General features: G+C 64.0%; 99 protein-coding genes, 1 tRNA gene and 11 pseudogenes (2 of these 111 cut by a window edge). 51 read left to right on the top strand and 60 right to left on the bottom strand.

The genetic code is table 11. The annotated features are described in order from the left end of the window. From ACZ5KU_RS15940 to ACZ5KU_RS15930, 3 genes are all read left to right on the top strand, one after another. Positions 1-1850, top strand: the 3' portion of a protein-coding gene (locus tag ACZ5KU_RS15940; RefSeq protein ID WP_464735809.1) for an ABC transporter permease. Its footprint begins 640 nt before the window's first position; 1850 of the gene's 2490 nt are visible here — the last part of the coding sequence; its start codon lies off the left edge, out of view; the stop codon is at positions 1848-1850. Continuing rightward, positions 1840-2919 carry a lipocalin-like domain-containing protein gene (locus tag ACZ5KU_RS15935; RefSeq protein ID WP_464735808.1) on the top strand — a complete coding sequence of 360 codons (1080 nt, stop codon included), beginning with the start codon at positions 1840-1842 and terminating at the stop codon, positions 2917-2919. The genes ACZ5KU_RS15940 and ACZ5KU_RS15935 overlap by 11 nt, the downstream gene beginning before the upstream one ends. 78 nt (positions 2920-2997) lie before the next feature. Continuing rightward, positions 2998-3789: a class I SAM-dependent methyltransferase gene (locus ACZ5KU_RS15930; RefSeq protein ID WP_273820879.1), complete on the top strand. Its 792-nt coding sequence runs from the start codon at positions 2998-3000 to the stop codon at positions 3787-3789. A gap of 9 nt (positions 3790-3798) precedes the next feature. Here the strand turns inward: ACZ5KU_RS15930 and ACZ5KU_RS15925 are convergent, their stop codons facing one another. Beyond that, a complete protein-coding gene (locus ACZ5KU_RS15925) occupies positions 3799-4683 on the bottom strand; it encodes a helix-turn-helix domain-containing protein (RefSeq protein ID WP_054059790.1) in 885 nt (294 codons plus the stop codon). 280 nt (positions 4684-4963) lie between these two features. On the opposite strand from ACZ5KU_RS15925, the gene ACZ5KU_RS15920 reads away from it, so the two are divergent. The 12 genes and pseudogenes from ACZ5KU_RS15920 (at position 4964) to ACZ5KU_RS15865 (ending at position 15239) form a co-directional block, all read left to right on the top strand. Then, positions 4964-5158, top strand: coding sequence for a Flp family type IVb pilin (locus ACZ5KU_RS15920; protein ID WP_054059789.1), 195 nt, complete (start codon positions 4964-4966; stop codon positions 5156-5158). 153 nt (positions 5159-5311) lie between these two features. Beyond that, on the top strand, positions 5312-5506 hold the full coding sequence (locus ACZ5KU_RS15915; protein ID WP_054059788.1) for a Flp family type IVb pilin: 195 nt from the start codon (positions 5312-5314) through the stop codon (positions 5504-5506). Positions 5507-5533: 27 nt separating this feature from the next. Then, positions 5534-6063: pseudogene (locus ACZ5KU_RS15910) on the top strand (A24 family peptidase). Positions 6064-6065: 2 nt separating this feature from the next. Then, entirely contained in the window at positions 6066-7394 is a 1329-nt protein-coding gene (locus tag ACZ5KU_RS15905; RefSeq protein WP_054059786.1) for a P-loop NTPase family protein, read from the top strand. A gap of 15 nt (positions 7395-7409) precedes the next feature. Continuing rightward, positions 7410-8225, top strand: coding sequence for a Flp pilus assembly protein CpaB (gene cpaB / locus ACZ5KU_RS15900; RefSeq protein WP_416769039.1), 816 nt, complete (start codon positions 7410-7412; stop codon positions 8223-8225). Between the two features lie 59 nt (positions 8226-8284). Next, positions 8285-9616: a TadE/TadG family type IV pilus assembly protein gene (locus ACZ5KU_RS15895; protein ID WP_416769038.1), complete on the top strand. Its 1332-nt coding sequence runs from the start codon at positions 8285-8287 to the stop codon at positions 9614-9616. 8 nt (positions 9617-9624) lie between these two features. Beyond that, positions 9625-10104 carry a TadE/TadG family type IV pilus assembly protein gene (locus ACZ5KU_RS15890; RefSeq protein WP_054059783.1) on the top strand — a complete coding sequence of 160 codons (480 nt, stop codon included), beginning with the start codon at positions 9625-9627 and terminating at the stop codon, positions 10102-10104. Further along, positions 10104-10598, top strand: coding sequence for a TadE/TadG family type IV pilus assembly protein (locus ACZ5KU_RS15885; RefSeq protein ID WP_054059782.1), 495 nt, complete (start codon positions 10104-10106; stop codon positions 10596-10598). Before ACZ5KU_RS15890 ends, ACZ5KU_RS15885 begins: the two co-directional genes overlap by 1 nt. Next, positions 10592-11812 carry an AAA family ATPase gene (locus ACZ5KU_RS15880; protein ID WP_054059781.1) on the top strand — a complete coding sequence of 407 codons (1221 nt, stop codon included), beginning with the start codon at positions 10592-10594 and terminating at the stop codon, positions 11810-11812. The genes ACZ5KU_RS15885 and ACZ5KU_RS15880 overlap by 7 nt, the downstream gene beginning before the upstream one ends. Positions 11813-11815: 3 nt before the next feature. Then, positions 11816-13252, top strand: a complete 1437-nt coding sequence (locus ACZ5KU_RS15875; RefSeq protein WP_054059780.1) for a CpaF family protein — start codon at positions 11816-11818, stop codon at positions 13250-13252. Positions 13253-13254: 2 nt separating this feature from the next. After that, a complete protein-coding gene (locus tag ACZ5KU_RS15870; RefSeq protein ID WP_054059779.1) occupies positions 13255-14241 on the top strand; it encodes a type II secretion system F family protein in 987 nt (328 codons plus the stop codon). Between the two features lie 29 nt (positions 14242-14270). Further along, positions 14271-15239, top strand: coding sequence for a type II secretion system F family protein (locus tag ACZ5KU_RS15865; RefSeq protein ID WP_054059778.1), 969 nt, complete (start codon positions 14271-14273; stop codon positions 15237-15239). A 34-nt stretch (positions 15240-15273) separates the two neighbouring features. Here the strand turns inward: ACZ5KU_RS15865 and ACZ5KU_RS15860 are convergent, their stop codons facing one another. The 6 genes from ACZ5KU_RS15860 to ACZ5KU_RS15835 all read right to left on the bottom strand — a co-directional run bounded on the left by ACZ5KU_RS15860 (position 15274) and on the right by ACZ5KU_RS15835 (position 19647). Continuing rightward, positions 15274-15540: a DUF3613 domain-containing protein gene (locus ACZ5KU_RS15860; protein WP_054059777.1), complete on the bottom strand. Its 267-nt coding sequence runs from the start codon at positions 15538-15540 to the stop codon at positions 15274-15276. A gap of 15 nt (positions 15541-15555) precedes the next feature. After that, a complete protein-coding gene (locus ACZ5KU_RS15855; protein WP_054059776.1) occupies positions 15556-16263 on the bottom strand; it encodes a tetratricopeptide repeat protein in 708 nt (235 codons plus the stop codon). Then, positions 16260-17501, bottom strand: a complete 1242-nt coding sequence (locus ACZ5KU_RS15850) for a type II and III secretion system protein family protein (RefSeq protein ID WP_054059775.1) — start codon at positions 17499-17501, stop codon at positions 16260-16262. Before ACZ5KU_RS15850 ends, ACZ5KU_RS15855 begins: the two co-directional genes overlap by 4 nt. A 370-nt stretch (positions 17502-17871) precedes the next feature. Beyond that, the gene (locus tag ACZ5KU_RS15845) at positions 17872-18576 is read right to left on the bottom strand and encodes a YajG family lipoprotein (RefSeq protein WP_054059774.1); all 705 of its coding nucleotides are present in this window, start codon (positions 18574-18576) and stop codon (positions 17872-17874) included. Between the two features lie 104 nt (positions 18577-18680). Beyond that, on the bottom strand, positions 18681-19043 hold the full coding sequence (locus tag ACZ5KU_RS15840; protein WP_054059773.1) for a DUF7079 family protein: 363 nt from the start codon (positions 19041-19043) through the stop codon (positions 18681-18683). A gap of 49 nt (positions 19044-19092) precedes the next feature. Continuing rightward, positions 19093-19647, bottom strand: coding sequence for an ankyrin repeat domain-containing protein (locus ACZ5KU_RS15835; RefSeq protein WP_416769033.1), 555 nt, complete (start codon positions 19645-19647; stop codon positions 19093-19095). Between the two features lie 199 nt (positions 19648-19846). Between ACZ5KU_RS15835 and ACZ5KU_RS15830 the strand changes: the two genes are divergently transcribed. Continuing rightward, positions 19847-20347 (top strand): GNAT family N-acetyltransferase, encoded by a 501-nt coding sequence (locus ACZ5KU_RS15830; RefSeq protein WP_464735807.1) that lies wholly within the window; start codon positions 19847-19849, stop codon positions 20345-20347. 124 nt (positions 20348-20471) lie between these two features. Next, positions 20472-21686 (top strand): aldose 1-epimerase family protein, encoded by a 1215-nt coding sequence (locus ACZ5KU_RS15825; protein ID WP_054063254.1) that lies wholly within the window; start codon positions 20472-20474, stop codon positions 21684-21686. A gap of 61 nt (positions 21687-21747) precedes the next feature. On the opposite strand, the gene ACZ5KU_RS15820 is transcribed toward ACZ5KU_RS15825, so the two are convergent. Continuing rightward, positions 21748-23142 carry a sensor histidine kinase gene (locus ACZ5KU_RS15820; protein WP_273820869.1) on the bottom strand — a complete coding sequence of 465 codons (1395 nt, stop codon included), beginning with the start codon at positions 23140-23142 and terminating at the stop codon, positions 21748-21750. Beyond that, the gene (locus ACZ5KU_RS15815; protein WP_054059768.1) at positions 23120-23803 is read right to left on the bottom strand and encodes a response regulator transcription factor; all 684 of its coding nucleotides are present in this window, start codon (positions 23801-23803) and stop codon (positions 23120-23122) included. The genes ACZ5KU_RS15820 and ACZ5KU_RS15815 overlap by 23 nt, the downstream gene beginning before the upstream one ends. Before the next feature lie 314 nt (positions 23804-24117). Between ACZ5KU_RS15815 and ACZ5KU_RS15810 the strand changes: the two are divergent. Beyond that, positions 24118-25736, top strand: a pseudogene (locus ACZ5KU_RS15810) (glucan biosynthesis protein D). Between the two features lie 144 nt (positions 25737-25880). Here ACZ5KU_RS15810 and msrA read toward each other — a convergent pair. The 3 genes from msrA to msrB all read right to left on the bottom strand — a co-directional run bounded on the left by msrA (position 25881) and on the right by msrB (position 29040). Further along, positions 25881-26606, bottom strand: a complete 726-nt coding sequence (gene msrA, locus ACZ5KU_RS15805) for a peptide-methionine (S)-S-oxide reductase MsrA (protein WP_054063256.1) — start codon at positions 26604-26606, stop codon at positions 25881-25883. Between the two features lie 20 nt (positions 26607-26626). Continuing rightward, entirely contained in the window at positions 26627-28417 is a 1791-nt protein-coding gene (locus tag ACZ5KU_RS15800) for a cytochrome c biogenesis protein DipZ (RefSeq protein ID WP_416769030.1), read from the bottom strand. 104 nt (positions 28418-28521) lie between these two features. Then, positions 28522-29040 (bottom strand): peptide-methionine (R)-S-oxide reductase MsrB, encoded by a 519-nt coding sequence (msrB, locus tag ACZ5KU_RS15795; RefSeq protein ID WP_416769028.1) that lies wholly within the window; start codon positions 29038-29040, stop codon positions 28522-28524. A gap of 175 nt (positions 29041-29215) precedes the next feature. Here msrB and ACZ5KU_RS15790 point away from each other — a divergent pair, with 175 nt between their 5' ends. Both ACZ5KU_RS15790 and ACZ5KU_RS15785 read left to right on the top strand, forming a co-directional pair. Further along, positions 29216-29932 carry a response regulator transcription factor gene (locus ACZ5KU_RS15790; protein ID WP_054058860.1) on the top strand — a complete coding sequence of 239 codons (717 nt, stop codon included), beginning with the start codon at positions 29216-29218 and terminating at the stop codon, positions 29930-29932. Beyond that, a pseudogene (locus ACZ5KU_RS15785) lies at positions 29929-31391 on the top strand (sensor histidine kinase). The gene ACZ5KU_RS15790 and the pseudogene ACZ5KU_RS15785 overlap by 4 nt, the downstream one beginning before the upstream one ends. A gap of 1 nt (position 31392) precedes the next feature. Here the strand turns inward: ACZ5KU_RS15785 and ACZ5KU_RS15780 are convergent. After that, a complete protein-coding gene (locus ACZ5KU_RS15780; RefSeq protein ID WP_054058858.1) occupies positions 31393-32271 on the bottom strand; it encodes a LysR substrate-binding domain-containing protein in 879 nt (292 codons plus the stop codon). A 94-nt stretch (positions 32272-32365) separates the two neighbouring features. On the opposite strand from ACZ5KU_RS15780, the gene ACZ5KU_RS15775 reads away from it, so the two are divergent. After that, positions 32366-33244: an EamA family transporter gene (locus ACZ5KU_RS15775; RefSeq protein ID WP_273820863.1), complete on the top strand. Its 879-nt coding sequence runs from the start codon at positions 32366-32368 to the stop codon at positions 33242-33244. A gap of 7 nt (positions 33245-33251) precedes the next feature. On the opposite strand, the gene ACZ5KU_RS15770 is transcribed toward ACZ5KU_RS15775, so the two are convergent. Together ACZ5KU_RS15770 and ACZ5KU_RS15765 are read right to left on the bottom strand one after the other, a co-directional pair. After that, positions 33252-34382, bottom strand: a complete 1131-nt coding sequence (locus ACZ5KU_RS15770) for a patatin-like phospholipase family protein (protein WP_416769027.1) — start codon at positions 34380-34382, stop codon at positions 33252-33254. Positions 34383-34618: 236 nt separating this feature from the next. Continuing rightward, positions 34619-35371, bottom strand: a complete 753-nt coding sequence (locus ACZ5KU_RS15765; RefSeq protein WP_054058855.1) for a DUF899 domain-containing protein — start codon at positions 35369-35371, stop codon at positions 34619-34621. A 242-nt stretch (positions 35372-35613) separates the two neighbouring features. Between ACZ5KU_RS15765 and ACZ5KU_RS15760 the strand changes: the two genes are divergently transcribed. Both ACZ5KU_RS15760 and ACZ5KU_RS15755 read left to right on the top strand, forming a co-directional pair. Then, the gene (locus ACZ5KU_RS15760; RefSeq protein WP_416769026.1) at positions 35614-36039 is read left to right on the top strand and encodes a YciI family protein; all 426 of its coding nucleotides are present in this window, start codon (positions 35614-35616) and stop codon (positions 36037-36039) included. A gap of 23 nt (positions 36040-36062) precedes the next feature. Further along, positions 36063-36473 (top strand): VOC family protein, encoded by a 411-nt coding sequence (locus tag ACZ5KU_RS15755; protein WP_054058853.1) that lies wholly within the window; start codon positions 36063-36065, stop codon positions 36471-36473. A 133-nt stretch (positions 36474-36606) separates the two neighbouring features. On the opposite strand, the gene ACZ5KU_RS15750 is transcribed toward ACZ5KU_RS15755, so the two are convergent. The 4 genes from ACZ5KU_RS15750 to ACZ5KU_RS15735 form a co-directional block, all read right to left on the bottom strand. Next, positions 36607-36795: a hypothetical protein gene (locus ACZ5KU_RS15750; protein WP_054058852.1), complete on the bottom strand. Its 189-nt coding sequence runs from the start codon at positions 36793-36795 to the stop codon at positions 36607-36609. 155 nt (positions 36796-36950) lie between these two features. Then, positions 36951-37430 (bottom strand): VOC family protein, encoded by a 480-nt coding sequence (locus ACZ5KU_RS15745; RefSeq protein ID WP_054063258.1) that lies wholly within the window; start codon positions 37428-37430, stop codon positions 36951-36953. A gap of 37 nt (positions 37431-37467) precedes the next feature. Continuing rightward, on the bottom strand, positions 37468-38646 hold the full coding sequence (locus ACZ5KU_RS15740) for a cystathionine gamma-synthase (RefSeq protein WP_416769025.1): 1179 nt from the start codon (positions 38644-38646) through the stop codon (positions 37468-37470). Beyond that, on the bottom strand, positions 38643-40019 hold the full coding sequence (locus tag ACZ5KU_RS15735; RefSeq protein ID WP_416769024.1) for a pyridoxal-phosphate dependent enzyme: 1377 nt from the start codon (positions 40017-40019) through the stop codon (positions 38643-38645). Before ACZ5KU_RS15735 ends, ACZ5KU_RS15740 begins: the two co-directional genes overlap by 4 nt. Before the next feature lie 314 nt (positions 40020-40333). Here ACZ5KU_RS15735 and ACZ5KU_RS15730 point away from each other — a divergent pair. Next, positions 40334-40408, top strand: a tRNA-Gln gene (locus tag ACZ5KU_RS15730). Positions 40409-40605: 197 nt separating this feature from the next. After that, positions 40606-41339, top strand: a pseudogene (locus tag ACZ5KU_RS15725) (CPBP family intramembrane glutamic endopeptidase). 16 nt (positions 41340-41355) lie between these two features. On the opposite strand, the gene ACZ5KU_RS15720 reads toward ACZ5KU_RS15725, so the two are convergent. The 4 genes from ACZ5KU_RS15720 to ACZ5KU_RS15705 all read right to left on the bottom strand — a co-directional run bounded on the left by ACZ5KU_RS15720 (position 41356) and on the right by ACZ5KU_RS15705 (position 45984). Next, entirely contained in the window at positions 41356-42102 is a 747-nt protein-coding gene (locus ACZ5KU_RS15720) for a creatininase family protein (RefSeq protein WP_416769023.1), read from the bottom strand. 205 nt (positions 42103-42307) lie between these two features. Beyond that, a complete protein-coding gene (locus ACZ5KU_RS15715; RefSeq protein WP_054058846.1) occupies positions 42308-43306 on the bottom strand; it encodes a bile acid:sodium symporter family protein in 999 nt (332 codons plus the stop codon). Between the two features lie 265 nt (positions 43307-43571). Next, a complete protein-coding gene (locus ACZ5KU_RS15710; protein ID WP_416769022.1) occupies positions 43572-44618 on the bottom strand; it encodes an alginate lyase family protein in 1047 nt (348 codons plus the stop codon). A gap of 118 nt (positions 44619-44736) precedes the next feature. Beyond that, positions 44737-45984 carry an MFS transporter gene (locus ACZ5KU_RS15705; RefSeq protein WP_416769021.1) on the bottom strand — a complete coding sequence of 416 codons (1248 nt, stop codon included), beginning with the start codon at positions 45982-45984 and terminating at the stop codon, positions 44737-44739. Between the two features lie 73 nt (positions 45985-46057). Between ACZ5KU_RS15705 and ACZ5KU_RS15700 the strand changes: the two genes are divergently transcribed. After that, positions 46058-46747: an ArsR/SmtB family transcription factor gene (locus tag ACZ5KU_RS15700; protein ID WP_416769020.1), complete on the top strand. Its 690-nt coding sequence runs from the start codon at positions 46058-46060 to the stop codon at positions 46745-46747. An 11-nt stretch (positions 46748-46758) separates the two neighbouring features. On the opposite strand, the gene ACZ5KU_RS15695 is transcribed toward ACZ5KU_RS15700, so the two are convergent. From ACZ5KU_RS15695 to ACZ5KU_RS15685, 3 genes are all read right to left on the bottom strand, one after another. Beyond that, positions 46759-47148 carry a GNAT family N-acetyltransferase gene (locus tag ACZ5KU_RS15695; protein ID WP_416769019.1) on the bottom strand — a complete coding sequence of 130 codons (390 nt, stop codon included), beginning with the start codon at positions 47146-47148 and terminating at the stop codon, positions 46759-46761. A 326-nt stretch (positions 47149-47474) separates the two neighbouring features. Next, positions 47475-47696, bottom strand: a complete 222-nt coding sequence (locus ACZ5KU_RS15690; RefSeq protein WP_464735806.1) for a hypothetical protein — start codon at positions 47694-47696, stop codon at positions 47475-47477. Next, a complete protein-coding gene (locus ACZ5KU_RS15685; RefSeq protein ID WP_464735805.1) occupies positions 47696-48046 on the bottom strand; it encodes a cytochrome b in 351 nt (116 codons plus the stop codon). Before ACZ5KU_RS15685 ends, ACZ5KU_RS15690 begins: the two co-directional genes overlap by 1 nt. A 181-nt stretch (positions 48047-48227) precedes the next feature. Here ACZ5KU_RS15685 and ACZ5KU_RS15680 point away from each other — a divergent pair, with 181 nt between their 5' ends. The 3 genes from ACZ5KU_RS15680 to ACZ5KU_RS15670 all read left to right on the top strand — a co-directional run bounded on the left by ACZ5KU_RS15680 (position 48228) and on the right by ACZ5KU_RS15670 (position 50089). Continuing rightward, entirely contained in the window at positions 48228-48455 is a 228-nt protein-coding gene (locus ACZ5KU_RS15680) for a PLD nuclease N-terminal domain-containing protein (protein ID WP_054058841.1), read from the top strand. Between the two features lie 126 nt (positions 48456-48581). Further along, a complete protein-coding gene (locus ACZ5KU_RS15675) occupies positions 48582-49424 on the top strand; it encodes a hypothetical protein (protein ID WP_464735804.1) in 843 nt (280 codons plus the stop codon). Beyond that, on the top strand, positions 49334-50089 hold the full coding sequence (locus tag ACZ5KU_RS15670; protein WP_464735803.1) for a hypothetical protein: 756 nt from the start codon (positions 49334-49336) through the stop codon (positions 50087-50089). Before ACZ5KU_RS15675 ends, ACZ5KU_RS15670 begins: the two co-directional genes overlap by 91 nt. A gap of 47 nt (positions 50090-50136) precedes the next feature. On the opposite strand, the gene ACZ5KU_RS15665 is transcribed toward ACZ5KU_RS15670, so the two are convergent. From ACZ5KU_RS15665 to ACZ5KU_RS15655, 3 genes are all read right to left on the bottom strand, one after another. Continuing rightward, the gene (locus tag ACZ5KU_RS15665; RefSeq protein ID WP_054058839.1) at positions 50137-50820 is read right to left on the bottom strand and encodes an amino acid ABC transporter permease; all 684 of its coding nucleotides are present in this window, start codon (positions 50818-50820) and stop codon (positions 50137-50139) included. A gap of 3 nt (positions 50821-50823) precedes the next feature. Then, complete coding sequence (locus ACZ5KU_RS15660) at positions 50824-51552, bottom strand: amino acid ABC transporter permease (RefSeq protein WP_054058838.1); 729 nt, start codon at positions 51550-51552, stop codon at positions 50824-50826. Between the two features lie 79 nt (positions 51553-51631). Further along, positions 51632-52438: an ABC transporter substrate-binding protein gene (locus ACZ5KU_RS15655; RefSeq protein ID WP_054058837.1), complete on the bottom strand. Its 807-nt coding sequence runs from the start codon at positions 52436-52438 to the stop codon at positions 51632-51634. A gap of 318 nt (positions 52439-52756) precedes the next feature. On the opposite strand from ACZ5KU_RS15655, the gene ACZ5KU_RS15650 reads away from it, so the two are divergent. The 5 genes from ACZ5KU_RS15650 to ACZ5KU_RS15630 all read left to right on the top strand — a co-directional run bounded on the left by ACZ5KU_RS15650 (position 52757) and on the right by ACZ5KU_RS15630 (position 56858). Next, positions 52757-53794, top strand: coding sequence for an isopenicillin N synthase family dioxygenase (locus ACZ5KU_RS15650; protein WP_054058836.1), 1038 nt, complete (start codon positions 52757-52759; stop codon positions 53792-53794). Between the two features lie 28 nt (positions 53795-53822). Further along, a complete protein-coding gene (locus ACZ5KU_RS15645) occupies positions 53823-54632 on the top strand; it encodes a MetQ/NlpA family ABC transporter substrate-binding protein (RefSeq protein WP_054058835.1) in 810 nt (269 codons plus the stop codon). Continuing rightward, complete coding sequence (locus tag ACZ5KU_RS15640; protein ID WP_081005981.1) at positions 54629-55408, top strand: methionine ABC transporter ATP-binding protein; 780 nt, start codon at positions 54629-54631, stop codon at positions 55406-55408. Before ACZ5KU_RS15645 ends, ACZ5KU_RS15640 begins: the two co-directional genes overlap by 4 nt. Continuing rightward, positions 55405-56076: a methionine ABC transporter permease gene (locus tag ACZ5KU_RS15635; protein WP_054063264.1), complete on the top strand. Its 672-nt coding sequence runs from the start codon at positions 55405-55407 to the stop codon at positions 56074-56076. Before ACZ5KU_RS15640 ends, ACZ5KU_RS15635 begins: the two co-directional genes overlap by 4 nt. A 275-nt stretch (positions 56077-56351) precedes the next feature. Beyond that, positions 56352-56858 carry a hypothetical protein gene (locus ACZ5KU_RS15630; protein WP_081009871.1) on the top strand — a complete coding sequence of 169 codons (507 nt, stop codon included), beginning with the start codon at positions 56352-56354 and terminating at the stop codon, positions 56856-56858. 66 nt (positions 56859-56924) lie between these two features. Here the strand turns inward: ACZ5KU_RS15630 and ACZ5KU_RS15625 are convergent, their stop codons facing one another. Together ACZ5KU_RS15625 and ACZ5KU_RS15620 are read right to left on the bottom strand one after the other, a co-directional pair. After that, positions 56925-57572 (bottom strand): helix-turn-helix domain-containing protein, encoded by a 648-nt coding sequence (locus ACZ5KU_RS15625; protein WP_416769016.1) that lies wholly within the window; start codon positions 57570-57572, stop codon positions 56925-56927. Further along, complete coding sequence (locus tag ACZ5KU_RS15620; RefSeq protein WP_192842725.1) at positions 57569-57730, bottom strand: hypothetical protein; 162 nt, start codon at positions 57728-57730, stop codon at positions 57569-57571. Before ACZ5KU_RS15620 ends, ACZ5KU_RS15625 begins: the two co-directional genes overlap by 4 nt. A 212-nt stretch (positions 57731-57942) precedes the next feature. Between ACZ5KU_RS15620 and ACZ5KU_RS15615 the strand changes: the two are divergent. After that, positions 57943-58622, top strand: a pseudogene (locus ACZ5KU_RS15615) (GNAT family N-acetyltransferase). Between the two features lie 6 nt (positions 58623-58628). Here the strand turns inward: ACZ5KU_RS15615 and ACZ5KU_RS15610 are convergent. Further along, positions 58629-59483 (bottom strand): CAP domain-containing protein, encoded by an 855-nt coding sequence (locus ACZ5KU_RS15610; RefSeq protein WP_416769015.1) that lies wholly within the window; start codon positions 59481-59483, stop codon positions 58629-58631. A 192-nt stretch (positions 59484-59675) separates the two neighbouring features. On the opposite strand from ACZ5KU_RS15610, the gene ACZ5KU_RS15605 reads away from it, so the two are divergent. The 3 genes and pseudogenes from ACZ5KU_RS15605 (at position 59676) to ACZ5KU_RS15595 (ending at position 62043) form a co-directional block, all read left to right on the top strand. Then, complete coding sequence (locus tag ACZ5KU_RS15605; RefSeq protein ID WP_054060008.1) at positions 59676-60305, top strand: cell wall hydrolase; 630 nt, start codon at positions 59676-59678, stop codon at positions 60303-60305. Positions 60306-60429: 124 nt separating this feature from the next. Continuing rightward, a pseudogene (locus ACZ5KU_RS15600) lies at positions 60430-61185 on the top strand (MCP four helix bundle domain-containing protein); the annotation flags it as partial. Further along, a complete protein-coding gene (locus tag ACZ5KU_RS15595) occupies positions 61180-62043 on the top strand; it encodes a methyl-accepting chemotaxis protein (protein ID WP_416773499.1) in 864 nt (287 codons plus the stop codon). The pseudogene ACZ5KU_RS15600 and the gene ACZ5KU_RS15595, both read left to right, overlap by 6 nt. A 6-nt stretch (positions 62044-62049) precedes the next feature. Here ACZ5KU_RS15595 and yghX read toward each other — a convergent pair whose 3' ends face one another. Beyond that, positions 62050-62937, bottom strand: coding sequence for a YghX family hydrolase (gene yghX / locus ACZ5KU_RS15590; protein ID WP_054060006.1), 888 nt, complete (start codon positions 62935-62937; stop codon positions 62050-62052). A gap of 128 nt (positions 62938-63065) precedes the next feature. Continuing rightward, positions 63066-63182 (bottom strand): annotated as a pseudogene (locus ACZ5KU_RS15585) (phosphate ABC transporter ATP-binding protein); the annotation flags it as partial. A gap of 114 nt (positions 63183-63296) precedes the next feature. On the opposite strand from ACZ5KU_RS15585, the gene ACZ5KU_RS15580 reads away from it, so the two are divergent. Beyond that, positions 63297-63929, top strand: coding sequence for a hypothetical protein (locus ACZ5KU_RS15580; protein WP_054060005.1), 633 nt, complete (start codon positions 63297-63299; stop codon positions 63927-63929). 150 nt (positions 63930-64079) lie between these two features. On the opposite strand, the gene ACZ5KU_RS15575 is transcribed toward ACZ5KU_RS15580, so the two are convergent. The 3 genes from ACZ5KU_RS15575 to ACZ5KU_RS15565 form a co-directional block, all read right to left on the bottom strand. After that, positions 64080-64625 carry a hypothetical protein gene (locus tag ACZ5KU_RS15575; RefSeq protein WP_054060004.1) on the bottom strand — a complete coding sequence of 182 codons (546 nt, stop codon included), beginning with the start codon at positions 64623-64625 and terminating at the stop codon, positions 64080-64082. Positions 64626-64735: 110 nt separating this feature from the next. Then, the gene (locus ACZ5KU_RS15570) at positions 64736-65290 is read right to left on the bottom strand and encodes a UPF0149 family protein (protein ID WP_054060003.1); all 555 of its coding nucleotides are present in this window, start codon (positions 65288-65290) and stop codon (positions 64736-64738) included. Positions 65291-65430: 140 nt separating this feature from the next. Beyond that, positions 65431-66444, bottom strand: coding sequence for an aldo/keto reductase (locus ACZ5KU_RS15565; RefSeq protein WP_054060002.1), 1014 nt, complete (start codon positions 66442-66444; stop codon positions 65431-65433). A gap of 278 nt (positions 66445-66722) precedes the next feature. Here ACZ5KU_RS15565 and ACZ5KU_RS15560 point away from each other — a divergent pair, with 278 nt between their 5' ends. Further along, positions 66723-66959, top strand: a complete 237-nt coding sequence (locus ACZ5KU_RS15560; RefSeq protein WP_273820820.1) for a hypothetical protein — start codon at positions 66723-66725, stop codon at positions 66957-66959. A gap of 73 nt (positions 66960-67032) precedes the next feature. On the opposite strand, the gene ACZ5KU_RS15555 is transcribed toward ACZ5KU_RS15560, so the two are convergent. Next, on the bottom strand, positions 67033-68346 hold the full coding sequence (locus ACZ5KU_RS15555) for an MFS transporter (protein WP_054060000.1): 1314 nt from the start codon (positions 68344-68346) through the stop codon (positions 67033-67035). Between the two features lie 158 nt (positions 68347-68504). On the opposite strand from ACZ5KU_RS15555, the pseudogene ACZ5KU_RS15550 reads away from it, so the two are divergent. From ACZ5KU_RS15550 to ACZ5KU_RS15540, 3 genes and pseudogenes are all read left to right on the top strand, one after another. Further along, positions 68505-69599: pseudogene (locus ACZ5KU_RS15550) on the top strand (sugar diacid recognition domain-containing protein); the annotation flags it as partial. A gap of 209 nt (positions 69600-69808) precedes the next feature. Beyond that, a pseudogene (locus ACZ5KU_RS15545) lies at positions 69809-70947 on the top strand (glycerate kinase). A 194-nt stretch (positions 70948-71141) separates the two neighbouring features. Then, positions 71142-72974, top strand: coding sequence for a SulP family inorganic anion transporter (locus tag ACZ5KU_RS15540; RefSeq protein WP_464735802.1), 1833 nt, complete (start codon positions 71142-71144; stop codon positions 72972-72974). Here ACZ5KU_RS15540 and pncA read toward each other — a convergent pair. The 6 genes and pseudogenes from pncA to ACZ5KU_RS15510 form a co-directional block, all read right to left on the bottom strand. Continuing rightward, positions 72961-73614, bottom strand: coding sequence for a bifunctional nicotinamidase/pyrazinamidase (gene pncA, locus ACZ5KU_RS15535; protein WP_416769012.1), 654 nt, complete (start codon positions 73612-73614; stop codon positions 72961-72963). The genes ACZ5KU_RS15540 and pncA overlap by 14 nt on opposite strands. 171 nt (positions 73615-73785) lie before the next feature. Beyond that, positions 73786-74571 (bottom strand): anti-sigma factor family protein, encoded by a 786-nt coding sequence (locus tag ACZ5KU_RS15530; RefSeq protein ID WP_054059538.1) that lies wholly within the window; start codon positions 74569-74571, stop codon positions 73786-73788. Further along, positions 74568-75065 carry an RNA polymerase sigma factor gene (locus ACZ5KU_RS15525; RefSeq protein ID WP_054063277.1) on the bottom strand — a complete coding sequence of 166 codons (498 nt, stop codon included), beginning with the start codon at positions 75063-75065 and terminating at the stop codon, positions 74568-74570. The genes ACZ5KU_RS15530 and ACZ5KU_RS15525 overlap by 4 nt, the downstream gene beginning before the upstream one ends. Before the next feature lie 54 nt (positions 75066-75119). Beyond that, complete coding sequence (locus ACZ5KU_RS15520) at positions 75120-75644, bottom strand: tetratricopeptide repeat protein (RefSeq protein WP_054059536.1); 525 nt, start codon at positions 75642-75644, stop codon at positions 75120-75122. Between the two features lie 231 nt (positions 75645-75875). Then, positions 75876-76438: pseudogene (locus tag ACZ5KU_RS15515) on the bottom strand (TetR/AcrR family transcriptional regulator). Between the two features lie 171 nt (positions 76439-76609). Beyond that, positions 76610-78247 carry a methyl-accepting chemotaxis protein gene (locus tag ACZ5KU_RS15510; protein ID WP_054059535.1) on the bottom strand — a complete coding sequence of 546 codons (1638 nt, stop codon included), beginning with the start codon at positions 78245-78247 and terminating at the stop codon, positions 76610-76612. A 216-nt stretch (positions 78248-78463) separates the two neighbouring features. Here ACZ5KU_RS15510 and pssA point away from each other — a divergent pair, with 216 nt between their 5' ends. Beyond that, positions 78464-79807, top strand: a complete 1344-nt coding sequence (pssA, locus tag ACZ5KU_RS15505; RefSeq protein WP_054059534.1) for a CDP-diacylglycerol--serine O-phosphatidyltransferase — start codon at positions 78464-78466, stop codon at positions 79805-79807. An 80-nt stretch (positions 79808-79887) separates the two neighbouring features. Here the strand turns inward: pssA and efeO (ACZ5KU_RS15500) are convergent, their stop codons facing one another. The 5 genes from efeO (ACZ5KU_RS15500) to ACZ5KU_RS15480 form a co-directional block, all read right to left on the bottom strand. Further along, positions 79888-80712 carry an iron uptake system protein EfeO gene (gene efeO, locus ACZ5KU_RS15500; protein WP_054059533.1) on the bottom strand — a complete coding sequence of 275 codons (825 nt, stop codon included), beginning with the start codon at positions 80710-80712 and terminating at the stop codon, positions 79888-79890. Between the two features lie 25 nt (positions 80713-80737). Then, positions 80738-82054 carry an iron uptake transporter deferrochelatase/peroxidase subunit gene (gene efeB / locus ACZ5KU_RS15495; protein ID WP_054059532.1) on the bottom strand — a complete coding sequence of 439 codons (1317 nt, stop codon included), beginning with the start codon at positions 82052-82054 and terminating at the stop codon, positions 80738-80740. Between the two features lie 18 nt (positions 82055-82072). Further along, positions 82073-83266 (bottom strand): iron uptake system protein EfeO, encoded by a 1194-nt coding sequence (efeO, locus tag ACZ5KU_RS15490; protein WP_416769011.1) that lies wholly within the window; start codon positions 83264-83266, stop codon positions 82073-82075. Between the two features lie 8 nt (positions 83267-83274). After that, entirely contained in the window at positions 83275-84117 is an 843-nt protein-coding gene (efeU, locus tag ACZ5KU_RS15485) for an iron uptake transporter permease EfeU (RefSeq protein WP_054059530.1), read from the bottom strand. Between the two features lie 216 nt (positions 84118-84333). After that, positions 84334-85026, bottom strand: coding sequence for an aspartate/glutamate racemase family protein (locus tag ACZ5KU_RS15480; protein ID WP_054059529.1), 693 nt, complete (start codon positions 85024-85026; stop codon positions 84334-84336). A 77-nt stretch (positions 85027-85103) separates the two neighbouring features. Here ACZ5KU_RS15480 and ACZ5KU_RS15475 point away from each other — a divergent pair, with 77 nt between their 5' ends. Beyond that, a complete protein-coding gene (locus ACZ5KU_RS15475; RefSeq protein WP_054059528.1) occupies positions 85104-85895 on the top strand; it encodes a helix-turn-helix domain-containing protein in 792 nt (263 codons plus the stop codon). Positions 85896-85904: 9 nt separating this feature from the next. Here ACZ5KU_RS15475 and ACZ5KU_RS15470 read toward each other — a convergent pair whose 3' ends face one another. Then, positions 85905-86129: a hypothetical protein gene (locus ACZ5KU_RS15470; protein WP_054059527.1), complete on the bottom strand. Its 225-nt coding sequence runs from the start codon at positions 86127-86129 to the stop codon at positions 85905-85907. A 26-nt stretch (positions 86130-86155) separates the two neighbouring features. After that, positions 86156-87583 carry a cytochrome-c oxidase, cbb3-type subunit I gene (gene ccoN, locus ACZ5KU_RS15465; protein ID WP_054059526.1) on the bottom strand — a complete coding sequence of 476 codons (1428 nt, stop codon included), beginning with the start codon at positions 87581-87583 and terminating at the stop codon, positions 86156-86158. Positions 87584-87965: 382 nt separating this feature from the next. On the opposite strand from ccoN, the gene tpx (ACZ5KU_RS15460) reads away from it, so the two are divergent. The 6 genes from tpx (ACZ5KU_RS15460) (at position 87966) to ACZ5KU_RS15435 (ending at position 98301) form a co-directional block, all read left to right on the top strand. Beyond that, positions 87966-88466: a thiol peroxidase gene (gene tpx, locus ACZ5KU_RS15460; RefSeq protein WP_054059525.1), complete on the top strand. Its 501-nt coding sequence runs from the start codon at positions 87966-87968 to the stop codon at positions 88464-88466. A 169-nt stretch (positions 88467-88635) separates the two neighbouring features. Further along, the gene (tpx, locus tag ACZ5KU_RS15455; RefSeq protein ID WP_054063282.1) at positions 88636-89136 is read left to right on the top strand and encodes a thiol peroxidase; all 501 of its coding nucleotides are present in this window, start codon (positions 88636-88638) and stop codon (positions 89134-89136) included. 177 nt (positions 89137-89313) lie between these two features. Then, positions 89314-90615 (top strand): MdtA/MuxA family multidrug efflux RND transporter periplasmic adaptor subunit, encoded by a 1302-nt coding sequence (locus ACZ5KU_RS15450; protein WP_054059523.1) that lies wholly within the window; start codon positions 89314-89316, stop codon positions 90613-90615. Continuing rightward, positions 90612-93713: an MdtB/MuxB family multidrug efflux RND transporter permease subunit gene (locus ACZ5KU_RS15445; RefSeq protein WP_054063283.1), complete on the top strand. Its 3102-nt coding sequence runs from the start codon at positions 90612-90614 to the stop codon at positions 93711-93713. The genes ACZ5KU_RS15450 and ACZ5KU_RS15445 overlap by 4 nt, the downstream gene beginning before the upstream one ends. Then, entirely contained in the window at positions 93710-96811 is a 3102-nt protein-coding gene (locus tag ACZ5KU_RS15440; protein ID WP_054059521.1) for an efflux RND transporter permease subunit, read from the top strand. Before ACZ5KU_RS15445 ends, ACZ5KU_RS15440 begins: the two co-directional genes overlap by 4 nt. Beyond that, a complete protein-coding gene (locus ACZ5KU_RS15435) occupies positions 96808-98301 on the top strand; it encodes an efflux transporter outer membrane subunit (RefSeq protein ID WP_416769010.1) in 1494 nt (497 codons plus the stop codon). Before ACZ5KU_RS15440 ends, ACZ5KU_RS15435 begins: the two co-directional genes overlap by 4 nt. 56 nt (positions 98302-98357) lie before the next feature. Here ACZ5KU_RS15435 and ACZ5KU_RS15430 read toward each other — a convergent pair whose 3' ends face one another. The 9 genes and pseudogenes from ACZ5KU_RS15430 to ACZ5KU_RS15390 all read right to left on the bottom strand — a co-directional run. Beyond that, positions 98358-99434: a GGDEF domain-containing protein gene (locus ACZ5KU_RS15430; protein ID WP_416769009.1), complete on the bottom strand. Its 1077-nt coding sequence runs from the start codon at positions 99432-99434 to the stop codon at positions 98358-98360. Between the two features lie 116 nt (positions 99435-99550). Continuing rightward, positions 99551-100285: a hypothetical protein gene (locus tag ACZ5KU_RS15425; RefSeq protein ID WP_416769008.1), complete on the bottom strand. Its 735-nt coding sequence runs from the start codon at positions 100283-100285 to the stop codon at positions 99551-99553. Positions 100286-100448: 163 nt separating this feature from the next. Next, positions 100449-100823, bottom strand: coding sequence for a nitrite reductase small subunit NirD (gene nirD, locus ACZ5KU_RS15420; protein ID WP_054059517.1), 375 nt, complete (start codon positions 100821-100823; stop codon positions 100449-100451). Then, positions 100823-103380 (bottom strand): annotated as a pseudogene (gene nirB, locus ACZ5KU_RS15415) (nitrite reductase large subunit NirB). The gene nirD and the pseudogene nirB overlap by 1 nt, the downstream one beginning before the upstream one ends. A gap of 331 nt (positions 103381-103711) precedes the next feature. Then, positions 103712-107752, bottom strand: a complete 4041-nt coding sequence (locus ACZ5KU_RS15410) for a molybdopterin-dependent oxidoreductase (RefSeq protein WP_416769006.1) — start codon at positions 107750-107752, stop codon at positions 103712-103714. 363 nt (positions 107753-108115) lie between these two features. Beyond that, positions 108116-108835, bottom strand: coding sequence for an HPP family protein (locus ACZ5KU_RS15405; RefSeq protein WP_416769005.1), 720 nt, complete (start codon positions 108833-108835; stop codon positions 108116-108118). A 158-nt stretch (positions 108836-108993) separates the two neighbouring features. Then, positions 108994-110166 (bottom strand): MFS transporter, encoded by a 1173-nt coding sequence (locus ACZ5KU_RS15400; protein WP_054059513.1) that lies wholly within the window; start codon positions 110164-110166, stop codon positions 108994-108996. A gap of 66 nt (positions 110167-110232) precedes the next feature. Then, entirely contained in the window at positions 110233-111153 is a 921-nt protein-coding gene (locus tag ACZ5KU_RS15395) for a polysaccharide deacetylase family protein (protein WP_054059512.1), read from the bottom strand. Then, positions 111146-111163 carry the 3' portion of a polysaccharide deacetylase family protein gene (locus tag ACZ5KU_RS15390; RefSeq protein ID WP_054059511.1) on the bottom strand. It continues 825 nt past the right edge of the window, so only the last 18 of its 843 coding nucleotides appear in the window; its start codon lies off the right edge, out of view; its stop codon occupies positions 111146-111148. Before ACZ5KU_RS15390 ends, ACZ5KU_RS15395 begins: the two co-directional genes overlap by 8 nt.

Below are 111163 nucleotides of genomic sequence, written 5' to 3'. Positions count from 1 at the left end.
GCACCGATCCGCCGTTGCCGGGCGATTTGCGCCATCGCCTGCGTCTGCAGGCGCCGGGTGACGAGAGCGACCTGGCACACCTGACCGAGAGTTTCCATCTCAACCTCAGCGCCCTGGGTTTCCTGGCATTTATCGTCGGCTTGTTCATTGTCCACGGAGCGATCGGCCTCGCCTTGGAGCAGCGCCGCGGCCTGCTGCGCACCCTGCGTTCCTGTGGGGTCAGCGCTCGCTGCCTGTTGAGCGCGCTGGCGGTGGAACTGCTGGGATTTGCCCTGGTGGGTGGACTGCTCGGCGTGATCAGTGGTTACGGTCTGGCCAGCCTGCTGCTGCCGGATGTCGCCGCGAGCCTGCGGGGGCTTTATGGTGCCGAGGTGGCTGGCAGCCTGAACCTGCCGGCCAGCGATTGGCTGGCGGGGTTGGGGCTGTCCGTGGGCGGTGCCTTGCTGGCCGGCGCTGGCAGTGTCTGGCGGGCTGCGCGGCTACCGTTGCTGGCATTGGCCCAGGCTGAAGCCTGGCGGGCGGCCCAGGCCCGGCGGTTGCGCCAGCAGTTCTGGTTGGCCGTGTCGCTGGCGTTGCTGGTGCCGGCGTGCATCGTCTGGGGCAACAGCCTGGCCAGTGGCTTTGCCTTGATGGCGGCCTTGCTGATTGCCGCGGCGCTGTTGTTGCCGGTTTGCCTGAATGGGTTGCTGAGCGCCTTGCTGCCGGCCTGCCGTCGGCCCCTGAGTCAGTGGTTCATCGCCGACAGCCGCCAGCAGTTACCGGCGCTGAGCCTGGCGCTGATGGCCTTGCTGTTGGCCCTGGCCGCGAACATTGGCGTGGGCAGCATGACCTCGGGCTTTCGCCAGACCTTCAACGGCTGGCTCGACCAGCGCCTGTTCGCCCAGTTGTATATCACTACCCAGGACCCCACTCAGAACGCGCAACTGGAACACTGGCTGGCGGCACGCAGCGATGTCCAGGCGGTATTGCCGGGTTGGGACGCCGAAATCAGCCTGCAGGGCTGGCCGACCCAGGTGCGCGGCATACCGGAGGTGCCGGCCTATCGTCAGCACTGGCCATTGCTGGCGTCGGTCGATGGGGCCTGGCCGCGGTGGCTGGTGGGCGAGGGGGTGATGGTCAGCGAGCAACTGGCGCGGCACCTGGGGCTCGAACTCGGTCGCTCATTGGTGCTGCCTACCCCGGTTGGCGACTGGTCGCTGCCGGTGCTCGGCATATACGCCGACTACGGCAATCCCAAGGGTCATCTGCTGCTGGAAGGGCGTGCGCTGCAGGCCCACTGGCCTGAACTGCGGCCAACCCGCTACAGCCTGCTGACCGCTGCCGACAGCGTGGCGCCGCTCAAGCAGGCGCTGCGGCAGACCTTTCATCTCGACGAGGCGCACCTGATCGACCAGGGCGAACTCAAGGATACGGCCGGCAAGGTCTTCGAGCGCACCTTCGCCGCGACCACGGCCCTCAACAGCCTGACCCTGGGGGTGGCCGGCGTCGCGCTGTTCATCAGCCTGCTGAGCTTGAGCGAAAGCCGCCTGGGGCAGTTGGCGCCGTTGTGGGCGCTGGGGGTTGGCCGTCGCCAACTGCTGTTGTTGAGCCTGGGGCAGACCCTGCTGCTGGGCTCGCTGACGCTGTTGCTGGCAATCCCGCTGGGGCTGGCATTGGCCTGGTGCCTGGTGGCGGTGGTGAACGTCCAGGCCTTCGGCTGGCGTCTGCCGATGATCGTCTTCCCCTGGCAACTGCTGCACCTGTCGCTGATGGCGCTGGTGGTGACCCTGGTGGCGGCCGCCTGGCCGTTGTGGAAGTTGTTGCGGGTCAGCCCGGTGGCCTTGTTGAGGACGTTTGCCAATGAACGCTAGGGGCTTGTTCGCATTGCTGTTCGGCTTGCTGCTGGTTGGCTGCGATCAATCGCCGGCGCCTGAAGTGCAAGGCTTCGCCGGTCTGGGCGCGAGCGCCAGCGATTTCGCCCAGGTCGTACCGGGGCAGACGCTGGAGTTTCCCCGCGACCACGGTGCGCATCGCGACTATCGCATCGAGTGGTGGTACATCACCGCCAACCTCAAGGATGCCGAGGGTCACCGCTATGGCGTGCAATGGACGTTGTTCCGCAGCGCCCTGCGGGTGCCCGGCGACCTGCAGGGCTGGAGCGAGCCCACCTTGTGGATGGGGCATGCAGCCCTGACCAGTGAGCAGGGGCATCACTATGCCCAGGCCTTGTCCCGGGCCGGGGTCGGTACCGCTGGCGTCGAGGCCGAGCCGCTGCATGCCTGGATCGACGACTGGCAACTGCGCAGCCTCTCACCGGCCAACCAGGGCCTGGGGCAGATGTTGCTGACGGCCCATGGCAGCGATTTCGGCTACCGCTTGCACCTCAGTAGCGATCGGCCGTTGGTGTTGCAGGGGGATCATGGCTATAGCCTGAAGTCCGGCAAGGGGCAGGCCTCGTGGTACTACAGCCAGCCGTATTTCCAGGTCATTGGCAGTCTGCAGGTCGACGGGCGTGAGGTCCAGGTCAGCGGCCAGGCCTGGCTCGACCGCGAGTGGAGCAGCCAGCCGCTGGCAGCGGAGCAGTCCGGCTGGGACTGGTTTTCCCTGCACCTGGCCGATGGCTCGAAGGTCATGCTGTTCCAGGTACGACAGCAGGGCGGCGAGGCCTATCGGGCCGGGACCTGGATCGGTGCCGATGGCCAGGCGCAGGTGCTCCGGGGTGACGATATCTTGCTGACGCCCGGGCGGGCGGCCCGCGTCGCTGGCCGCCAGTTGCCGGTGGAGTGGCAATTGGAGATTCCGAGTAGGCAGTTGCGCATCGAGACGAAGCCGTTACGGGACGATGCCTGGATGGGCACCACCTTTTCCTACTGGGAGGGGCCGATCAGCCTGAGTGGCAGCCAACAGGGCGTGGGGTATCTGGAGATGACCGGGTATTGAGGGCGCTTCCAGATGGCCTGGTTGATATTCGCCTGACCGCAGCGTGCCCGATAGAGGATGACTTAAAGGAGGACTGACATGAGCACCGAACCAATCCGCTTCAATGATGGTGCCTCGTACGAGCGGTACATGGGCAAGTGGAGCCAACTGGCGGGGGAGGCGTTCCTTGACTGGATAGCCCCGGCACCGGGCCAGCGCTGGCTGGACATCGGCTGTGGCAACGGGGCCTTCACCGAAATGCTGATCGGGCGCTGCGAGCCGGTGTCGGTGGATGGCGTGGATCCCTCCGAGGAACAACTGGCCTATGCACGTACACGACCGGCGCTGGGCTCCACCACGTTCCTGCTGGGTGATGCGATGGCGCTGCCCTACGACGAAGACGCGTTCGACATTGCGGTGATGCCGCTGGTGATTTTCTTCGTTCCCGAGCCGGCCAAGGGCGTTGCCGAGATGGCCAGGGTCGTGCGCCCTGGCGGCGTCGTTGCCGCCTATGCCTGGGATATGTACGGGGGCGGCTTCCCCTATGAGGCGCTGCTGTCGGAGATCCGCGGGCTGGGCATCGCGGTGCCGAAGCCACCCAGCCCCGAGGCTTCACGGATTGAGGACATGCGCCAGCTCTGGGGCGCGGCCGGCCTGCATGACATCGAGACACGCGCGATCGAGGTCAAGCGCACCTTCATCGATTTCGATGATTTCTGGGAAACTGCCCGGGGCGCGCCGAGTGTCGGTGCGACGCTCGCCAGAATGGCCGCCGAGGATCTGGCCCGGCTCAAGGCTCGGCTGCGTGAGCGCCTGCCGGCCGATGCGCAAGGCCGTATCACCTACGGCGCCCGGGCCAATGCGGTGAAGGGGCGGGTGCTGGGTTCGTGACCGCAAGTCTCAGCCTTCCATCGTCTCGGCCCCAAGCGTCTGCACCAGGCCTTCGAGCATTTCCGTGGTCGCAGGGTCCTGCGCCGGCTCGACCACGGCTCGTGCTCCGAACTGGCGCGTCAGGCGATATTCGCTCGGCGTGCAGTTGGCGAACTGCTTGAAGGCGCGGGCGAAGTAGGAAGGGTCCTTGAAGCCGGCCTCATAGCCGATGCTGGTAATGGGCATCTGGCTGTTGTCCAGCAGCTCCTTGGCGAAGTCCATGCGCTTGTTCAGGATGTAGTCGGTGAAGCCGAGCCCGTAGGTTTCCTTGAACAGGCGGCTGAAGCGGAAGGTGGTCATGCCGCAGCGCGTGGCCAGTTCCTTCTGGTCGATGCTGTCGCGAAAGTGCTGGTCGATGTACAGCAGCACATGGCTGAGCGCCTGGTGCTTCTGATGGTCCGCGGTCATCCGGATACTGCCCGGCAGGGTCGGCGAGTGGTCGATCCGTGGGGTCTTGCGCTGGTCGTTGACCGGGCGACGCAACTCGTGGAGCTGGAGCACCGCCGCCAGGTAGCGATTCCTTTCGGCGACGCTCAGGGGCAGCACCATGTATTCCCAGACACACGAACGCATGGCCCACACCGCCAGTTCCTCGGAGTGCTGCACGGTGAACATGGTGATCGGGATGGTGGGGGCGGCGTGCTTGATCTCCAGCAGCATCCTCAAACCCGGTGTATCGGGACGATCGAAGTGGATGCAGATCATGTCGGGGTGCAGCTTGCCCGAGAAGGCCGACTCTTTTGCCAGTGTGCAGTCGCAGGCCTGCTCAAACTGCCTGATGAGTTCGGGGGTGCTTCGATCCCGGGTTCGATCGAACCACAGCAGTGATGGTTTTCTGGTCACCTTCGACGTCATGCGCTCTGCTCTGAGGTTCGTACGGCCATCCATTGAACAGTATTGCCAATGTGGCAGCGCCTTTTCAGATTGAATCTCGATAAAAAGAGCCGACCTCAGTGCCTGCTGTTCTATGTGGCGTCGGTGCCGTCTCATGCCTGCAAGCGTCTGCCCGCAAAAAAGTCCTAGGGATACGCAAAATCCTCCTAACCCTCCTGCAAGTGCCCTGACTACTGTAGCCACAAGCAGTTTTAAAACAGCTGCTGCCCGGTCATAACAACAAGCGAATGAGGTGTACGAAATGACTCTTCAAACTATCAAGACTTCGATAATGAAGTTCGCCAAAGATGAAGATGGCCTGACCATTGTGGAATACGCAGTGGCCGGTGGCTTGATTACCGTGCTGGTGGCTGCAGCCTTCGTTCTTTTGGGCGGCGCCGTGAACACCAAGATCAGAGCGCTGTGCCAGGCCGTCAATAACAACGTTGCGTGCTGATTACCCCGACTCTTTGCCGGGGTGGCGCAGTTGTTCGTGGAATAACCGGTGGTCACTTCTTATCGGGGAACCACCGGATAATTCGATGAACTTCGAGCGGTCCCTGTCGATGCAAGTTGCGGGTTGCATGAATGCTCAAGTGAGGTGTGCAAAATGACACTGCAAACAATAAGAGCGGCGATACGCAAGTTCAGCGCGGATGAAAATGGCCTGACCATCGTCGAGTACGCGGTGGCCGGTGGCTTGATCACCGTCGCTGTGGCCACGGCGTTCACGCTGTTGGGTGGCGCGGTGAATACCAAGATCATGGCGCTGTGCCAGGCCGTGAATAACAACGTTGCGTGCTAACGACCCATCCCACCTGGGAGACGCGCCATGTCCACGGAACTGCTGTTTTCTACCGTTTTGCTGATAGGACTGCTTGGCGTGGCGGTGGTGAGCGACCTGCTTCGCCACCGTATTCCCAATACGCTGGTCCTGTTGGGACTGGCGCTGGGGCTGGTCGGTCAGTTTCATTCAGGGGTATGAGCGGATTAGGCGATGGCCTGTTGAGCGTGCTGATCTGTTTTGCCCTGTTCATTCCCATGTATGCGGCGGGCGGCATGGCGGCCGGTGACGTCAAGTTGATGGCCATGGTCGGCAGTTTTCTTCCTTTCCATTATGCCTTGTGGGCGGCGTTGTTCAGCCTGATCGCTGGCGGCCTGTGCGGTTTTCTGATCGTGCTGATTCGCGGCCAGTTATTCAAGACCCTGGGGCGCTACTGGCTGATCATGCGGGCGCAGGCCTATCTGGCGCCCACTGCGGATGAAGCGGCCGGCAAGCCTTTCCCTTATTCGATTGCCATATTGCTTGGCACGTTGAACACCCTCAGCTGGCAACTGTTTGCCAGCGGATTGGGAGGTTAGTCATGCGCATCGTCGAGAGTGACCGTTATCACAGTGAACGAGAGGCGGTGCAGCGGCTCGCCCCCCAACCCTGCACGATCAGCGAGACAGGGCTGACGGATAGCTTTCTCGGTGACCTGGTCTGCAAGCATCTGCATGATGCCGGGGTGCTGGACATGCCGCGGCTGGTCGAACGCCTGGCGCTGACCGGTGCCGTGCTGGAAGAGGTGCTGGCGTTTCTGCGCAAGGATGGCCGCGTCGAGGTGCTGGGCCAGGCGGGCGGGCAAACCGGTGGGCAGTCGCTGCGTTACGGCCTGACCGAACGCGGTCGCAGTTCCGCTCGCGATGCCCTGTCGCGCAGTGGCTACATCGGTGCGGCACCGTTCCCGGTGAGCACCTATCGTTCGCTGCTCAAGCTACAGACCATCCACCATGGCAAGATCGGCGCGCACGACATGCGCATGGCGCTCGATGGCGTGGTGCTCACCGAGCAGATGCTCGATCAGCTGGGGGTGGCGCTCAACTCCGGACGGGCGCTGATGATCTACGGCCCGGCCGGTACCGGCAAGACCTACGTCAGCAGCCGGCTGATTCGTCTGTTCGCCGATCCCATCTGGGTTCCCCAGGCCATCGCGATCAATGAATCGGTGGTGGAGATCTATGACCCGCAGGTGCACCAGCGCCTGGATGACGACAGTCAACTGAACAACCTGATGCTCAACAAGGGCATCGATCGTCGGCTGCTGCGCTGCAAGCGCCCGCTGGTCATCACCGGTGGCGAGTTGAGCATGGAGCAGCTGGATATCCGCTATGACCCCTTTACCCGCCAGTACCAGGCCGCCCTGCAGCTCAAGGCCAGCAATGGCCTGTTCATCATCGACGACATGGGCCGCCAGCGCATGACGCCCGCCGAGCTGTTCAACCGCTGGATCGTGCCGATGGAAGAGAAGCGCGACTTCCTCAACCTCGGTGGCGGACGCCATTGCGAACTGCCGTTCGACCTGATCCTGGTGTTCTCCACCAACCTCAATCCCCTGGAGTTGGCCGACGAGGCTTTCCTGCGGCGGATTGGCTACAAGCTGCAATTCGGTTACCTGAAGCCCGACCAGTACGAGCAGATCTGGCAGCAGGAGTGCGAGCGCCTGGGCATTCGGCATGACCCGATGCTGGTGCGCTACGCACTGCAGAAACTCTACGCCCTCGAAGGCATGCCGCTGGTGCCTTGTCACCCCCGCGACCTGCTGAACATGGCCCTCGATCGCCAGCGTTACCAGGGCGGCGGCGGGCCGCTGTCGCCACAGGAACTGGATTGGGCCTGGCGCAACTACTTCGTCCAACTCGACTTTCTTTGAGTGGGAGATACACAAATGAGCTCTCGTACTGCAACCCTGATTGGTATTTCCCTGGTCATGGGCCTGGGTGCCGCGTGGATGGCCAACTCCTGGTTGAGCGCACGGCTCAATGCCAGCCCGGATGATCACCTGCGAAACGTGGTGGTCTCCACGGTCGAGATTCCGTTCGGACAGATGGTCGAGGCCCAGCAGGTCACGACCGTGCGCATGCCCACGGAGGCGATCCCCGACGACGCCCTGGACACCACTGAAAAGGCGGTGGGCAAGATTGCCACGTTCGACATCCTGCGCGGTGACATCGTGCGCGGCGCCAGGTTGAGCGAGCACCTGGGCGGCAGCACCCTGGCCTCGCTGATCGCACCGGACAAGCGGGCCATTTCGGTTCGGGTGGACGACGTGGTCGGCGTCGGCGGGTTCCTGCTGCCCGGAAATCGGGTCGATGTGCTGGCGACCAAGCACACCGATGGCAACAGCAACAACGCGGTGTCCCGAACCATCCTCGAGAATCTGCGGGTGCTGGCGGTGGACCAGACCGCGGGGACCGACAAGACCCAGCCGGTGGTGGTGCGGGCGGTGACGCTGGAAATGACCGCCGCCGAGGCGGAAAGCCTGGTCACGGCCCAGACCGAGGGCAAGTTGCAGTTGGCCCTGCGCAATCCGCTGACCGTGGACAAGAAACCGGTCGCTGCGCCCGTGGCACCTGTCGAGCCGCCGGTCACCGTCGCCAGCGCCACGCCACCACCCAAGCCCGTCGTGCATCGCCGCAGCAGTGGCGGCGGCACCATCACCGTGATCCGTGGCATCGAGGCCCGGGTGGTCAACGTGCAGTGAACGAGCGCCCCACGGACCGTGGGGCGACCGATTCGGTAACGGCAAGTGAGGGACTGACGATGTGTCCTCGAATTCAACCACGGCTTGCCCTGACGCCCGGGTGCCAGCGCGGATCGGTGACCGTCCTGATGGTGATCGCCCTGACAGCGATCACCATGCTGGCAGCCCTGGCGCTGGACGGCGGGCACCTGCTGCTGAACAAGACCCGGCTGCAGAATGCGGTGGACGCCGCGGCCCTGAGTGGCGCCAAGACCCTCAGCCAGGTCAGCGGCGGCACCGGCATTGCCGCCACCACGCGGGCTGCCGCACTGAACACGCTGACGCTCAACGCCAATGCCAGCGGCAACACCGAGCTGGCGGCGGCCATCGGCGGCAATGCGGGAACCTTCGCGGTGGTGGAACTGGCCAACAGTGTCTACGGACCGTTTTCCTATCCCGGGCCTGCGGATGCCACCTATGTCCGGGTCACGGTACCGAGCTACAGCCTGACCGGCTTTTTCTGGAGCTTCGTCCAGACACTGGGCAGCGCCGGCCTGGGCAGCAAGAAGGTGGTGGCGATGGCCACCGCCGGACCGAGCCCCACCAGCCCCTGTGATCTGGCACCGTTGATGGTGTGCGGTGACCCCAGCCAGTACAACCCCGGCGCGGGCAATTTCTGGGGTTATCGTTTCGGTGACCTGCAGGATCTGAAAACCGGCTCGGGCACCTCATCCGCCATTGGTCCCGGCAACTTCCAACTGCTCGATTTCGGTTCGGGTGGCAGCGCGGTCAGGGAGGACCTGGCCGGCGGCGGCTCGGTCTGCCGCAGCGTCGGGCAGGATGTCACGACTTCGCCGGGCAACAAGGTCGGTCCGACTTCCCAGGGCCTGAATACCCGCTTCGGCGAGTACGCCGGCGGGATGAAGGCTTCGGACTATCCGCCCGACCTGGTGGTCAGCTACAGCACGCCGATGATCACCAACAATTCGGGCACCCTGCAGTACAACGGCCAGACCGTCACCTCGAGCAACGGCTCGCTCACCGCGGGCGGCCAGGCACTGCTGGACTACAACGACTGGCGGGCGAGCACGGCGGCCTGTGTCGCCGGTTCCGGCAGCGGCTGCCAGAGCGGCGGGGTCTTCGAACGGCGGATGCTCAAGGTGGTGATTGGCGACTGCACCGGGAAAAACAACGGTGCCACCTCGATCCCGGTGCTGGGCTTTGGTTGCTATTTCGTCGTGCAGCCGGCCGGTGGCAGCGGGAGCACGTCGGAGATCTTCGGCCAGTTCGTGAGCGAGTGCGAAGGGGACAACGTACCGGGTCCCAATCCTTCGGCGGACAGCGGCCCGCTGATCATTCAGTTGTACAAGACCTATATCAATGGCAGCGGCACCCCGAGCAACGACTCGTAGGAGGCGTCATGGGACTTCATGCGTTCCGACAGCCCAGGCACCAGCAGGGCCTGGCCCTGATCGAGTTCACCCTGGTTCTGCCGCTGTTGCTGCTGTTGTTGCTGGCGCTGGGTGAATTCGGCCGGATGCTGTTCCAGTACAACACCCTGTTGCAGGCCAGCCGCGATGCCGGTCGTTACGTCGCCGGCCAGGCCTGGAACCCGACGCTGGGCACCGTCGTACTGAGCAGCTCGCTGCAGACCCAGACGCAGAACGTCGCCGTCTACGGTGTGCCGACCAATACCGGCAGTGCCGTGGTGTCGGGGCTGACCACCGCCAACGTGACCGTCAGTGCGCTGGGCAGCAACCATGTGCAGGTCACCATCAACTACACCTTCTGTCCGGTGATCGGTGGTGGTACCTGCAGCGGCTCGCTCAGCGGGTTCTTCCCGACGCCGATTGCACTGAGCATTCCGCTGGTCGCAACCACTGTGATGAGGGTGCTGTGATGAATCGCAAACAGATGCGTGGGCTCTACACGGTGGAATTCGCCATTGTCGGCCTGCTGGTGTTCATCGTGTTGTTCGGCGTGCTGGAAATGGGCCGCCTGTACTTCACGGTCAATAGCCTCGATGAGTCGGTAAGGCGGGGTGCGCGCCTGGCGGCGGTGTGCAATATCAGCGACCCGGCCGTGCTGCAGCGGGCGATCTTCAATGCCGCGGGCAACACCGGCCCGAGCCCGCTGATCAGCAACCTGAACACCACGAACCTGGTGCTGAGCTACCTGGACGCCAGCGGCGCGGTAGTGGCCAATCCCAACGATACCACCAGCCCCACGGGATTCCGGGCCATTCGTTATGTCCAGGTGAGCCTGTCGGGCTACGTGTTCAACCTGTTCATTCCCGGCCTTGGCGTGGCCATTACCTTGCCCACCTTCAGGGCGATCCTGCCACGCGAAGCCCTTGGACATCACTCCGAATCGGGGGAGGTCACGCCATGCTGAACATCAAGGAAACCCCGTTGAACCTGGCGACCGGCAAGTCCGGGCTGCGCTTGCTGATCAGTAGCCGCGATGCCACGGCGTTGCGGGATCTGCAAGGCGTCTGCCAGCGCATACCCAGCCTGGAGGTGAGCACTCGCCTGGTGAGCAATGGGCATGTCGACCCGCTCTACGGCCTGGAGCGGATGCCCGACCTGCTGTTGTTGCGCGTCAGCCACCTGTGGCGCGAGGAACTGGCGGCACTGCTCCAGCGCCCCGTCCATGAACGCCCGCCGCTGTTGGTGTGCGGGTTGTTGAACGAGCAGGAGGCCATGCGCCTGGCGATGCAGGCCGGGGCCCGCGATGTGCTGCCGGAGCCGATCGCCGAGATGGAACTGGTCGCCGCCCTGAACCGTCTGGTGGCGGAGGCCCGCGCCAGCAGCGGGGCACAAGGCAAGCTGATCGCCGTGATGAGCGCCAAGGGCGGCTCCGGCGGAACCCTGCTGGCCTGCAACCTGGCCCATCAACTGAGCCTCAAGGACAGCAGCACCCTGTTGCTGGACATGGACCTGCAATTCGGCAGCGTGGCGCATTACCTGGAGGTGGCGCAGTCGCACAGTCACCTGGAGGTGCTGCAGCAGGTCGACGGCATGGACAGCGTAGCCTTGCGCGGGTTCTGCAGCCATTTCAGTCCGACCCTGCACGTCCTGGGCGGTCGGCCCGGCGAGCTGTGCCTGGCCCAGGACGCCCAGCCGGAACAACTCGATACCTTGCTGCAACTGGCCCGTGCCAGCTACGACTGGGTGGTGGTCGACCTGCCGCGGCAGATCGACCACCTCACCGGGTCCGTGCTGGAACAGGCGGACCGGGTGTACGTGGTGGTGCAACAGAGCGTCTGCCACCTGCGCGATGCCAGCTCCCTGATGCGGATTCTTCGCGAAGACCTGGGGGTGCGTGGCGACCAGTTGCAGGTGGTGGTCAATCGCTATGACAAGGCGGCGCCCGTCAGCCTCAAGGACATCGGCGAAGCCTTGCGCAGCGTGAACCTGGTGAAACTGCCCAACGACTTCGGCCTGGTCAACCAGAGCCAGAACTCTGGCGTGCCGTTGGGGCTGCAGGCACCGCGGGCGCCGATTACCGTCGCGATGCGCGAGATGACCGGGCAGTTGTACGGCAACCCGCTGGCCGGGAACAACGGCCTGTTCAAACGCGCCTTCAACCGTATCTTCAGGGGGTGAGCCATGATCAGCGAATTTCGTAACCGCTTGCGCAAACAGTCCGGCAAGCCCCTCGTGGCGCTGGCCGCCCAGCAGGGCGATGAGCCGCCGGTGCCCGCCGCGGAGCTGATGGCCTGGGAGCGTACGGCGCCGGAGATCCCCTACGAAACCCGCAGCCAGGTCACCCCGGTGGAGGCCGAATGGCGGGAACGGATTTACCAGCAATTGCTCAAGGTCATGGACCTGTCGCTGCTCGACGCGCTGGAGCAGGCCGAAGCCGCGCGGCAGATCCGCGATATCTGCCAGCGTCTGCTGGATGAACATTCGGCGCCGGTCAGTTCGGTCAGTCGCCAGTTGATCATCAAGCAGATCACCGACGAGGTGCTCGGTCTCGGCCCGCTGGAGCCGCTGCTGGCGGACCACAGCGTGTCCGATATCCTGGTCAACGGCCATGCCTCGGTGTATGTCGAGCGTTTCGGCAAACTGCAGAAGACCGATGTGCGCTTTCGCGACGATCAGCATCTGCTGAACATCATCGATCGCATCGTGTCCAGCCTGGGGCGGCGTATCGACGAGTCCTCGCCATTGGTCGACGCCCGGCTCAAGGATGGCTCGCGGGTCAACGCGATCATCCCGCCGCTGGCCATCGACGGGCCGAGCATGTCGATCCGTCGATTTGCCGTGGACCTGCTCAACACCGACAGCCTGATCCAGGTAGGAACCCTGACCCCGGCCATCGCGCTGCTGCTCAAGGCGATCGTGCGCGGTCGCCTGAACGTACTGATTTCCGGCGGTACCGGCAGCGGCAAGACGACCCTGCTCAACGTGCTGTCCAGCTACATCCCGCTGAACGAGCGGATCGTCACCATCGAGGACTCGGCCGAGCTGCAACTGCAGCAGCCCCATGTGGTACGCCTGGAAACCCGCCCCTCCAACATCGAGGGGCGGGGCGAGGTGAGCCAGCGTGAGCTGGTGCGCAACAGCCTGCGGATGCGCCCGGACCGTATCGTCATCGGCGAAGTCCGAGGCGTCGAGGCGCTGGACATGCTCACGGCCATGAACACCGGCCACGACGGTTCCCTGACCACCATCCATGCCAACACCGCGCGCGATGCGCTGGGGCGCGTCGAGAACATGGTGTCGATGACCGGTGCCACCTTCCCGATCAAGGCCATGCGCCAGCAGATCGCCTCGGCCATCGATGTGGTGATCCAGCTCGAGCGCCAGGAGGACGGCAAGCGCCGCCTGGTCAGCGTGCAGGAGATCAACGGCATGGAGGGCGAGATCATCACCATGAGCGAGATCTTCTCGTTTGCCCGCAGTGGCGTGGGTGAAAACGGCGAAGTGCAGGGCGATTATCGCCCCAGCGGGATGATCCCGGCCTTTCGCGAGGTACTGGCCAAGCGCGGTATCGAGTTGCCACTCTCGCTGTTCCGCCCCGAGTGGATGGAGGGACGCTAGTCATGAACCACATCTCCGGCGAATTCATTCTGATCTTCCTGGGCATGGTGTTCATCGCCGCCTTCCTGCTGGCCCAGAGCGTGGTGGTACCGGTGTTCGGCGAGGCGAGCAGGATGCGCAAGCGCATTCGCGGTCGCCTGCATGTGCTGGAGAAGGCCAACAACCTGCCGAACATGCAGACCGTGCTGCGGCAGAAATACCTGACGCGCCTGTCGCCCCTGGAGGCCGCGCTCGAACAACTGCCGTTCATGGCGGACCTGACGCAACTGATCGAGCAGTCCGGGCATGAATACCGCGCCTATCGGGTGCTGTTGCTCGGAGTCGCCATGGGCGCAGCGGCCGGTGCCCTGGCGCTGATGATGGGCGCCTCCGGGTGGGTGGCGCTGCTGGCGGCCCTGATGGTCGCCTGGTTGCCGCTGCTGAAAATCTTCAGGGACCGCAACCGGCGTTTTGCCGACTTCGAGGTGGGGCTGCCCGATGCCCTGGATGCCATGTGCCGCGCGTTGCGCGCCGGGCACCCGTTCAACGACACCCTGCGGCTGGTCTCCGAGGACCAGAAGGGGCCGGTGGCCCATGAGTTCGGCCTGACCTTCGCCGATATCAACTATGGCAATGACGTGCGCCGGGCCATGCTCGGCCTGTTGGAGCGCATGCCGAGCATGACGGTGATGATGCTGGTGACGTCGATCCTCATCCATCGCGAGACCGGCGGCAACCTGACCGAGGTGCTGGAGCGCCTGAGCCGGCTGATCCGCGGACGCTTCCGCTTTCAGCGCAAGATCAAGACCCTGTCGGCCGAAGGGCGCATGTCGGCCTGGGTGCTGGTTTCCATTCCCTTCGTGCTGGCGGCGGTGATCCTGGTCACCACCCCCAGCTACCTGCCGGTGCTGATCAATGATCCGGTCGGCCACAAGATGATCATCGGCGCCTTCTGCGCCATGTTGGTCGGGATTTTCTGGATACGCAAAATCATCCGCATTCAGGTTTAGGCGGTTTTCACCCTGTGGAGGGGCGAGTCATGGACTATCTGCTCGGGTTGTTCAGTCGGGTGACGGAGAATGAGGCGCTGGCTCGCCTGTTGTTCGTCAGCGCGATCGGTTTGAGCACGGTGCTGGCGGTGGTCACCGTCATCCTGTTGCTGATGGGGCTGCAGGATCCGATGCAGCGTCGCCTGGCATCGATCAAGCGCGGACATATCGGCGGCACGGTGGGAGCAGAGGTGCCGGGTGGCCTGCAGGTGCTGCTGGAGCGGGTGGGGCAGCAGTTCGGTTCGACCGAGACGGCGCAGGCGTCCGCCACCCAACTGCTGTTGATCCACGCCGGGTATCGCTCGTCTTCAGCGGTGCAGGTGTACTGGGCGGTGCGCTTGCTGCTGCCCTTGCTGCTGCTGGGGCTCGGGGTGCTGGTGTTGCCGCTGGTGCCCAGGCTTTCCCTGGCCCTTGGTTTGCTGTTGCTGACCCTGGTGGCGGGTGTCGCCTGGCTGCTGCCGGCATTGTACGTCGGCAAGCGCAAGCAACGGCGGCAACGGCGTTTGCGGGCGGCCTTTCCCGATGCGCTGGACCTGATGGTGGTCTGCGTGGAGTCGGGGCTGGCCCTGCCGACGACCATCGAGCGGGTGGCCGAGGAAATGGCGGTCAGCCAGGTCGAGCTGGCCGAGGAACTGGCGCTGGTCAATGCGCAGATCCGTGCCGGGGTCAGCAACACCGAGGCGCTCAAGCAACTGGCGGTGCGTACCGGGCTGGAGGATGTGCAGGGGTTGGTCAGTCTGCTGGCGCAGAGCATTCGTTTCGGTACCAGCGTGGCCGAAACCCTGCGCATCTATGCCGACGAGTTCCGTGACCGGCGTACCCAGGCGGCCGAGGAGGCCGGCGCGAAAATCGGTACCAAGCTGATCTTCCCGCTGATTTTCTGCCTGTGGCCGAGCTTCTTCCTGATTGCGATCGGCCCGGCCATGATCGGGGTGTTCCAGGCCTTCGGCAGTCCATGATCGCCGAACGCCGATCCATGACACCGGCGCTGGCTCATTTGCCGCTGACGCTGCCCGATTCCTTCTGCTGGTAACGCTCGGGGATGGGATAGTTGAAACTGTTGAGCCAGCGTTGCATGGCCAGGTCGCGTTCGGCGGCCGAGGCGGTCTGCAGTTGAGGAGAGGCCACCACACCGCGAATCTGCAGTTGCAGCCAGCGTTCAGTGTCCTGCTGCTGCTCTGACGAGGGGCCCGGGTCAATCGCCCAGGCGCTCGTGGACAGGCAGGCCAGGGACACCATCAACAACCTCTTGGTATTCATCTCGACTCCTCGTCTCTACTTGATCGCACTGCCGGGAGCGGCATCGGCGCCCGGGCGCGCGCCCTCGACAGCCGCTACGTTCCGAGCCTGGGCCTTGAGTTTCGCCGCCCGGGATTGCGCCTCGGTGACCTGTTTCGGGCTCAGGTTGGAACGGCTCGCCAGCTCCGCGGCCTGCTTCCAGTTATCCTGATAGATCAACAGTGTCACCAGGTTGAAGGCGGCCAGCGAGTCTGACTGCTTGAGCTCCAGGGCGGTCAGAAACTCGAAGCGTGCATCGTTGATCCGCCGTTGGTTGAGGTAGACGACCCCCAGGTCATTGCGGATCTTTTCATCGGTGGGCGCCATCCTCGCGGCCCGTTCAAGATGGTCCAGGGCAGTGGCATTATCGTTTCGGGCCGCCGCCAACTGACCCAGGCCATGCTCGCCTTCGGCCGCCAGGCAAGTGCCGAGCAGCCCCTTGTACAAGGGTTCGGCGTCGCTGCGGCCGAGCATGCGCAGTATGCGAGCCTTGCGCAGGCGAACCTGGACCAGGTCGTCGGGCAGGCCTTCCAGGTTCGCCAGGCTGGCATACAGGCGGCCATCGTTGATCATTTCGTCGGCCAGGTTCAGGGTCAACTGCTGATCCGAAGGGGGAGGCGTGCAGCTGGCCGGTCGGGAAGACAGGGTATTGCTGGCACAGCCCGTGAGCAGCACCGTTGCCGCCAGCGCCATCACCGTTTTCATTGCGAAAGCCCCATGCGATTGTCGAAGTCACCGCTCTCGAGGAAGTACATGCGGTAGAAGTTCGGGTCGTAATTGCGCAGTTGCTCGCCAGGCAGCGAGGGCAGCTTGGCGTTGGCCGCCAGGGGTTGAACCAGGTGCGGCGTGACGATCATCAGCAGTTCGCGTTCGTCACGGTTGAGCGTGTTGTTGCGGAAGAATGCGCCAAGCACGGGAATGTCGCCCAGCCCCGGAAACTTGTTCACCTGGGCGGTGTTGCGGCTGCTGATCAGGCCGCTGACGACGAAGCTTTCGCCATCGGCCAGGGAAATGCTGGTGTCGGTACGGCGCACGGTCAGCGCCGGGACCACGATGCCGGAGATCTGCACGCCATTGGAGTAGTCCAGCTCGCTGACTTCGGGGGCGACTTTCAGGGTAATGCGACCGCTGCCGATGATGGTCGGGGTCAGGGTCAGGCGGACACCGAATTCCTTGTACTCGATGGAGATGGTATCGCTGCCCGAACTGGGTACCGGAATCGGCACTTCACCCCCGGCCAGGAAGCTCGCACTCTGGCCGCTGAGGGCCACCAGGCTCGGGCGTGCGAGGGTATAGGCGAAACCGCTGCCCTCCAGGGAGTTGATCAGCCCCAGCACATTGCCGCCGCCAATGCCGATATTGAACGAGTCGTTGTTGAGGGGGATGTTGGGCGCCAGGCGGCCAATCTGGCCGGGCGTCACCGTCACGCCGGGCACCGTGCCCGGCGAACCGAACAGGAAATTGCCGCTCTTGCCGAAGATCGAGGTACTGGCCTCCTTGAGTTTGCTGCGGCTGACTTCGACGAAGCGAATATCGGTCTGCACCTGGCTCGGCAGCAGCGGGTCTTCGGAAGGGACCGTCGAGACGCTGGTCAGCGCCGCGGTGGCCTTGCCCTTGACGAACACCATGCTTTGGCGTGGCGTCGGCGAGCAGGCGGTCCAGACCATCAGGCTGGTGGCGCCTGGAGCCATGCCGGTGAGAATGAAGGCACTGCCGCCGCTGGTTTGTACATCGGCGATCTTCGGGTCGCCCACGGCCAGTTGCGTAATGGGCACCGGCATCCGCAGTTCATCCTGAAGCCCCTGGCCCACCTCGAACACGGTGGGCAAACTGGCCAGTTGCGAACAGTTTCCCGCCGCGGCCTGGGCCGCTTCCATCCCAAGGCCCATCCATAACAGGCCTTGAACAATTGTCCTGAAAGCAGGCACGGTACGATAAATCATGATAGGTACACCCTCGCCGAACAGGCCGTCCGTGGGCTGACTGGGTTACCCCAGAACTGCCCCCCCACACTAACCACCAATGACGCCAGCAATATCCTCGATACCGCGCACGATCAGGGGAACAGGTCTGACTGATTCGCCGACTGATCGTTGAAAACAACTTGGGGTGATACAAGCCGGAATGGCTCGGTCCTTGTGTGAAAAGGTAGTTCAATCAAAGCAAAGCGCCATGATCGAAAGGAAAAACTTTCACTGCGCGAGGAGGGTGCTTGGCCCATTGATCCGGGACAGATCAGGGGCCTTGGCTACTTCGAGAGGAACTTGGGAGCGAACTTATGTGAACTTTGCCCAATAAGTCCGCCCTGACCCGTTACTTGGCTGCCGTATCTTGCGACTGGTTGTTGGCGTGATACAGCGCCAGGTGATTGGAAATGCACATGTCATAGGCCTCGACCAGAAACAGATGAGGCTTGGAGGCGATCGGTGGAACCAGGCAGCGGGTGGTGACGCGTTTGCCCAGTATTTCCGTATCGATATAGATGAGATTCACCGGAGACTTTTTCGGGTTTTCCTCTGCACTGAAGTACGCCCGGGTGTATTCCTCCTTGCCTTCGGTCTTGTCCAGCGATTGACTGTCGATCCGGGTGGTCAGGACGTCTCCGGCCGGAAAGCTCTTGTCCGCCATCAGCGCTACGCCGATCGGGCCGGTGAAGCCGGCCAGCAGCGCGTTCTTGCGCAGTTGCGATTGCAGGTTGGCATAGGTGACGAAGTGCAGCACCTTGATCGATGGCTGACTGCCCAGTTCCGGCAGCGTTTCATAAGCTCGGTGGGCCAGCAGCCGCGGGCCTGTGGGTTTGGTCGCGGTGTCCGCTACACGATAGATGGCATAGGCATCACTGGTGATCAGCAGACTGAAAATCTCTTTTTCGCTCTCACTGTGGGGGCGCAGGTCCTGGATGGCGATCTTGTCCGACTGCTCCAGCCCCGAAAACTCCGGTGGCGGCACGGGTGGCTGGCTGGCGCAGCCGGCAAGGACCAGCAGGCTGGTGGCAAGAAGGGTTTTCAACGGGTGCATGGAACGTCCTGTTGTCATGGAAGAGAAGGGCTTCGGGTTGGCTTCGAATCCATCTGCCGGGTGAGCGAATAGATAGTGGCTAATAGCCATTCCATGATACGCGGCTATTGCCCGGCAACGGTATCGGTTTTGCCGAGTGCCCGGATGATATTCTGCCAACACTTCCCGATTTCCCTGGCAACCAAGCCACGCGGGTGCCTGGACTGCGGCTCGTCGACCACCCTGAGATTTTCCACAAGCCAGGCATCCGACCAGCCGGCCCATTCCCCGGCGACACACTTGAGGTTCGCCTGCAGAACCGGAAAAACCTCGTTCCACAAGATGCGCTGGACCTCTTCCTGCGAATAGCCGGACTCCCGGATGGCTCGTGCAATGGCGTCGTAGGTCAGCGGGTCGATCTCGGTATCGAGAAACAGCGACGAGAGGGCTTGCCAGATTTTCAGACGGTTCGTGTCAACGGACCTCATGGATGACGCTCCTTCAGCGGATGCCAAGGCAGACGTTGGCGTACATAGCCTAGGCGATGGGTAGAGCCGATTCGCCGTCCATCCCGCAAGGCGGATCATAAGTACCGTGCCAGCCCACCAGGGTGCGTTCGAACGAGTCCGCAAAGTACCTGGCGCCCTTGGCAATCCTGACCACGCCGCCGGCATAGGCCACCAGCATGGCTTCTTGCGCACGACGCTCCGTGGCTTCGCTCCACGCGCTGCTGCTGGGCAGCAGGTCCGGATCATTGGGGCTGACCCAGTGAACCTTGCTGACTTGCGCCGCCCGCCGCAAAAGCTCGGCCAGCCTGGAGTGCCCCTGATCCCGGGCGATATCCGCCGCCGTCTGCTCCTTGCCAGTCATGCTGTCTAGCGAGGCACCGGCACGAATCAATGCCCGGCAGGCGGCTTCATGACCGAAGTAGGCGGCCTGGTGCAGAAAGGTCCAACCGGAAGAGGCTTTTTGATAATGGCAGCAGCGCCGTGCAATCTGCGGCCACTCGTTCCACTCTGACAGCAGTGGATCCCACTTGCCATGCTTGGCCTGCTCGTAGGCCTGTTCCACGAGATTGTGCAGTGCGCTCATTTCGTTCTGTTCATGAGGGGGGAGTCGCTATACCGTGGCCACCTGCGCAGGAAAACGAAGGCCTGGACAGGGGCTAGGCGCACCTTCACGTCGCAGGCCCATCATTTCTCGCGTTCGACACACTGAATAAAATCCAACGGCTGTGTCTGCAAACAGTAACAAGAAATCGGAACATTGCGCATCAGGGAGAGGGAGATCAATGAGTTCATTCAGAGTGCGCAGGCTGGAGGGCACCGATACCCAGGCCTTGCTGGCATTCGAAACCCATAATCGTGAATGGTTCGAATCACGCATCGATGCACGCGATCCAGCCTTCTACTCATTGCAGGGCGTCACCGTGCATATCGAGGACTATCTGTCCGGCTTTGCCAAGGGCATCTGGCATCCGTTCGTTTTGGAGGACCCCAGCGGCAGGATCGTCGGCCGGGCCAATCTGAAAGATATCGACTCGTCCAAAGGCATCGCTGAAGTCGGTTACCGGGTCGCTGGGGACGTTTGCGGGCAGGGGCTTGCCACACTGGCCTTGAGGCATCTGATTCAGCAGGCCCGGCAACACTGGAAGCTCAAGCAATTGGTGGCGTATGTCTACAAGAACAATATCGGCTCAGCCAAGGTGCTGTCTCGTTGCGGATTCCGGATCGAGCAGGCGCCGCAGGAAGAAGTAGGGGATGATCGGCATCGATGGGTGCTGTCGATCTAGCTCGGGAAGGCCTGTCCAGAGCAGGCCAGCTGGGTTGGCCTGTCGGAGTGTCTGTCCCTTGTTTGACTTGCTGAATCGTTTCACTAGGTTTATAAAAGTCGAACAATTCCAATAAGGACCGCCCATGAACACCCTCCGACTGATTTTCGGCGTTACCGCTCTGACCACCGCTTCCCACGCCCTGGCCTGGGACTATGTGCTGCTCGACAGCGACACCCCTGCGCAGAACCGCCAGATCACCAGCCAGCAACTGGGGATCAAGACCGCCAAGCCGTTCTCCATAACCCTGCGCACCTTGCACGGCGGCCGCCAGGAAGGGGTCAGCATTGTCGACATCGACAACGGCACGATGAAGCTCTCGGTGGTCCCGACCCGGGGCATGAACGTTCTGCACGCCTCCGTGGGCAATGTGCGCATGGGCTGGGATTCTCCGGTCAAGGAGGTGGTCAACCCGGCCTTCATCGAACTCAACGGCCGTGGCGGCCTGGGCTGGCTGGAGGGGTTCAACGAACTGGTGGTGCGTTGCGGCTATGAGTGGGTCGGTCACCCGGGGCTGGACAACGGCGAATTGCTCACCTTGCACGGCCGGGCGGCGAATATTCCGGCCAACAGGGTCACCCTGCATATCGATGAACAACCGCCTTACGCCATTCGCCTGCAGGGCGAATTGAAGGAGCAGGCGTTCAAGAAAGTCGACTTCTCCGTGGTCACCGAACTGTCGACGTTGCCCGGTAGCGTGAGCTTTGCGCTCAATGACACGCTGACCAACAACGGCGACTATCCGAAGGAATACCAGGCGCTGTACCACAACAACTTCAGCACGCCGTTCCTGGAGCAGGGCGCGCGTTTCGTTGCGCCGGTGAAGCAGGTGTCACCGTTCAACGACAAGGCCAAGGGCGACCTGCCGGACTGGCAGACCTACCGCGCGCCAACCCGGGACTACGACGAGACGGTCTACAACGTCGTGCCCTACGCCGATGCCAAGGGCGATACCCTGGCGGTATTGCACAACAAGGCCGCTAACCTCGGGGTGTCGGTCGGCTTCAACACACAACAGTTGCCGGTGTTCTCCCTGTGGAAGAACACCGACACCCAGGGCCAGGGCTACGTGACCGGGCTGGAGCCGGGCACCAGCTTTTCCTATAACCGTCGTTACCAGCGTCCGCTGGGGTTGGTGCCGACCATCGGTGCCGGGCAGAAGCGGCAGTTCCAGATCAGCTATAGCCTGCTGGCGGACAAGGCGGCCGTGGATCAGGCGGTGCAGCGGGTGACCCAGATCCAGGATGGGCGCAAGACGGAAGTGCGCGGTACGCCCCTGGTGGACCTGAGCAAGGAATGATCCATCCTTCACTCGCACAACCGCAAAGGGCATTCGCGATCCGTCGCGCCGTCTGCGTCGGCTAGTCGACGGCGATCAGGTTGTCCCGGCACTCCAGAATCAGCCGGGCGCCTGTTCGCTCGCCGGTGCCGATCTTCAGGTTGAAGCCATGCAGGCTGATGATCGCCGCGACGATCGACAGGCCCAGGCCGAAGCCGCTGTGCTGGTTGCCGTCATCGCAGCGGTAGAAACGCTGGAACACCGCATCGCGCTCCGAGGGTGGAATGCCCGGGCCGGTGTCGATCACCTCGATCCGTGTGCTGCCCTGGTCGCTGGCCGCCAGCAGCACTACTTCACCGCCCGGCGGGGTGAACTTGATCGAGTTGCTCAGCAGGTTCGCCAGGGCCTCGAAGAGCAGGGCGCGGTCGCCGGTGATGTGCGGCAACACTTGCGGCAACTCCAGGCGCAGGCTGATTTGCGCTTCTTCGGCCAGGGGCAGGTAGAAGTCATGCAACTCGCGCAGCAGCGGTAGTGGGTCGAGCACCACGAAGCCGGAACGGCGTTGGTGGTCTTCCAGCTCGGAGATCCGCAACAGCCCCTTGAAGCGCGCCATCAGGGTGTCGGTCTCGGCAATCACGCCGTCCAGTTGCAGGGCCTCGGGAGAGTCGTGCGGGGCCTGCTGCTGGATGCGGTAGAGCTGCGCGCGCAGGCGGGTCAGCGGGGTGCGCAGGTCGTGGGCGATGTTGTCGCAGACGCCCTTGACCTCGTTCATCAGCCGCTCGATGCGGTCGAGCATGGCGTTGACGATGGCCGCCAGCATGTCCAGCTCGTCGCGGCGGTTGGACAGTGGCAGGCGGTGGCCGAGGTCGCCGGCGACGATCGCTTCGGCGCTGGCCTGGATCGCCCGGATACGGCGGATCGGCCGACGCCGCAGCAGATGCCAGCCGGCAATGCCGGGCAGAATGGTCAGCGACACCGCCCAGAACAGCGCATGGAGGATGATCCGCGTCACGCCGAACAGCGAGCCGTTGTCACGCACCAGCAGCAGCCAGCGGCCGTCATGGGTCTGGGTGGCGACGGCGTCGCAACTGTCCTGGGGCAGGTTGGGGTCGTCGGAATCGATGCAGTTGGTCAGTTCGTGGATGTGGCCGTCCATGATCAGGTCCGGCGGCATTTGCTTGATCGGCCCGCTGAGGTGCATTTTCTGTTCGTTGAACAGGCCGTAGGCGTCGACCCCGCGCATGTCGAAAGTCATGCTGGTGGTCAGCGCGTCCAGCAACTGCTGGCCCTGGAAGCGCGAGAACAGGTGCTGGCGCTGCATCAGCGAGTGGCGCGCCAGCGTGTCGAGGTAGCCGGAGACCTCGTAGTAGAGCACGCCCATCAGGCTGCAGCTCCAGGCCACGAAGAGGAAACTGTAAAGCGCCAGCAGGCGGCTGGTGGACGAGCGCCAGCCCTTAGAGGGGTTCGGCAATGACATAACCGGAGCCTCGTACCGTGCGGATCAGCGGTGGCAGGCCGGGACTGTCGATTTTCTTGCGCAGGCGGCCGATGTGTACATCGATCAGGTTGGTGCCCGGGTCGAAGTGATAACCCCAGACTTCCTCGAAGATCATCATCCGCGAGAGGATCTGCCCGGTGTTGCGCATCAGGAACTCCAGCAGCTTGTATTCGGTGGGCAGCAGGCTGAGCAGTTGGTCGGCGCGGGTGGCTTCGCGGCTGATCAGGTTCAGTTCCAGGTCGGCGACCCGCAGCGAGGTCTCGAACTCCCGGGCCGGGCTCTTGCGCCGCAGCAGTACCTCGACCCGGGCGGCCATCTCGTCGGAGGCGAAGGGCTTGGTCAGGTAGTCGTCGCCGCCGGCGCGCAGGCCACGCACGCGCTCGTCGACATCGGAGAGGGCGCTGATCATCAGGATCGGCGTGGCGACGCCAATGGTCCGCAGGGTGGTGACGATGGCCAGGCCATCGAGTTCCGGCAGCATGCGATCGAGGGTGATCAGGTCGTAGTCGCCGCTCACGGCGCGTACCAGGCCTTCACGGCCATTGTCCACCCAGTCCACTTCAAGCCCATGGCTGCTCAGTTCAGCCACGATTTCCTTGGCGGTTACAGCATCATCTTCGATGGTCAGGATGCGGGTCATTGCGGTTGCCTCGTACGGACCTTCACAACAGGCGTGGGATTTTGCCAACAAACCAGTGAAAGCTTTCTGAAGAAATTTTCATGTTTTCCTGGCGGTCGTTAAGGGGAGCGCCCCGATATCGGATCGAGGCTTGAAACATCTAGCCACACCTTTGCTGAATAAAGCCTGTCATCAAGTTTTTCAAAGAGATTGCGAACGTTCCTCAGGATTTGGTATCTGTTTGCTTGCAGCCGCTGGTCGTGCGAAGTGGCTGATTCCCCTGTCCGACACCTTGCGTTTGCGGTGTCCGGATCGTCCTCAGTACAGGTCTTTTTATGCATCGCCGTAATCTCCTGAAAGCTTCCATGGCCCTGGCGGCCTATACCGGCCTGTCGGCCAGCGGTTTGTTCGCGGCACGGGCGCTCGCCGCCACCGCGGACGGTGACATCGAACATTTTGATTTCGAGGCGTTGCAGGCCCAGGCGAAGGGACTCGCTGGCAAACCTTATGTCAGTACGCGGCAGGTGCTGCCGCCGACGCTGGCGAACATGACCCGCAGCAGTTCAATGCGATCCAGTACGACGCCCGGCATTCGCTGTGGAATGAGCTCAAGGGTCAGTTGGATGTGCAGTTCTTCCACGTCGGCATGGGCTTCAGGCAGCCGGTGCGCATGTACAGCGTCGATGCGAAGACGCGCCAGGCGCGGGAAGTGCATTTCCGGCCGCCGCTGTTCAATTACGCCAGCAGCGGTATCGACCCGTCCCAGCTCAAGGGCGACCTGGGTTTTGCCGGCTTCAAGCTGTTCAAGGCCCCGGAAATCGATCGCCACGATATCGTCTCCTTTCTCGGTGCCAGCTATTTCCGCGCAGTGGACAAGACCGGTCAGTACGGCCTTTCGGCGCGCGGGCTGGCGATCCACACCTATGCGCACAAACGTGAGGAGTTCCCGGACTTCACCAAGTTCTGGTTCGAGACGCCGGCCAGGGACAGCACGCGTTTTGTGGTCTATGCCTTGCTCGACTCGCCGAGCGCCACCGGCGCCTACCGTTTCGATATCGATTGCCAGGCCGAGCAGGTGGTGATGATGGTCGAGGCCCATGTCAACGCGCGGGTGGATATCGAGCAGTTGGGCATTGCGCCGATGACCAGCATGTTCAGCTGTGGTACTCACGAGCGGCGCATGTGCGACACCATCCATCCGCAGATCCACGATTCCGATCGCCTGGCGATGTGGCGTGGCAATGGCGAGTGGATCTGCCGACCGCTGAACAACCCGGCCAAGCTGCAGTTCAATGCGTTTGCCGACAAGGACCCCAAGGGCTTCGGCCTGGTGCAGACCGACCACGAATTCGCCAGCTACCAGGACACCGTGGACTGGTACAGCCGCCGGCCGAGCCTGTGGGTCGAGCCGACCACGCCCTGGGGCGAGGGCTCGGTGCAGTTGCTGGAGATCCCGACCACCGGCGAAACCATGGACAACATCGTCGCCTTCTGGACCCCGAAGCAGCCGGTCAAGGCCGGTGACTCGCTGAGCTACGGCTACAAGCTGTACTGGAGCGCGCTGCCGCCGGTGGGTACACCGCTGGCACGGGTGCATGCGACGCGCTCGGGCATGGGTGGTTTCACCGAGGGCTGGGCGCCGGGCGAGCATTACCCCGAAGTCTGGGCCCGGCGTTTTGCCGTGGACTTCAACGGCGGCGGGCTGGAGCGGCTGCCGGAGGGGAGCGGGATCGAGCCGGTGGTCACCACCTCCAATGGTCAGGTGAAGGATTTCAGTGTCCTCAAGCTGGATGAGATCGGCGGCTACCGGGTGATCTTCGACTGGTACCCGACCAACGACAGCGTCGACCCGGTGGAGATGCGACTGTTCATTCGCAGCGGCGAGCGGACCTTGAGCGAGACCTGGTTGTACCAGTACTTCCCGCCCGCGCCGGACAAACGGCGTTATCCCTGAGGGGCGAGGCACCGTTTGAAATAGGTGGTGCCTGCTCCGTCGCTTTCGCGGGCAAGCCCGGCGCCTACAGGAACGTGCAGAACAAACAGCCCTGTACGGCACAACCTGCAGCAGCCGGGCTTGCCCGCGAAGAGGCCCTCAGGATCACCGTATATCCGGCACCAGCACCGGATCTTCCCGATACCACTGCGGCTCCATGCGCTTGAGGTTCTCCACCTTCGGCAGGTCGTTGATGGCGATGTAGGGCACGTAGGGATGCAAGGTCAGGTAGTTCTGGTGATACCCCTCGGCCGGATAGAACACCTTGTTGTCCTCGATCCGGGTGACGATCTTCGACGGGAACACCCTGGCGCCATCCAACTGCGCGATATATGCCTGGGCGATCTTTTCCTGCCCGGCGTTCACCGGGAAGATCGCCGAGCGGTACTGCGTGCCGCTGTCCGGCCCCTGGCGGTTGAGCTGGGTCGGGTCGTGGGCCACCGAGAAGAACACCTGCAGCAGCTTGCCATAGCTGACCTGGCTCGGGTCGTAGGTGATCTGTACTGATTCGGCATGCCCGGTATCGCCTTCGCCAACCTGTTCGTAATGGGCGGTACCCGCCGCGCCGCCGGCATAGCCGGACACCACGTTCTGCACCCCGCGCACATGTTGGAACACGCCCTGGACACCCCAGAAGCAGCCGCCGGCGAACACGGCCGTGGCCTGGCCGGCGGTGGCCGGCTCATCCAGCGCCGGCGGAGCGATCTGCACCGCCGGCTCGGCGGCAAAGGCCAGGCGCTGCACCAGCAGGATCGACAGGGCCAGGCCGGCCACAGCGGCCATCGTCAACAGCGGCGAGACGTTTTTTTTCTGCATCATGGACTTGCTCATTTCATGCATCCTCTTGGCAATCAACCGAAGGTAAAGGCGTAGGCCTGCACACCGGGGTCGAGAAATTCGATGGAAAAGGTGTGGTCGCCGACGTCACCGGCCTGGCGCACCAACTGATACAGGCGCTGTTCGGTCACCGTGCCCTGGCCGTTGGCGTCGGTATCGGTGCCGTGGTCCGCGCCCGGCGCCTTGCCATCGACCTGCACCTTGAAGCGAACGGGTTGGCCGCTGGCGGAAGGGCCGAGCACCAGATGCAGGTCACGGGCATGGAAGCGGAAAACGATAGAGCCGCCTGCCTGGTTCAAGGCCGCCTGTTCCGGGCGCACGGTCCAGTTGCCCGCCAGGCCCCACTGATTCAGCTGCGGTTGCCGGGGCGCGTCATAGGTCTTGGGTTGGTCGGCGAGCTGCTGGCCCGGGGAAGCAAAATGCTCGGCACGGTCATAGCCGATGTAGGTTTCCGGCGATTTCACTTCGGCTTCATCCGCCGCCTGCATCACACCGCTGGCCTGGGTGCTGACCACGCCGCCGGAGACGTTCCGGTTGCCGGCTTCGGCCAGCAGTTGCTGGATCACCTGCTCGGAGCCGGCATAGTCGCCTTCGCCGAAGTGGTGGTAGCGCACCCGGCCCTGGGCATCGATGAAGTAGTGCGCCGGCCAGTACTGGTTGTTGAAGCCACGCCAGATGGCGTAGTCATTGTCGATCGCCACCGGATAGCGGATCCCCAGCTTGCTCACGGCCTGGCGTACATTGTCGATGTCGCGTTCGAAGGCGAACTCCGGAGCATGCACGCCGATCACCACCAGGCCCTGGTCGTGGTATTTCTGTGCCCAGGCGTTGACGTAGGGCAGGCTGCGCAGGCAGTTGATGCAGGAGTAGGTCCAGAAGTCGATCAGCACCACCTTGCCCTTGAGTTCGGCGGCGCTCAGGGGGGCCGAGTTGAGCCACTGCACGGCGCCGGAGAGATCGGGCAGGGTGCCTTCGACCGGCAGGGGGCGTTCAGTCGACGTTTTGGCGGCCATGGCCATCATGCTGCCGGCCGGTTGTTCATCGTGAACCACCGCCGCCATCATTGCGCCTGGCTGCGGCGCCGGGTTGAAGGTATCCAGCAGTTTCTGCTCGATGCCGGCAGTGGCGACCGTCGAGACCCGGGTCAGCAGGCCGGTGTCCAGGCCCAGGGCGATCGCCGCCACCCCGGCGAGCATCGCCGCGCCGAGACCGCGGCGTAGCCACTGGCCGGTCCCGAGGTTGCGTTTCATCGCGCTGAATACCCGACCACCGACCAGCAGGGCACCGGCCAGGGAGGTGGCGGCACCGGCGGCGTAGGCCAGCAGCAATAGCGTGGTGCCGATGTTGGCGCCCTGCAGGGCCGCACCGGTGAGGATCAGGCCGAGGATCGGCCCGGCGCAGGGAGCCCACAGCAGACCGGTGGCGATACCGAGAACGAACGACGAGCGCACGCTCGGCTGCCCGCTTTCCGCCTGGGCCGAGCGTGACAGCCGGTCACCGGCCGAAACCAGCGGCCGCGCCAGGCGATCGGCCAGGTGGGGGAAGAGCAGGGTGATGGCGAAGAAGGCCATCAGCGCCATCGCCAGCCAGCGCCCGTACTGATTGGCCCGCACCACCCAGCCACCGCCGACGGCGGCGAGGGTGGCGACCAGGGCGAAGGTCAGGGCCATGCCGCACAGCAGCGGCAGGCCGCTGCGGCGCAACGATTCGCCGGAGCGGGCGAACACGAAGGGCAGCACCGGCAGGATGCACGGGCTCAGGATGGTCAGCAGACCGCCCAGGTACGCCAGGATGATTAAAAACATGATGCAGATCCTTGTCGATGAAGTTGAAACGTTGCCGGCCGTGGGGCTCTGGCTGGGGTTGGTCCCTGTAGGAGCAGAGCTTGCCCGCGAACAGGCCCAGCCGCTCAGCCCGCACGCGGCGTGAAGCTCATCGCCACGCCGTTCATGCAGTAGCGCAAGCCGGTCGGTGCCGGCCCGTCGGGGAACACGTGGCCCAGGTGGCCGCCGCAGCGATGGCAATGCACTTCGGTGCGGACCATGCCCAGCGAGCTGTCGCGACGGGTGCCGACGGCGTTCTCCAGCGGCGCTGTGAAGCTCGGCCAGCCGGTGTGGCTGTCGAACTTGGCCGAGGAGGAAAACAGCGTCTGCCGGCAGCCGACGCAGGCGAAGACACCGGCGCGGTGTTCATCGTTGAGGGGGCTGCTGTAGGGGCGTTCGGTGCCCTCATGGCGCAGCACCTGGTACTGGCTGTCGTTCAGCATCGCCCGCCATTCGGCGTCGCTGTGGTTGACCTCGAAGGTCTCGTCCGTGACGCCTGGGGCAGCGTTGCCGCCGAGGGTGGCGGCCACCGCGCGCCAGTCGACGAAACCGGCGGCGAGCAGGGCGGCGGCACTGGAAAGAAGAAAGCGTCTTCTGCTGGACATGGCATGATCTCCACGGCAATTGATCAGGCTTTCAGTGTCGGCCGGCAACGGTCGCCAAATCCTCCCGCAAAGTTAAATTAATCGTGAACATTTTCCCCCTGCCGATTCGGCACAATGGGGCGGACGTCATATGCTGTGAACGTCCCGGATATTTCACCTGCAGGAACGTCACACCATGGATTCACCCAAACGCATTCTGATCGTCGAGGATGACCTGCACCTGGCCGGGCTGCTGAGCCTGCACCTGCGGGACGAGGGCTACGAGGTCACCCATTGTGCCGACGGCAATCTGGGCCTGGCACAGTTGGAGAAGGGCGGCTGGGATGCGCTGATCCTCGACCTGATGCTGCCGGGCGTCGATGGCCTGGAAATCTGCCGCCAGGCCCGGGCCATGGCGCGCTACACGCCGATCATCATCACCAGCGCCCGCTCCAGCGAGATGCATCGGGTGCTGGGCCTGGAGCTGGGCGCCGACGACTACCTGGCCAAGCCGTTCTCGATGCTCGAGCTGGCGGCGCGGGTCAAGGCCCTGCTGCGGCGGGTCGATGCCCTGGCCAGGAGCCTCAAGGTCGACGCCGGCAGTCTCGAACTCAACGGCCTGAGCCTGGACCCGCTGGCCCGCGAGGCCCGGCTCGACGGCCAGGCACTGGACCTGACGCCACGGGAGTTCGACCTGCTGCACTTCTTCATGAAGAACCCCGGTACGGTGTATTCACGCCTGGATCTGCTGAACCAGGTCTGGGGTTACCAGCACGATGGCTACGAACACACGGTCAACACCCATATCAACCGCCTGCGGGCGAAGATCGAGGTCGATCCGGCACAGCCCGAACGGATTCTCACGGTCTGGGGCCGCGGTTATCGTTTTGCTCCCGCGGGGCGTGCCGAATGAACCTGAGCCTGTCCCAGCGCCTGTCCGTGGTGTTCTCGATCCTGCTGCTGGCCTGCTGCGGCGCCTCGGTGTGGCTGCAGGTGCGCGCCAGCGACATGCACGAAAAGGAGGTGGTGCAGGGGCTGTCCCGCGACCTGGCCCGCAGCATCGCCCTGGAAAACCGCCTGGTGGGTACCGAGGGCCTGACCATGGACGGTGTGCGGGCGCTGTTCGGCCAACTGATGAACGTCAACCCCAGCGTCGAGGTGTACCTGCTCGATCCGAGCGGGCGGATCACTGGCGACGCCGCGCCCCAGGGCCATCTCAAGCGTGACCAGGTCGACCTGGAGCCGATCCGGCGCCTGCTGGACGGCCAGCCGCTGCCGATTCTGGGCGATGACCCGCGCAGTACCGATGGACGCAAGGTGTTCAGCGCCGCCGCGCTGCACGGTGGCGGCAAGGCGTTGGGCTATCTCTACGTGGTCCTGCAGGGCGAGGAGCATGACCGCCTGGCGGCGCGCGTGAGTGCCAGCACGGTGTTGCGCACCACGCTGTGGGCCATGGGCCTGGTGGCACTGCTGGGGTTGATCGCCGGTCTGATTGCCTTTCGCCTGATCACCCGGCCACTGCGTCGCCTGACCGAGACCATGCGCGATTTCGACACCGATGCCGCCCCGGTCAACCCGCCGACACTGCCTCTTGCCGGTTCGGGGGGGGCAACGAAATCGAGGTGCTGGAAGCGAGTTTCGCCCAGATGGCGGTGCGTATCGGCGAACAGTGGCGGGCCCTGACCCAACTCGACCAGGACCGGCGCGAGCTGGTGGCGAACATCTCCCATGACCTGCGTACGCCACTGGCGTCCCTGCACGGTTACCTGGAAACCCTGTCGCTCAAGGGCGAGCTGCTGGCGCCGGACGAGCGCAAGCGTTACCTGGGCACCGCGCTGGCGCAGAGCAACAAGGTCCGGCAACTGGCCCAGGCCCTGTTCGAACTGGCGCGCCTGGAGCATGGCGAGGTGCGTCTGGAACGGGAGGATTTCTCCCTCAGCGACCTGATCCAGGACGTGTTCCAGAAATTCGAGCTGATGGCCGAAACCCGCCATTCGAAGCTGTTGGCGGTACTGCCGCGCGGTGCGGCGATGGTGAGTGCCGACCTCGGCATGATCGAACGGGTGCTGACCAACCTGATCGACAACGCCCTGCGTCATACCCCGGAAGGCGGCAGCATCGAGGTGGCGCTGGTGCATGCATCGGGCAAGGTCCGGGTGACCGTCAGCGATACGGGGCCGGGTATCCCGCCCAAGCTGCTGGACAACCTGTTCCGGCGTCCCTTCAACCAGGACGGCGACCGTCGCAGCGGCGGCCTCGGCCTGTTGATCGTGCGGCGTATCCTGCAGTTGCACGACAGCCAGATCCGTCTGCTGTCGGTGCCCGGCAAGGGCGCGGTGTTCTGTTTCGAGCTGGCCGCAGCGGGCGAGTGAGTCAGGCGCTGGGGATGTTCAACGCCTCTTCGAGAAATCGCTGCATCGCCCTGACAGCCGGGGCCTGGACGGCAGGGACGGGGCGCACGTAGAGCCCGAAGGTCACCACCGGTGCGGCTGGCAGACCTTCGGCAGCCCCCAGCACCCGCATGCTTTGCGTACGGATGTTGCCTTCGAGCAGTACCGCAATGCCCAGGCCGGCCTCGACCGCCGACTGCACCGCCGGCAGGCTGGTGCTGCTGCACACCACCCGCCAGCCGATACCGGCCTGTTTCAGTTGCTGCTCCACCCGCGGCTGCCACAGGCAGGTGCCACTGAAGGTCACCAGGGACAGGACCCGGGCGTCCAGCGTCGGTTCGAGCACCAACCCACGGGCGCCGACCCAGAACAGCGGCAACTCCCAGCTCACCTGGGGCCTGGCGTTGATGCCATGGGTGTCGCCGACGACGATATCCAGTGCACCCTCGAGCAGCCGGGCGGACATGGCTGCGCTGCTGTCGACGGTGATTTCCAGGCTGACCTGCGGATAGGCCGCGGAAAACCGTTGCAGGGCCCGCGGCAGGCTGCCGATGGCGATATCCTCCAGCAGGCCCAGGCGCACCGTGCCCGCCACCTGGCTGGCCGCCAGTGCCCGCCGGGCATCGGCACCGGTGCCGAGAATGCTGTGGGCGTAGGGCAGCAGGGTATGACCGGCCTCGGTCAGGCGCAGGCCACGGGGCGAGCGTTCGAACAGCCGCCGCTCCAGGTCTTCCTCCAGGCGGCGCAGTTGCATGCTGACGGCGGCCTGGGTCCGCCCCAGGCGCTGGGCGGTAGCACCGACCGTACCGGTCTCGGCGACGGTGGCGAAAGTTCGCAGCAGGCTGCTGTCGAGATCGCGCATTATCAGAATTCCTTAAGCTGGAATCAGGAATATCAGCTTATTTGAATGTCGGCCGGCTGGCTAGGATAGGCGCTCATTGACAGGAGTTTTTGCCATGCAGGACAACGCCGCCGTACTGAACCCCCCAGTCGCACGCACCTCTCGCCGGAATCTGTTGCTGGCCGCGGGGCTGTGCGTGCTGTCGATGCTCTTCGTGCAATTCGGTGCGGCACTGTCGACACCAACCATGGACAGCTATGGAACCTTCAGTACCACCTGGTTGCGCCTGTGCTGGGCGGCGGCGATCCTGGGACTGCTGGTGCGTCCGCGGTTGCGCAGTTACTCGTGGTCGCGCTGGGGGGCCGCCGCCGGGCTGGGGCTGGCCATGGCGGTGATGACCAGCTGCTTTTTTGCCGCCATCCAACGCATTCCCCTGGGGCTGGCGATCGCCATCGAGTTTCTCGGGCCGCTGCTGGTGGCGAGCCTGGCCATCCGTCGTTGGCGGGCGCTGGTCTGGCCGTTCCTGGCGCTGCTGGGCGTACTGCTCCTGGCGCGTAATGACCAGGGCTGGGTCGGTGAACCCCTGGGGCTGCTGCTGGCCTTGGGTTCGGCGGCGGGCTGGGCCGGCTATATCCTGCTGATGAAACGGGTCGGCAGCTTGTTCTCGGGGTTTGAAGGACTGTCGGTGTCGCTGCTGGCCGCTGCCGTGATCACCGCACCCTTGGGGCTGTGGCAAAGCGGAGGGCACCTGCCGTGGCTGCAGGTGGCCAGTTGTGCCGGGCTGGCGCTGTTCGTACCGCTGCTGCCCTATGGCCTGGAGATGATCGCACTGCGGCGGATGCCAACCTCGGCGTTTGGCATCCTGATGAGTGTCGAACCGGCGGTCGGTGCATTGGCCGGCTACGTGGTGCTGAGCCAACCGATGGTGCCGCTGCAGTTCGCCGGCACCGCCCTGGTGGTCAGTGCCAGCCTGGGTGTGCTGGTGCTGCCTTGAGCGACGCTCAGGCCGGTTCCTGGGGGCGGCTTGTCGCCGATACTGCCGGCAACAGGCCGTATTGCCGGTCGGTGACCCGCGCCACGGCATGACCATGCCGGGCGATACGGTCGAAGACCTCGTTGCTCAGGCGATTCAGGCTGGTGGGGAAGCTTGCGGCAAACGCCGCATCGCTGCCTGCCGGCGCCTCGATCAGCGCGCTGGCGATGCCCAGGTAGCTGCCGCGTCCGGGCGCCTGGTCGAGGTATTCGACGAAGCTGCGTATCCGCAGGGCCCGGGACTGGTCGGACATGATGTCGGCCATGCGCTTGAGCCGCCAGGGGCTCAGTACGCCGGCCTGGAAGCCCGGCTTGAGTGGTGCGCCGGCATCACAGACGACGATCGGGTATTCGTAGCGTTTGCTGCGTCCGGTGGCCGCGTCGAAGAACGGCTCCAGGCCGAGGTTGTCGTAGACACCACCGTCATACAGGTGCAGCCTGGCGAAGGGCGGTTTGGTTGGCACCGCCGTGTTCAACGGCGCATCCCAGCCGCGTTGCATCCATTTGAAGCGCCGGCTGTCGAGCACCAGCGGGCCGATGCCGCCGGGAAATGCCGCCGAAACCGCCAGGGCCTCGGCCAACGGCATGTCGCTCGTGGCGGCGTAGCCGATGGAGTAGTCGCCCATGTTGCTGCGCTTGAAGCGAAAGCGCTTGCCGTTCTCGGCCGTGGTGCCGTTGATCGACCAGTCCGGCCGGCCACCGACCTGCGACAGCAGGCCATCCACGCCCCATTCGTTGCGCAGGCCCAACGCCAGCAGGTTGGCCCGCGACAGCAGGAAGCGCCAGTTCAGCGGATTGAGCAACTGGCGCAGGCCACTGAGCAGCAGGCTGCGTGAGCAGAGTTTTTCCCGCAGCAGCGGATACAGCCGCTGCAAGAACTGCGCCGAATCGGGCCACTGCCCGCCGTTCTCATGCAACAGCAGTCCCACCAGCAGGCTGCCACCGGAAACGGTCGAGAGCTGGCTGACCCGCTCCAGCGCCTGTTGTTCGGCCAGATACCTGAGTACCCCCAGATGAAACACCATGGCCCGGACACCGCCCCCCGAGAGGGCCAGGGCGAAATCCGAACGTTGACCAAGCGAGACGGCGGCAGAATCCATTGTTCCTCTCTGACAGGGGCTGATAGGGGAAAGAGTGCAGTAATAGCTTTTCGATATTAACCGTTCTGCTGACGAATGGTCGTGTTTGCCCGCCCAACCCCGGACTTTCGACCGGGGAGGGGAGCAAAGTCAGCATATTTTGTAGGACTGGTCTGAATTGCTGGTGACGGGCAGGCCCGGCATGAACTTGTCAGCGTACGCCGATCTTATGACGAACGTGGCAACAGGCTCATTGATTATTTATCGCCATGGGACCCGCAGCAGGCGTGCCGGGCACTGTCGGTGTAGCGATCATGGAACCGGACCCAGTTCATGATCGGGCCTTCGTTGCGTCCCTTGGGCGTCAGGTCGAGGAAGTTGTGCGCGCCGATCAGGATGTCCAGGCCTCGCGCATAGGTTGAATAGGTATGGAAGATCTCACCTTCGCTGTTGCGGTAGAACACGCTGAGCCCGGGCATTTCCTCGGCACCGCCGGCGAGGCGTTGGTAGTTGTAGTCGATCTGGCCGCTGGCCCGTTCCTCGGGCGAAAAGCTCACGCCGAAGTCGTGGTTGAAGTCGCTGCCGGCCGAGGACAGCCACTCGAACCGCCAGCCCATGCGCCGTCTGAAGGCCTGGAACCGGGCCCACGGCGCGTGGGAAATGGCAACGAACGCAACGTCGTGATGGGCCAGGTGCAGGTTGGCACCGTCGAAATGATCGGCCAGGAACGAACAGTGGGGGCAGCCCTCGGCCCAGCCGTCGCCGAACATGAAGTGATAGACGATCAACTGGCTGTGGTTGCCGAACAGGTCGGCCAGCCGTCGCGGGCCATCGGCACCTTCGAAGCGGTAGTCCTTGTCGACCCGCAGCCAGGGCAGGGCACGCCGCGCGGCGCTGAGCTGCTCGCGCTGACGGCTGAGGGCCTTCTCCTGGATCAGGTGTTCCCGACGCGCCGCCAGCCACTCCTGGCGCGATACCACGGCATGTTGTTCAACGTTGGGCTGGTTCATCACGAGGTTTCCTTGTGGTCGGTGCCGCCCGGCAAGGGCGCCGGGAAGCGGTGGGGGTACAGTTCTATGCTTAGTCGATTGGCGTCAGGCCTTCTCGACAGTCGCTTGTGGGCAACGTCTGAACCGGACCAGCGGCATTGCTGGAAAAATATTTTCAGCGGCCTGTCGATTCCGTGCCCGGCCGTTCGATTAACCCGTAGAGCCGCCACAGGGACGGCTCATCCACCATCAGGAGAACAGCCATGCGATTTATGGTGATCGTCAAGGCCAGCCCCGAATCGGAAGCCGGGGAAATGCCCAGCGCGCAACTGCTGGCCGCCATGGGCGCCTACAACGAGGAACTGGTGAAGGCCGGGGTGATGCTCGCCGCCGAGGGCCTGCATCCCAGTTCCAAAGGGGCCCGCGTACGCTTTTCCGGCAAGCAGCGTACGGTCGTGGAGGGTCCCTTCATCGAGACCAGGGAATTGATCGCCGGCTTCTGGATCTTCCAGGTCCAGTCGCTGCAGGAGGCCATCGATTGGGTCAAGCGCTGCCCGAACCCGATGGTCAGCGACAGCGATATCGAGATTCGCCAGATCTTCGAAGCCGAGGATTTCGGCGAATGCCTGACCCCCGAGTTGCGTGAGCAGGAAGAACGCCTGCGCACGCAGTTGTCCGGACAACCGTGAAACCTGACGACAGGAGATCCACCATGAGAATCATTCCCTACCTGACCTTCAACGGTGACTGCAAGGAAGCCTTCGCTCTGTACAAGCGCGTGCTGGGCGGCGAGCTGTTTTCGCTGTCCTTTGCCGATGCACCCGCGGAGGCTGAAGTGCCCAAGGACAGTGACAAGATTTTGCATGCCTGCCTGACCGTGGGCGGGTTCAGCCTGATGGCCTCGGACTGCCCGTCCGGCCAGCCGTTTCAGAAACCGCAGGGGGTATCGGTCTCCCTCAACGTCGACAGCGCCGCCGAGGCCGAGCGGTTGTTCAAGGGGCTGAGCGAGGGCGGCAAGGTTTTCATGCCGCTGGCGAAAACTTTCTGGGCTGAACGTTTTGCCATGTTCGAGGATCGTTTCGGCGTGGCCTGGATGGTCAACTACGAAGGGGCCAAGTCGTAACCCCGCACTCTTCCGGATTGCACGGTCTTGTGCCGGACCGGAGACTTGTGGGAGCGGGCTCGCCCGCGAAGCGTTTAGCGGTCCTGAGGACCCGTTCGCGGGCAAGCCCGCTCCCACTATCGAATCCTGCGGGTCAGGCGGTCTTGCGCCGCTCGACCCCGGTCGGACTGCCCAGGTCGGCCATTCGACGTTCGATCAATACATTGCGCAGGGCCTGACGCGAAGGTGCGTCCAGTTGGTGCGCGCGCAGATTGAGTTCCAGCAGAATCGGGGTGGACCAGTTGCGGTAGGTGCGTTCGGCCATCAGTACGGGGGTCGTCATTGATTTCTCCTTGAACAATGGTTTGCCGGGCAAACGGGGATTCCATGAGTTGCCAAGGCTAGTAGAGAACCCAAAATGGTGCATGCGATGTCCGACGGCTGGCATTGTGCAATCGTGCTGTTCGTCGGATATCGCCCTTGTCCCGAAAACACCGCTCAGCCCTTGAGGGCCGCCTCGATCACGGCGATGTCGATCTTGCCCATCCCCATCATTGCGTCGAATGCGCGCCTGGCCGCCGCCGGGTCCGGATGGCTGATCGCCGCGGTCAGCGCACGTGGCGTGATCTGCCACGACAACCCCCATTTATCCTTGCACCAGCCGCAGGCACTTTCCTGCCCGCCATGGCTGACGATCGCCTGCCACAGCCGGTCGGTTTCGGCCTGGTCGTCGGTCGCCACCTGGAAGGAGAAGGCCTCGCTATGGGGGAAGGTCGGGCCGCCGTTGAGGCCCAGGCAGGGGATGCCCATGACCGTGAACTCGACGGTCAGGACATCGCCCTGTTTTCCCGAGGGGTAGTCGCGGGGAGCACGGTGGACTGCGGTCACCGAACTGTCGGGGAAGGTCTGGGCATAGAAGGTCGCGGCTTCCAGTGCCGTGCCGTCGAACCAGAGGCAGATGGTGTTTTTGCTGGGCATGCCGATACTCCTCGGTTGATGGTCGGGAGGTTGTGTTTCAGATCCGTGCCAGGGCCTGTGCCAGGTCGGCCCGCAGATCCTCGACGTCCTCCACGCCCACCGACAGACGTACCAGCGCATCGCCGATCCCCAGTTGGGCGCGTGTCGCTGGAGGGATGGTGGCATGGGTCATGATCGCCGGGTGCTCGATCAGGCTTTCCACGCCACCCAGGCTTTCGGCCAGGGCAAAGATCCGCACGTTTTCCAGAAAGCGTCGCGAACCGGCCAGGTCGGTTTTCAGATCGACGCTGATCATCCCGCCAAAGCCGCGCATCTGTCGACGCGCCAGTTCGTGCTGCGGATGGGACGGCAGGCCGGGGTAATGCACCCGCGCCACCTGTGGCTGGCGTTCCAGCCAGGTCGCCAGTTCCAGGGCGTTGCTGCAATGGCGCTCCATGCGCAGCGCCAGGGTCTTCACGCCGCGCAGGGTCAGGAAGGCATCGAAGGGCCCGGAAATGGCCCCCACCGCGTTCTGCAGGAAACCCAGGCGGTCGGCCAGTTCGGTATTCTGCCCCACCACCGCGATGCCGCCGATCACGTCGGAATGGCCGTTCAGGTACTTGGTGGTCGAATGCACGACGATATCGAAACCCAACTCCAACGGCCGCTGGATCCAGGGACTGGCAAAGGTATTGTCGGCGACGCAGAGGATGCCCCGGTCACGGCACAGGCGGGCAACGGCCGCCAGGTCGGTGAGGCTCAGCAGGGGATTGCTCGGCGTCTCGATCCAGACCATCCGTGTATCTGCCTGCAAGGCCGTCTCCAGCGCATCGGGGACGGTCAGGTCGACGAAGCTGAATCGATGCCCGGCGCTGCGCTGGCGCACCTTGTCGAACAGGCGGAAGGTGCCGCCATACAGGTCGTTGCCGGAGACCACATGGGCACCGGCGTCGAGCAGTTCGAGCACGGTGGAGATAGCCGCCAGCCCGGAAGCAAAGGCGAAGGCCCGGCTGCCGCCTTCCAGGTCCGCCACGCAACGCTCCAGGGCAAAACGCGTGGGGTTGTGCGAGCGGCCGTAGTCGAAGCCCTTGTGCACCCCGGGGCTGTCCTGCAGGTAGGTGGAGTTGGCGTAGATCGGCGGCATCAACGCCCCGGTGGTCGGGTCAGGCGCCTGACCGGCATGGATCACCCGGGTGGCGAAGGCGCGGCTGGCCGCGGATTGGTCGTGCTGGCTCATGCGAGGGATCTCCGCAGGTGATTGAGCAGGTCGAAGCGGGTGATCAGGCCGTGGAAGCCCGAAGCGTCGGCGATGATCGCCACCAGCCCGCGGTCCAGTTCAGCCTGCAGTTCGGCGAGGCTGGCGCCGGGCGAGAGGGTCTGCAACTGGTCGGTCATGACGCTGGCGACACTCAGGCGGAAATGCGCGGCATCGTCATGCATGCCGAGCAGGATGTCGGACTCGTCGATGACCCCGACCAGTCGTTGCCCATCGACCAGTACCGGCAGTTGCGAAACGTCCGCCAGGCGCATGCGCTGGAAGGCGGTCAGCAGGGTATCGTCCGGGCCGACGCTGATCACCCGGCCGTCCTCGAAGCGGCGGGCGATCAGGTCGCGCAGGTCGCCGTAGCGCTTGACCTGCAGCAGGCCCTGGTCGTTCATCCACTGGTCGTTGTAGACCTTGGACAGGTAGCGGGTGCCGGTGTCGCAGACGAAGGTGACGACGCGCTTGGGCCGGGTCTGCTCGCGACAGTAGCGCAGTGCCGCCGCCAGCAGGGTACCGGTCGAGGAACCGCCGAGAATGCCTTCGGCGCGCAGCAACTGGCGGGCGTGGTCGAAACTTTCCTCGTCGGTGATCGAATAGGCCTGGCGCACGCTGGAGAGGTCGGCAATCGACGGAATGAAATCCTCGCCGATCCCTTCCACCGCCCACGAGCCGGCCGTGCCGAGGGTACCGCTGCGGCTGTATTCGGCGACCACCGAACCCAGCGGGTCGGCCAGCACCATCGCCAGGTTCGGCTGCACGCGCTGGAAGAACCGGGTCAGCCCGGTGAGGGTGCCGGCCGAACCGACGCCGACGACGATGGCGTCGACGTCATGCTGGGTCTGCGCCCAGATCTCCGGTGCGGTACTGGTTTCGTGGGCCAGCGGGTTGGCCGGGTTGTTGAACTGGTCGGTGAAAAAGGAGTCGGGAATTTCCCTGGCCAGCCGGGCGGCGACATCCTGGTAGTACTCGGGATGGCCCTTGCCGACGTCGGAGCGGGTGATATGCACCTCGGCGCCCATGGCCTTGAGGTGCAGGACCTTCTCGGTGGACATCTTGTCCGGTACCACCAGTACCACCCGATAGCCCTTGGCCCGGCCCACCAGCGCCAGGCCCAGGCCGGTGTTGCCGGCAGTGGCCTCGATGATGGTCGAGCCCGGGCGCAGCCGGCCGTCGCGCTCGGCGGCATCGATCATGGCCAGGCCGACCCGATCCTTGATCGAGCCGCCGGGGTTTTGCGATTCGAGCTTGAGAAACAGCGTACAGGGGCCGGTGTCGAAACGGCTGACCCGGACCAGCGGTGTATTGCCGATCAGTTCGAGCACGGCGGGGCGGGAATTGTTCTGCATGTCTTCACCTCGTTACGGATGGCTTCGTATTGGATGGACAGCGGCCCGGGGAGCGGGTTGTGAAGGAGTGGTGTTTGGACCATAGGTCGGGATTGCGCCGATCGCAAACGGGCGGGGGCAGGGTGTTTTGTCCAGGGGCGTGCCATCAGGGAATGGCGGTCTGCTGGCCACCCATAAATAAGTAGCTGTATTCAAAGAATTTTTTTATCTGATGGGGCTTCCCATCGCGAATAAAGGTTGATACATTTGTCCTCGTTGTCGCAGTGGCCCGCCAGGGTCGCCAAGGAAAGCGACAATGTCAGCTTCAAATCTACAGGGGCGTCGCCAAGCGGTAAGGCAGCAGGTTTTGATCCTGCCATGCGTTGGTTCGAATCCAGCCGCCCCTGCCATTTTATCTCTTCTCAAGTTTTTATTTTCAGACTGATTACAGTCCTGAATTCCGTTTCCCCGATTGAATGCACGCTACGGATATCTGCACGCTGGCGAGCTTCCACAGGGAATCACGCCACATTCAGGATTGTTCGCACAGCCGGAAACTTGCTAAAACGGACGCCTCTCACTGCGCGCCGATACCAGGGATGGCCGAATGATCCATGACGGACTCGTCGTTCTGATCCACTACGGGCTTTACCTGATACCCGGCCTGCTGCTTTGCGGGTTCTGGTTTGGCCTGGTGCCTGGGACCCAGCCGGCCCTGCGCATCATGATCCTGCTGCTGACCTTCGTGCTGCTGCGCGACGCGATGACGCCGCTGGGCCTGTGGTCGCTCAGCGGCGACCTGCAGATCGGCTTTATCGCCAATCCGTTCGTGCTGACCGTGCTCGGTGGCTTGTCCCTGGGGCTGATGGCGCTATTGGCCTGGCGGGTGCCGTCGTTGTGGCAACGGGTTGTGTGGTTCAGGGCAACCGTATTGCCGGGCCGGTGCTGGGTGTCGCTATCGGCTGCCTGATCGGCTTGCCGTTGCGGCTGTATCAGGGCATCGAACCGGCCGCGATCGCCGGCTACTGGAGCTGGTTCCCCGCAATGCTGGTGCTGGCCTATGGCGCCAATGCGCTGGAGGAGGTGCTGTTTCGCGGGTTCCTGCAAGGCTATCTGGAGCAGCAGGTGTCGCTGCTGCGGGCGGCGTTGATCAGTGCCGTGGCGTTTTCCGCCTGTCATGCCTTCCTGGCGCTGACGGTTACCCAACTGGGTTGGCCGGTGCTGCTCTTCACCCTGCTGGAGGGGCTGGCTTGTGCGCTGGTTCGCATGCGCCATGGCGTGCTGGCTTCGACGGCGACTCATGGCACGGCGATCCTGCTGATTGCCGTGCCAATGCTCTAGTTCAGGCCAGCCGTCACTACGGGAGTGCTTCGCGGCTGAAGGCTTGCACTTCCTTCACCAGGCTCTGTGCCGCCAGGTGCACCAGAGCGCCGCCCTTTTCCACGCTGGCCAGGGCCGGGTCGGAGCCCATGCGGCCATCCGGGAAGCGTGCACGGAAGTCGAGCGCTTCGCGGATCGGCCCGGTGTTGGCGATCTGCGGCGAGTACTCGGCCGACTTGATGGCGTCCGGATAGGCCCACTGCGTCACAGCGATCTCCGAAGGCGTGGCGTGGCTGCCGTGGCCGGTCGGGAACTGCTCACGAGCCAATTCGCCGACGCCCTCAAGGTCCCACCAGTTGCACAGCTTCAGGGCGAAACCGGCGCGGCGCCTGGCGAAACTGGCTTCGGCATACAGTTCGGAGAACGCTGCCTCGATCGAGGCGATGTTGCCGCCGTGGCCGTTGAGAAACAGGATCTTCTCGAAGCCGTGACCGGCCAGGGAGCGTACCCAGTCGCCGATGGCGGCGATGAAGGTCGACGGCCGCAGCGAGATGGTGCCTGGAAACGCCAGGTGGTGTTGAGCCATGCCGATGTTGAAGGTCGGAGCGATGAGGATATCGGCGCTTTTCTGCGCCTCATGGGCAATGATCTGCGGACACATCCAGTCGGTCCCCAGCAGCCCGGTGGGGCCATGCTGCTCGTTGGAGCCGATGGGTACGACGATGGTACGGCTGCGTTCGAGAAACTGGCCGATCTCGGTCCAGGTCGACAGGTGCAGAAGCATTGGATTTCCTCATGGCTGCTTGTTATGTACGGCACATGCTGCACCGCTGTCGCTGACTCGGCAAGGGTACTGCCGATCCGGTCCACCGTCCCTGCGGGAACCGGAAATGCCTTCTGTGGGAGATTCTAGGGTTCTGCGCGAGGCTTGGGGGCCTTTTCGCGGGCAAGCCACGCTCCTACAGTCAGGGGGTGACCCTGGCAGGGCTTCAAGGATCGACCTGGCCCATCAGTTCGCCAACTGACTCCGGGCGCTTGGCGTAGCGCTGGGCCAGCACCGCGCAGACCATCAGCTGGATCTGGTGGAACAGCATCAGCGGCAGGATCAGCACGCCGATGGTACTGCCGGCGAACAGCACCTGGGCCATGGGTACGCCGGTGGCCAGGCTCTTCTTCGAACCGCAGAACAGGATGGTGATACGGTCTTCCTGGTCGAAGCCGAAGGCCTTGCCCAGCAGGGTCGACGCTGCCAGAACCAGCCCCAGCACCACACAGCAGACCACCACCAGGCCGGCCAGGTCGCGGACGGGGATCTGGTGCCAGATGCCTTCGTTCACCGCTTCGCTGAAGGCGCTGTAGACCACCAGCAGGATCGAACCCTGGTCGACGAACTTCAGCCAGCTCTTGTTGCGGCCGACCCAGGCGCCGATCCAGCGCCGGGCGATCTGGCCGGCAATGAACGGCAGCAGCAGTTGCACGCTGATCTTCACGATGGCATCGAGGGTGGAGCTACCCTCGCCATGCACATTCAGCAGCAGGGTCACCAGCAGCGGCGTGAGGAAAATGCCGAACAGGCTGGAGGCCGCCGCGCTGCAGATCGCCGCCGGTACGTTGCCTCGGGCCAGGGAAGTGAAGGCGATCGCCGATTGCACCGTGGCGGGCAGGGCGCAGAGGTAGAGCATGCCCATGTACAACGAGTCGCCGATCAGCGGCGAGAGCACCGGCTTGAGCGCCAGGCCCAGCAGCGGGAACAGCACGAAAGTCAGGCCGAACACCAGCAGGTGCAGGCGCCAGTGGCCGGCACCGGCGAGGATCGATTCGCGCGAGAGCTTGGCGCCGTGCAGGAAGAACAGCAGGGCGATGGCGATGTTGGTCAGCCAGCCGAAACCGACCGCCACCTGGCCACTGGCGGGCAGGAGGCTGGCGAGAATCACCACGCTGATCAGTGTCAGGGTGAAGTTGTCGGGCAGGAAGCGGGGTCGGGTCATGGGGGGCGTTATCCGGGGACAGAAACAGTATGGGCACTTTAGCCGGTTCGATGCCTTCCGACTAACGCCAATAAGTCCCTGGATATCGCCTAACGGACACCTGTCCGGAAACACCCCTGGTCTGAGCCGTGTGCGATCCCCGTGGGTGCGGCTTGCCGGCGCTCCGCGATGGGCGGCAAGCCTGCTCGGTGATTGAAGCCGTCGGGTCGATTGCTATCGCCAGCAAGCCGGCTCCCCCAGGGACCTTGCAAACATCGCGGGTCACCTATTTCAGGTAGCAGGCGCCCAGCCAATCCGGCGGGTTGGGCGCCAGTTGCCGGGCGAGCGGCAGATAACGCTGGTCCAGCTGTGCCGCCAGCCAATACAACTGGCTGCTGCTTTTCGGTTCCCAGCTACCGCTGTAGCCGCTTTCGCCAACACCTGCACGGTCACGGTCGAATTTCACGGTGGTATGGACGAACTCCTGGTGGCTGCGTTGTCCGCTGGCGTAGGTCGTGAGCCAGTCGAGCGAGTGCGCCAGCCAAGCGCCGCCTGGTGTGCGGTAGTCCAGCCAGTTGCCGCCGATGCCGTAGGGGCGGGCCGCCAGCGCGGCCTGGACCAGTGGCTCTAGGTCATAGACGACGTAGTGCAGGGCATCGCGCTCCTTGAAGTCGGTAACGGAGCCATCGGGCAGCAGGTTATCGGCGACCTGTTGGCGAAAGAGCCCGAAGGCCTGCCTGAGCATCTGGCGGTCAGCCAGCGCGGCTGCAGCCAGGGTAACGAGCTTGACCCGATGGCTCTGCCAGTTGTTGGTATGGGTCCCCCCCTTGGCGCCATGGAACTGGGCGACCTGGGCCAGGTAGCCATTGCCGAGGTTGCGCAGGAAGGCGCGACTGGTCTCGCGGGTCTGCGGCCGCAACTGTCCGGCGGTCAGCGTGTAGGCCTCGATCAGTTGCTCAAGTTGGGTCTCGTCGATCGGATTGAAATCCGGCTGATAGGTGCTGAACCAGGCCGCGAGGCCTTCATCGACCTGCTTCAGATAGCGTGGATCCCCGCTCAGGCGCCAGGCCAGTGCTGCCCGACGCAGGATCGGCCAGTCCCTCTCGGCGGCAATGCTCTGTTCGCGTATGCCCTGGCCTGGCAGGGTTCCTTCGGTGTGCAGACGGGCCAGCGGTTGGGGCGTGGCGCTCAGTTGCCGACTCGCCGCAGCCAGTAGTTGCCTGGCAGACGGACTGCTGGCGGAGGGTTGGCAGACACTGGCGATCCCGGAACCGCCGGGGTCCGGTTCCACGGCAGCGAAGGCGGCGCTCGAGAGTGCGGTGCACAGCACCATGCAAAATCTCAATCCGGCATGTGCCTTGCGGCGAGCAGTCAGTGACACGTTCCATTCCGGTGTTTGAGGGGCGACGCGGAAAATCTAGCACGGCGTGGTTCTCGGCAAGATGAAAGGATCAGGCCGTCGGTTCATGTAGCAGAGGCCTTTGTTCCTGTCTGCCCAACTGCAGGGAGAGGATCGCCAAGCCCTGGACCATAGCCGCGCAGCCCAGCAGCAGAAGTTCCCCCTGTGCGGCGCCGGCCAGGCTCTTGAGCGCACCGAACAAGGCCGGCGCAAAGGCATAGCAGCCTTGGGCCGTGGCAACGATCAGCGTGACCACTCGCTGGGTCTGCGCCCCTGGAAACTCCACTTGTGCAATCAGCGGTGGCAGCGAGGTGGCGTTGCCGATGCCTACGCCGAACAGGATGACCCCGACCCACAGCGACTCGGGGAAAGCTCCCAGCCCAGTCAGCACCAGGCAGCCGAGCAGTTGGCAACCGTAGCTCAGGCAGGCGACGTTGCGGCGATTCGCCCCCGCTGGCATCAGCCAGCCCACCAGTGTGCGACCTGCGATTGCGCTTGCCGTTGCCAATCCCATCGCCAGCCCGGCACGGGTCTCGCTGACATGCCCGGTCAGGATGAGAAACAGGTGAGTGACCAGCCCGATCTGGGCGAACAGGCCCAGCGACATGGCCACCGCCAGGGTGACGAAGCGACGATCGCGCCAGAGCGAGGTGGTTACGGCCATGGGGGCAACGGCTGGCTGCACGGGCGGTTGTGCGGCACCGTCGGCATACTGCCCGAGCATTTCCGGACGGAACCTGAACACCGTGATTGCCAGCACGGCAATGGTCGCCGTCGACACGCTGGCAATCACGAGGGCCGCCTGGCTGAAGCCGATCCGCTCGATCAGGTACACCCAGGCCGAGGAGAAAATCACGCCGCCGATACTTGCGCCGTTATAGGCCGTTGCCAGGGCGGATGGGCGCTTGAGCACAAACCAGGGAGAGATGAGCGCATTGACGGCGGCCGCGCCGAGCGTGACCCAGCCCAGGCCGCTCAGGGTCGCGGCGATGAACAGTTGGTAGGGCTGGGCGGCGATGGACCAGCCGTAGATGCCGACGCCCAGCAGCACCGAACCCAGCACGGTGGTGAGAGGAAGTCCGAGGCCCCTGTAGAGCCGGGGCAGATTCACCACTACCAGGATTCCCGCGAGGAAATGCAGGGTAACTGCCGCCGAACACAGTGGCAGGGGCCAACCGGTGCGCTGGATCACCGCGTGAAGGAAGATCGGCGGCCCATAGAAACCGATACCCCAGCCAAACACCGCCATCAGGAAGGTCGCTGCCACGACCTTTCGGCCAAAAAAATTCGCTTGTTTCATGAATGCATCCTTTCAACAGGTTTTTGGCGAGTATGATGCGCGCTGACAGAGATACTTCATGTAATGGTGAACTATGGATGCAGAAACAACTGACCTGTCCCTGGCAGCCGTCGCCGGTGCGATCGCCGATCCGGCACGGGCACGAATGCTCTGCAGCCTGCTCGATGGTCATGCACGTACGGCCACGGAACTGGCGGCCGTGGCTGATATCGGTGCGTCTTCGGCCAGCGGGCACTTTCTGCGCCTGCGTGAGCAGGGACTGGTTGAAATGCTGGTGCAGGGCAGGCATCGCTACTATCGCCTGGCCAATTCCCAGGTGGCTCGGGCCCTGGAGGCGCTATTGGCAATCAGCGCCCGCGATGTGGTGCCGTTCCAGTCGGCAACGCCTTCAACCTTGCGGCAGGCCAGGACCTGCTATGACCACATCGCGGGAGAGGTCGCCGTCAGGCTGCATGACGCGCTGTTACGAGGAAACTGGATCGAGGCTGCGGGCAGGGATTACCGCTTGACGGCACAGGGAACCAGCGCCCTGGTTCGTTTGGGCATCGATGTCGAGGCGGTGTCCCGCCAGCGCCGACGCCTGGCCTATCCCTGCCTGGACTGGAGCGAACGTTCCCCGCATATCGGTGGGGCGTTGGGGGCGGCGTTGCTGGAGTTGCTGCTCAAGCGTGGCTGGGTCAGCCGTCATCTTGATTCACGCGCCCTGAGTCTGACGTCCAAGGGCGCCAAGGGGTTGGATAAGGCGTTTGGGATGAGTGATTGAGAGATCCACAATCATCCAACCGATATTTCCAGTATCTCGTCTCCAGCTTCATCCAGCGTGCCTGTCGAGGTCCAGCCCAGGTGCCGGTAGAAACCGTAGGAGCGTACGCTCGGGTCGCTGGCACATGCCAGGAACAAGCGCTTGAACCCTTGATCTCGCAAGGTATCGGTCATCATCGCCAGCAGGTGTTTACCGATGCCCTGGCCCTCGTAGGCGGGTAGCAGGGCCAGCACGGTGATTTCCCCGGTATCCCGTTCACCAAAACAGTAGCCGACGATCTGGCCGTCCACGCAGGCGACGAAGCCGGGAGCGCTGCCGTCCAGGATGCCTGCGCTCCAGGACTCGACGGTGATCCCCAGGGCGCGCAGATCCTCCTCGGTGAACGCATTTTCTCTCGTCAACCCGCGGATCCTGATGCAGGTCGATGAATCAGCCGGTTCGGCGCGGCGGAAGGTTAGATGGGGCACCAGGCAAATCCTCTCGGTTCGGGCTGTCTTGTCACAGGATGAGAAACCGCTCGACCACTTTTGCGGACAAGTGGTTGATAGGCAATTTGCGTTAGTAAATAGGCAACAGCCGATCCTCTACAAGCCTCGGGATGATGGAATTACATTGTTTTTCAATGTTTAACAGACGGCTACACGCTGGTAACAGGTGAAGGGGAAAGTAGGTTGCGTGAGCAGGTTTCGAGCCCAGCCTGAGTGGCCGGTTCAACGTTGCAGGGATGTCATCGGTTTTCCGGGCGAGGTTGGCGATTGAGCATCCTGCCCAATACCGATCTTCCCATCAGCTGATGTTGCACCACCGCCAGCAGGTGCAGCGCAACCAATCCGCCGAGCAGTGCGCACATGACATGGTGTTCCTGATGCAGTTGCAGCAACGCGGATCTGGAATGGACCCACTGTGGCAACTCGAACAGATCGAGTATCTCCACCGGGTGATTCATCATCAGCACCCCGTGACCAGCACGGCAGTCACCGTGGCATAGATCGCCACATGGGCAAGCCCGGCCAGGCGAGCCTGCCAGCCACGGTGGGCGGGGTGCGCGGGGGCCTTTATCGCGAGCCAGAGACGCCAGGCGAAAAACGGGATGAAAAGGCTGGTGAGTTGAGGGTTGAACGACTCGACCCATTGCCGAAATGGCGCGTGCTGATCCAGCAGGGTCACGCCGAAGCCGCTGAAGGTCGCCCACAGGATCACGGCGGCAGATAACCAGTGCAGGAAGATGCGGGGTTTGGAATAGATGCCTGTTTCGCTGTCCTTGAGCATGGGCGTGGGGTAGTGGGAATGCTGAGTCAACGGGATGCCTTTTAGGAAATGAGTCTGATTCTCATGGGTGGCAAAAGGATATCTCTCTGAGCATGGGCTGTAAATTCCGACGATTCGCGCGGATTTCGGGAGTGAGGCGCAAACCCCATGAAATCCGAATGAACCCTCGCCACTGGCTCCTACCTAACGTCAGACACAAGGGAGGAAAACCATGCAAATCGAATATGTCTGGATCGCCCTGGCGGTGGTGGTGTTGCTGGTCGAGTTGTGGGCCATCAGGAGTGTGCTCAGGAGCGGACGGAGCGCCGGCACCAAGGGATTATGGATCGTCGTGCTGATCTGGGTGCCGGTGCTGGGCCTGGTGCTCTGGTTCTTCATCGGGCCGAAGGAGCCGACCCGGGAATTGCCGGCTACCGGACAGGGAAGGGGGTCGTTGTAGAGTGGCGACTTGTAGAGTGGCGATTCGTATCATCCGCTATTTGTGAACGGGGTCGCCTGGCGCCGATAGGCGGCCCGACGGGTGTGAGTCTAAGATGTGCACCCCAATCGCCGAGGAAGGCCGCTGATGCAATCCCCATTCGATCCACGGCTTCATGTCGATTGGAAAATACCTGGCGGCGAGCTGCTCGCGCTGTTCCAGCATTACTATCCCCAGATCAGCGTATTTTCCGGCGCAGGGTTCGAGGCGCTGCTGGATGAATTGTCCAACGAAATGGCTGAAGTCTGCCTGCAGGCCCTGGTGCCCCTGTTGGCGCAGCAGGGCTACGACGTGTGGAACCTGGATGCCGGAGCCGATGACTATCGGCCGGTCATCGTGCCTGTTGAACAACGCCAGGCCTTTGCCCGGTACTGGGAGAAGGACCACGGCGAGCCAAGGCTCACCCCGACCTTGATCGGCGCACAACAGCCGTCCGTGCCCGAGCCCGACAAGGCCAGGGGCAAGCGCCGCAAGCTGAACTGGCTGCAGGAGGTGCACCACTATCCGGGCGCCACCTACGTTGACGAGACCCACTACATCAACGGTTGGGCCTCGATCACCGAGCAGGACGAAGAGCACTGGCAGTGTTTCCTGATCAATTACAACCCATGGCCGCCGACCGAACAGGACATGCTCGAGCACCGAGCCGATGGCACGGACGGGGCGGACCTGCAACTCATCCATGCCAGCCCGAGCGCAGCCTGTGGAAGCGCCGCGTCAAGAGGGGGGAACGCCACGGCGAAGACCGGTTCCGCTATGAAACCTGCCAGGGGCAGGCGATCCAGCCTTTCGGTCCGGCGGGGGTGGATTGGCCGGAGTGCGAGTGGACCACCCTGGTCATGGATTCGCGGATATTCGAACGCCAGCGCCTGTATGAGCCGGAACACCTCACGCGTATCTGGCGTATCACCGCGGACTCCAGTGAGGTGATTTTCGAGTACCCGGATGACGTGGCGATCCTGCAGATCGGCTCCCGTCGTTTGCTGTTCATGCAATACAACGGGCCGCGATGCTGGATCTGGGATGAGGAGCAGCCGGGCCAGGCCGCGGCTGCCCGGCCGATGCCCGCAGGCGGTGCCCAGGACTGGGCCTCCAGCCTGTACCTGGGCAACGACGAAGTGCTGCTGTTCAGCCAGGGCCAGCGCCAGAATCCGGAGGATGCGGGTTGGGGCGAGCGGGTATTGGAGGCATGGCGTTTCAACTTCGTGACCGGCAGCGCGAGCAGGGCGGTGCTGGATGGGTTTGGCAGCGAGATGCGCCAGCAGACACAGTATTTCGTCACGCAGCCCAAGCGCACGATCACGCTGCGCACCTTCCATGGCAGGGTGCAGGCTTGCCGTGGGCACGGCGATTGGTGGGTGCTGAACTATCAGTCCAACAGTTTCGGCACACGGACCATCGCCTGGTTCTGGAACCAGAGCAGCAACCGGGTGCTCAAGCTGTCGTCCAGGGATATTCCACGGGTCGAGCCGACGATTCGCTACCTGCCGACCCAGGATCGTTACCTGGCGTTCGAACGGGATTTCGTCGCACGGCTGCCGGCGTTTGCCGAGATGGTCGAGGCCAAGGGCTGTGAGGTGCTGGTCTTCGAATAGTCGGTGAAAGCCCGCTCCCACAGGAGAGCGAGCTGCAGTGCCTGGGCTTATCGAGTGGTTGCCTGCTTGCGGGTCAGCACACCCGCCAGCAGATCGAGGCCGGTACAGAACACGAAATACACCAGCGCCACGAACACAAAGATTTCCGTCGGATGAACCATCACCCGGTTGCTCACCTGCGTCGCCACGAACGACAGCTCGCCCACGCCGATCACATACGCCAGCGACGTGTCCTTGATCAGTGAGATCCACTGGTTGAGGAACGACGGCAGCATGATCGGCAACGCCTGGGGCAGGATGATCAGGCGCATGACCTGTACCGGCCGCATGCCCAGTGCCCGTGCCGCGGCCCACTGGCCGGCCGGCAGGCTCTGGATACCGGCGTGCACCGAGTACGCCAGGTACGCGCCGCCGATCAGCGACAGGGCACAGACCACGGTGAACAGCGCCGGGATGTCGAAGTGGAACAGAATCGGCAGCAGGAAGTAGCTCCAGAAGATCAGCATCAGCACCGGGATCGCCCGCAGGAAACCCAGTACCGCAATCAATAGACCTTTCGGCCAGCCTTTGACGGTGCTCAGGGCAATGCCCAGCACCAGGCCGAGGATGGCCGCGCTGACGCCGGACAGCACGCTCAGCACCAGGGTCAGCGCGGCGCCGCCCAGCGGGCCGTTGGGGTAGGCGCCGAGCAGGAAGTAGTCGAGGTTGTCGGTGATGACGGAAAAGTCCATGGTTCATGCCGCTCCCTGGCGATAACGGCGGGTCTGGCGGATCCACTGGCCCGCCGCTTCGATCAGCGCGATGCTGAAGATGTAGAGCAGGGTGGCGAAGCCGAACGCCTGGAAGGTCTTGAAGGTCTCGGTCTCGACCTGGCGCGAGGCGTAGGACAGCTCGGCCAGGCCGATGGCCATGGTCAGCGAGGAGTTCTTCAGGGCGTTCATGTATTGCCCGAGCAAGGGCCCCAGGGCCGTGCGCAGGGCCTGCGGCAATACCACGTAGCGCCACACCTGTGCCGGGCGCAGGCCCATGGCCAGGCCGGCTTCGCGCTGTTGCGGACGCACCGAGGCGACGCCGGCGCGGAACTCTTCGGCGATAAACGCCGAGGTGTAGAGCATCAGCCCCCAGAAACCGGCGATGAATTCGAAGGACGGCCAGTCGAGGGTCATGCCGGCGACGCTCACCTCATGGGGCAGGTTGAGCCAGGTCACCAGCTCTTCGGGCAGCAGCGCGCTGACGCCGAAGTACCAGAAGAACAGTTGTACCAGCAGCGGAGTGTTGCGCAGCAGCGCCAGGTAGCCACGTGCAGGCCAGGCCAGCCAGCGCGAGCCGGACAGGCGTGCCAGGCACACCAGAAAGCCCAGCCCGGTCGCCACCAGGCAGACCACGGCGGACAGCGCCAGGGTCAGGACAAATCCATCGAACAGCCATTTCAGGTACTGCGGGCCGAGCAATTCACCAAACATCGATCACGGTGTCCATCCAGAAGACAAAGAGCCCGCACGGCGAACCGGGCAGGCTGTGGGGGTACGGCGGGGAGGGCGATCAGCTCTTGTCGCCGATCTTGTACAGGCGCGCCAGCGGGGTCTTGGTGTCGGGACCGAACCAGGTGTCGTAGATCTTCTGCGCCTGGCCCTTGGCTTCCAGTTCCACCAGGGTCTGGTTGACCAGGTCGGTCAGGGCGGTTTCGCCCTTGGGAATGCCGACGCCGATCAGGTCGTTGGAGATGGTGAAGGGCGGTACTTCGTACTTGTCCTTGTCCGGCACGTTGGCCAGCAGGCCGATCAGTTTCGGGCCGTCCTGGGTGATGGCCTGGACGTTGCCGTTGCGCAGGGCGGTGAAGGCGAACGGCGTGTCGTCGTAGGCGACGACCTTGGCACCGGGGAATTTCTCGCGCAGCACGCCTTCGTTGACGGTGCCCTTGTCGACGCCGACGCGCCACTTGTTCAGGTCGTCGCGGGACTTGAGAGTGCCTTTCTTGACGATGAACTGCTGGCCTGAACTGAAGTAGGGAATGCTGAAATTGACCTGCTCGGCCCGCTCCGGGGTGATGGTGAAGTTGGCCAGCACCAGGTCGACCTTGTTGGCGACCAGCAACGGCACGCGGTTGGCCGGGTTGGTCGGTTGCAGTTGCAGTTTCACGCCGAGCTTGTCGGCGATGGCCTTGGCGTAATCCACGTCCAGGCCTTCGATCTGCTTGGTCTTGGCGTCGATGAAGCCGAATGGCGGGTTGCTGTCGAACGCGGCGACACGCAGGACGCCGGATTTCCTGATGTCTTCCAGGCGGTCGGCGTGGGCCAGGCCCGAGACGATCGCGAGAGTAAGGGCAGTGAGGGCAGTCAGTTTTTTCATGGGGTTCTCAACACTTGATGGATGATTCGGCGCCGAGTCTTGCAGCCCAACGACTGAACGACAAAAGAATATAAAAGAATGATTTGATATCTTTTGGGTATAAGTCGATTTTCCGGGCCTCTTTCCAGGCTTTCCCCGTAACTCGCGTTCCAGAGCCTTCCGGCCCGGCCGGGGAAGGAGCCTGCGACGCCCACCTGATCATGACGAGCCGATCGACAGCGAAACTAAGCTAATTCTAAAAAGATATTTATTGATGATTTTTAAGATCAGATAGTTTGAATAGAAAGCCCCATCCGTTCCGATCACAGGGAGTGAAACATGCCGCAGCCGTTGGACATCACCGCATTACCGCTGCTGGACCTCTCGGCGCTCGATGGCAACGCCGAACAACGCCAGGACTTCCTCGATGCGCTGCGTCACGCGGCACGGGACGTTGGCTTCTTCTACCTGACCGGTCATGGCGTCGACAGCGGCCTGCTGCGGCAGGTCCAGGAACATGCCCGGCAGTTCTTCGCCTTGCCCGACGAGGAAAAGGCCGCCGTCGGCATGATCCATTCGCCGCATTTCCGTGGCTACAACCGCGCTGCGTCGGAGATCACCCGGGGCCAGCCGGACCTGCGCGAACAGTTCGATGTCGGCGCCGAACGCCAGGCGCTCGCGGTGGACGCAAACACGCCGACCTGGGCCCGCCTGCAGGGGCCGAACCTGTGGCCGCAGGCGTTGCCGCAACTCAAGCCGCTGCTGCTCGAATGGCAGCAGGCCATGACCGGCATGTCACTGCGCCTGCTGCGGGCCTTCGCCGAGGCGCTGTCGTTGCCCGAAGGGGCCTTCGACCCGTTGTATGGCGACAAGCCCAACGAACATATCAAGCTGATCCGTTACCCCGGTCGCGCGGCGAACGAGAGCAACCAGGGCGTCGGAGCCCACAAGGACTCCGGCTTCCTCAGTTTCCTGCTGCAGGACCGGCAGGCCGGCCTACAGGTGGAAGTCGAGGAGGGCCGCTGGATCGATGCACTGCCCCGGGACAACACCCTGGTGGTGAACATCGGCGAGTTGCTGGAACTGGCCACCAATGGCTACCTGCGTGCCACGGTACACCGTGTGCAGTCGCCGCCGGCGGGCAGCGAGCGGCTGTCGATCGCCTTCTTCCTCGGTGCGCAACTGGATGCGGTGGTGCCGCTGTACCCGCTGCCGACCGCCTTGTTGCGCGAGGCCCGCGGACCGGCCAGCGATCCGGACAACCCGTTGTTCCGCGACGTCGGCTGGAACTACCTCAAGGGCCGCCTGCGTTCGCACCCCGATGTCGCCCAACGTTTCTATGCCGATGCACTGGCGCCCAAGGCCGTCAGCGCCTGACCCCTACACCCGATCAAGGACTATCAGCATGTTGAAAAAAACCGCATCGACCCTGGCGGTCTGGGCCGGACTTTGCTCTTCGTTCACCGCCCTGGCGGCCGAGCCCTTGCGGGTGGCCGCCGACCCGGTGCCCCATGCGCAGATCCTCGCCTATGTGCAGAAGCTCGACCCGCAACTGAACCTCAAGGTCATCGAGATCCCCAACGGCGTGAACTCCAACGAGTTGCTGGCCCATGGCGATGTCGATGCCAACTACTTCCAGCACCTGCCGTACCTGCACTCCCAGGAACAGGCCCTGGGCCAGAAGTTCGCCGTGGCGGCGACCGTGCACATCGAGCCGCTGGGGATCTATTCACATCGGCACAAAAGCTTCGACCAGGTACCGCCAAAGGGCACTGTGGCCGTACCCAACAACGTCACCAACCTCAGCCGTGCGCTGTACCTGTTGCAGGACAACGGCCTGATCAGGCTCAAGCCCGGCTTCAACAACCCGGCCACCGACCAGGCCACGCCCAAGGACATCGCCGAGAATCCGAAGCAGTTGAAGATCCTCGAAATCGAGTCGCCGCAGATACCGCGTGCCCTGGACGACGTGGACCTGGCGGTGATCAACGGCAACTACGCGTTGGAAGCCGGGTTATCGCCGGCCAGGGATGCCCTGGGCCTGGAGAAGGCCGGCAACAACCCGTACGCCAATATCGTGGTGACCACGCCGAAACTGCAGGATGACCCGCGTATCCAGCAGCTGGCCAGGGATCTGGTTTCGCCGCAGGTGGCGAAGTTCATCGAGGACAACTACGCCGGATCGGTGATCCCGGTCGCGGGCAACGTGCAATGATCCGCGTCGAGCAGTTGAGCAAACGCTATGGCGATGGCCCGGCGGTCCTCGACCAGGTGTCGCTGAGCATTCCGGACGGTTCGATCTACGGTATCGTCGGTCGCAGTGGCGCCGGCAAGTCGACCCTGCTGCGCTGCCTCAATCTGCTCGAGCGTCCGACTGCGGGGCGGGTGGTGGTCGATGGCCAGGACCTGGCCGCGCTGTCCGACCGCGAGCTGCGTCGCCACCGCCAGCGCATCGGCATGATCTTCCAGGGCTTCAACCTGCTGCATTCGCGCACGGTTTTCGACAATGTCGCCGTGCCCCTGGAAATCGCCGGCATCGCCAGGGCCGAGCGCCAGGCGCGGGTGGGTGAGTTGCTGGAACTGGTGGGGCTGGCGGACAAGGCGCAGGCCTTTCCCTCGCAACTGTCCGGTGGGCAGAAACAGCGGGTAGGCATTGCCCGCGCGCTGGCGGCACGCCCGGCGTATCTGCTGTCGGACGAGGCCACCAGTGCGCTGGACCCGGAAACCACCGAGTCGATCCTGCAACTGCTGCGCGACATCAACCATCGCCTGGGCCTGACCATCGTACTGATCACCCATGAACTGGACGTGGTCCGCTCGATCTGCGACCACGCGGCCTCCCTGGCCCATGGCCGGCTGCTGGAGTCCGGTCCGTTGCCGCGGCTGCTGGCGGACCCGGACTCCGCCCTGGGGCGCTCGTTGCGCCCGGCCGCCCCTCCGCACTTCGACGATGAAGTGCGCACACCGAGCCTGAGGTTGGCACTGCCATGAACCGCACGATCGATTGGAGCGAGATTTTCCAGCTGGTGCTCAATGCCACTGGCGAGACCCTCTACATGGTGCTGCTGGCCGGGTTGTTCACCCTGCTGATCGGCCTGCCGCTGGGGGTGCTGCTGTTCGTCACCCGCCGCAACGGCCTGTATCCGCTGCCGCGGTTGAACGGCAGCCTGGCGGCGCTGGTCAACCTGGGGCGGTCGCTGCCGTTCGTGGTGATGCTGATTGCGCTGATCCCGCTGACCCGGCTGGTCGTCGGCACCACTCTGGGCAGCACCGCCGCCGTGGTGCCGATCACCATCGGTGCCTTTCCGTTCTTTGCCCGCATTGTCGAAAGTGCACTGGATGAGGTCGAGAAGGGGCGGATCGAAGCCATCCTGTCCATGGGCGGCGACATTCGCCATGTGATCCTCAAGGTGCTGCTGCCCGAATCGTTGCCGGCGCTGCTCGCCGGTGTGACGCTGACCCTGGTGATGCTGATCGGCTTTTCCTCAATGGCCGGGGTCATCGGTGGCGGCGGCCTGGGTGACCTGGCCATCCGCTACGGTTACCAGCGTTTCAACAACGAGGTGATGGTGGCCACGGTGGTGGTGCTGGTGATTCTGGTGCAGGGTGTACAGAGCCTGGGCGACCGTCTGGTGCGCTCCCTGGCCCATCGGCGTTGAGAATTTCCCCGCTGCTTAGACTGATTATTTCTTTCGGTTATTTGTATAGCGCTTGCAAGCATATCCATGACGCCTGAAGCGCTGCTGGAATCGCTCTCTCGTCTGCCTAGGCAGCAAAGTCGCTGCCATGACGGATATCTCTCCATAAAAGGCAGCGCAACGGTCGTTTCGGCAGTCGTTTCTGCTGCTTGATCGGCGTCTTGTCGTCTGTGGGGCATTCCCTAGAATCCGCCCCATCCGCTTCATCCAACTATCGAAGATCAGGGAGCTCCACCATGATGAATGCCATGCAGATGCAAATGCCGATGAACACCATGCCGATGATGCCAGCCATGGGCATGCCGATGATGATGGCGACCATGACCTGCGAAATGATGGATGACGGCATGCTGTGCAAGATGATGCCGGCAGCGGGCATGGACATGGCGATGTTCCGCAACAGCGCGCAAATGATGCAGATGATGATGGACTGCGGCATGCCGATGATGATGCACTGCGCCAACATGAGCATGATGTGCATGTCCCAGACCGCAATGGCGATGCCGATGATGAACGGCATGATGCCCATGCCGATGATGGGCATGCCGATGCCATCGATGAAGTGCGTGATGGAATGCTCCATGCAGGGCGACGCCATGATGTGCAAGGTCATGCCGATGGCCGGCATGAACATGGACATGATGAAGAGCTGCTGCACCCTGATGATGAAGCTGATGAACGATTGCGGCATGCCGATGATGATGAGCTGCAACGGCATGCCGTTGATGTGCTGCACCTGCTGATCGCTGATCCGATCATGAAAGGCCCGGCTGGAGCGATCCATGCCGGGCTTTTTCGTGCCGGGTCGTTCAGTCCAGGCGTTCGGGGTGGGTCACCACCAGATAGGCCACCGCTTCGCTGTCGGCGGGGTTGCGGTAGCGGTGCGGCTGGTCGGCGTAGAACAGGATCGAGTCGCCAGGGGACAGCAGGTAGCGCTCGTTGTTGACGCTGATCTCCAATACGCCCTGGGCCACCACCAGGTTCTCCTGGACGCCGGGGCCGTGGCCCTCGGATGCCTCTTCGCCCAGTGGGCTCAGGCGCAGCTCGTAGAATTCCGATTGGCGGGTCACGTCGAAGGGAAACAGGGCGCGGCTGGTGAAGGTGCCATTGGCGTTGACCAGGCGCTTGCTGCGGCTGGCCGAGAGTACCGCAACCCCATCGAAGGCGCGGTGTTCGAGAAACGCCGCCACCGAGACCTTCAGGCCCTTGGCGATCTTGCACAGCACCTTGATCGACGGCACGCTGCGTCCGGATTCGATCTGCGCGAGCATGGCGCGGCTGACCCCGCATTGGCGGGCAAGGGCATCGAGGGAAAGGTGGTGTTTGCCGCGCAGGCGCTGCAGGTTCTCGGCGACCCGTGCACAGATCGGGTCTTCGTCGAGCGCCGGCAGGTTGTTCAGGTCCAGGGTTGGCTCATCGGAGCCAGCCAGGAACCGCGAAGGATCTTGTGCATTCACGCGTGACGGGTCTCGCTGGCGCGTACGCCCTGAGCCCATTGGAACGCCTGTTGGCCAGCGTTGCGTGCATAGAGCGCCCACAGTACCCGGCCCAGTTGCTGCGCCTGTTTGCGCTTGCGGTAGTGGGCGAGGTCGATGACGGTATCGGTCGGCTGCATGGGGACTCTCCTGTGTCGGTATGCGCTGAGAGTACGTGGTTGTTCTAATAACGATAAATACTGATTTTTTATTGATTGATTACTTTTTGATCTTAATCGCTGCGCCTGACAGTCCACCGTTCCCCTGTGGCAGACCGGGTACAATGGGCAAGTCCGGGCATTCCCCCCCCCCCCCGAGCCCGGACATGCCCTTGCCCGGAGCCCGATTGTCGATGTTCACGCTGACCCGCCTGCAAACCCCACCCCCAGAGTCGATCAAAAGCCAGATCCTGCAAATGGTGGTCGACTATTTCACCGATATCAGCCAGGTCGCGCTGCCCCGAGCAACCCGTTGTACAACCTCTATCAGTACGGGGTCGGCTACGAGGTGCATCTCTATCTGGAGGCCATGGACGGCAGCAAGGGCATCCCGGCGGAACTGATCGTGGCCCTGGATGACGAGGCCCCATCGCAGGTGCTGGGCTTTGTGCTGTATCTGCCTGCCAGGGATGACGCTCAGGCCTGCGCCGTAGCCTACATGGCCGTCAAGGCCGATCGCCGCCGACAAGGTGTGGCCCGCGCGATGCTGGCGCGGATGTTCGAGCACTACCCCCACGCCGAACTGGCCTGCTCAGCGGGCAAGGTGCCGTATTTCGAGGCGATGGGATTCCAGGTGCTGGCTGCCCGCGGGCCGCAGGTGCTGATGAACACTCGTGATCACGGGACCGACGGCCTGATTGCGGTGATCGACGTGGCGCCGATCTACAGCTCGAAGGAGGTGCGGCAGATTCATGCCTACCTGTTGCAGCAGCACGGGCGCAAGGCGATGGCGGAGGCCGAGAAGAAGCGCGACCGCCACCTCGACCAGCTTACGCGCCAGGCCAGTGCCCTGGTCCAGGAGCGTCTTGGCTGAGCCGCACTATTGTTGGGTGCCGAACATCGCGGTCCAGTAGATGCCCGAATCGCTCTTCGGGTCGACCGCATAGGCCCCGCCCATTTCGTGGAACTGCGGGTTCATCAGGTTGGCGCAATGGCCGGGGCTGGCCAGCCAGCCATCGACCACCTTGCGCGCACTGTCCTGGCCGGCGGCGATGTTTTCGCCGATCTGCTGGGCGAGGTAGCCCGCCAGCTCGGCGCGGTCACCCGGCGTGTGACCGTCGCGGTCCTGGTGGTCGAAGAAGTTGCTGTTGGCCATGTTGCGGCTATGCCCCTCGGCCGCGCCCGCCAGCAGGGCGTTCCAGGCCAGCGGTGCACTGGCGGCGAACGGCTGGCTGCCACACTGGCGCGGCTGGCTGCGGGCGCCGTTGATCATCTCCAGCAGTTTCTGGCCCTCGGCCTGGGAATCGCCAAGGCGCGCGGTCAGCAGCGGCCGCGCGAGGACGATACGCCAGTCGTTGCCCTGGCGGCTGACGCCGATGTCGACGAACTGCGGGTCCAGCACCACCCGGCAGAAGCTCTCGCGCACGGCCTTCATCGCTGCATCGGCATCCCGCGGCCCGGACAGGCTGATCGCCTGCACATTAACCATCGGATAGGCCGCCCGCGTCAGCGCCTGCTGCAGGTCGCCAGGGCTGTCCGGCGGCAGGACCAGGCGGGGATCGGCCGCCAGCGGTGGCAGTTCCAGCGAGGCCTGGCCACCACAGCGCTGGATCTGGCCACGGTAGCTGTTGATCGACTGCAGCAGTTGCGTTTCGTCGCTGGCCAGGGCATTGACACTGACTGCCAGCCCCAGGGCGAGCACGGCTGGACGCAGAGTGGAAAACAGGGCGTGCATGGACATCTTCCTCGAACGAACTGCGCACATGATGCGCGATAGTGCCCCGGTGAAGGCAAGGCCTTTTGTGTGAAACCGGTGGTGGAATGATTCATCCGTGGTGCGGTCGAACCTGCCAGCCCGCCCCGGATCGACTGCCCGGCCGTGGCAGGTTGATCATCGCGGGCAGGGTTTATTCGACAGGGTTCGATCATGCGTCTCAACGGGATAGTCGCGTGTCTTGTGATCACTTTTATCGCCTGCGAAGCCGCGCTCGTCGCGGCTGCCGAATCACAACCCCAGCCACAGGTCGTCATCGACAAGGCCGAAGCGCTGGAACAGAAAGCCGCCGAAAAGCAGAGCCCGGCAGCGCAGCCGAAGGCGCCAACCCTGACCCGGGGCGAGACGCAGGCGGTGGACCCGGCTGGCGATGCCGCGGTGGCCGATACCATCACCTGCCTGTCGCGCACTATCTACTGGGAGGCCAAGGGCGGTGAGCCAGCCGACATGGAGGCGGTCGCCAGTGTCGTGATCAACCGGCTCGGGCATGACGGTTTTCCCGGGACCATCTGCGAAGTGGTCAAGCAGGGCTCGGAGAAGAAGGCCTGCCAGTTCTCCTGGTGGTGCGACGGTCGTCCGGACGATGTCCAGGAGGAGGACCGTTATGCGCTTGCCAAGGAAATCGCCCGCAAGGCCCTCAACCAGCAGCTCGAGGACCGCACCCATGGCGCCATGTACTTCCATGACCGCAGCGTCAGTCCGGACTGGGTCAGGCAGTACATCCGCACCGCCGAGACCGCCAGGTTCCTGTTCTACAAGCCCAGGGACGACAAGGCGAAATAGCCCTGTACAGCGCAACGGTGCGGTCAAACCCTGAAAATGGTCTTAAATAACCGTCAGGGGGTGTCGGCACGCTTACTGTTCCTGCGGCCGACCGGTTTGTCCTGGGCTGATAGAGGGCTGCATTGTGTCGATAAGATTGCGTCTGTACCTGCTGATAGGCAGCGGCCTGCTCACGGTGCTGGTCATGGGGTTGGTCGGTTACCTGGGCAACCTGCGGATGGCGCAGGCCACCAGCGACAGCGAGGTGAGCATGACCCTGCTGCGCAATCACCTGGAAGCCGACATGATGCACGATGCCCTGCGCGCCGATGTGCTGTCGGCGATGCTGGTGGGGCTGGGCAAGAGCGCCAGTTCCGATACCGAGGTGCGCGATTCGCTGACCGAGCACGCCAAGCACTTTCGCGAAGTGCTGGAGGAGAACCTCAAGCTGCCGGTCAACGACACGCTCAAGGCGGCGCTGAACCAGATCAGGCCGAGCCTGGAAACCTACATCGGCGCGGCCGAGCATATCGTCGACCTGGCCATTGCCAACCCGGACGGTGCCCAGCAGCAGTTGGGCTCGTTCAACAGTGCGTTCAGCCAGTTGGAGGACGCGATGGCCAAGCTGAGCGAGCTGATCGAGTCCAACGCGCAGTCGAGTGGCGAGGGTACCCGGCACACCATCAACAACGCCAACCTGATCCTGGTGGGGGTGCTGGTCGCCGGCCTGCTGTTGCTGCTGGTCCAGGGGCGTTGGGTCATCAACGGCATCATGGGCCCGTTGCAGGCCGCCAGCCGTATTGCCGCCGACATTGCCCATGGCGACCTGAGCACGAAAATCGACGAGCCCCGGCAACAGGACGAGGCTGCGCGGCTGATCCGCAACCTGGCGACCATGCAGCGTGACCTGCGCAGCATGATCGAGGTGGTACGCAGCAATGCCCATGGCGTCAACGACATGAGCGAACAGTTGAGCGGCGGCTGTCATCAGGTGGCGGGCAGCAGCCAGCAACAGAGCGAGGCGGCCGGCACCATGGCGGCGGCGGCCAGCGAAATGACGGCGAGCATCGAGGAAATCACCCGCCACGCCGAGCGCGCCCTGGACATGGCCAACCAGGCCGAAGCGCTGGCCAAGAACGGCGGCCGGGTGATTCACCAGGTGGTCAGCGACATGGATGACATTGCCCGCTCGGCACAGCAGTCGGCGCAGGTGATTCGGACCCTGGACAAGGAGTCCGAGGCGATCTTCGGCATTGTCCAGGTGATCCAGGGCATTGCCGAACAGACCAACCTCCTGGCGCTCAACGCGGCCATCGAGGCGGCCCGTGCCGGCGAGCAGGGCCGCGGTTTCGCCGTGGTGGCCGATGAGGTGCGCGGGCTGGCCGGACGCACCAGCGCCTCGACCCAGGAAATCGCCGATATGGTCCTGCGTATCCAGAGCAGTACGCGCGAGGCGGTCAGCAGCATGGAGGCCGGGGTGGCCCAGGTCGACAAGGGCATGGCGGTGACCGCCGAGGTCGAACGGGCCATCCGCGAAATCCTCGAGGCGACGCTCAACACCAGTCAACTGGTCAACGACATCTCACGGACCATCGGCGAACAGAGCCTGGTCAGCAACGAGATCTCCCATCAGGTGGAGAAGATCGCCGACATGTCCGCCGGCAACAACCGGGTCATCGGCCAGACGGCGGAAGCCACCGACCAGTTGTCCAGCCTGGCCGGGAAACTGTCGCAATCGGTGGACCGCTTTCGGCTCTGACGACACTCAGGCGAGGTAGCGGCGGAACCAGGCCACGGTGCGGTCCCAGGCCAGGTTGGCGGCCGCCTCGTCATAGCGGGGCGTGGAGTCGTTGTGGAAGCCGTGGTTGACGCCCTGGTAGATATGAACCTCATAGGTCTTGCCCGCACTCTTGAGGGCCTGCTCGTAGGCCGGCCAGCCGTCGGTGATGGGTTTGTCCAGTTCGGCATAGTGCAGCAGCAGCGGCGCCTTGATCCTGGCGACATCCTCGGCCTTGGGCTGGCGGCCGTAGAACGGTACGGCCGCGCCCAGCTCGGGGTAGGCCACGGCCGCCGCATTGGCGACTCCGCCGCCGTAGCAGAAACCGGTGATGCCGACCTTGCCGGTGCTGGCATCCTGTTTCATCAACCATTCGATGGCGGCGAAGAAATCGTTCATCAGCTTCTCGGGGTCGACGCTCTTCTGCAGCGCCACGCCTTTCTCGTCGTTGCCGGGGTAGCCGCCGACCGAGGACAGGCCATCCGGCGCCAGGGCGATGAAGCCGGCCTTGGCCACGCGCCGGGCGACATCCTCGATATAGGGGTTGAGACCGCGATTCTCGTGCACTACGACCACCGCCGGGACCTTGCCCGTGACCCGGGCCGGGCGGACCAGGTAGCCACGCACCTGCTGATGGCCTTTGGGCGAGGGGTAGGTGATGTATTCGGCGATGATTTCCGGGTCGGTGAAGGATACCTGTTCGGCCAGTGCATAGTTCGGGCTCAGGGCTTGCAGCACGCTGGCGGCTGCCATCGCGCCGAGGGTGAACCTGGCCGCACGGTCGATGAACTCCCGCCGGGTGATCCTGCCATGGACGTAGTAGTCGTAGAGTTCCAGCAGTTCGGGAGCGAAGTCTTTCGCGGTGAGACGTTCCATCGTGGCGCTACCTTGTCGGGTGGTTCGAGAGGCTGATCCATGCATTTGAAGGATCAATGCAGTCGACTCATTAAAGCAGCCTTTGACCGTCCCATGAAACCAGGGCCGCACCGGAGCAGCGGCAATCGGCCGAAACGACCGGTGATGTAATTTTCGGTCTGTTTCATTTTTGGATGGGTGAAGATCGAGTCGGTGGCATCGCGCTCGATCAACTCGCCCATGAACATGAACGCTGTGTAGTCCGATATCCCGATATTTTTCCGAAATATGGCCTTTTGATGTTGCGTGCGACGCTCTAGAATCCCGCCGCAGCAACTCCGGTGATGGAGGCGCTTTGATATCTCACTAAGGACGCGGTAATGAAGATCGGAAAAATGCTGGGGTTGGCCCTGGCGCTTACGTTGAGCGGTTGCGCCAGTTTCACGAAGGATGAAGTGGCTCCGGTCAAGATGCCTTCCATGGCGGCCTATTCGAACAAGCCGAACGTTTTCGTCAAGTTCGATTTCTACCAGGGCGAGCCGAAGAGCGCGTCGGCGGTCGAGGTTCCACAAGCGCGGGAAATGCTCAAGCCGCAGTTGCAGAAGGCACTGACCGACTCGGGCCTGTTCGGCCGGGTGACCCTGGACGAGTTCCAGAAGCAGCCGGGTGACTACAACCTGCGCCTGAAGGTCTACAACCACCCGCCAGGGGGCGGTCAATTGGCGATGGCTTTCGTCAGCGGGTTCACCTTCACCCTCATCCCCGCGCTGGCGACCGACCAGTACACCATGAGTCTTGAAGTGCTCGACCCGCAAGGGCAGGCCCTGAGCAACAGCAGCAACCACGATGCGATCAACACCTGGATCGGTATCTGGTTCCTCCCACTGGCGAGCAAGACGCCGAAGGATGCGGTGAACGACACCTTCGGCCGCCAGGTCAATGCGCTGCTCAAGCAGATGGTCGAGAGCAACAGCCTCAAGTACTCGGCGCTGGGCTTCGCCCCTCGCGCCTGATCGGCAAGCCGATACGCCGTGCCGCCTTCGCCGTTCGCGGATGGGGCCGGCTCCCGCGGCAACCGCGCCCGACACACATGTTCTGTGCGTCGCCCGTTGTGGGGGCCGGCCTCATCCGCGAACGGCCAGCACCCTCAGGCTGTCATGCCCTCACTTCAACGCCTGGATGAACAGCGGGTCGCTGTACAACGCGTTCAGCAGGCTGCGCACCAGCGGGTTGTAGGCATTCGCCGCATTCGGAATGGCGATCGCTCCTATCGGGCTGCTGGCCCATTCGCTGTGCACTTCCCGGGTCGCATCGTAGGTCACCTGGCCCGCCTTGAGCAGGGTGAAGTGTGCCGCGAGTACGCCCGTGCCTGTGCCTGCGCCGGCGGTCAGGTCGTTTTTCACCAGCAGCACGTTCAACTGCCGTGGTGCCTGGGGATCGAGCAGGCCGGCCAGCCGCAGCTCCTGGTTCAGGGCGTCCTGGACATGCAGGGGGATGCTGCCGCTGGGCGAGCGGATGGGGTTGGTCCGGACGGTCAGTGAACCCTGGCCGCTGGCTGCGGTGACCTTCGCCTCGCTGATCGGCTCCAGGGGCAGGTTCTGCTTGAGCACCTGCACGTTGTCGAAACTGGGGTCGTAGCGGGTGATGGTCATGCCACACCCTTGCAGCAACAGCGCCAGCAGGGGGATGGACAGTAGAGCTTTTTTCACGGCATTTCCTTGCGTGAGTCGAATGGGAGCGGGATTATCGGTTGGTGGCTTTTGGCTATCAACCGATGATTGCGACAATCGACGCCGGTGTCTGTCCGGGAGTGCTGCCGTTACCGCTGTGCCTGCCAGTAGTCATGCAACCCACGCGCCGCCGGCTCGATGGCCGCCACGCGCTGGCGATGCAGGACCACGTCGAGGTCGGCCGGCAGTTCGAAGTTGTCCTGCTCGGCGCACAGGGTGATCGCGTCCAGCCACTGGGCTTGCGCCGCCGGCAACGCCGGCCATTGGCTGACACCGACGCCGCGCAGATAGCCGAAGCACCATTCCTCGGCCAGGACCAGTAGTTGGCCCTGATGCTCGGTTTCCTCGAAGCGGGCCCTGAAAGCCTGGGCATCGCTGGCCAGTCGGGTTGCCCGGGCGTTCATGTGGCGTACGCTCAGGTCGATGAAGCGCTTGCACTCCTGGGGCGTTTCCCAGTTCGGATTCTGGTCGCCCCAGATTGCCGGGAACCACACCGAGATATCGACTGGCAGCGGGCCGGACACCAGTGCGGTGAGGTAGCCGTCGAGCTCGGAAGGATTGAGGACGGAGTGGTCGTCGCCGTATTTGAGCAGCGTGTCTTCGATGAACTCGAAGTCGGCGTCGTTCAGTGGCTGGTCTTGCATGGGAGGATCCTTGCAGGGTCGGGCGCGGCAGCCATTCGCCGCGCTGGAGAAAAGGCGCGCAGGATGGCGCGTTCAGCGGCATTTATCCAGCGTGGCAACGCGACGGGCGAGGGCGCATGCGCGCCTCGCCGCGCTGACCATCACTTTTCGAGCGGCTTGCGCCCGGAAACGAAGTGGCCGACATCGTTGAAACCGGGCGTCGAGGCATGCCCCGGGGTGACCAGCGAATCGATGAAGGCTTCGTCCTCGGCATTGATTTTCACGTCCAGCGCCCGGGTGTAGCTGTCCCACTGTTGCTCGGTGCGCGGACCGACGATCGCCGAGCTGACCGCGGCGTTGTTCAACACCCAGGCAATGGCGAACTCGACGATGCCGACGCCGCGGCCCTGAGTGTATTGCTGGATCTGCTGGGCGATACGCAGGGACTCCGGCCGCCATTCGGTCTCGAGGATACGCCGGTCCTGGCGTCCGGCACGGCTGCTGGCGTCCGGTACCACGTCCGGGGCGTACTTGCCGCTGAGTACTCCGCGGGCCAGCGGGCTGTAGGGCACCACGCCAAGGCCATAGGCCGCGGCGGCGGTGATCTGCTCGACTTCGGCCTGGCGGTTGACGATGTTGTACAGCGGTTGGCTGATCACCGGCCGGTCGACACCGAGCCGCTCGGCCACGCGAATCACCTCGGCGATTCGCCAGCCACGATAGTTCGAAAGGCCCCAGTAGCGGATCTTGCCCTGGCGCAGCAGGTCGCCGATGGCCGCTACGGTGACCTCCAGCGGCGTGTCGTGGTCCTCGCGGTGCAGGTAGTAGATATCCAGGTAATCGGTGCCCAGGCGGGTGAGGCTGGCCTCGATGGCATTGAAGATATGCTTGCGGCTCAGGCCTCGGCGGTTCGGAGTGCCATCCGCCGGGCCGAAGCCGACCTTGGAGGCGATGATCCAGTCGTGGCGATGGCGCGCCACGCCTTCACCGACGATTTCCTCCGAGCGCCCGGCGTTGTAGACATCCGCGGTATCGATGAAGTTGACGCCCTGGTCCCAGGCCTTGTCGATGATGCGCAGCGAAGTCTCGGTATCGGTCTGCTCACCGAACATCATGCTGCCCAGGGTCAGGGTGGAAACCTTGAGTCCGGAATGACCGAGGAGGCGATAGCTCATGCTGGAGGTCCTTTTACACGGAAGGAAAGTGCTCCATCAGATACCAGAAGCCCGGCCTGGAGCAATCCCCAATTTCCCCCGGCAGTCGTGAACGAGCGGATCGGGTGGTTCGCCGCGTTTCCTGCCGATACGGGTCGAGCACGGCTACCGTTCGTCGGAACTGTCATTTCTGACAGGTATCCAGTCACGGTGAAATCGAGAAATATTTTGTTACGACTTGCTGCGGAGCAAGTGCTGCCCAGGTCGCATTCAATCTTGGTTCTACAGGGAGAGGAACAATGTTCAAACCCAGACATTTCGTCGCACTGGCGCTGTCGGTGATCGTGGCGCAGGGCGCGATGATTCCGGCAGCCATGGCCCAGGCCCGGCCGGCACCGACGACGCAGGGCATCAGTGTAACCAAGGCCGGTACTCAACTGGCAGCGGCCACCCAGAAACACCGGAAAAAACACAAGGTGCACAAGAAGGCGCAGCACTCGGCACAGCAGGAAAGCGCGACGAAGACCCTCGCGTAGCGGGCTTCCCTTGGGGGGAACGAAGGCCTGATAGCCGGCGCTGCCGGTATCAGGCCTTTTTCATGGGAACCGGTTACTGCGCCCGCAGGCCGCGGGTCACGCGCAGGGCCAGCACGGCACCGGCGACGATCACCGCGGCCAGCACATACAGTGCGGCATCGGTGGACCCGCTGGCATCCTTGATCCAGCCCACCAGGTAGGGGCTGAGGAAACCGGCCATCTGGCCCATCGAGTTGATCAGCGCCAGGCCGCCGGCGGCCGCGCCGGCACTGAGCAGGGCAGTGGGCACCGGCCAGAACATCGGCAGGCCGGTGAGGGCACCCATGGTGGCGATGCTCAGGCCAAGAATGGCAATGGCCGGCGAGCTGGCGAAGTTCACCGCGATCAGCAGGCCCACGGCGCCCATCAGCATCGGTACCACCAGATGCCAGCGCCGCTCCTGGCGCAGGTCGGCGGAGCGCCCGACGAACAGCATGAACACCGCGGCCAGCAGGTAGGGAATTGCGCTGAGCCAGCCGATCACCAGGTTGTCGCTGAAACCGAGGTTCTTGATGATCGAGGGCAGCCAGAAGTTGATGGCATAGACGCCACTCTGGATGCAGAAATAGATCAGCCCGAACGCCCAGATCGCCGGGTTCCTGAACACTTCGCCGAGGGAATCGCTGACGGTGCGCGGCTTGTTCGCCGCGTCCTCGGCCTGGTCGGCTTCCAGCACCGCGCGTTCCTCGGCGGTCAGCCACTTGGCGTTGGCGAACCTGTCGGCCAGCAGGAAGAAGGCGGCCACGCCGAGCAGGACGGTGGGGATGCCTTGCAGCAGGAACATCCACTGCCAGCCGGAGAGGCCACCCTGGCCGGCGGCGAAGTGGTTGAGAATCCAGCCGGAGAAGGGGCTGCCAAGCAGGCCCGAGACCGGAATCGCCGACATGAACAGGGCCATGATGCGGCCGCGTCGGAAACTCGGGAACCACTGCGAGAGGTACAGCACCACGCCAGGGAAGAAGCCGGCTTCCGCCGCGCCGGTGAACAGGCGCAGGGTGTAGAACTGGGTCGGGGTGGTGACGAACAGCAGGCAGGTCGACAGCGTCCCCCAGGTGATCATCATCAGCGCGATCCAGCGCCGCGGGCCGAAGCGGGTCAGTGCGAGGTTGCTCGGTACGCCGCACAGCACGTAGCCAATGAAGAAGATCCCGGCCCCGAGGCCGTAGACCGTCTCACTGAACTTGAGGGCGTCGAGCATCTGCAACTTGGCGAATCCAACGTTGACCCGGTCGAGGTAGTTGAACAGATAGCAGATGAAAATGAAGGGGATCAGGCGCAGGGTGATGCGCTTGTATACGGCGTTTTTCAAGTCAGCGGTGGCCTGGGGCAACGCGGCGCTCTGTGACATGTCGGTCTCTCTTTATTATGATTTTTCGCGATGCAAGGGTAACGTTGCTCGCCCTGTGAGTCTCGGCCACCCCGATGCTGCTGTCTTTGTGCCGGCGCACAGGGTTTGCCAGCATGACCTGTGCCGCTGAACAATTCATTGCAAGGACCCCTTCTCTCATGTTCGAACTGGACCACGACCTCGCGCAGGATATCGTCGACCGCACGATGGCGATCCTGCCTTACAACGTGAACGTCATGGACAGCCAGGGCCTGATCCTCGGCAGCGGCGAACAGGAACGCATCAATACCCGCCACGAAGGCGCGCAACTGGTGCTGGCCAACGGCAGGGTGGTGGAGATCGACGTGCAGACGGCCAAGTGCCTCAAGGGGGTGCAACCGGGCATCAACCTGCCATTGCTGCACGATCAGCGCCTGATCGGTGTGTTGGGCATCACCGGTGATCCGGACCAGTTGCGCACCTATGCCGAACTGGTGCGGATGACGGCCGAGATGCTGGTGGCGCAACGTCATCAGCAGGCTGAACAGCAGTGGCGGCGCCAGCGCTGCGATGACCTGCTGGCCTTGCTGCTCGGCGATGATGGTGACTCGCCACGCCTGCTCGACGAGGCCCGGCAGATGGGGCTCAAGCCACAATTGTCGCGAATTCCCTGCCTGTTCGAACTGGAACCGGGGCAGGCCACCGAGGCGCTGATCGCCTGGCTGCGGTCGCGTTACCCGGACAGTTGGTGCTTCAGTGCCAGCGAAGCGTCGTTGCTCTGGTGTCGCCCGGCGACACTGTCGCTGGATGAACCGCGTCTGCTGGAAAAACTCGACGGCCTGGGCTGGAAGGTATTGCGAGTGGCGGTGGGCGGCCAGGCCGATGGCCTGGCGGGGTTGCGCCGCTGTTATCGGCGGGTCAGCGATCTGCTGGGCTATGGTCGCGAAGTGCTGCCGAATACACGCGTGCTGCTGCTCGATCGTTATCGCCTGCCGGCAATGCTCTGGCGCTATCGCAACGACGATGCCCTGGAGGAACTGCTCAAGCCGCTGCGCAGGGTGCTGGCCAAGGACGGCAACGGTCAGTTGCTCTTGACCTTGCGCAGTTGGTGCGAGCATGACGGCCAAAGCCAGGCCTGTGCCGAGGCACTGGGTATCCATCGCAACAGCCTGCGTTACCGCATGGAGCGGATCGCCGAACTCAGCGGCGTCGATCCGTTGCGGCTCGATGGCATGCTGGCGTTGTACCTGGGGTGCAACTGTTGCCCCAGACCTGACGTCCTGTGCTGCCCTGGTAGGAGCCGGCGGTGCGGCGATCCGACTTGTCGGGGCGCCGAACCGCCGCGAATGGTTCCGCAAGCCTGGCCGGCACGCCTCGGGTTTGTGTGAATGAACAATAAAGCCCCGCAATGCTTGTGCAGCAGACCGGCGTCATGCGCCGTTTCTGCTGGCAGCATGGACGCTACAAGAACCGGAGAAGCCCCATGAAAATCATCATCGCCCCCGACTCCTTCAAGGACAGCCTGAGCGCCGACGGTGTCGCCAGGGCCATCGCCGAGGGGCTGGCCGAGGTCCTGCCGCAGGCGCAACTGCTCCGGTACCCCATGGCCGATGGCGGCGAGGGCACGGTGGAGTCGGTGCTTGCCGCCTGCAATGGCGAACTGCGGAGCGAAACCGTCCAGGGGCCGCTGGGTACCCCGGTGCGGGCCCACTGGGGCTGGTTGCCGCAAAGTCGCACCGCGATCATCGAGATGGCCGAGGCCAGCGGCCTGCAACTGGTGCCGCCCGGACAGCGTGATGCCTGCGTCACCAGCACCTTCGGCACCGGCCAACTGATCGGCGCGGCCCTCGACGCCGCAGCGCAGCGGATCATCCTCGCCATCGGTGGCAGTGCCACCAACGATGCCGGTGCCGGCGCCTTGCAGGCCCTCGGCCTGGGCCTGTTCGATGACCAGGGCCGCGAGTTGCCCCGTGGTGGCCTGGCTCTGGCGGGGCTGCGACGGATCGACCTCGGCGGCCTCGATCCACGCCTGGCATCGGTACGTTTCGAAATCGCCGCCGACGTGAACAACCCCTTGTGTGGGGAACAGGGCGCCTCGGCGATCTTCGGCCCGCAGAAGGGCGCGTCGCCGACGCAGGTACACGAGCTGGACGCGGCGCTTGGGCATTTTGCCGATCAGTGCGCCGCAGTGTTGCCACGGGATGTGCGTGACGAGCCGGGCAGTGGCGCCGCGGGTGGGCTGGGGTTTGCCGCCAAGGCGTTCTTCGCGGCGCGGTTCCGCCCGGGGTGGAGGTGGTCGCCGAACTGGTGGGACTGGAGCGGGCGGTGCAGGGCGCCGACCTGGTGATCACCGGCGAGGGCCGCTTCGACGCCCAGACCCTGCGCGGCAAGACGCCTTTTGGCGTGGCCCGGATCGCTCGCCAGCAAGGTGTGCCGGTCATCGTGCTGGCCGGCACCCTGGGCGAGGGTTATGAGCAGATGTACCAGCACGGGGTCGACGCCGCCTTCGCCCTGGCTTCCGGGCCGATGAGCCTGGAACAGGCCTGTGCCGAGGCGCCGGCGCTGCTGTCGGCGCGGTCACGGGATATCGCCCGGGTCTGGAGGCTGGCAGCCGGGCGTTGAGCGTCCTGTACCACCGGGTCGCGCGTGGGGTGGTGTCCGCCAGGTGATTCGGCGTTAAGCTTGGCAACACCAATGGTTTGTCAGGAGACGCTCGATGGCTGGTATCCGCCCGCAATGGACCCATGAGGAGGCCATCCCACAACGGGGCGGCCGCCAGGAGCGCTGTTCCCGGGCGGGATGGGCCGGCCTCGTCGATGCGTGAACCTTCCCTGCCGCCTGCCGCTGCCACCCCTGTTCAACCACGCCGCCTGGGGCCCGACCTGATCGCCGGGCTGTCTATCGCCGGTCTGCTGCTGCCTGAGGCGGTGGCTTATTCGAGCATTGCCAACCTGCCACCCCAGGCCGGGGTGATCGCGCTGTTCGCCGGGTTGTTCTGCTACGGCCTGTTCGGCACCAGTCGCTTCGCGATCGTTTCGGCCACCTCGTCGTCCGCCGCGGTGCTGGCCGCAGCGACGCTGTCCGTGGCCGGTACGGACATGGCCCTGCGCCTGACCATGGCCATCGGCCTGGTGATGATCACCGGCCTGATGTTCCTGCTCGCCGGGCTGTTCAAGCTGGGCAGCGTGACCTCGTTCATCGCCAAGCCGGTGCTGCGTGGCTTCGCCTTCGGCCTGGCGGTGACCATCATCCTCAGGCAGGTGGCGAACATCGTCGATGTGCATCCGCCACACAGCGACCTGATCCGCTTCATCCCGGAACTGCTCGGGCAATTGCCGCATTGGAACTGGGCGGGCGCGGCAGTGGCCGCCGTGGCGCTGGTGCTGTTGACGATCTTCGGGCGCCTGCGCCGTGTGCCGGGTGGGTTGCTGGTGGTGATGCTGGGTATCGTGGCAGGCAGATGGCTGGACCTGCCGAGCCTGGGCATCAGCCTGATCGGGGTCATCGACCTGCAGTTGGCAGTGCCGTCACTGCCGCGCCTGGGTTTCTCCGACTGGTTGAAACTGGTGGAACTGGGCTTTGCGCTGGTGATGATCCTGTACGCCGAATCCTATGGCTCTATCAGCGCCTTTGCCCTCAAGCACGGCGACCGGGTCAGTTCCAATCGCGACCTGCTGGTGCTCGGAGGGGCCAACCTGTTGTCCGGGCTGTTTCATGGCATGCCGGCTGGCGCGGGGTATTCGGCCACCTCGGCCAATGAAGCGGCTGGTGCAACATCGCGTTGTGCCGGGGTGGTCGCTGCGTTGGTGGTGCTGGCGATCGTGGCGACCGCGCTGCCACTGATTGCGCTGACGCCGGAGCCGGTACTGGCGGCGATCGTCATTCATGCGCTGGCCCGGGCCGTCAGCCTGGAGCCGCTGCAACGCTATTTTGTCTGGCGCCGCGATCGTTTCCTGGCGATTTGCGCGGTGGCTGCCGTGCTGTTGCTGGGGGTGCTGGATGGGCTGCTGGCGGCCGTGGCGATCAGCCTGATGCTGATGCTGCGGCAGATGTCCTCGGCGGCGGTGCAGGTGCTCGGGCATCTGGCCGACGGGCATGACTTTGTCGATTGCCAGTTGCATCCCCAGGCACGGCAGGTGCCGGGTGTGTTGATCCTGCGGCCTGGCGAAGCGCTGTTTTTCGCCAATGCCGAGCGGATTCTGCGCAGTGTGCAGCGTTTGGCCCATGAACAGGGGCCGCAGGTGCGGGCGGTGATTCTGAGCCTGGAGGAGTCACCGGATCTGGATGGCACCAGTATCGAGGCCTTGCAGGATTTTATCGTCCGCTTCAAGGGAGAAGACAAGCGGTTGCTGTTCGCCCGGCTGAAGCATGGGGCTCACCAGGCCTTGCTGGCGTTGCCGGAGGCGGATCTGTCCGAGGTCGTTCTCAGTGAGCTGAGTGTGTATGCAGTGGTGCAGCAGGCGGGGGCCGCGGGGGACAGGGCTCGGCCTGACACCCCACAATCATGGGCTGGGCCTGCGGGCCCTTTCGCGGATAAATCCTGCTTCCCCAGCGGATCGTGGTGCCCCCCCCCTTCTGTGAACGCCGGAAACCCGTGGGAGCAGCATTTATCCGCGAGAGGCCCTCAAGACGCCCCTAGAGCGGCATGAGGGACCGGGACTCCACGAACTGCACGCCTGCGGCCTCCATTTCGCCCATCGCCCGCTTCAGCGAGCCGTCCAGGTCGATGGCGCGGCAGGCGTCCGGGACCAGGAAGGTGGTGAAGCCCGCCGCCCGCGCATCCAGCGCCGACCAGGCAACGCAATAGTCCAGCGCCAGGCCGACCAGGTACAGCGTATCGATCCCGCATTCCCTGAGGTAGCCCGCCAGCCCGGTGGGTGTCCGCCGGTCGGCCTCGACGAATGCCGAGTAGCTGTCGATCTGCGGGTTGCAGCCCTTGCGGATCACCAGCCGCGCATGGGGCAGGTGCAGGTCGGCATGCAGCTCGGCACCGTGGCTGCCTTGCAGGCAGTGATCGGGCCAGAGCACCTGGGGCCCGTAGGGCAGTTGCACGGTATCGAACGGCTGGTGCCCCGGATGGCTGCTGGCGAACGAGGCGTGGCCGGTAGGATGCCAGTCCTGGGCGATGATCACGTTGCGAAAGCGCCGGGCCAACCGGCTGATCAGCGGCACGATCTCGTCGCCACCGGCAACGGCCAGGTTGCCGCCGGGGATGAAATCGTTCTGCACGTCGATGACGATCAAGGCGCAGCGTGGGTCGTCCAGGGGCAGGGCGGTGGAGTTTGGCATGGGCGTGTCCTTGTCTGCCGGGTTCAGTTGACGGTCGAGCATACAAGCATGGCACAGCCGGGGGTGTCTGCTGCAATGGCTTGCTGCTGTAGGCGGGTGACGCCATGGCGGGTACGCTGTCGGCTGTTTTCAACGCAGCATCACCGAGTATCAAGGTTTTTCATCCAGACCCTAGACGGCGAAGCGTTGGCGAAGCAGCTCCGCCATGGCGTGCAGTTCGCTCGCCGGATTGCGCCCAATGAGCATGTAGGCGTGGGTCTGGCCAACCCAGAACACCACGTTCATGCCACGACGGACCTCTTCGGTCGGCGCTCGCACACCTTTCTTCGCCCGGGTGATGCACAGGGCCAACGGCCCGTGCCGCGGGTCCAGGTAGGCCAGTTGCGCAATCGGCTCGCTTTCGTACTCGAGCATCTGGGCTCGCTTGAGCTGCGCCCCCGGCAACAGCACCTGGGGTGGTTCCAGTACCAGCCCGAGGCCCTTGTCGAGGGTGCGCAACTGCGCGCGCTGGGAACCTTCGTCGTCCGGCAGACCATCCAGGGTCTGCGCGGTATAGAGCGTCATGTAGTCGGCGACCACGCTGCGCCAGCTGACTTCAGTCTGATCCTTCGGTGCGTGCCAGGCCTGGAACAGTCGATCGGCGGCGATCCCGGCGACCATGAAACTGGCGGCGACCGCCAGGAATCCGCGTCGGCTCATCGATCGCCTGGCCGGTTTCGATGGCAGCGTTTCGAGCATCTCGGCAAGACGACTATGCGGTGCCTGCTCCAGCAGTTCATCGTAGGCTTCCCGGAAGGGCAGGTTGCTGCGGCCCAGCCATTCGACGCGCTCGGCGACCGCCGGGTTCTCGGCAATGGCAACCGCCACCCGGGCACGCTCTTCGGCATCCAGCTGGTCGTCGAGAAAGGCCACCAGCCGCTCATCGGAGGGCATTTGTTGAGAAAACTGGTCAGTCATCGCCGTTCTCCACGGGTTGAGGTGGGTACGGCACGCAGGGGCGGGTTCTGCGCCAGCTTGATGCGCGCGGCGGCGAGCCGGCTCATGACCGTGCCGATCGGCACCTCGAGAATATGGGCTACTTCCTTGTACGACAGGCCTTCGACATAGGCCAGGAACACGGTCTCGCGCTGAGCCTCGGGCAAGGCGTCGACGCGCCTGATGACCTGCGCGGCGAGCACGTGGGTCTGCGCCACCTGCTCGCCATCGAAGGCCAGCACCTCGTCGGCATCGACCTGGCCCTGACCCCGGCGCACGCGCTGGGAGCGGATCTCGTTGAGCCAGATCGAATGCAGGATGCTGAACAGCCAGCGATCCATGCGGGTGCCGGCCACGAACTGTTCACCACGCTCCAGCGCCCGGACGCAGGTGGCCTGCACCAGGTCGTCGGCGAGGTGTCGTTGCCGGGACAACAGCAGGGCGTAACGCCACAGGCGTGTCAGGTGCTGGCCCAGTTCGGCTCGTATTTCCTTGTCGCTGGCGATGGCAGCCTCCGCGTTTTTCGGTGTTCAGGCCTGGGTCGGATGGGCGATGGCGTCGGCCAGGTCTTCATACTCTTCGCACTGGGTGCCACAGAGTGACTTGATGGCCTGCAACTGCTCCCGGGCGAGATCCAGGCGACCCTTGATCACATAGGCTTCACCCAGGTATTCGCGGACCTGAGCGTAGTTCGGATCGAGCTTGACCGCCTGCAGGTAATAGCCGATGCCTTCGTCGGTGCGTCCCAGCTTGCGGGTGGCATAGCCGCGATAGTTCAGGGCCTTGGCGGTATCGGGATTCTTCAGGGTATCGAGGACGTTCAGCGCTTCCTGGTACTGCTGGTCCTTGGCCAGGCTGTAGGCGTAGTCGGCGCGCGCGTCATCGCTGGCGCGGCTGCTCACCAGGGGTTCGCATTTGTTGGTTTTCGGATTCCAGACCTGCTGGCTGGTGCATTTGGGCTTGGGTGGCGCCGGCTCGTCGCCGGAGGCCAGTGCCAGGTTGCTCGACAGGGCAACCAGCGCGGAAACGATCAAGGTGCTTTTGCGAAGGCTCATGGTAGTGCTCCAGAGAATGGGCAACGATGAGAACGCCTGGGCGCCAGGTTTTATTCGATACCTCGGAAAATTATTTTATGCGGTGCTCCATCGGGCTCCCGGTTCCCGTTGCCGTAGGAGCGCAACCCGTGCCCGTGTTCCAGACTGTTGCAGGGTTTTATCCAGGCGAGAGCCGGCGGGGCCGGACAAACGCCATTCGTGCAGAGGCTGTGGTTGGCGCTCAAGCCGCTGTCAGAGCGCCAATAACTGGCGTGCCATGCATTGCGCATTTTCGGCTGCACTGTGGTCACCCATGACCAGTGCCACGGTAATGGCGCCGTCGATCAGGATCAGCAATTGCCGGGCAACCACCAACGGATCGTCGATGCCATGGGCTTCACAGAGCTCGACGAGGTAGTCGAGCAGTTTCTGCTTGTGTTCCTTGGCCAGCAGGCGCACCGGGTCCTGCGGGTCGCCGGTTTCGCCGGCGGTGTTGATGAAGGCACAGCCACGAAAGCCTTCCGAGGCGAACCAGCCACCCAGCACGCTGAACAGGTTGAGCAGGCGTTCGCCGCTGGTGGGGCCTTGTCGACTTCATCGCGGTACCACTGCATCCAGCGGATATCGCGCCGGCGCAAGGCCTCGATAGTGAGGTCATCCTTGGTGCCGAAGTGCCTGTAGATGCTCTTGCGTGCCACGCCGGAGGTCCTGACCAGCAGGTCGATCCCGGTGGCATGGATGCCGCCCTGGTAGATCAGCTTTTCGGCCGTTTCCAGAAGGGTCTCGCGAGTAGGGTTGGGTATGTTCTCGTTCATGGGCACGATGGTGGAACGATCGTTCTCAATGGTCAATCCCCCTTGCAGGAATATTTGCCGGCGGCCGGAGCCGTGGCGCTGCCCAGGGGCCCGGGCCGGGTGGTGGGACTGTGTCGGGCAAGCCTGCTGCCACAGTATGACGGGGACATCAGACTGTGGCAGCGCGGGAGGTCAGACCCTGAAGAAACTGACCTTGCGTGTCAGGTTGTCGGCCAGCGCCGACAGCTCGCGGCTGGACAGGGCGACCTGGTTGGAGCCGACCGAGGTCTCCACGGCGGCATTGTGGATGCGGCTGATGTTCTGGCTCACTTCCTGGGTCGCGACCCCTTGCTGGGTCGAGGCACTGGCGATCTGCGCGTTCATGTCGTTGATTGCACCGACTTCCTGGCGGATACGGACCAGCGCATCCTCGGCGACGCGGGTCTGCTCGACGGTACGCTGGGCCAGTTCCCGGCTGTTGCGCATGATTTCGGCGGTGTCGCTGGCGCCGGCCTGCAGCTGCCCGACCATCTCGCGGATCTCCCGGGTCGAATCCTGGGTGCGGTTCGCCAGGGAGCGCACCTCGTCCGCCACCACGGCGAAACCCCGTCCGGCTTCGCCGGCGCGGGCGGCCTCGATGGCCGCGTTCAGGGCCAGCAGGTTGGTACGCTCGGCAATCGAATTGATCACCTCGACCACGTTTTCGATGGCCTGGCTGTCATGGGACACCCGCCCGACGGACTCGGCGGCGTTATCGAGCACTTCGGCCAGGCGCTGCATGTCGCTGGCGGTGGTCTGCACCACCTGCTTGCCGCTTTCCACCGCCTGGTCGGCAGCGTTGCTGGCCTGTGCGGCGTTCTGCGCGTAGGCGGCGATTTCGTGCACCGTGGCCGCCATCTGGTTGACCGCGGTGGCCATGCGTTCGGTTTCCCCGGTCTGCACGCGCATCTGCTCGTTGTTGCTCTCGGAACTGGCCAGCAGTTGCGAGGACGAGCCCATCAGGTCGTGGGCCACGGCGCGCACCTGGGTGATGGTTTCGGCCAGGTGGCGGTTGCTGGTCTTCAGTGCGCCCATGACGCTGTTGGGGTGGCGGGTGTCGATCACGCCGTCGAGTTGCCCGTTGGCCAGTTGCCGGATCGCGTCGGCGACGGCTTCCGGCTCGGCGCCGAGGGTCGACTTGAGGTTGCGGATGATCAGTGCCGAGACCAGCACGCTGAGCAGGATGGCGACGGTGGTGACCAGCAGCATCAGCGTGGCGAAGTGGCTGGCGGTGGTGCGCACTTCGGCCAGTTGCTTGCCGATCGAGGCCTCCTCCCAGTCGATCAGGGCGTTGATACGCTTGAGCCATTCCTTGTAGGCCGGCGAAATATCGCTCAGCAGGAAGGCCTGGGCCTTGTCCATGTCGCCCTGTCGGCGCAGCTCGATCAGGCGGGAGGTGAGGGCCAGGGTGCTCCGTTCGGTGCTCTTGATGTCGTCCAGCAGGCGGCGCTCGGCATCCGAGGCGCCCATCCTGGCGAAGATCGCGTCCATCGGTTGTGCCGAGGCCTGGTAATCGGCGTTCAGTTTCTCGATGTTGTTCAGATGGGTCTGCAGGCCGGCATCGTCACGCACCAGCACGGCATCGCGGATGGCGATGGCACGGTCATGCACGCTGCCGCGGAAGTTGATCGCGTAACGTTGCTTGACCGCGCTGTCGTCGCTGACATCGGTCAGCGTCGAGTCGATCAGGCCAACACGATTGACCCCGATCAGGGTTACCAGGATCAGCAGCGAAAGCACCAGCCCAAACCCCAATCCAAGGCGTTTGGCGATTGTCAGAGAGCGGGGCATTTCAGGTTTCCTTAGCGTAAACGCAGGATTGATATCAGAGAGCCATTATCTGGGTAGACTTGTAGCCTGTTACAAGGGGGCATTCCAATTTGTTTTTATCTATCGCCGCGATGGACGTTGCATCCCGGCGTTGGCAACAATGCCCTGCTTGAACACGAGCATCCGGGACAATGCATGGTGTAAGCTCACGTCTTCTCCGAATTCGACCCGAGCCCTATGCCGTCGCTTTTCAAACGCGCCCTGTTACCCAAACTGCGCAGCTTCCCGCTGACCGCCGACTCCCTCACCATCCTGCCCTCGGCTGCCGAGTTCCGGCGTTGTCTGCTGGAGCGGATTGCCGCGGCACGGCAGCGCATCACCCTGGTGGCGTTGTACCTGCAGGAAGACGAGGCCGGGCAGGAGATCCTCGATGCCCTGCATGCGGCCAAGGCGGCGCGTCCGGAGCTGGAGATCGCCGTGGTGGTCGACTGGCTGCGCGCGCAACGCGGGCTGATCGGTGCCGCGAAGCAGCCGGGTAATGCCGCCTGGTACCAGGCACAGACCCGCGCCCATGAAACCGAAGTGCCGATCTATGGGGTGCCGGTGCAGACCCGCGAACTGTTCGGCGTGCTGCACCTCAAGGGCTTCATCATCGACGACTGCGTCATCTATAGTGGCGCGAGCCTGAACAACGTCTACCTGCACAAGTTCGACAAGTACCGTTTCGACCGCTACCACCTGCTGCACAACCAGGCGTTGGCCGATTCGATGCAGGGGCTTGTGCGCAAGGAGTTGCTGGCTTCCCATGCGGTCTGCCGCCTGGATCTGCCGAGCCTGCCGAGCACCCGTAGCCTGCGCGGTGGCATCGGCGACCTGCGCAGCCGCTTGAAAAGCGCCCAGTACGACACCCGCGCCGGCGGTGAGCCGAGCTTCAGCCTGTCGGTCAGCCCGTTGCTGGGGCTGGGCAAGAACAATCCGCTGAGCCGGGTGATCTGCGAGCTGATCGCCGCCAGCCAGTTGCAACTGACCATCTGCACGCCGTATTTCAACCTGCCGTTGGCGGTGACCCGGGAAATCAACCGGGCGCTGGAGCGCGGGGTGAAGATCGACATCATCGTCGGCGACAAGACCGCCAACGACTTCTATATTCCGCCGAGCCAGCCGTTCAAGGTGATCGCGGCGTTGCCGTACCTGTACGAAATCAGCCTGCGGCGTTTCGCCAAGCGCCATCAGGCGGCGATCGACAAGGGCTTGCTCAACCTGCACCTGTGGCGTGATGGTGACAATACCTACCATCTGAAGGGCATGTGGGTCGACCAGCGCTACACCCTGCTGACCGGCAACAACCTCAACCCACGGGCGTTCCGCCTGGACCTGGAAAACGCCTTGCTGATCGACGATCCGCGCAGCGAGTTGCTGGAAGTGCGGGCACGGGAGCTGCAATTGATCCTGGAGAACACCCGGCGTATCGGCAGCTTCCGTGAGCTGGAGACGTTGGTCGACTACCCGGAGGCAGTGGGCAAGTTCCTGCGGCGGGTGAGCCGGGTGAAGATCGAGCGATTGCTCTATCGGATACTCTGATCCGTTGTGGGCGCCGAATTCATTGCGGCGTCGCGAAGAATCCCTCCCGGGCACGCGCAGGCGCCCGGGAGGGCAGGGCCTCAGTTCAGGCCCAGCTTGCCGCGCAGGGTCGACAGGTCTTCAGCCAGGGTGTTGACCGGGCCGACCAGGGCCTTGCGGTCATTGTCCTTGACCTTGTCATAGGTCTCGAAACCACCGTCCTTGGTCTTGTACTTGGCCAGGATCTTGTCCACGGTGGCAAAGTTCTTGTCGACCTTGGCGGCGAAAGCCTTGTCCTGCTTCTCGATCTGTGGGCGGAACAGGTCGACGATTTTCTTCGCGCCGTCGATGTTGCCCTGGAAGTCATACAGGTCGGTGTGGCTGTAACGGTCTTCCTCGCCGGAGATCTTGGTGGCGGCCACTTCTTCGAGCAGGGCGGCAGCGCCACCGACGACTTTCTCGGGCGGGAAGGTCAGGCTGGCCACACGCGATTGCAGTTCCTTGACGTTCTTGTCCAGGCCGTCGGCCAGTTCGCCCAGGCCCTGGGTCGAGTTTTCGGAGAACAGGCTGTATTCCAGGCGGTGGAAGCCGGTGAAGTCTTCGGCCTTGACGCCTTTTTCGTGATCGTCGACACGCGAGTCGATGGCTGCGTCCAGGTCACTGAACAGCTCGGCGATCGGCTCGATCGACTCGTAGTGAACGCGGGTCGGCGCGTAGAGCTTCCTGGCGGTCGCCAGGTCGCCTTTCTTCACGGCATCGGTGAACTGCTGGGTCTTGCTGGCCAGTTCGTCCAGTTGCTCGGTGACGTAGATCTTGTAGTCCGAAACCGGGCCGACCAGGTCCAGCGGTGCGGTGGCCGCGAAGGCCGAGAGCGGAGTGTGCAGCAGGCCGACGGCCAACAACAAAGCAAGAGGCGACTTCTTCATGAGAACTTCCCGGGTGAGTTAAGGGTCAAGCCGTGGTTTTTTGTTGTGTTGCAGAAAGCAGCGAGCGACCGATGAAGTCCTGGTCGCCGGTGACGCCCGGCAAGGTGAAGAAATAACCGCCACCGATAGGCTTGAGGTATTCCTCCAGGGGCTCGCCGTTGAGCCGGGTCTGGACGGTGATGAAGCCCTGTTCCAGGTCCGATTGGTAGCAGATGAACAGCAGGCCCATCTCCAGCTGGCCGTTCTTGCTGACCCCGTTGGAGTAGTTGAACGGCCGGCGCAGGATCAGGTTGCGCTGGGTCTCGGCGGTACGCGGGTTGGCCAGGCGGATATGGGCATCGAGCTTGGTCAGCTTGCCTTCAGGGTCCCTGGTGTAGTCCGGCACCTGGGTTTCCTTCTGGCCGCCCATGGGCGCGCCGGTGCTCTTGACCCGGCCGATGATGCTTTCCTGCTCCTGCAGCGGGGTACGGTCCCAGCGCTCGACCAGGTTGCGGATGATCCGCACCGCCTGGTAGCTGCCGTTGGCGGCCCAGGCCGGTTCGTCGCTGCCCGGCTGGACCCAGACGATCCGGTCCATGGCGCTGGCGTCGTTGGAGTCAGGGTTGGCCGAGCCGTCACGGAAACCGAGGAAGTTGCGTGCGCTCTGGGCCGGCTCGCCAGGCTTGGTCGGGGCCTGTGGCGGTACGGTGCCTTCCTGTTTCCAGCGCACCAGCAGCAGGTCCGGCGTGTTCTTGACGATGTCGCGCAGGGCGTGAATGTTGGTGTCCGGGGTGTTGGAGCAGAACTGGATGCTCAGGTCACCGTGGCACAGGTCCGGTTGCAGCGCATCGTTGGGGAAGCCGACCATCTGGATCAGGCGCTTGGGCTTGACCGACTCCAGGCCGAACCGCTCGTCGAACAGCGAGTGGCCGACCGACACGGTGATGGTCAGGTTGTCTGGCGTGACGACCGGGCCGAGGATGCCGGAGTCCAGGGGCGGCAGCTTCGGATCGACCTGTTTCACCGCGCCGCCATTCATCAGGAAAGCGATGCGTTCGTTGAGGGTGCGGAACAGCCGTTCCAGGTCCTTGCGGTCACTGGCCAGGACGTCGAAGGCGACGATCATGCCGGCGGCCGGGCGCGGGGTGACGATGCCGGTCTGGTGCTTGCCGTGGAAATCGTGGCGGTCCTGGGTCTTGTCGCTGCTCGGCGCCTGGGTGACCTGGGCCTGGGCTTGCGCCGCCGCCATGGCCGGGCAGCTCAGGGCACTGCCGGCGATGGCCGCGCCGGCCACGCCCATGCCCAGCAGGACACGCCGGCGGTCAGCGGAAAATTCTTTGTTGCGCTGTGGTGAATCGCTCATGTACGGCTCGTCTGCTGATTAAAGGCCGGAGAGGCCAAGGGCGGGATCGATTCCATCGAGTGCATCGGCCAGAGCCTTGGCCTTGTCGGCAATCTGCTTGCGTTTTTCGGCGCCGACGGTGTCGTAAGTGGCATAGCTGTCGCCGCTGCGCAGGCCGTTGAATTCGGCGTCGAGGGCCACGGCCGCGCTGTCGAGCCTGGGCAGCAGCTCGGGTGCCGATTTCACCAGCAGCGGCCGCAGCAGCTCGATGACCTTGCGAGTGGCCTGCAGGTTGGCGGCGAAACCGTTCAGGTCGACATGGCTGTAGCGTTCTTCCTCGCCGTTGCCGCCACGGGTATCGGCAATGCTGCGCATGCTGCGGGCGACGATGCTGACCAGTTGCTCCGGTGGCAGCGACTGGGCCAGCAGTTGTTGCCTGAGGGTGGTCACATCGGCCTGCAGCCGCTCGGCCACCGGCTTCAGACCGTCGACGCTGCGCTGCTGGAACAGGCCGTACTCGATCCGGTGGAACCCAGCGAAGCCTGGGTCCTGCTCACGTTTTTCGTAGTAGTCGGCGCGGGCGTTGATGCCGTTGTCCAGTTCGGCGAAACGCTGGGCGGCGGGCGCCAGGCGCTGGTAGGCGGCACGGGCCGGCACATAGAGTGCCTGGGCCTGGGCCAGGTCGCCGGCGTTGATTGCCTGCTGCAGGGCGTCGACGGCCTTGATCAGGGCGCTGCCCTGGGTGCTGAGGTAGACGCGGAACTCCGACAGCGGGCCGATGAACGCGGTCATCGAGGGGCGCGCCTTGGCGGCGGCTTCCGAAGCGGCGGTCGGGGTGACGTGCAGGGTGCCACGCGGGTTGCTCAGCAGGCCGCAGGTGATCGCGTAGTCGCCGGGAGCGAGGTTGGCGTTGATTACCTGGCTCAGGCCCGGGGCGATGTTCTCGCGCTCTTCGACCACCAGCACGCCATCGAGGATTTCCCATTCCACCGCACGGTCGGACTTGTTGACGATGCGGAAGCTGTTCAATCCGGCCGGTACGCTCAGCGCGTTCGGGTCGCAGCTGTGAGCGAGGATATTGACCGTGATTTCGTTGTGATGGCTCTGACGCTTGCTCGCGGCCAACTGCGAGGCGTAGTAGAACAGTCCACCGGCCGCGATCATCACGATCACCGAGCCGGCTACCGCCCAGCGCAAGGCCTGGGGAGGTTTGCCAGTTGCAGGGTTGGACATGGGTAACCTTACGGGTTGGGAACGGAAGAAGTTTGCTTGGCGGCCGGCGGTGAGGCCGGGATGAAGAACATCACCAGGGCGATCACCAGGTACAGCAGGTAGGCGCTCAATACGCTGACGGTCGGTGCGTCCTGGTAGCCGAACATGCCGGCCAACACCGAGCCGGCCGGGCCGTCCATCGGCAGCGTGGCACTGATGTCGAAGACCACGTCCTGCAGGTGATTCCACAGGCCGGCCTCATGCAGTGCCTGCACCGAGTTGGCCAGGATGCCGGCCGCGACCACCAGGATGAACAGGCCGGTCCAGCGGAAGAACAGACCCAGGTTCAAGCGCATGCTGCCGGTATAGATGGCGAAGCCGACGAGGATCGCCAGGAGCAGGCCGAGCAGGGCGCCGATCGGTGCGCCCGGGCCTTCGCTCTGCTGAAACACTGCCAGCAGGAAGAACACGGTTTCCAGGCCTTCGCGGGCCACGGCGAAGAACACCATGGCGATCAGTGCCCAGACCTGATGTTTCGAACCCGCCAGGGCCTGGTCGAGGGAAACGTGCAGGGCGTGCTTGATGGAGCGCGAGACCTTGCGCATCCAGAACACCATCGAGCTGAGGATGCCGACGGCCACCAGGCCGACGATGCCTTCGAACAGTTCCTGCTGCTTTTGCGGGAATTCGGCGCTCACCAGTTCCAGGCCACCACCGACCAGCAGGGCCAGGGCCGCAGCGAGAAACACCCCGATCCAGACGGCGGGCATCCATTGGCCACGGCCGGTCTGCTTGAGGTAACTGGCAATGATGCCAACGATGAGCGCGGCTTCGATGCCTTCGCGCAACATGATCAGAAAGGGAACCAGCATTCGGCAAGCACGTCCGTTACTTAAAGTGGATAGTAATTTGTAACATAATGATACTCATTACTAAACAGCTTTTGCCGCCGCTAGCTGAACCGTGGCTGAACGGTTGGGGAGGGAAGGGGCCGGCTTGTTGACGATAGCGGTGTATCAGCAAGCCGAGGCGTTACCGAGAGGTCGCTATCGCCAGCAAGCCGGCTCCTGCAAGGGATTGAGCCGCGGTCAGGAGCCCAGCGCGAAATCGACCGCCGCCAGCGCGTGCAATTCGGTGGTATCGAGCAGTGGCAGGCGACTGTCCGCGGGCTTGATCAGCAGACCGATTTCCGTGCAGCCGAGAACGATCGCCTCGGCACCGCGAGCGGCCAGCCCCTCTATCACCTGTTGGTAGACCTGCCGGGAATCCTCCTTGATGACCCCGACACACAGCTCGTCATAAATGATCCGATGGACCGCCTGGCGCTGCACCGCCTCGGGAACCAGCACCTGCAGCCCCTGGGCCGCCAGCCGCTGCTTGAGGAAATCCTGTTCCATGGTGAAGGCGGTCCCGAGCAGGCCGACTTTTCGGACGCCAGCGGCGAGAGCCGCTTGCCCGGTCGGCGTGGCGATATGCAGGAAGGGGATGTCCACGGCTTCCTCGATCTGCTGCGCCAGCCGGTGCATGGTGTTGGTACACAGCACCACGCACTCGGCACCGCCGGCCTGCAAGCGACGCGCCGCATCCTGCAGGATCAGCCCGGCATCGTCCCAGCGCCCGGCGTGCTGGGCCTGTTCGACAGGCCCGAAGTCGACGCTGTACATTAGCAGCGGCGCCGAGCGCAGCGGGCCGAGTCGTGAGCGGACCTGCTGGTTGATGATCCGGTAGTACTCGGCGCTGGACTCCCAGCTCATGCCGCCGATAAGGCCGATGGTGCGCATGTGGTGCTCCTGTCGATAAGGGGTTGCCGCGGCAGTCTGCGCGCTGGCGTCGATCATGATCTATCAGGAAATTTCAGATGCCCGGACAACGCCCCGGCGTGTTTCCCCTGCCAGCCCGTTCGCTGTTGGAGGGCCGCCTGTGTCTGCAACTGTTGCCGCGTTCCGCCTATAGCGGTCGGGATCCGGTGCAGTGGCAGACCCTGGGCATTGCCCTGGAGCATCAGTGGGGTGTGCACGCGATCGATTCCGACCGACGCGTGGACTTCGACACCCCTCCCGGCACCCTGGCCCTGACGCCGCCGGGTGTCGAGGTGTTTTCCGAGTCCGCCGAAGGTGGCGAGTATCTGCTGGTGCGCTGGCAACTCGAGGATGAACGGCCGCGGATACAACGCCGGCTGGAGAGTACCGGGCACGCACGAGGCTTGGCCCTGGGGCGGCAACTGCGCCGCCTGTTGCTGGAGCCGGACGGTGATCCGCTGCGGCTGGAGGCGACGGCACTGGAGTTTGTCGGCTTGTGCGATTCGATGCCGGCCGGCAATCCTCGACCGCGGGACTTTGCGGGGGTACTGCGCCGTTTTGCCGAGGATTTCGCCCAACCCTTGAGCCTGGCCCAGTTGGCGGCGGGGCAAGGGCAGTCGCAACTGCGCTTTCTGCGGGACTTCACCCGGGCCGTTGGCATGACGCCCCATGCCTATCTGCTGGAGGTTCGGGTGCAGGCGGCCCGGCGGATGATCGAGAGCGCTGACAGGCCGCTGGCGGAGATTGCCCTCGATTGCGGTTTTGCCCACCAGTCCCACCTGGGCAGCGCGTTTCGCAAGGTGCTGGGGATCACGCCTGGAAATTACCGCAGGCGTGTCACGGTTCGTTAACCTGCCACCCTACATATCCATTGGCGTCCACTCCCTGGTTGGCGGCTCCTCGACCATTGCCTTCGGCACCACCTTGCCCGTCGCCTGTTCAACCCGCTGCGCCACCTCCGGATCGTCGGAGAACAGCATCAGGCTGGCGTCATCCAGACTCTTTTCCGATTGATCCCGCAAGCAGTAGCCGATTCCCAGGTACAGCGAAACCACCGCCATCAGATTCAAGCCGATTTCCAGCATCGTCCTCTCCTTTTGTCCGTCAGCACTCAGGCAATCTGCGCCGCCTGCCGGGCCAGCGCGGTATCCGCCACCCGCACCGTGCGCCAGGTGTTGTAGGCCATCAGCAGCATGCCGCCGAGGAAGAACACTCCACCGACGAAGCGCACGACAAACCCGGGATGGCTGGCCAGCAAGGCCTCGACGAAGGAGTAGGTGAGGGTGCCGTCCTCGTTCACGGCCCGCCACATCAGGCCCTGGGTGATGCCGTTGACCCACATCGAGGCGATGTACAGCACCGTGCCGATGGTCGCCAGCCAGAAATGCAGGTTGATCAGCCCGACGCTGTGCATCTGCTCACGACCGAACACCCTGGGGATCATGTGGTAGAGAGAACCGAAGGTGATCATCGCCACCCAGCCCAGCGCGCCGGCATGGACGTGGCCGATGGTCCAGTCGGTGTAGTGGGAGAGGGCGTTGACGGTCTTGATCGCCATCATCGGGCCCTCGAAGGTCGACATGCCGTAGAACGCCAGGGACAGCACCAGAAAGCGCAGGATCGGGTCGGTGCGCAGCTTATGCCAGGCGCCGGAGAGGGTCATCATGCCGTTGATCATGCCGCCCCAGCTCGGTGCCAGCAGGATCAGCGACATGGCCATGCCCAGCGATTGCGCCCAGTCCGGCAGGGCGGTGTAGTGCAGGTGGTGGGGACCTGCCCAGATGTACAGGGTGATCAGCGCCCAGAAGTGGACGATGGACAGGCGATAGGAGTACACCGGCCGGCCGACCTGCTTGGGCACGAAGTAATACATCATGCCGAGAAAGCCGGTGGTCAGGAAGAAGCCTACCGCGTTGTGCCCGTACCACCACTGCACCATGGCATCGGTCGCGCCGGAATAGACCGGGTAGGACTTGAACCAGTCCACCGGGATCGACAGGTGATTGACCACATGCAACATGGCGATCACCAGGATGAAGGCGCCGAAGAACCAGTTGCCGACGTAGATGTGCCGGGTCTTGCGCCGTACCACGGTGGTGAAGAACACGATGGCATAGGCGACCCAGACCAGCGCCATCCACACCGCGCCGCTGAACTCGATCTCGGCGTATTCCTTGGTGGTGGTGTAGCCCAGCGGCAGGCTGACGAACATGATCACGATCACCGCCTGCCAGCCCCAGAAGGTGAAGGCGGCCAGGGTATCGCTGTACAACCGTACCTGACAGGTACGCTGCACCGCGTAGTAGCTGGCGGCGAACTGCGCGCTGCCGGCGAAACCGAAGATCACCAGGCTGGTGTGCAGCGGGCGCAGGCGGCCGAAGGTGGTCCAGGGCAGGTCGAGGTTCATTTCCGGCCAGACCAGTTGCGAAGCGATCAGCACGCCCATCGCCATGCCGATCACGCCCCAGAACACGGTGGCGATGACGAATTGTCGGACCACCTTGTAGTTATAGGCTTCTGCGTTTGCTGCTGTACTCATGCTCACGTCTTCCACGGTTGCCAGATCCTGCCAGGCCACCCCGGCCCGACATGGGACGGACTGTAGGAACTGCCGCGCAGGCAAAACAGACTCAGAAATGGCTCATTCATACGGATCAGGCTTTTATCCGGCGTGGATGGGCGATGATCTCGCCTGATATGGGTTTTGCTGAAAGTGGCTGTCCTGTTTGCTGGTATCAGGGGGACAGGGCGGCCCCAGGAGAGTGGCGGCAGTTTTCCGCGCAAGTTCCTACAGTAAAAAGCTGCATTTCAGATTTGCCGGACCGGCGCGGGTGTGCGAATTTGTCGCTCCCCCCATAGGTCGATCGGCGCTTTCGTGCTTAACTTCGACCTCTTCAAATATTTCTGGAAGGATTTCGTTCATGGCTCAAGTCACCCTCAAAGGCAATCCGGTCAAGGTCAACGGCCAACTGCCACAGGTCGGCTCCAAGGCCCCGGCCTTTTCCCTGGTCAACGCCGGCCTGGCCGATGTCACCCTGGAAAGCTTTGCCGGCAAGCGCAAGGTGCTGAACATTTTCCCAAGCGTCGACACCCCGACCTGTGCCACCTCCGTGCGCAAGTTCAACGCCCAGGCCAACGACGTGGCCAACACCGTGGTGCTGTGCATCTCGGCTGACCTGCCTTTCGCCCAGGCCCGCTTCTGCGGCGCCGAAGGCCTGGAAAACGTACAGAACCTGTCGACCCTGCGGGGTCGCGAGTTCATCGAGAACTACGGCGTGGCCATCGCCGAAGGCCCGCTGACCGGCCTGACCGCCCGTGCGGTGGTGGTGCTGGACGAGAACAACAACGTCCTGCACAGCGAATTGGTAGGCGAGATCGCCGACGAGCCGAACTACGATGCGGCCCTGGCTGTCTTGAAGTAAGCGGCGACCTCAGTCACCCACGGCCTGGCCTCGTCCAGGCCGTTTTTGTTTGTGCAGTGCTCTAGCGTGGGCCTGGTGCTGTGACAATTTGTGTTTGGGCGTAGGTGTCGCCGCCATATCGTGGTTAACTTCGACCCTTCCTCTACAACCGTTCAAAAGGATTCGCCGCATGGCTCAAGTGACGCGCAGGGGTGTGGTGGTGCAGGTCAATGGCGAACTGCCGCTCCCCGGCACCCGGGCACCCGCATTCTCCCTGGTGAACAAGGACCTGGCGGATGTCGCCCTCAGCGACTTCGCCGGCCAGCGCAAGGTGCTGAACATCTTCCCCAGCGTCGACACACCGACCTGCGCCAAGTCGGTCCGTGCCTTCAACGCCCACGCCAACGGGCTGAACAATACCGTGGTGCTGTGCATTTCCGCTGACCTGCCGTTCGCCCAGGCGCGCTTCTGCGGTGCCGAAGGCCTGGAGAAGGTGCAGAACCTGTCGACCTTGCGCGGTGCTCGATTCATGCAAGACTACGGCGTAGCCATCGCCGACGGGCCGCTCACGGGCCTCACCGCCCGGGCCGTGCTGGTACTCGACGAGCAGGACCAGGTGCTGCACAGCGAACTGGTCGCCGATATCGGCCAGGAACCCGACTACGTCGCCGCTCTCGCTGTCCTGCAGTAAGCGACCTTGCATTTATTCACGGCCTGTCCCTGTCCAGGCCGTTTTTCATTTGCGTTTCAGTGCCTTGCCCAAAGGTCGAAGAACGTCATGCAAAGGTAAATTGCCGGTAAAGGCACTTTGCATGAAACATTTGAGTGCTTATCTTTCAGGCTCCTAAGGAAGAAGCTCTCGCCCACAATGGTTGATCACTCCATGCAATCCTCTGCTCCTCGCAAATCCCGTCGTTGGCTGTTCGGCCTGTTCACCGTGTTGATCATCGCGGCGCTGTGCTGGCATTTCTGGCCGGCCGGCGAGCACAAGACCGAACACAAGCCGGCAGGGCATACCGGCAAGACGGGCATGATGCGCCCGGGCTTCGGCGCCTCCACCGGGCCGGTACCGGTGCGCGTGGCTCCGGCGACCGTCGGCGATTTCCCGCTCTATTACAAGGCGCTGGGCACCGTGACTGCGCTGAACACGGTCAATGTGCGGGCGCAGGTGGGCGGCCAACTGGTCAAGATCAATTTCCAGGAAGGGCAGATGGTCAAGGCCGGCGACGTGCTCGCCGAAATCGACCCGCGCAACTATGAAAGCGCCTTGCTGCAGGCCCAGGGCACCCTATTGCAGAGCCAGGCCCAGTTGAAGAACGCCCAGGTCGACCTGCAGCGCTATCGCGGGCTGTATGCCGAGGACAGTATCGCCAAGCAGACCCTGGACACCGCCGAGGCCACCGTACTGCAGTACCAGGGCACGGTGAAGAACAACCAGGGCGCGGTCGACGCGGCCAAGCTGAACCTGGCGTTCACCAAGATTCGCGCACCGATTTCCGGACGCCTGGGCCTGCGCCAGCTGGACGTCGGCAACCTGCTGGCGGCCAACGACACCCAGGCCGTGGCCGTGATCACCCAGACCCAGCCGATCAGCGTGGCGTTCACCCTGCCGGAGAACAACCTGGACGTGGTGCTGCCGCGTTTCCGCAGTGGTGCGCACCTGCCGGCCGAAGCCTGGGATCGTGGTGATGTGAAGCTGCAGGCCACCGGCGTGCTGCAGAGCCTGGACAACCAGATCGACATCACCACCGGCACCCTGAAGTTCAAGGCGCTCTACGAGAACAAGGACCAGATCCTGTTCCCCAACCAGTTCGTCAACGTGCGCCTGCTGGCCGATACCCTGAAAGGCGTGATACTGGCGCCGAGCGCGGCGATCCAGTTCGGTACCGACGGGACCTTCGTCTATGCGCTGGAGGGTGACAAGAAGGTCAGGATTCGTCCGCTGAAGGTCGGGCCGAGTGACGGTAATGTCACTGTGATCACCTCGGGCCTGGCCGCCGGTGACCGGGTGGTGCTCGAAGGCACCGACCGCCTCAAGGATGGGGGCGAGGTGGAAGTGGTCAATGACAGCCAGGACGTACCGAGTACGCCAGCCGAACACTTGCACGGTGCCAAGGCCAAGGACGGCGAAGCGGGTACTGACGCCAAGGCGAAAAAGGTCGGCGCATGAATCTCTCGCGGCTGTTCATTCTCCGCCCGGTAGCGACCACCCTGAGCATGCTGGCGATCGTCCTGGCCGGGGTGATTGCCTACCGGCTGCTGCCGGTGTCGGCACTGCCCCAGGTCGACTACCCGACGATCCGTGTCATGACCCTGTATCCGGGCGCCAGCCCGGACGTGATGACCAGCGCGGTCACCGCGCCGCTGGAGCGCCAGTTCGGGCAGATGCCCGGGCTGACCCAGATGGCTTCCACCAGTTCCGGCGGTGCCTCGGTACTGACCCTGCGCTTCAACCTCGACATCAACATGGATGTCGCCGAGCAGCAGGTCCAGGCGGCGATCAACGCCGCGACCAACCTGCTGCCCAAGGATCTGCCGGCACCGCCGGTGTACAACAAGGTCAACCCGGCGGATACCCCGGTGCTGACCCTGGCGATCACTTCGAAAACCATGCTGCTGCCCAAGCTCAATGACCTGGTCGACACGCGCATGGCGCAGAAGATCGCCCAGATCAGTGGTGTCGGCATGGTCAGCATCGCCGGTGGTCAGCGCCAGGCGGTGCGGATCAAGGTCAACCCCGAGGCCCTGGCGGCCAACAGCCTGAACCTGTCCGACGTGCGCACGCTGATCGGCGCCTCCAACGTCAACCAGCCCAAGGGCAACTTCGACGGCCCGACCCGGGTGTCGATGCTCGATGCCAACGACCAGTTGCGTTCACCCAAGGAATACGCCGAGCTGATTCTCGCCTACAAGAACGGCGCGCCGTTGCGCCTGAAGGACGTGGCCGAGATCGTCGACGGTGCGGAAAACGAGCGTCTGGCGGCCTGGGCCAACCAGAGCCAGGCGGTATTGCTGAATATCCAGCGCCAGCCGGGGGCCAACGTCATCGAGGTGGTCGACCGGATCAAGGCGCTGCTGCCGAGCATCACCGACAACCTGCCGGCCGGCATCGACGTCGCCGTGCTCACCGACCGCACCCAGACCATCCGTGCTTCGGTGACCGACGTACAGCATGAACTGCTGATCGCCATCGCCCTGGTGGTGATGGTCACGTTCCTGTTCCTGCGCCGGGCCAGCGCCACCATTATTCCATCGGTGGCGGTGCCACTGTCGTTGATCGGTACCTTCGGCGTGATGTACCTGGCCGGCTTCTCGATCAACAACCTGACGCTGATGGCCCTGACCATCGCCACCGGTTTCGTGGTCGACGATGCCATCGTCATGCTGGAAAACATCTCGCGCTTCATCGAGGAGGGTGACAGCCCGATGCAGGCGGCGCTCAAGGGCGCGAAGCAGATCGGTTTCACCCTGGTGTCGCTGACCCTGTCGCTGATCGCGGTACTGATCCCGCTGCTGTTCATGGCCGATGTGGTGGGGCGGTTGTTTCGCGAGTTCGCCATTACCCTGGCGGTGGCCATCCTGATTTCCCTGGTGGTCTCGCTGACCCTCACACCGATGATGTGCGCGCGTCTGCTCAAGCGTGAACCCAAGGAACAGGAGCAGGGGCGTTTCTACCGGGCCAGCGGTGCCTGGATCGACTGGCTGATCGAGTCCTACGGACGCAAGCTGCAATGGGTATTGAGGAACCAGACGCTGACCCTGCTGGTGGCCGTCGGCACCCTGGCGCTGACCGTGTTCCTTTACCTGGTGGTGCCCAAGGGCTTCTTCCCGGTGCAGGATACCGGCGTGATCCAGGGTATTTCCGAGGCGCCGCAATCGGTGTCGTTCGCCGCCATGAGCCAGCGGCAACAGGAACTGGCCAAGGTGATCCTGGCCGACCCGGCGGTGGAAAGCCTGTCTTCCTATATCGGTGTCGACGGCGACAACGCCACGCTCAACAGCGGGCGGCTGCTGATCAACCTCAAGCCCCATCGTCAGCGAGACCTCAGCGCGGCGCAGGTGATCGCACGCCTGCAACCGGAGGTGGACCAACTGGTCGGCATCCGGCTGTACATGCAGCCGGTGCAGGACCTGACCATCGAGGATCGGGTCAGCCGCACCCAGTACCAGTTCAGCATGTCCTCGCCGGACGCCGACCTGCTCGCCGAATGGAGCGACAAGCTGGTCCACGCCCTGGCCCAGCGCCCGGAACTGACCGACGTCGCCAGCGACCTGCAGGACAAGGGCCTGCAGGTGTACCTGGTGATCGACCGCGATGCCGCCTCACGGCTCGGCGTGTCGGTCTCCGATATCACCGATGCGCTGTACGACGGTTTCGGCCAGCGGCAGATTTCCACCATCTACACCCAGGCCAGCCAGTATCGTGTGGTGCTCCAGGCCCAGGCGGGGGAGAAGATCGGCCCCGCCGCCCTCGATCAGATCCACGTCAAGACCACCAGCGGCAGTCAGGTCCGGCTGTCGAGTCTGGCGCGGATCGAGGAGCGCCAGGCGCAACTGGCGATCTCGCATATCGGCCAGTTCCCGGCGGTGACGATGTCGTTCAACCTGGCGCCGGGCGTCGCCCTGGGCAAGGGCGTCGAGATCATCGACCAGGTCAAGCAGGAGATCGGCATGCCGATCGGCGTGCAGACCCAGTTCCAGGGCGCCGCCGAAGCCTTCCAGGCCTCGCTGTCGAGCACCTTGCTGCTGATCCTGGCGGCGGTGGTGACCATGTACATCGTGCTCGGGGTGCTTTACGAGAGCTATATCCATCCGGTGACGATTCTCTCGACCCTGCCATCGGCCGCGGTGGGTGCCTTGCTGGCACTGATCCTCAGCGGCAATGACCTGGGCATGATCGCCATCATCGGCATCATCCTGCTGATCGGTATCGTCAAGAAGAACGCGATCATGATGATCGACTTCGCCCTTGACGCCGAACGCAACCAGGGCATCCCGCCCGAGCAGGCGATCTACCAGGCGGCGCTGCTGCGCTTCCGGCCGATCCTGATGACCACCCTGGCGGCGCTGTTCGGTGCCGTGCCGCTGATGCTGGCGACCGGCTCCGGCGCCGAACTGCGTCAGCCCCTGGGCCTGGTGATGGTCGGCGGGTTGCTGGTCAGCCAGGTGCTGACGCTGTTCACCACGCCGGTGATCTACCTGTTCTTCGATCGGCTGGGACGGCGCTGGGGGCGGCATCCGAGCCGCCTGGAGCAGGCCGACACATGAACCTTTCCGGACCCTTCATCCGCCGGCCGGTAGCGACCATGCTGCTGAGCCTGGCGATCGTCCTGCTCGGTGGCGTCAGCTTCGGCCTGTTGCCGGTATCGCCACTGCCGCAGATGGACTTCCCGGTGATCGTGGTCCAGGCCAGCCTGCCGGGTGCCAGCCCGGAAGTCATGGCCTCGACCGTGGCCACACCGCTGGAGCGCTCGTTCGGGGTGATCCCCGGCGTCAACACCATGAGCAGCCGCTCCAGCCAGGGTTCGACCCGGGTGATCCTGCAGTTCGACATGGACCGCGACATCAACGGCGCGGCGCGGGAGGTGCAGGCAGCCATCAACGCTTCGCGCAACCTGCTGCCCAGCGGCATGCGCAGCATGCCGACCTACAAGAAGGTCAACCCGTCCCAGGCGCCGATCATGGTGTTGTCGCTGACCTCCGACGTGTTGCAGAAGGGCCAGTTGTACGACCTGGCCTCGACCATCCTGTCCCAGAGCCTGTCCCAGGTGCCGGGCGTGGGCGAAGTGCAGATCGGCGGCAGTTCGCTGCCGGCGGTGCGCATCGAACTCGAACCCCAGGCGTTGAACCAGTACGGCGTGGCCCTGGACGATGTACGTACCACCATCGCCAACGCCAACGTGCGCCGGCCCAAGGGATCGCTGGAGGACGACCAGCGCAACTGGCAGGTGCAGGCCAACGACCAGTTGGAGAAGGCCAAGGACTACGAGCCGCTGATCATCCACTACCAGAACGGTGCGGCCCTGCGCCTGGGCGATGTGGCGAAGATCAAGGACAGCGTCGAGGACCGCTACAACAGCGGCTTCTTCAACAATGACGCCGCCGTGCTGCTGGTGATCAACCGCCAGGCCGGCGCCAACATCATCCAGACGGTCAACGAGATCAAGGCGCAGTTGCCGGCGTTGCAGGCGGTGTTGCCGTCCAGCGTCAAGCTGAACCTGGCCATGGACCGCTCGCCGGTGATCAAGGCGACCCTGCATGAAGCCGAGATGACCCTGCTGATCGCTGTCGCCCTGGTGGTGCTGGTGGTCTACCTGTTCCTCGGCAACTTCCGCGCGTCGCTGATCCCGACCCTGGCGGTGCCGGTGTCGCTGATCGGCACCTTCGCCATCATGTACCTCTACGGGTTCTCCCTGAACAACCTGTCGCTGATGGCGCTGATCCTCGCCACCGGCCTGGTGGTGGACGATGCCATCGTGGTGCTGGAGAACATCTCCCGGCATATCGACGAGGGTGTGTCGCCGATGAAGGCGGCCTACCTCGGGGCGAAGGAGGTCGGTTTCACCCTGTTGTCGATGAACGTTTCGCTGGTGGCGGTGTTCCTGTCGATCCTGTTCATGGGCGGCATCATCGAGAGCCTGTTCCGCGAGTTCTCGATCACCCTGGCGGCGTCGATCATAGTGTCTCTGGTAGTCTCCCTGACCCTGACGCCGATGCTCTGCGCCCGCTGGCTCAAGCCCCAGGGCGCGCAGACGCGCCTGCAGCGCTGGAGCGAGCAGGCCAACGAGCGCATGGTCAGCGCCTACGCCCGCAGCCTGGACTGGGTGTTGCGCCACCGGCGCCTGACCCTGCTCAGCCTGCTGGTGACCATCGCTGTCAACGTCGCACTGTACGTGGTGGTGCCCAAGACCTTCATGCCGCAGCAGGACACCGGGCAACTGATCGGTTTCATCCGCGGCGATGACGGCCTGTCGTTCGGCGTGATGCAACCGAAGATGGAGACGTTCCGCAAGGCGATCCTGGCCGACCCCGCGGTACAGAGCGTGGCCGGCTTCATCGGTGGCAACAACGGCACCAACAACGCTTTCATGCTGGTACGTCTCAAGCCGATCAAGGAACGCAACATCTCGGCGCAGAAGGTCATCGAGCGCCTGCGGGTCGAGATGCCCAAGGTCCCCGGCGCACGCCTGATGCTGATGGCCGACCAGGACCTGCAGTTCGGCGGCGGTCGCGAGCAGACCACCGCGCAGTACTCCTACATCCTGCAGAGCGACGACCTGGCGGCCCTGCGCGAGTGGTATCCGAAGGTGATCGCGGCGTTCAAGGGGCTGCCGGAACTGACCGCCATCGACGCCCGCGAAGGTCGCGGCGCGCAGCAGACCACCCTGGTGGTCGACCGCGATACCGCCAAGCGCCTGGGCGTCGACATGAGCATGGTCACCGCAGTGCTGAACAACGCCTACAGCCAGCGGCAGATCTCCACCATCTATGACAGCCTGAACCAGTACCAGGTGGTGATGGAGGTCAACCCGAAATACGCCCAGGATCCGGAAACCCTGAACCAGGTCAAGGTGATCGGCAGCGACGGCCAGCGCATTCCGCTGTCGGCCATCGCCCACTACGAGAACAGCCTGCAGGAAGACCAGGTCAGCCATGAGGGGCAGTTCGCCTCGCAAAGCCTGTCGTTCGACATGGCCCCGGGCGTGACGGTGGAGCAGGGCACGGCGGCGATCGAGCGGGCGGTGGCCAAGCTAGGCCTGCCGGAGTCGGTGATTGCCAAGATGGCCGGCACCAGCGATGCCTTTGCCGCCACCCAGAAAAGCCAGCCGTTCATGATTCTCGGCGCGCTGGTGGCGGTCTACCTGGTACTGGGGGTGCTCTACGAGAGCTACATCCATCCGCTGACCATCCTCTCGACCCTGCCTTCGGCCGGCGTCGGCGCCTTGCTCAGCATCTACCTGCTGGGCGGCGAGTTCAGCCTGATTTCCCTGCTCGGGCTGTTCCTGCTGATCGGTGTGGTGAAGAAGAACGCGATCCTGATGATCGACCTGGCCCTGCAACTGGAGCGCCATTCGGCGCTCGAGCCCCTGGCCTCGATCCGTGAAGCCTGTCTGCTGCGCCTGCGGCCGATCCTGATGACCACCCTGGCGGCGATCCTCGGTGCACTGCCGCTGCTGCTGAGCACCGCCGAAGGGGCGGAAATGCGCCAGCCGCTGGGCCTGACCATCATTGGCGGGCTGGTCTTCAGCCAGGTCCTGACCCTTTACACCACCCCGGTGGTTTACCTTTATCTCGACCGCCTGCGCCACCGTTTCAACGCCTGGCGTGGCGTCCGTACCGATGGTGCTCTGGAAACTCCGCTATGACTGACCACTCCTACTGCAATGCGACCGCCCGGGCCGCACAACGCCTGGAAATGGCCCGCGGCTCGCGCCTGCTGAGCCTGGCCCTGTGCGGGCTGATGCTCAGCGCCTGCGCCGTCGGCCCGGACTACAAGCGCCCGGAAGCCGCCACGCCGGCGCAGTACAAGGAAGCCGCCGGCTGGCGCCAGGCCCAGCCCAGCGACTCGCTGGCCCGTGGCGCCTGGTGGGAGCTGTATGGCGATCCGGTGCTCAATGGCCTGGTGGAAAAACTCAACAGCGGCAACCAGACCGTGGCCCAGTCCGAGGCGCAGTTCCGCCAGGCCCAGGCCCTGGTGCGCAGTTCCCGCGGGGCGTTCTTTCCCAGTGTCGACCTGAGCGCGGGCAAGACCCGTTCCAGCCAGGGCACCGGCAGCAGCAACTCAAGCCTGAGCAGTTCCGCGAGCGGGATTCGCGACACCTACAACGCGCAATTGGGCGTGAGCTGGGAAGCCGATGTCTGGGGCAAGCTGCGCCGCGGCCTCGAGGCGGACCAGGCGAGTGCCCAGGCGAGCTTCGCCGACCTGGCGGCGATGCGCCTGAGCCAGCAATCGGAACTGGTGCAGAACTACTTGCAACTGCGGGTGATCGATGAGCAGAAACGCCTGCTCGAAGCCACCGTGCAGGCCTATGAGCGCTCGCTGAAAACCACCGAGAACCAGTACCGCTTCGGCGTTTCGGACAAGGCCTCGATCGCCCAGGCGCAGACCCAGTTGAAAAGCGCCCAGGGCGACCTGATCGACCTGGCCTGGCAGCGCGCCCAGTTTGAAAACGCCATTGCTGTACTGACCGGCCAGGCACCGGCCGACTTCAAGCTGGCGGCCACCCGCGACGTTCCGGCGTTGCCACAGATTCCGCTGGGCCTGCCGTCGCAACTGCTGGAGCGGCGTCCGGATGTCGCCTCGGCGGAGCGCTCGGTGATTGCCGCCAACGCCAAGATCGGCGTGGCGAAGGCGGCCTACTACCCGGACCTGACCCTGAGCCTGTCCGGCGGCTACAGCAGCAGTACCTATGCCGACTGGATCAGCCTGCCGAACCGCTTCTGGTCGGTGGGGCCGAAACTGGCGATGACCCTGTTCGACGGCGGGCAGCGCTCGGCGGAAGTGGAACGGACCGAGGCGGTGTATGACCAGACTGTTGCCAAGTATCGCCAGACCGTGCTCGACGGTTTCCGCGAGGTGGAGAACTACCTGGTGCAGCTCAAGGTGATGGAGAACGAGGCGGTGGTGCGCCAGCAGGCGCTGGACTCGGCCCGTGAATCCCTGCGCCTGACCGAAAACCAGTACAAGGCCGGCCTGATCGCCTATCTGGATGTGGTCACCGTGCAGACCACCGCCCTGAGTAACGAGCGCAGCGTGCTGAGCCTGCTGCAGAGCCGGCTGATCGCCAGTGTGCAACTGATCGCCGCCCTCGGCGGGGGCTGGGACGGCGCCACCGGGCCGGTGGCCGCCAAGTAACCCGATCCCTGCGGTGGGCCTGTTCGCGGCCAGCCTGGCTGGCCAGCGCAACTCCGTCACTCAAAAAAGGTATAGCGGTCCTTGCCGCTGTGCTTGGAGCTGTAGAGCGCCTGGTCAGCCTTGACCAGTGCCGAGTTCAGCGTGTCCTGCGGCTCGATCCGGGCCAGGCCGATACTGATAGTCACCGGATACTCGGTCATCGCTTCACGCACCCGTCGGCACAGGCGCGCCATCAGTGCCTCGGCCTCGATACGGGGCATGCCGTGCAGGTACACTGCGAATTCCTCACCGCCCAGCCGGGCATACTCGAAGTCCCCCATCACCGTCTTGATGTCCGCCGCCACGCGCTTGAGCACTTCATCGCCGACGTCGTGGCCGTGCACGTCGTTGACCTTCTTGAAATTGTCGACATCAATCATTGCCAGGTACTGGGCATGATCCTGCGGCGTCGTGCGCAAGTGCTGCTGGGTCTTGCTCATGAACGAGCGTCGATTGGGAATGGCCGTCAGCACATCGATATAAGCCTGTTCCAGCAGCCGTCCAGCCATGATGTGGTTGTGCAGCTTGGCCTGTCGCAGCCTGAAGAAACTGTAGAGGGTAATTCCGGTGAGAAACAGCGAATAGCTGAGGATCAGCGCCCCCTTGAGCTCGTAGACGACGATCCCGGTCATGAAGAAGGGATCGAGCACTACCCAGCAAACGCCCACTGCGCAGAGAAATGACCAGCGACTCAACGGCAGTACCGAGGCACTGTAGAGAATGCTGGAGGCTGCAAGGATCTGCCACACCGCATGCTGTTCCCGGGGCAGACCCTCGATGACCAGGCGGATGCCCAGCGCGATCACGGCGACGAACACCAGGTTCAGCAGGTCGAAGTGCCGTGCCTGGCGCACGAAGCGTTGCAGGATCACCAGGGCGGTCAGGCTGGCGATGAACAGCAGGGACATCCAGGTGAAACCCTGGGCGCCAATGAAGCTGACGATCAGGTCGAACAGCAGCCAGATCCCCAGGCTGGCCAGGTAGATCAGGCTGCAGAAACCGCGCAGCCGTTCGAAATCGTGTTGCGCAAACTCCGCCTGGAGTGTCGGTGTAGGAGCCTGGCTGGTCACCTGGGCTTCAAGGGTCTTGAGCATTGCGGGCCTTGTTACGCATTGAGAATCGTCTTCATGGACGATAGCGCAACTCAAGGCTTGCCAACCACCGGGCATGGCGGCCAGATCTACAAAAGCATGGCCGCCATGCACCTGCTTCAACTACGTGAACCGAGCTTTATGCGGATGAATGTGCCCTTCGAGTTGGGCCCCACCTTTCCAGCCCGGCTGAAGAGCTTGTAATAGGCCAAGTGCACGCCGTCAGCCATGTCAAAGAAGTATTTTGCCTCCAAGGACATAACAGTTCCGTTAGTGGTATCTGTCACTGTTTTATAGCTAAGGACCGGCTCATTGGGCCCGCCGATACTGAGGCCGATCCGATCACCGTCGGTCTGTCCGTCATAAAGCGCGATGAAGAAGTCCACGCGGTGGTCATGTTCTTGTAGGTATTGGTGGGTCACCCCGTCGCCTTGACTGAGTTCTTCATCCACCTCCGGCTTGCTGCCGGCCAAGCCGCCGTTGGGAACGCGCAAATCGATGGTGAAGCGCTCGGTTTCTGACTCGAAGGTGGCGCCGGCATGGTTGCGCACCTTGAAGGCAACCTTGGAGACACCTTCCTCTTGCAGATACTGAGAGGGCAAATACAGCCTGTGCGGGAAGTGGATCGGCCCGGGCATGTGTTGGGGAAACTCGTGGACGTTGCCGGTGGGCGATGTGTAGATCAGGGTCAAATGATCGACCTGGTCGTGTTGCGCGGGGTCAGGCCAGGCGGTCCTGATGTCCAGGGCAAGGTCGGACGTCAGGGCGCCGACCGGCAGAAGGTTGTGCTGCGGGTAGTGTAAGTTTTCCAGTGCTGCCGGGATGTGCAGGGGAGGAAGGGGGGTGTGACTCATCGCTATGGTCTCCATCGTGGCTGACAAGCGACAGGTGCTGCCTGGGCAACACCTGTCCCGCTGGCAATCCGGATGGATACAGCTGCCAGACGCCCATTAGGGCCTGCGCGGTCGAGACTGGCTACTGTCAGTTCTGACAGTCTTGCCAGGTTCCCGACGAACGTCAGATCACCGCGATCTGCACTTCATCGCCGGCCCAGCGCACTGGCCAGACCCGCAACTGCTGCTCCGGATACTCCAGGCAACTGCCGTCCTCGAGGTTGAAGTGCTGCTTGTACAGCGGCGAGGCGATCACCGGCTGGCCCTTGATATGGCCGACGATGCCGCGGCCGATCACATTGGCGCCGGACAACGGGTCATGGTTGTCGATGGCATACAGGGTACGTCCCCGGGTGTCATCGGGCAGGTAGAACAGCGCGACCTGGGCGCAGTGGAACCAGACCACCACGCCGGAGTTCTCCACCAGGTCTTCGCGGCGGCAGACCGCCTGCCACTGCAAATCGTTGGCCATGCTGTGTTGTGCGGTTGACTGGCCCATCAGAGCACCTCCTCATGTACGGCAATCAGGTTGAGTTCATCGGCGCGCACCGGCCGGCGCTGCGCACGTTCCTTGACGAAATGGATGTCCGGGTCGCCGCGCCGGTCGTTGACGAAGGTGCGGAAGCGCTTGAGTTTTTCCGGGTCGCTGATCGCGTTGGCCCACTCGCATTCGTAGCGCTCGACCACCCGTTGCAACTGGTTCTCCAGCTCGGCGGCCAGGCCCAGGCTGTCGTCGATGATCACCGCCTTGAGGTAGTCGAGGCCGCCCTCGAGGTTTTCCCGCCACACCGAGGTGCGTTGCAGGCGGTCGGCGGTGCGGATGTAGAACATGAGGAAACGGTCGACGTAGCGGATCAGCGTCTCATCATCCAGGTCGGTGGCGAACAGCTCGGCGTGGCGTGGGCGCATGCCGCCGTTGCCGCAGACATACAGGTTCCAGCCTTTCTCGGTGGCGATCACGCCGATGTCCTTGCTCTGGGCCTCGGCGCATTCGCGGGTGCAACCGGACACCGCCAGCTTGAACTTGTGTGGTGCGCGCAGGCCCTTGTAGCGGTTCTCCAACAGCAGGGCCATGGCCACGCTGTCCTGCACACCGTAACGGCACCAGGTGCTGCCGACGCAGGATTTCACCGTGCGCAGCGACTTGCCGTAGCCATGGCCGGTCTCGAAGCCGGCGTCGATCAGTTCGCCCCAGATCTGTGGCAGTTCGTGCAGTTGCGCGCCGAACAGGTCGATGCGCTGGCCGCCGGTGATCTTGGTGTAGAGGTCGTATTTCTTCGCCACCACACCCAGGGCGATCAGCTTGTCCGGGGTGATTTCGCCGGCAGCGATCCGCGGGATGATCGAGTAGGTGCCGTTCTTCTGCATGTTGGCCATGAAGGTGTCGTTGGTGTCCTGCAGCGGCACCAGCGCCTTGTCCATGATCGGCCGGTTCCAGCACGAAGCGAGGATCGACCCCACCGCCGGCTTGCAGATGTCGCAGCCGGTGTGACCCTTGCCGTGGCGGGCGAGCAGTTCCTCGAAGGTCTCGATGCCACCGACCCGAACCAGGGCGTAGAGCTCCTGGCGGGTATGGGCGAAGTGTTCGCAGAGGCTCTTGTCGACGGCCACGCCGCGGGACACCAGTTCGTGCTCGAAGACCTGCTTGAGCAGCGCGCTGCAGCCGCCGCAGCCGGTGGCGGCTTTGGTCTGCGCCTTGAGATCGGACAGATCGCTGCAACCGGCATCCACCGCGCAGCAGATCGCGCCCTTGGTGACGTTGTGGCAGGAGCAGATGGTCGCCGTGGCGGGCAGGGCATCGGCACCGAGGGTCGGGGTGCCTTCGTTCATGGGCAGGATCAGGCTGGCCGGGTCCTGGGGTAGGGCGATGGCGTTCTGTACGTATTGCAGCAGGGTGTCGTAGTAGCTGTTGTCGCCCACCAGTACCGCACCGATGACCTTCTTGCCCTCGGCATCGACCACCAGGCGCCGGTAGGCGGAGTTGGCCTCGTCGATGAAGCGATAGCTGCGTGCGCCCGGGGTGGCGCCGTGGGCATCGCCGATCGAACCGACATCGACGCCGAGCAGCTTGAGCTTGGTCGACATGTCGGCACCGTTGAAGGTGTCCGCGGCTTCACCGGCCAGGCGGCTGGCGACATTGCGCGCCATGCTGTAGCCCGGCGCGACCAGGCCGAACACGCTGCCGTTCCAGGCGGCGCATTCGCCGATGGCCGATATGGCCGGGTCGCTGGTCTGGCAGTGGCTGTCGATGACGATGCCGCCCCGTGGCGCGATCTCCAGCCCGCTGTTGCGGCCCAGCAGGTCCTGGGGACGAATCCCGGCGGAGAAGACGATCAGGTCGGTTTCGAGAAATTCGCCGCCGTCGAAATTCATCCGGTAGCGGTACTGCTCGCCGGCGACTATTTCCTTGGTTGCACGGGAGAGGTGGACACCGACGCCCAGGCCTTCGATCTGCGCCTTGAGGGCGGCACCGCCATCGCCGTCCAGTTGCACCGGCATCAGCCGCGGGGCGAACTCGACCACATGGGCTTCCAGGCCAGGGACTTGAGCGCATTGGCCGCCTCCAGGCCCAGCAGGCCGCCGCCGACCACCACGCCACGGCGGGCTTCGGCGGCGGCCGCGCGGATCGCGTCGAGATCGTCGAGGGTGCGGTAGACCAGCCGCGCCGAGCCTTCGGAGCCGGGAATCGGCGGCACGAACGGATAGGAACCGGTGGCCAGGATCAACTGGTCGTAGGGCTGGCGGCCTGAACGGGTGACGATCTCGCGCCTGTCGCGGTCGATCTCAAGCACTTCGGCGCCCAGGTGCAGCCTGACCCCGTGACGCTCGTACAAGCCGGGCTCGCCGAGGGCCAGGGCCTGGGCGTCCTTGCCGGCGAAATATTCGGACAGGTGCACGCGGTCATAGGCCGGTTGCCATTCCTCTCCATAGACATGCAGTTCGAACTGATGCAGGGCGCCACGCTCGATCAACTGCTCGACGCAGTGGTGGCCGACCATGCCATTACCCACGATCACCAGTTTCCTGCGATGTTCGACATTTACGATAGCGTTCATGGAGCTTCCTCGGATCACGGCCAGTCACGGACTGGCGCAGCCAGAAAAAATGCAAAAAAAAACGCCTGGAGCCGAAGCTCCAGGCGCCTTTGCCTGGTGTCTTATTCCTGTTCTGTGTGTGATCGCCGTTGACCACCGGAACGGTCTGCCAGGTCATTCATGGCAGGGAGTGACTGGATAAAAGCAGGGAGTGTGCCAAGTGCCGGTTTGTACGGTTTACTCGGTCTTTGTCGGTATTTTCCGAATAAATTCGACCTGTGTTGGTGCGTTCCGCTTGGCGGCTGCCAGCTATGGGGGCGCCCCCGAGGGCTCTTTCACGGATGAATCCGGCTCAATACACATCCCGCACATAACGCTTGTCCGCCGCCAACGCCTGGACATATGCCTGTGCCGCATCCGCATCCAACCCACCATGGGTGCGTACCACCTGCCTGAGCGCCGCCTCCACATCCCGCGCCATGCGGCTGGCATCGCCGCACACATAGAACCCCGCACCTTCCTCCAGCCAGGCCCACAACTGTGCGCCTTGCTCGATCATCCGCTGCTGCACGTAGATCTTCTGCGCCTGGTCCCGGGAAAACGCGGTATCGAGCCGCTGCAGATGGCCCTGTTCACACCATGCCTGCAGTTCCTCGCGGTAGTAGAAGTCACTGGCGGCATGCTGCTCGCCGAAGAACAGCCAGTTCCTGCCCGTTGCGCCGATCGCCTGGCGCTCCTGCAGAAAGGCCCGGAACGGCGCGATGCCGGTACCCGGACCGACCATGATCATCGGCGCCGAAGGATCGGCTGGCGGGCGGAAGTTCGCTGCTTTCTGCACGAAGATCGGCACATCCAGGCCCTCGGCGCGGTCGGCGAGGAACCCCGAACAGCAACCGGAACGCGCCTGCCCGGCGTGCTCGTAGCGGACAGTCGAAACCGTCAGGTGCACTTCGCCCGGATGTGCCTTGGGGCTCGAGGAAATCGAATACAGCCGCGGTTGCAGCGGTTTCAGGCAATCCACCAGTTCCTGCGCACCCAGCTCGACCTGCAGCTCGCGCAGCAGATCCGCCGGTTGCCGGCCCCACAGCCAGTCCTTGAGCTCGGTCTTGTGTTCATCGGCCAGCAGGCGCTTGAGCTGGCTGCTGCCCGAGCGTTGAAAGACCCGTTGCAACAAGGCCGGACTGATCCGGCCGATCTCCAGATGGCGGCTCAGGGCGTCGACCAGCGGCATGGGCGTCTGGTCCTTGAGGAACACCACCGTCTCGGTGCTGCACGCGCTCAGGCAGCCACGCAGTTGTTCCACCTGTTCGGGGCAGTGGCTGGGCCAGACACCGAGGGCATCGCCGGCCTGGTAGTCGAGGCCGCTGTCAGCCAGGTCGAAGACGAACTGCCGGGTTTCCTTGCCCGCGTCGGGGCCGCTGAGCAGACGGTTGTGCTTGAGCCGGGCCAAAAACGGTTGCTGGCGGCTGTAACGTGGAGCACCGGCGAGCACCACGGGGTTGTCGGCAAGGGCCGAATCGAGCTGTTCCAACCAGGCGCTGGCCGGCTCCTGGTAGTCCGGCTCGCAGTCGACCCTGGCCGCCAGACGCTGGGCGCCGAGACTGTGCAGGCGCTCGTCGAGCTTGCGGCCGAAGCCGCAGAACTGATCGTAGCTGGAGTCACCGAAGGCCAGCACGGCAAAGCGCAGATGGGCCAGGCTCGGGGCATCGTCGGCTTCCAGCGCCTGCCACAGGCCATGGGCGTTGTCCGGCGGGTCGCCGTCACCGAAGGTGCTGGTCAGCAGCAGCGCACGACCAGCCTGGCTCAGCTCCCGAGCCTGGATGCTGTCCATCGAGGCCAGGCGCACCCGATGGCCTTTCTCCCGCAGGCGCTCGGCGGCCGACCTGGCGAATGCTTCCACCGTACCGGTCTGGGACGACCAGAGCAGCAGCACGGGCGGCTGTTCGTTCGTGACTGCCGGCAGCACCTGGGGCTGGGCCGGCTCCTGGCGGGCGAACAGACCGGCCAGGAGCCCTTCGAGAATCAGTCGGTTGGACGGTTGCAGCGGCGCATTCGCCGGCAGGGTCGGGACACCGGCTGCGGCCTGACTGTGGCCCAGTCCGAGCAGGAAGCCTTGCAGGTAAAGGTTTTCATCGGGCGCCAGCTGGAGGCTGGGCGTGCTGTCGAGCCCGAGAATCCGGGCCAGGGCTTGGGTCTGCATCGTATACGCGGCCTCCGTACGCAGGGGCAAGGGCTGTGGATCAGGCTTGGGCGAAGCGACCCGGTGCAGGGTCACGGCGCTGAACTTGAATTCCGGTTGCAGCGAGATCGGGTCCACGGCATCGCTGGTGACGGCGTTGATCGCCAGGTCGTCGCCGTAGACATCGTTCCAGTGGAAGGGCGCGAAGCAGTTGCCCGCTGCCACCCGCTCGCTGATCTGCGCCGGCAGCACGGCGCGTCCCCTTACGGAACGCACCTCGATGGCATCCTTCTCGGAGATACCCAGGCGCGCCGCATCGAACGGATTGATCTCGACGAAGGGGCCGGGATTGAGCCTGTTCAGCGCCGCGACCTTGCCGGTCTTGGTCAGGGTGTGCCACTGGTGCTGCAGGCGCCCGGTGTTGAGTACCCAGGGGAAGTGGTCGTCGGGTTGTTCGGCCGGCGGTTGCCAGGGCCGGGCGAAGAACCTTGCCCGGCCGCTGGCGGTGGGGAACAGCAGGCGCGGATGAGTGCCATCGGCAGCCGCTTGCGTGCCGTCGTTGAGGTAGCGGATCGGGTTGCGGTCCTGCTGCTGCCCGGGGCCGCAGGGCCACTGCAGGGGTGTCTGCTCCAGGCGCTGGTAACTGGCGCCGCGCAGGTCGTAACCGGTGCCGGGGTTCCAGGCGCGCTTGATCTCCTCGAACACTTGGGCGGCGCTGGTGTAGCCGAAGGCGTCGGCATAGCCCATTGCACAGGCCACCCGGGCGATGATCTGCCAGTCCGGCAGGGCCTGGCCGGGGGCGTCGACGGCCTTGCGCATCAGCGTCAGGTTGCGTTCGGAGTTGATCATCACCCCCTCGGCTTCGGCCCACAGGGCGGCCGGCAGGAGGATATCGGCGTAGCGGTTGGTTTCGGTGTCGAGAAAGGCGTCCTGGGCGATCACCAGTTCGGCGGCCTGGAGTCCGGCAATGACCCGTTGCCGATTGGGCGAGGATGCCACCGGATTGGTGCAGATGATCCAGCAGGCCTTGACCTTGCCGGCCTGCATGTCCTCGAACAGGGCGACGCTGCCGCCACCGACCCGCTGGCTCAGGCTGCCGCGGGGAATCTGCCAGAGGTCTTCGATGAACTCACGGTCGGCGGCCACCAGGGCCGAGCGCTGGCCTGGCAGGCCGGGGCCCATGTAGCCCATTTCCCGGCCGCCCATGGCGTTGGGTTGGCCGGTGAGGGAGAACGGCCCGCTCCCGGGACGGCAGATCGCCCCGGTGGCCAGGTGCAGGTTGCACAGGGCGTTGGTGTGCCAGGTGCCGTGAGTGCTCTGGTTCAGGCCCATGGTCCAGCAACTCATCCATTCGGCCGCCTCGCCGATCCATTGGGCGGCCTGACGGATCTGCGCCTCGGGCAGGCCGGTCAGGCTGGCGACCCGGGCCGGGTGGTAGTCTTCAAGAAACTCCGGCAATGCGTCCCAGCCCTCGGTGAAGCGGGCGATGAAATCGGCATCGGTGTGGCCGTTCTTCAGCAGCAGGTGCAGCAGGCCGTTGAGCAGGGCCAGGTCGCTGCCCGGCCTGATCTGCAGGAACAGGTCGGCCTTGTCGGCCGTGGCGTTGCGTCGCGGGTCGACCACGATCAGCCGGGCACCGGCCTTGAGCCGGTCCATCAGGCGCAGGAACAGGATCGGGTGACAGTCGGCCATGTTCGCGCCGATCACGAAAAACAGCTCGGCCTGGTCGAAGTCCTGATAGGAGCCCGGCGGCCCGTCGGCGCCCAGCGACAGCTTGTAGCCGGCGCCGGCGCTGGCCATGCACAGGCGTGAGTTGGACTCGATCAGATGAGTACGGACAAACCCCTTGGCCAGCTTGTTGATCAGGTACTGGGCCTCCAGCGACATCTGCCCGGAGACGTAGAAGGACAGGGCGTCGGGGCCGTGTTCGTCGAGGATCGCCTTGAGCCGGCGCGCGCTTTCGTCGATGGCCTGGTCCATGCCGACCTGGCCCGGGTCACGCTTGCGCTCGTGGCGCATGAACGCCTGGGCCATGCGTCCGGAGTGGGTGAGCGGCTGGGCGCAGGTACTGCCCTTGGTGCACAGGCGGCCGAAGTTGGTCGGGTGCTGCCTGTCGCCGCTGACCTTGATCACCTGGTTGTCGCGCACCTCCATGACGATGCCACAGCCGACACCGCAATAGGGGCATACGCTGCGTACGCTGGTCTGGGTCATGGTCTGTTGCTCCTGCCCGAGGAAATGATGCGTGCGGAAAACAAAAAGGCGCTGTGTCGCTCTCCGTCGAAACGGGGCAACACGGCGCCTTTGTCGTGAGGTCAACCGCCTGCGTTGGCGGTCGTTGTTCCGGTTTTTTCTGCAAGCTTTGCGCCAATTTGTGCAAAACCTGCGGAGGCGGGGGCTGAGTCAATGGGGCCGTGCTTGTCTGAACGAGCGCTGTCGCCAGCAAAGCCGCTTGCACCGGTGCAACTGCACCGCAGCTGTCATGGAATACCTGGGGGAGCGGGCTTGCCCGTGAACGGCTCAGCCTGCACGGTCAATGACTGTGCATCGAGCCCCGTGCCCCAGCCTGGTGCAAAATCAGGGCCTGGAGGCAAACACCTCGCCGATGCTGCGGCGCCTGGCCTGGGCCTCGCAAGCGCTGATCAACTGCTCCAGATCCTCGGCCGTCACATCGATGAACGCTTCCATCTGCGCCAGGGCCAGCTCCAGATCTTCACGGGTGATACCCAGGGGCTCGCCGGGGCGAGGAGGGTTGATAAAGGTCCTGGGCGGCTCGACATGCACCTTGGGGTAGCGCACCCGGGTCAGGTTGTTGTAGCCGATGGCAACCGCCAGCAGGCAGGTCGCCGCGAGCATCACCGGCTCCACGACCCGCCAGCCCAGGGCGACGGTATCCGGGTCGGCGATCACCATCAGCAGGGCGAGGGCCCCCGCTGGCGGGTGCAGGCAACGCAACAGGCACATGGCAAGCACCGCCAGGCACACCGCCAGACCGGCACTGCCCAGGCTGCGGTCGAGGAAATGCACCACCAGTATCGAGGCCAGGGTGGCGCACATGTAACTGCCGATGAGTGACCAGGGCTGGGCGAGGGCGCCCGAGGAAACGGCGAACAGCAACACCGCCGACGCTCCCAATGGCCCGATCAGGTGCAGCGCCACCGGCAGCCCGAACAGCCGGGCACAGGCCCAGACACTGATCACGGTGCCCAGGGCCACGCCAATGGCGGCACGGCTCCATTCGGTGGGGCGGGTATTGAGCGAGGGCGGCAACAGACGGCGGGACCAGTGGGCAGGCATGTCGGGAACAATCCACTTCAAAGGCACGGGACAAAAAAGAAGGGCTTGCGCGACTGGCGCAAAGCCCTTTCAAGGTTCCTGAGTTGGGGGAAGGAACGGCACCAGTGTGCCGGTTCCTTGAATCGCTGGCTAATTCATAATAATGAGCTTCAAGTGCATTATTTTTGCAGTGAAGGGAGGCTGCGACCGGCCAGGTAGCACAGGCAGCCACCGACGGCGGTGAGGCCGCAGAGCGCGTAGAACATGCTGGGTGCAGGTGCGTTGATCAGCAGGTAGCCACAGATCACCGGGCTCATGGCGCCCCCCAGGGCCGCCAGGTTCTGCGCGCCCAGGTAGCTGCCGCGCAGGTGCTCGGGGGCGATGGTGTCGATGAACAGGTATTCGGCCGGGTAGATGATCATTTCCCCGAGGGTGAAGATGAACATGGCGATGCACCAGGACACCAGGTTGCCGGCCTGGCTGAAACCGATCAGGCCGATGATGAAGAAGGTGATGCCCATGCCCATCCAGTAGCGCAGTTGCTCGCGCTTGAGAAAACGGCCGATCTGGTACTGCAGCAGGATCACGCTGATGGCGTTGCAGGCCAGGATCGCCGACAGGGTGGTCAGGGCCTCCTGGCTGCTGTGGGTCACCAGCAGGTACTGGGACAGGTACAGGGTGTAGCGGCCATGGACGATGGTGTTGAGCAGGCAGCCGCCGGTGAACAGGATCAGCGTGCGGTCGCCGCGCAGGGTGCGCAGGGTATCGAGGAAGCTGACCGGCTTGCCCGGTGAGTCCCCGCTGCGCGGAGCGATGCCGAACATCAGGAACATGCTCGCGAAGGCAATGCCGGCCGCGATCAGGAACGGTGCCTGCGGATGGATCCCGGCAATCACCACGCCGAGCATGGGGCCGGTGGCATAGCCGACGTTGGTCAGGGTATAGCGCAGCGAGAACACCCTGGCCCGCTGGCCCATGGGCAGGTTCTCGCTGATGATCGCCTTGGAACCGATCAGGAACAGGGCCGAGGCGGCTTCGGTGATGACCAGGGTGAGGGTGGTCAGGTAGAGGTTCTGGGCGAAGGTCAGCAGGGTGAAGCCGACGGCGCTGGAGAGCATGGCCAGGATCAGCAACTGGCGCTTCTCCAGGCGATCGATGACATAGCCGCCATAGAGCGACATCAGGGTGGCGATGAACACCGCGATACCCAGCAGCAGGCCGACGTCCTGCTGGTTCAGGCCCAGCTTGCGGCTGAGGAACAGGGTCAGCAGCGGGCTGGTGATGGCGCGGCTGACGACGATGGTCACGGAGCAGATCATCAACCGGCGGATGACGAGGGAGTAGGTGGCCACTGGGGTGCTCGAGTCCTTGTTCTTGTGTGTTCGGCGAGTCGCTACGCCCGCGTCGCGGGCGTTCGCTCAGGGCAGGTAGGTCCGGTAGTGCCGCTCGTGGACCGCCGCCGGATGGTCCTCGGTCAGTGGCGCGGCAGTCTCTCGCCACCATTGCGCGACGTCCTCGGCGGTGGCGATCCACACGTCGTCATGTTCGCGGATGCCTTGCAGCAGCTCGCGCAGCATGCCGATGCGCCCGGGCGTGGCGATGATTTCCGGGTGCAGGCGCAGCACATAGCACAGGCCGAAACGGTGAAACCCGGCGAAGTCCATCTGCAGATTGCCCAGTGTGTGGCTGTAGGAGGCGATCCGCGATTGCGCCGGAGGGACGGCGGGGCTCAGGTTGAAGGCGAAATAGGGCTCGTCCTCCAGTTCGTAGTGCAGCGGCAACTCGATCAGCCCGGGCGCCGTCGGATGGGTGAACGGCAGGTCATCGCCACGCCATGAGGACGACCAGACGATGCCCTGGTCCCGCAGGGCCTCGGTAAAGCCTGGCTGCCAGTGACCGGCGGGAATGCGGAAGCCCCGCGGGCGTTGCCCGGTCAGGCTGGCCAGGCTTTCGCAGCCGCGGATCAGCGCGGCCTTCTGTTCGTCGAGGCTGAGCCGCTCGTAGTCCTGGTGGCGGTAGCCGGCGCAGGCGATTTCATGGCCGCCAGCGAGGATCGCCCGGATATGCGCCGGGTTCTCTTCGGCGACGATGCCCGGAATGCACCAGCTGCTGGGCACCGCCAGCTCCTCGAACAGCGCAAGCAGCCGCTCGACCCCGCGCTGGGTGCCGTAGCGCCACACCGACAGGGTCTTATCACGTCCGGCCACCTGCGGCGCCTGGGTGAGGATGCCGTGGATGTCGTTGTAGTCGACGGTGATCACCACCGCGCTGCGATAGGGCGCGGGCCAGGGGCTCTGAAACGGCGGCAGGGCGAGCGATTTGCGGATGAACTCAGCCATGATGATGCTC

This window comes from Pseudomonas sp. Tof1, from assembly GCF_055390395.1.
The sequence above is the reverse complement of the archived record's forward strand: the minus strand, read 5'-3'. Positions and strand labels throughout refer to the sequence as shown.

Coding starts and splice junctions, on each gene's coding strand:
- ACZ5KU_RS15645 (WP_054058835.1), top strand. CDS start 53,823: ATGTTGAAAAAAACCGCATCGACCCTGGCGGTCTGGGCCGGACTTTGC.
- ACZ5KU_RS15605 (WP_054060008.1), top strand. CDS start 59,676: ATGCGTCTCAACGGGATAGTCGCGTGTCTTGTGATCACTTTTATCGCC.
- ACZ5KU_RS15705 (WP_416769021.1), bottom strand. CDS start 45,984: ATGAAACAAGCGAATTTTTTTGGCCGAAAGGTCGTGGCAGCGACCTTC.
- ACZ5KU_RS15825 (WP_054063254.1), top strand. CDS start 20,472: ATGAACACCCTCCGACTGATTTTCGGCGTTACCGCTCTGACCACCGCT.
- ACZ5KU_RS15835 (WP_416769033.1), bottom strand. CDS start 19,647: ATGAGCGCACTGCACAATCTCGTGGAACAGGCCTACGAGCAGGCCAAG.
- ACZ5KU_RS15925 (WP_054059790.1), bottom strand. CDS start 4,683: ATGACGTCGAAGGTGACCAGAAAACCATCACTGCTGTGGTTCGATCGA.
- ACZ5KU_RS15570 (WP_054060003.1), bottom strand. CDS start 65,290: ATGCAAGACCAGCCACTGAACGACGCCGACTTCGAGTTCATCGAAGAC.
- ACZ5KU_RS15655 (WP_054058837.1), bottom strand. CDS start 52,438: ATGAAAAAACTGACTGCCCTCACTGCCCTTACTCTCGCGATCGTCTCG.
- efeO (WP_416769011.1), bottom strand. CDS start 83,266: ATGTCCAACCCTGCAACTGGCAAACCTCCCCAGGCCTTGCGCTGGGCG.
- ACZ5KU_RS15745 (WP_054063258.1), bottom strand. CDS start 37,430: ATGCCCAGCAAAAACACCATCTGCCTCTGGTTCGACGGCACGGCACTG.
- ACZ5KU_RS15580 (WP_054060005.1), top strand. CDS start 63,297: ATGAAGATCGGAAAAATGCTGGGGTTGGCCCTGGCGCTTACGTTGAGC.
- pssA (WP_054059534.1), top strand. CDS start 78,464: ATGCCGTCGCTTTTCAAACGCGCCCTGTTACCCAAACTGCGCAGCTTC.
- ACZ5KU_RS15630 (WP_081009871.1), top strand. CDS start 56,352: ATGATGAATGCCATGCAGATGCAAATGCCGATGAACACCATGCCGATG.
- ccoN (WP_054059526.1), bottom strand. CDS start 87,583: ATGAGTACAGCAGCAAACGCAGAAGCCTATAACTACAAGGTGGTCCGA.
- tpx (WP_054063282.1), top strand. CDS start 88,636: ATGGCTCAAGTGACGCGCAGGGGTGTGGTGGTGCAGGTCAATGGCGAA.
- ACZ5KU_RS15710 (WP_416769022.1), bottom strand. CDS start 44,618: ATGGTGCTGTGCACCGCACTCTCGAGCGCCGCCTTCGCTGCCGTGGAA.
- ACZ5KU_RS15780 (WP_054058858.1), bottom strand. CDS start 32,271: ATGCGCGATCTCGACAGCAGCCTGCTGCGAACTTTCGCCACCGTCGCC.
- efeO (WP_054059533.1), bottom strand. CDS start 80,712: ATGAAGAAGTCGCCTCTTGCTTTGTTGTTGGCCGTCGGCCTGCTGCAC.
- ACZ5KU_RS15565 (WP_054060002.1), bottom strand. CDS start 66,444: ATGAGCTATCGCCTCCTCGGTCATTCCGGACTCAAGGTTTCCACCCTG.
- ACZ5KU_RS15395 (WP_054059512.1), bottom strand. CDS start 111,153: ATGGCTGAGTTCATCCGCAAATCGCTCGCCCTGCCGCCGTTTCAGAGC.
- ACZ5KU_RS15410 (WP_416769006.1), bottom strand. CDS start 107,752: ATGACCCAGACCAGCGTACGCAGCGTATGCCCCTATTGCGGTGTCGGC.
- ACZ5KU_RS15765 (WP_054058855.1), bottom strand. CDS start 35,371: ATGAACCAGCCCAACGTTGAACAACATGCCGTGGTATCGCGCCAGGAG.
- ACZ5KU_RS15720 (WP_416769023.1), bottom strand. CDS start 42,102: ATGCTTCTGCACCTGTCGACCTGGACCGAGATCGGCCAGTTTCTCGAA.
- ACZ5KU_RS15430 (WP_416769009.1), bottom strand. CDS start 99,434: ATGCTCAAGACCCTTGAAGCCCAGGTGACCAGCCAGGCTCCTACACCG.
- ACZ5KU_RS15760 (WP_416769026.1), top strand. CDS start 35,614: ATGCGATTTATGGTGATCGTCAAGGCCAGCCCCGAATCGGAAGCCGGG.
- ACZ5KU_RS15840 (WP_054059773.1), bottom strand. CDS start 19,043: ATGAGGTCCGTTGACACGAACCGTCTGAAAATCTGGCAAGCCCTCTCG.
- ACZ5KU_RS15560 (WP_273820820.1), top strand. CDS start 66,723: ATGTTCAAACCCAGACATTTCGTCGCACTGGCGCTGTCGGTGATCGTG.
- pncA (WP_416769012.1), bottom strand. CDS start 73,614: ATGCCAAACTCCACCGCCCTGCCCCTGGACGACCCACGCTGCGCCTTG.
- ACZ5KU_RS15750 (WP_054058852.1), bottom strand. CDS start 36,795: ATGACGACCCCCGTACTGATGGCCGAACGCACCTACCGCAACTGGTCC.
- ACZ5KU_RS15905 (WP_054059786.1), top strand. CDS start 6,066: ATGCGCATCGTCGAGAGTGACCGTTATCACAGTGAACGAGAGGCGGTG.
- ACZ5KU_RS15890 (WP_054059783.1), top strand. CDS start 9,625: ATGGGACTTCATGCGTTCCGACAGCCCAGGCACCAGCAGGGCCTGGCC.
- ACZ5KU_RS15510 (WP_054059535.1), bottom strand. CDS start 78,247: ATGCCCCGCTCTCTGACAATCGCCAAACGCCTTGGATTGGGGTTTGGG.
- ACZ5KU_RS15475 (WP_054059528.1), top strand. CDS start 85,104: ATGCCCGGACAACGCCCCGGCGTGTTTCCCCTGCCAGCCCGTTCGCTG.
- ACZ5KU_RS15715 (WP_054058846.1), bottom strand. CDS start 43,306: ATGACCCGACCCCGCTTCCTGCCCGACAACTTCACCCTGACACTGATC.
- nirD (WP_054059517.1), bottom strand. CDS start 100,823: ATGGGCCAGTCAACCGCACAACACAGCATGGCCAACGATTTGCAGTGG.
- ACZ5KU_RS15755 (WP_054058853.1), top strand. CDS start 36,063: ATGAGAATCATTCCCTACCTGACCTTCAACGGTGACTGCAAGGAAGCC.
- ACZ5KU_RS15770 (WP_416769027.1), bottom strand. CDS start 34,382: ATGGATTCTGCCGCCGTCTCGCTTGGTCAACGTTCGGATTTCGCCCTG.
- ACZ5KU_RS15440 (WP_054059521.1), top strand. CDS start 93,710: ATGAACCTTTCCGGACCCTTCATCCGCCGGCCGGTAGCGACCATGCTG.
- cpaB (WP_416769039.1), top strand. CDS start 7,410: ATGAGCTCTCGTACTGCAACCCTGATTGGTATTTCCCTGGTCATGGGC.
- ACZ5KU_RS15530 (WP_054059538.1), bottom strand. CDS start 74,571: ATGACTGACCAGTTTTCTCAACAAATGCCCTCCGATGAGCGGCTGGTG.
- ACZ5KU_RS15670 (WP_464735803.1), top strand. CDS start 49,334: ATGGATTCGCGGATATTCGAACGCCAGCGCCTGTATGAGCCGGAACAC.
- ACZ5KU_RS15620 (WP_192842725.1), bottom strand. CDS start 57,730: ATGCAGCCGACCGATACCGTCATCGACCTCGCCCACTACCGCAAGCGC.
- ACZ5KU_RS15895 (WP_416769038.1), top strand. CDS start 8,285: ATGTGTCCTCGAATTCAACCACGGCTTGCCCTGACGCCCGGGTGCCAG.
- ACZ5KU_RS15555 (WP_054060000.1), bottom strand. CDS start 68,346: ATGTCACAGAGCGCCGCGTTGCCCCAGGCCACCGCTGACTTGAAAAAC.
- ACZ5KU_RS15665 (WP_054058839.1), bottom strand. CDS start 50,820: ATGGACTTTTCCGTCATCACCGACAACCTCGACTACTTCCTGCTCGGC.
- ACZ5KU_RS15435 (WP_416769010.1), top strand. CDS start 96,808: ATGACTGACCACTCCTACTGCAATGCGACCGCCCGGGCCGCACAACGC.
- ACZ5KU_RS15790 (WP_054058860.1), top strand. CDS start 29,216: ATGGATTCACCCAAACGCATTCTGATCGTCGAGGATGACCTGCACCTG.
- ACZ5KU_RS15735 (WP_416769024.1), bottom strand. CDS start 40,019: ATGCAGAACAATTCCCGCCCCGCCGTGCTCGAACTGATCGGCAATACA.
- ACZ5KU_RS15875 (WP_054059780.1), top strand. CDS start 11,816: ATGATCAGCGAATTTCGTAACCGCTTGCGCAAACAGTCCGGCAAGCCC.
- ACZ5KU_RS15775 (WP_273820863.1), top strand. CDS start 32,366: ATGCAGGACAACGCCGCCGTACTGAACCCCCCAGTCGCACGCACCTCT.
- ACZ5KU_RS15520 (WP_054059536.1), bottom strand. CDS start 75,644: ATGAGCCTTCGCAAAAGCACCTTGATCGTTTCCGCGCTGGTTGCCCTG.
- ACZ5KU_RS15860 (WP_054059777.1), bottom strand. CDS start 15,540: ATGAATACCAAGAGGTTGTTGATGGTGTCCCTGGCCTGCCTGTCCACG.
- ACZ5KU_RS15930 (WP_273820879.1), top strand. CDS start 2,998: ATGAGCACCGAACCAATCCGCTTCAATGATGGTGCCTCGTACGAGCGG.
- ACZ5KU_RS15855 (WP_054059776.1), bottom strand. CDS start 16,263: ATGAAAACGGTGATGGCGCTGGCGGCAACGGTGCTGCTCACGGGCTGT.
- ACZ5KU_RS15480 (WP_054059529.1), bottom strand. CDS start 85,026: ATGCGCACCATCGGCCTTATCGGCGGCATGAGCTGGGAGTCCAGCGCC.
- ACZ5KU_RS15800 (WP_416769030.1), bottom strand. CDS start 28,417: ATGTTTTTAATCATCCTGGCGTACCTGGGCGGTCTGCTGACCATCCTG.
- ACZ5KU_RS15700 (WP_416769020.1), top strand. CDS start 46,058: ATGGATGCAGAAACAACTGACCTGTCCCTGGCAGCCGTCGCCGGTGCG.
- ACZ5KU_RS15690 (WP_464735806.1), bottom strand. CDS start 47,696: ATGATGAATCACCCGGTGGAGATACTCGATCTGTTCGAGTTGCCACAG.
- ACZ5KU_RS15740 (WP_416769025.1), bottom strand. CDS start 38,646: ATGAGCCAGCACGACCAATCCGCGGCCAGCCGCGCCTTCGCCACCCGG.
- ACZ5KU_RS15405 (WP_416769005.1), bottom strand. CDS start 108,835: ATGCCTGCCCACTGGTCCCGCCGTCTGTTGCCGCCCTCGCTCAATACC.
- ACZ5KU_RS15870 (WP_054059779.1), top strand. CDS start 13,255: ATGAACCACATCTCCGGCGAATTCATTCTGATCTTCCTGGGCATGGTG.
- ACZ5KU_RS15650 (WP_054058836.1), top strand. CDS start 52,757: ATGCCGCAGCCGTTGGACATCACCGCATTACCGCTGCTGGACCTCTCG.
- efeU (WP_054059530.1), bottom strand. CDS start 84,117: ATGCTGGTTCCCTTTCTGATCATGTTGCGCGAAGGCATCGAAGCCGCG.
- ACZ5KU_RS15660 (WP_054058838.1), bottom strand. CDS start 51,552: ATGTTTGGTGAATTGCTCGGCCCGCAGTACCTGAAATGGCTGTTCGAT.
- ACZ5KU_RS15445 (WP_054063283.1), top strand. CDS start 90,612: ATGAATCTCTCGCGGCTGTTCATTCTCCGCCCGGTAGCGACCACCCTG.
- ACZ5KU_RS15675 (WP_464735804.1), top strand. CDS start 48,582: ATGCAATCCCCATTCGATCCACGGCTTCATGTCGATTGGAAAATACCT.
- ACZ5KU_RS15470 (WP_054059527.1), bottom strand. CDS start 86,129: ATGCTGGAAATCGGCTTGAATCTGATGGCGGTGGTTTCGCTGTACCTG.
- ACZ5KU_RS15935 (WP_464735808.1), top strand. CDS start 1,840: ATGAACGCTAGGGGCTTGTTCGCATTGCTGTTCGGCTTGCTGCTGGTT.
- efeB (WP_054059532.1), bottom strand. CDS start 82,054: ATGAGCGATTCACCACAGCGCAACAAAGAATTTTCCGCTGACCGCCGG.
- ACZ5KU_RS15820 (WP_273820869.1), bottom strand. CDS start 23,142: ATGTCATTGCCGAACCCCTCTAAGGGCTGGCGCTCGTCCACCAGCCGC.
- ACZ5KU_RS15850 (WP_054059775.1), bottom strand. CDS start 17,501: ATGATTTATCGTACCGTGCCTGCTTTCAGGACAATTGTTCAAGGCCTG.
- ACZ5KU_RS15865 (WP_054059778.1), top strand. CDS start 14,271: ATGGACTATCTGCTCGGGTTGTTCAGTCGGGTGACGGAGAATGAGGCG.
- ACZ5KU_RS15680 (WP_054058841.1), top strand. CDS start 48,228: ATGCAAATCGAATATGTCTGGATCGCCCTGGCGGTGGTGGTGTTGCTG.
- msrA (WP_054063256.1), bottom strand. CDS start 26,606: ATGAGCAAGTCCATGATGCAGAAAAAAAACGTCTCGCCGCTGTTGACG.
- ACZ5KU_RS15830 (WP_464735807.1), top strand. CDS start 19,847: ATGAGTTCATTCAGAGTGCGCAGGCTGGAGGGCACCGATACCCAGGCC.
- ACZ5KU_RS15450 (WP_054059523.1), top strand. CDS start 89,314: ATGGTTGATCACTCCATGCAATCCTCTGCTCCTCGCAAATCCCGTCGT.
- ACZ5KU_RS15885 (WP_054059782.1), top strand. CDS start 10,104: ATGAATCGCAAACAGATGCGTGGGCTCTACACGGTGGAATTCGCCATT.
- tpx (WP_054059525.1), top strand. CDS start 87,966: ATGGCTCAAGTCACCCTCAAAGGCAATCCGGTCAAGGTCAACGGCCAA.
- ACZ5KU_RS15880 (WP_054059781.1), top strand. CDS start 10,592: ATGCTGAACATCAAGGAAACCCCGTTGAACCTGGCGACCGGCAAGTCC.
- ACZ5KU_RS15610 (WP_416769015.1), bottom strand. CDS start 59,483: ATGCACGCCCTGTTTTCCACTCTGCGTCCAGCCGTGCTCGCCCTGGGG.
- ACZ5KU_RS15845 (WP_054059774.1), bottom strand. CDS start 18,576: ATGCACCCGTTGAAAACCCTTCTTGCCACCAGCCTGCTGGTCCTTGCC.
- ACZ5KU_RS15920 (WP_054059789.1), top strand. CDS start 4,964: ATGACTCTTCAAACTATCAAGACTTCGATAATGAAGTTCGCCAAAGAT.
- ACZ5KU_RS15425 (WP_416769008.1), bottom strand. CDS start 100,285: ATGAGTCACACCCCCCTTCCTCCCCTGCACATCCCGGCAGCACTGGAA.
- ACZ5KU_RS15815 (WP_054059768.1), bottom strand. CDS start 23,803: ATGACCCGCATCCTGACCATCGAAGATGATGCTGTAACCGCCAAGGAA.
- msrB (WP_416769028.1), bottom strand. CDS start 29,040: ATGTCCAGCAGAAGACGCTTTCTTCTTTCCAGTGCCGCCGCCCTGCTC.
- ACZ5KU_RS15540 (WP_464735802.1), top strand. CDS start 71,142: ATGCGTGAACCTTCCCTGCCGCCTGCCGCTGCCACCCCTGTTCAACCA.
- yghX (WP_054060006.1), bottom strand. CDS start 62,937: ATGGAACGTCTCACCGCGAAAGACTTCGCTCCCGAACTGCTGGAACTC.
- ACZ5KU_RS15915 (WP_054059788.1), top strand. CDS start 5,312: ATGACACTGCAAACAATAAGAGCGGCGATACGCAAGTTCAGCGCGGAT.
- ACZ5KU_RS15640 (WP_081005981.1), top strand. CDS start 54,629: ATGATCCGCGTCGAGCAGTTGAGCAAACGCTATGGCGATGGCCCGGCG.
- ACZ5KU_RS15635 (WP_054063264.1), top strand. CDS start 55,405: ATGAACCGCACGATCGATTGGAGCGAGATTTTCCAGCTGGTGCTCAAT.
- ACZ5KU_RS15595 (WP_416773499.1), top strand. CDS start 61,180: ATGCAGCGTGACCTGCGCAGCATGATCGAGGTGGTACGCAGCAATGCC.